The organism is Streptomyces sp. NPDC016309 (assembly GCF_043077235.1).
Lineage (GTDB): Bacteria > Actinomycetota > Actinomycetes > Streptomycetales > Streptomycetaceae > Streptomyces.
The window spans coordinates 276,496-363,356 of record NZ_JBIBSG010000006.1 but is presented as its reverse complement, the minus strand read 5'-3'; the positions used below and the strand labels follow the sequence as shown (position 1 = coordinate 363,356).

The 86,861-nt window shown below is 73.6% G+C and carries 74 protein-coding genes, 2 tRNA genes and 1 pseudogene (1 of these 77 running past the window's edge); 30 read left to right on the top strand and 47 right to left on the bottom strand.

Going from position 1 to position 86,861, the window contains the following annotated elements:
• Both ACF068_RS17980 and ACF068_RS17975 read right to left on the bottom strand, forming a co-directional pair.
• Positions 1-1,515, bottom strand: a pseudogene (locus ACF068_RS17980) (hypothetical protein); the annotation flags it as partial.
• Between the two features lie 7 nt (positions 1,516-1,522).
• On the bottom strand, positions 1,523-2,506 hold the full coding sequence (locus ACF068_RS17975) for an SMI1/KNR4 family protein (RefSeq protein WP_392275198.1): 984 nt from the start codon (positions 2,504-2,506) through the stop codon (positions 1,523-1,525).
• 227 nt (positions 2,507-2,733) lie between these two features.
• Here ACF068_RS17975 and ACF068_RS17970 point away from each other — a divergent pair, with 227 nt between their 5' ends.
• Both ACF068_RS17970 and ACF068_RS17965 read left to right on the top strand, forming a co-directional pair.
• Positions 2,734-3,249: a YwqJ-related putative deaminase gene (locus ACF068_RS17970; protein ID WP_392275197.1), complete on the top strand. Its 516-nt coding sequence runs from the start codon at positions 2,734-2,736 to the stop codon at positions 3,247-3,249.
• A 10-nt stretch (positions 3,250-3,259) separates the two neighbouring features.
• Positions 3,260-3,748 carry an SUKH-3 domain-containing protein gene (locus ACF068_RS17965; RefSeq protein ID WP_392275196.1) on the top strand — a complete coding sequence of 163 codons (489 nt, stop codon included), beginning with the start codon at positions 3,260-3,262 and terminating at the stop codon, positions 3,746-3,748.
• A 59-nt stretch (positions 3,749-3,807) separates the two neighbouring features.
• On the opposite strand, the gene ACF068_RS17960 is transcribed toward ACF068_RS17965, so the two are convergent.
• Positions 3,808-5,157, bottom strand: coding sequence for a sensor histidine kinase (locus tag ACF068_RS17960; RefSeq protein WP_392275195.1), 1,350 nt, complete (start codon positions 5,155-5,157; stop codon positions 3,808-3,810).
• Between the two features lie 244 nt (positions 5,158-5,401).
• Between ACF068_RS17960 and ACF068_RS17955 the strand changes: the two genes are divergently transcribed.
• The 6 genes from ACF068_RS17955 to ACF068_RS17930 all read left to right on the top strand — a co-directional run bounded on the left by ACF068_RS17955 (position 5,402) and on the right by ACF068_RS17930 (position 10,218).
• A tRNA-Gln gene (locus ACF068_RS17955) sits at positions 5,402-5,472 on the top strand.
• Positions 5,473-5,579: 107 nt separating this feature from the next.
• On the top strand, positions 5,580-7,031 hold the full coding sequence (glmU, locus tag ACF068_RS17950; RefSeq protein ID WP_392275194.1) for a bifunctional UDP-N-acetylglucosamine diphosphorylase/glucosamine-1-phosphate N-acetyltransferase GlmU: 1,452 nt from the start codon (positions 5,580-5,582) through the stop codon (positions 7,029-7,031).
• 108 nt (positions 7,032-7,139) lie between these two features.
• A complete protein-coding gene (locus ACF068_RS17945; RefSeq protein ID WP_392275193.1) occupies positions 7,140-8,117 on the top strand; it encodes a ribose-phosphate diphosphokinase in 978 nt (325 codons plus the stop codon).
• 239 nt (positions 8,118-8,356) lie between these two features.
• A complete protein-coding gene (locus tag ACF068_RS17940; protein WP_392275192.1) occupies positions 8,357-8,950 on the top strand; it encodes a 50S ribosomal protein L25/general stress protein Ctc in 594 nt (197 codons plus the stop codon).
• Positions 8,951-9,046: 96 nt separating this feature from the next.
• Positions 9,047-9,649: an aminoacyl-tRNA hydrolase gene (gene pth, locus ACF068_RS17935; RefSeq protein ID WP_392275191.1), complete on the top strand. Its 603-nt coding sequence runs from the start codon at positions 9,047-9,049 to the stop codon at positions 9,647-9,649.
• Between the two features lie 98 nt (positions 9,650-9,747).
• A complete protein-coding gene (locus ACF068_RS17930; RefSeq protein ID WP_392275190.1) occupies positions 9,748-10,218 on the top strand; it encodes a hypothetical protein in 471 nt (156 codons plus the stop codon).
• A gap of 72 nt (positions 10,219-10,290) precedes the next feature.
• Here ACF068_RS17930 and ppc read toward each other — a convergent pair whose 3' ends face one another.
• Entirely contained in the window at positions 10,291-13,020 is a 2,730-nt protein-coding gene (gene ppc / locus ACF068_RS17925) for a phosphoenolpyruvate carboxylase (RefSeq protein WP_392275189.1), read from the bottom strand.
• Positions 13,021-13,231: 211 nt separating this feature from the next.
• Between ppc and ACF068_RS17920 the strand changes: the two genes are divergently transcribed.
• Both ACF068_RS17920 and ACF068_RS17915 read left to right on the top strand, forming a co-directional pair.
• Positions 13,232-14,218, top strand: a complete 987-nt coding sequence (locus ACF068_RS17920; protein ID WP_392275188.1) for an acyl-CoA desaturase — start codon at positions 13,232-13,234, stop codon at positions 14,216-14,218.
• A complete protein-coding gene (locus ACF068_RS17915) occupies positions 14,218-14,889 on the top strand; it encodes a TetR family transcriptional regulator (protein ID WP_392275315.1) in 672 nt (223 codons plus the stop codon). The genes ACF068_RS17920 and ACF068_RS17915 overlap by 1 nt, the downstream gene beginning before the upstream one ends.
• A 127-nt stretch (positions 14,890-15,016) precedes the next feature.
• On the opposite strand, the gene ACF068_RS17910 is transcribed toward ACF068_RS17915, so the two are convergent.
• On the bottom strand, positions 15,017-15,856 hold the full coding sequence (locus ACF068_RS17910) for a trans-aconitate 2-methyltransferase (protein ID WP_392275187.1): 840 nt from the start codon (positions 15,854-15,856) through the stop codon (positions 15,017-15,019).
• 131 nt (positions 15,857-15,987) lie between these two features.
• On the opposite strand from ACF068_RS17910, the gene tamR reads away from it, so the two are divergent.
• Entirely contained in the window at positions 15,988-16,485 is a 498-nt protein-coding gene (gene tamR / locus ACF068_RS17905) for a MarR family transcriptional regulator TamR (RefSeq protein ID WP_392275186.1), read from the top strand.
• On the opposite strand, the gene ACF068_RS17900 is transcribed toward tamR, so the two are convergent.
• The 4 genes from ACF068_RS17900 to galT all read right to left on the bottom strand — a co-directional run bounded on the left by ACF068_RS17900 (position 16,444) and on the right by galT (position 20,668).
• A complete protein-coding gene (locus tag ACF068_RS17900) occupies positions 16,444-17,229 on the bottom strand; it encodes a LuxR C-terminal-related transcriptional regulator (RefSeq protein WP_392275185.1) in 786 nt (261 codons plus the stop codon). The two genes, tamR and ACF068_RS17900, sit on opposite strands and share 42 nt — an antisense overlap.
• 282 nt (positions 17,230-17,511) lie before the next feature.
• Positions 17,512-18,654 carry a galactokinase gene (gene galK, locus ACF068_RS17895; protein ID WP_392275184.1) on the bottom strand — a complete coding sequence of 381 codons (1,143 nt, stop codon included), beginning with the start codon at positions 18,652-18,654 and terminating at the stop codon, positions 17,512-17,514.
• Positions 18,651-19,628: a UDP-glucose 4-epimerase GalE gene (gene galE, locus ACF068_RS17890; RefSeq protein WP_392275183.1), complete on the bottom strand. Its 978-nt coding sequence runs from the start codon at positions 19,626-19,628 to the stop codon at positions 18,651-18,653. Before galE ends, galK begins: the two co-directional genes overlap by 4 nt.
• A complete protein-coding gene (gene galT, locus ACF068_RS17885) occupies positions 19,625-20,668 on the bottom strand; it encodes a galactose-1-phosphate uridylyltransferase (protein WP_392275182.1) in 1,044 nt (347 codons plus the stop codon). The genes galE and galT overlap by 4 nt, the downstream gene beginning before the upstream one ends.
• 116 nt (positions 20,669-20,784) lie before the next feature.
• Here galT and ACF068_RS17880 point away from each other — a divergent pair, with 116 nt between their 5' ends.
• The gene (locus tag ACF068_RS17880) at positions 20,785-21,021 is read left to right on the top strand and encodes a hypothetical protein (protein ID WP_392275181.1); all 237 of its coding nucleotides are present in this window, start codon (positions 20,785-20,787) and stop codon (positions 21,019-21,021) included.
• 19 nt (positions 21,022-21,040) lie between these two features.
• Here the strand turns inward: ACF068_RS17880 and ACF068_RS17875 are convergent, their stop codons facing one another.
• The 5 genes from ACF068_RS17875 to ACF068_RS17855 form a co-directional block, all read right to left on the bottom strand.
• Positions 21,041-21,772 carry a response regulator transcription factor gene (locus ACF068_RS17875; RefSeq protein ID WP_392275180.1) on the bottom strand — a complete coding sequence of 244 codons (732 nt, stop codon included), beginning with the start codon at positions 21,770-21,772 and terminating at the stop codon, positions 21,041-21,043.
• A gap of 218 nt (positions 21,773-21,990) precedes the next feature.
• Entirely contained in the window at positions 21,991-23,808 is a 1,818-nt protein-coding gene (locus ACF068_RS17870; RefSeq protein WP_392275179.1) for a PQQ-binding-like beta-propeller repeat protein, read from the bottom strand.
• Positions 23,809-23,868: 60 nt separating this feature from the next.
• Entirely contained in the window at positions 23,869-25,488 is a 1,620-nt protein-coding gene (locus ACF068_RS17865; RefSeq protein WP_392275178.1) for a PQQ-binding-like beta-propeller repeat protein, read from the bottom strand.
• Positions 25,489-25,501: 13 nt separating this feature from the next.
• Positions 25,502-27,379, bottom strand: a complete 1,878-nt coding sequence (locus ACF068_RS17860; RefSeq protein ID WP_392275177.1) for a PQQ-binding-like beta-propeller repeat protein — start codon at positions 27,377-27,379, stop codon at positions 25,502-25,504.
• Positions 27,380-27,624: 245 nt separating this feature from the next.
• On the bottom strand, positions 27,625-29,430 hold the full coding sequence (locus ACF068_RS17855; protein ID WP_392275176.1) for an ABC-F family ATP-binding cassette domain-containing protein: 1,806 nt from the start codon (positions 29,428-29,430) through the stop codon (positions 27,625-27,627).
• A 112-nt stretch (positions 29,431-29,542) separates the two neighbouring features.
• Between ACF068_RS17855 and ACF068_RS17850 the strand changes: the two genes are divergently transcribed.
• Positions 29,543-30,196, top strand: coding sequence for a lipoprotein (locus ACF068_RS17850; RefSeq protein WP_392275175.1), 654 nt, complete (start codon positions 29,543-29,545; stop codon positions 30,194-30,196).
• Here ACF068_RS17850 and ACF068_RS17845 read toward each other — a convergent pair whose 3' ends face one another.
• From ACF068_RS17845 to rsmI, 7 genes are all read right to left on the bottom strand, one after another.
• Complete coding sequence (locus tag ACF068_RS17845; protein ID WP_392275174.1) at positions 30,197-31,483, bottom strand: acyltransferase; 1,287 nt, start codon at positions 31,481-31,483, stop codon at positions 30,197-30,199. It lies immediately after the preceding gene.
• Positions 31,484-31,531: 48 nt separating this feature from the next.
• Positions 31,532-32,437 (bottom strand): 4-(cytidine 5'-diphospho)-2-C-methyl-D-erythritol kinase, encoded by a 906-nt coding sequence (locus tag ACF068_RS17840; protein ID WP_392275173.1) that lies wholly within the window; start codon positions 32,435-32,437, stop codon positions 31,532-31,534.
• The gene (gene rsmA, locus ACF068_RS17835) at positions 32,434-33,297 is read right to left on the bottom strand and encodes a 16S rRNA (adenine(1518)-N(6)/adenine(1519)-N(6))-dimethyltransferase RsmA (protein ID WP_392275172.1); all 864 of its coding nucleotides are present in this window, start codon (positions 33,295-33,297) and stop codon (positions 32,434-32,436) included. Before rsmA ends, ACF068_RS17840 begins: the two co-directional genes overlap by 4 nt.
• Positions 33,294-34,883, bottom strand: a complete 1,590-nt coding sequence (locus ACF068_RS17830) for a ubiquitin-like domain-containing protein (protein WP_392275171.1) — start codon at positions 34,881-34,883, stop codon at positions 33,294-33,296. The genes rsmA and ACF068_RS17830 overlap by 4 nt, the downstream gene beginning before the upstream one ends.
• A gap of 98 nt (positions 34,884-34,981) precedes the next feature.
• Entirely contained in the window at positions 34,982-35,851 is an 870-nt protein-coding gene (locus ACF068_RS17825; protein WP_392275170.1) for a TatD family hydrolase, read from the bottom strand.
• A 39-nt stretch (positions 35,852-35,890) separates the two neighbouring features.
• Positions 35,891-36,346 (bottom strand): hypothetical protein, encoded by a 456-nt coding sequence (locus ACF068_RS17820; RefSeq protein ID WP_392275169.1) that lies wholly within the window; start codon positions 36,344-36,346, stop codon positions 35,891-35,893.
• A gap of 128 nt (positions 36,347-36,474) precedes the next feature.
• Positions 36,475-37,374, bottom strand: a complete 900-nt coding sequence (gene rsmI / locus ACF068_RS17815; RefSeq protein ID WP_392275168.1) for a 16S rRNA (cytidine(1402)-2'-O)-methyltransferase — start codon at positions 37,372-37,374, stop codon at positions 36,475-36,477.
• Positions 37,375-37,426: 52 nt separating this feature from the next.
• On the opposite strand from rsmI, the gene ACF068_RS17810 reads away from it, so the two are divergent.
• The 3 genes from ACF068_RS17810 to ACF068_RS17800 all read left to right on the top strand — a co-directional run bounded on the left by ACF068_RS17810 (position 37,427) and on the right by ACF068_RS17800 (position 41,563).
• Positions 37,427-39,160 (top strand): dolichyl-phosphate-mannose--protein mannosyltransferase, encoded by a 1,734-nt coding sequence (locus ACF068_RS17810; protein ID WP_392275167.1) that lies wholly within the window; start codon positions 37,427-37,429, stop codon positions 39,158-39,160.
• 198 nt (positions 39,161-39,358) lie between these two features.
• A complete protein-coding gene (locus tag ACF068_RS17805; RefSeq protein ID WP_392275166.1) occupies positions 39,359-40,999 on the top strand; it encodes a penicillin-binding transpeptidase domain-containing protein in 1,641 nt (546 codons plus the stop codon).
• A gap of 144 nt (positions 41,000-41,143) precedes the next feature.
• Positions 41,144-41,563: a hypothetical protein gene (locus tag ACF068_RS17800; protein WP_392275165.1), complete on the top strand. Its 420-nt coding sequence runs from the start codon at positions 41,144-41,146 to the stop codon at positions 41,561-41,563.
• Here the strand turns inward: ACF068_RS17800 and ACF068_RS17795 are convergent.
• The 5 genes from ACF068_RS17795 to ACF068_RS17775 form a co-directional block, all read right to left on the bottom strand.
• Complete coding sequence (locus ACF068_RS17795) at positions 41,548-42,363, bottom strand: response regulator transcription factor (RefSeq protein ID WP_392275164.1); 816 nt, start codon at positions 42,361-42,363, stop codon at positions 41,548-41,550. The genes ACF068_RS17800 and ACF068_RS17795 overlap by 16 nt on opposite strands.
• Before the next feature lie 233 nt (positions 42,364-42,596).
• Positions 42,597-43,781 carry a serine hydrolase domain-containing protein gene (locus ACF068_RS17790; protein ID WP_392275163.1) on the bottom strand — a complete coding sequence of 395 codons (1,185 nt, stop codon included), beginning with the start codon at positions 43,779-43,781 and terminating at the stop codon, positions 42,597-42,599.
• A gap of 252 nt (positions 43,782-44,033) precedes the next feature.
• Positions 44,034-44,807, bottom strand: a complete 774-nt coding sequence (locus ACF068_RS17785) for an energy-coupling factor ABC transporter ATP-binding protein (protein ID WP_392275162.1) — start codon at positions 44,805-44,807, stop codon at positions 44,034-44,036.
• The gene (cbiQ, locus tag ACF068_RS17780; protein ID WP_392275161.1) at positions 44,804-45,565 is read right to left on the bottom strand and encodes a cobalt ECF transporter T component CbiQ; all 762 of its coding nucleotides are present in this window, start codon (positions 45,563-45,565) and stop codon (positions 44,804-44,806) included. Before cbiQ ends, ACF068_RS17785 begins: the two co-directional genes overlap by 4 nt.
• Before the next feature lies 1 nt (position 45,566).
• Positions 45,567-46,631, bottom strand: a complete 1,065-nt coding sequence (locus ACF068_RS17775; RefSeq protein WP_392275160.1) for an energy-coupling factor ABC transporter permease — start codon at positions 46,629-46,631, stop codon at positions 45,567-45,569.
• A 160-nt stretch (positions 46,632-46,791) separates the two neighbouring features.
• Here ACF068_RS17775 and ACF068_RS17770 point away from each other — a divergent pair, with 160 nt between their 5' ends.
• Complete coding sequence (locus ACF068_RS17770; protein WP_392275159.1) at positions 46,792-47,154, top strand: SsgA family sporulation/cell division regulator; 363 nt, start codon at positions 46,792-46,794, stop codon at positions 47,152-47,154.
• A gap of 49 nt (positions 47,155-47,203) precedes the next feature.
• Here the strand turns inward: ACF068_RS17770 and ACF068_RS17765 are convergent, their stop codons facing one another.
• Both ACF068_RS17765 and ACF068_RS17760 read right to left on the bottom strand, forming a co-directional pair.
• A complete protein-coding gene (locus tag ACF068_RS17765; protein ID WP_392275158.1) occupies positions 47,204-49,375 on the bottom strand; it encodes an MMPL family transporter in 2,172 nt (723 codons plus the stop codon).
• 156 nt (positions 49,376-49,531) lie between these two features.
• Entirely contained in the window at positions 49,532-50,104 is a 573-nt protein-coding gene (locus ACF068_RS17760; RefSeq protein WP_392275157.1) for a TetR/AcrR family transcriptional regulator, read from the bottom strand.
• Positions 50,105-50,266: 162 nt separating this feature from the next.
• Here ACF068_RS17760 and ACF068_RS17755 point away from each other — a divergent pair, with 162 nt between their 5' ends.
• A complete protein-coding gene (locus tag ACF068_RS17755) occupies positions 50,267-53,758 on the top strand; it encodes a S41 family peptidase (protein WP_392275156.1) in 3,492 nt (1,163 codons plus the stop codon).
• A gap of 18 nt (positions 53,759-53,776) precedes the next feature.
• On the opposite strand, the gene ACF068_RS17750 is transcribed toward ACF068_RS17755, so the two are convergent.
• From ACF068_RS17750 to ACF068_RS17730, 5 genes are all read right to left on the bottom strand, one after another.
• Positions 53,777-54,619, bottom strand: a complete 843-nt coding sequence (locus ACF068_RS17750; protein WP_392275155.1) for an alpha/beta fold hydrolase — start codon at positions 54,617-54,619, stop codon at positions 53,777-53,779.
• Between the two features lie 295 nt (positions 54,620-54,914).
• Positions 54,915-55,112 (bottom strand): hypothetical protein, encoded by a 198-nt coding sequence (locus ACF068_RS17745; protein ID WP_392275154.1) that lies wholly within the window; start codon positions 55,110-55,112, stop codon positions 54,915-54,917.
• A gap of 96 nt (positions 55,113-55,208) precedes the next feature.
• A complete protein-coding gene (locus ACF068_RS17740; RefSeq protein ID WP_392275153.1) occupies positions 55,209-56,102 on the bottom strand; it encodes an SDR family oxidoreductase in 894 nt (297 codons plus the stop codon).
• Positions 56,099-56,977: an alpha/beta fold hydrolase gene (locus ACF068_RS17735; RefSeq protein WP_392275152.1), complete on the bottom strand. Its 879-nt coding sequence runs from the start codon at positions 56,975-56,977 to the stop codon at positions 56,099-56,101. The genes ACF068_RS17740 and ACF068_RS17735 overlap by 4 nt, the downstream gene beginning before the upstream one ends.
• On the bottom strand, positions 56,974-58,488 hold the full coding sequence (locus ACF068_RS17730; protein WP_392275151.1) for a flavin-containing monooxygenase: 1,515 nt from the start codon (positions 58,486-58,488) through the stop codon (positions 56,974-56,976). Before ACF068_RS17730 ends, ACF068_RS17735 begins: the two co-directional genes overlap by 4 nt.
• Before the next feature lie 255 nt (positions 58,489-58,743).
• Between ACF068_RS17730 and ACF068_RS17725 the strand changes: the two genes are divergently transcribed.
• The gene (locus tag ACF068_RS17725; RefSeq protein WP_392275314.1) at positions 58,744-59,370 is read left to right on the top strand and encodes a MerR family transcriptional regulator; all 627 of its coding nucleotides are present in this window, start codon (positions 58,744-58,746) and stop codon (positions 59,368-59,370) included.
• Here the strand turns inward: ACF068_RS17725 and ACF068_RS17720 are convergent.
• Positions 59,360-60,403: a DUF6528 family protein gene (locus tag ACF068_RS17720; protein ID WP_392275150.1), complete on the bottom strand. Its 1,044-nt coding sequence runs from the start codon at positions 60,401-60,403 to the stop codon at positions 59,360-59,362. The genes ACF068_RS17725 and ACF068_RS17720 overlap by 11 nt on opposite strands.
• 138 nt (positions 60,404-60,541) lie before the next feature.
• Positions 60,542-61,339 (bottom strand): exodeoxyribonuclease III, encoded by a 798-nt coding sequence (locus ACF068_RS17715; RefSeq protein WP_392275149.1) that lies wholly within the window; start codon positions 61,337-61,339, stop codon positions 60,542-60,544.
• Between the two features lie 59 nt (positions 61,340-61,398).
• Here ACF068_RS17715 and ACF068_RS17710 point away from each other — a divergent pair, with 59 nt between their 5' ends.
• Both ACF068_RS17710 and ACF068_RS17705 read left to right on the top strand, forming a co-directional pair.
• A complete protein-coding gene (locus ACF068_RS17710) occupies positions 61,399-61,878 on the top strand; it encodes a GNAT family N-acetyltransferase (protein ID WP_392275148.1) in 480 nt (159 codons plus the stop codon).
• A 171-nt stretch (positions 61,879-62,049) separates the two neighbouring features.
• Positions 62,050-63,042: a trypsin-like serine peptidase gene (locus ACF068_RS17705; RefSeq protein ID WP_392275147.1), complete on the top strand. Its 993-nt coding sequence runs from the start codon at positions 62,050-62,052 to the stop codon at positions 63,040-63,042.
• Between the two features lie 39 nt (positions 63,043-63,081).
• Here the strand turns inward: ACF068_RS17705 and ACF068_RS17700 are convergent, their stop codons facing one another.
• The 8 genes from ACF068_RS17700 to galU all read right to left on the bottom strand — a co-directional run bounded on the left by ACF068_RS17700 (position 63,082) and on the right by galU (position 70,895).
• Positions 63,082-65,052 (bottom strand): ricin-type beta-trefoil lectin domain protein, encoded by a 1,971-nt coding sequence (locus tag ACF068_RS17700; protein WP_392275146.1) that lies wholly within the window; start codon positions 65,050-65,052, stop codon positions 63,082-63,084.
• 396 nt (positions 65,053-65,448) lie between these two features.
• A tRNA-Ala gene (locus tag ACF068_RS17695) sits at positions 65,449-65,522 on the bottom strand.
• Positions 65,523-65,608: 86 nt separating this feature from the next.
• Positions 65,609-66,676 carry a gephyrin-like molybdotransferase receptor GlpR gene (glpR, locus tag ACF068_RS17690; RefSeq protein ID WP_392275145.1) on the bottom strand — a complete coding sequence of 356 codons (1,068 nt, stop codon included), beginning with the start codon at positions 66,674-66,676 and terminating at the stop codon, positions 65,609-65,611.
• 148 nt (positions 66,677-66,824) lie between these two features.
• Positions 66,825-67,445 (bottom strand): GNAT family N-acetyltransferase, encoded by a 621-nt coding sequence (locus ACF068_RS17685; protein WP_392275144.1) that lies wholly within the window; start codon positions 67,443-67,445, stop codon positions 66,825-66,827.
• Positions 67,442-68,056 carry a molybdenum cofactor biosynthesis protein B gene (locus ACF068_RS17680; RefSeq protein ID WP_392275143.1) on the bottom strand — a complete coding sequence of 205 codons (615 nt, stop codon included), beginning with the start codon at positions 68,054-68,056 and terminating at the stop codon, positions 67,442-67,444. Before ACF068_RS17680 ends, ACF068_RS17685 begins: the two co-directional genes overlap by 4 nt.
• The gene (gene moaC, locus ACF068_RS17675) at positions 68,053-68,553 is read right to left on the bottom strand and encodes a cyclic pyranopterin monophosphate synthase MoaC (protein WP_392275142.1); all 501 of its coding nucleotides are present in this window, start codon (positions 68,551-68,553) and stop codon (positions 68,053-68,055) included. Before moaC ends, ACF068_RS17680 begins: the two co-directional genes overlap by 4 nt.
• Positions 68,554-68,679: 126 nt before the next feature.
• Positions 68,680-69,987, bottom strand: coding sequence for a gephyrin-like molybdotransferase Glp (gene glp, locus ACF068_RS17670; protein ID WP_392275141.1), 1,308 nt, complete (start codon positions 69,985-69,987; stop codon positions 68,680-68,682).
• The gene (gene galU / locus ACF068_RS17665) at positions 69,984-70,895 is read right to left on the bottom strand and encodes a UTP--glucose-1-phosphate uridylyltransferase GalU (protein WP_392275140.1); all 912 of its coding nucleotides are present in this window, start codon (positions 70,893-70,895) and stop codon (positions 69,984-69,986) included. Before galU ends, glp begins: the two co-directional genes overlap by 4 nt.
• 107 nt (positions 70,896-71,002) lie before the next feature.
• Between galU and ACF068_RS17660 the strand changes: the two genes are divergently transcribed.
• Positions 71,003-71,584: a 5-formyltetrahydrofolate cyclo-ligase gene (locus tag ACF068_RS17660; protein ID WP_392275139.1), complete on the top strand. Its 582-nt coding sequence runs from the start codon at positions 71,003-71,005 to the stop codon at positions 71,582-71,584.
• A gap of 14 nt (positions 71,585-71,598) precedes the next feature.
• On the opposite strand, the gene ACF068_RS17655 is transcribed toward ACF068_RS17660, so the two are convergent.
• Entirely contained in the window at positions 71,599-74,439 is a 2,841-nt protein-coding gene (locus ACF068_RS17655; RefSeq protein WP_392275138.1) for a penicillin acylase family protein, read from the bottom strand.
• A 197-nt stretch (positions 74,440-74,636) separates the two neighbouring features.
• Between ACF068_RS17655 and ACF068_RS17650 the strand changes: the two genes are divergently transcribed.
• From ACF068_RS17650 to ACF068_RS17630, 5 genes are all read left to right on the top strand, one after another.
• Positions 74,637-76,157 carry a potassium/proton antiporter gene (locus ACF068_RS17650; RefSeq protein ID WP_392275137.1) on the top strand — a complete coding sequence of 507 codons (1,521 nt, stop codon included), beginning with the start codon at positions 74,637-74,639 and terminating at the stop codon, positions 76,155-76,157.
• Between the two features lie 354 nt (positions 76,158-76,511).
• A complete protein-coding gene (locus ACF068_RS17645) occupies positions 76,512-77,807 on the top strand; it encodes an MFS transporter (RefSeq protein WP_392275136.1) in 1,296 nt (431 codons plus the stop codon).
• A 68-nt stretch (positions 77,808-77,875) separates the two neighbouring features.
• Positions 77,876-78,196 carry an FmdB family zinc ribbon protein gene (locus ACF068_RS17640; RefSeq protein WP_392275135.1) on the top strand — a complete coding sequence of 107 codons (321 nt, stop codon included), beginning with the start codon at positions 77,876-77,878 and terminating at the stop codon, positions 78,194-78,196.
• Positions 78,197-78,274: 78 nt separating this feature from the next.
• A complete protein-coding gene (locus tag ACF068_RS17635; RefSeq protein ID WP_392275134.1) occupies positions 78,275-79,153 on the top strand; it encodes an S-methyl-5'-thioadenosine phosphorylase in 879 nt (292 codons plus the stop codon).
• Positions 79,154-79,610: 457 nt separating this feature from the next.
• Complete coding sequence (locus tag ACF068_RS17630; RefSeq protein WP_392275133.1) at positions 79,611-80,030, top strand: RcpC/CpaB family pilus assembly protein; 420 nt, start codon at positions 79,611-79,613, stop codon at positions 80,028-80,030.
• A gap of 178 nt (positions 80,031-80,208) precedes the next feature.
• Here the strand turns inward: ACF068_RS17630 and ACF068_RS17625 are convergent, their stop codons facing one another.
• Complete coding sequence (locus ACF068_RS17625) at positions 80,209-80,451, bottom strand: hypothetical protein (protein ID WP_392275132.1); 243 nt, start codon at positions 80,449-80,451, stop codon at positions 80,209-80,211.
• A 440-nt stretch (positions 80,452-80,891) separates the two neighbouring features.
• Between ACF068_RS17625 and ACF068_RS17620 the strand changes: the two genes are divergently transcribed.
• From ACF068_RS17620 to ACF068_RS17610, 3 genes are all read left to right on the top strand, one after another.
• Positions 80,892-82,073 (top strand): low temperature requirement protein A, encoded by a 1,182-nt coding sequence (locus ACF068_RS17620; RefSeq protein WP_392275131.1) that lies wholly within the window; start codon positions 80,892-80,894, stop codon positions 82,071-82,073.
• Positions 82,070-83,098 (top strand): P1 family peptidase, encoded by a 1,029-nt coding sequence (locus ACF068_RS17615; RefSeq protein ID WP_392275130.1) that lies wholly within the window; start codon positions 82,070-82,072, stop codon positions 83,096-83,098. Before ACF068_RS17620 ends, ACF068_RS17615 begins: the two co-directional genes overlap by 4 nt.
• 174 nt (positions 83,099-83,272) lie before the next feature.
• Entirely contained in the window at positions 83,273-84,010 is a 738-nt protein-coding gene (locus ACF068_RS17610; protein WP_392275313.1) for a DUF6227 family protein, read from the top strand.
• Between the two features lie 13 nt (positions 84,011-84,023).
• Here ACF068_RS17610 and ACF068_RS17605 read toward each other — a convergent pair whose 3' ends face one another.
• Both ACF068_RS17605 and pfkB read right to left on the bottom strand, forming a co-directional pair.
• Positions 84,024-86,114 (bottom strand): fructose-specific PTS transporter subunit EIIC, encoded by a 2,091-nt coding sequence (locus ACF068_RS17605; protein ID WP_392275129.1) that lies wholly within the window; start codon positions 86,112-86,114, stop codon positions 84,024-84,026.
• A protein-coding gene (gene pfkB / locus ACF068_RS17600; protein ID WP_392275128.1) for a 1-phosphofructokinase crosses the window boundary here: on the bottom strand, positions 86,111-86,861 show its 3' portion. The gene runs 203 nt beyond the window's last position; the window shows 751 of its 954 coding nt (coding positions 204-954); its start codon lies beyond the right edge, outside the window; its stop codon occupies positions 86,111-86,113. Before pfkB ends, ACF068_RS17605 begins: the two co-directional genes overlap by 4 nt.

Genomic DNA, 86,861 nt, shown 5'->3' with positions numbered 1-86,861 from the left:
CCCACCCGGACCCGGGTGCGCCAGCATCGTCGCCGCGTGGTGCACCCCACCACCCGGAGGCGGCGTCGACCCCGGAGGCGCGGGCGGCGCCGGGGGCGGAGGCGTACCGGGACCGCCGTGCGTGCCGGGAGCACCCGGAGCGCCGGGCGGGCCGGGCGGCGCCGGCGTACCGGGCCCACCCGGACCCGGGTGCGCCAGCATCGTCGCCGCGTGGTGCACCCCACCACCCGGAGGCGGCGTCGACCCCGGAGGCGCGGGCGGCGCCGGGGTCGGAGGCGTACCGGGACCGGCGGGCGGCGGTGTGGCGTCGGGCGGGAGCTGCGAGACCAGTTGCGTCGGTACGTAGCCGCCGGCCGGTGCCCCGGGCGCGCCCGGGCCCGAGACGGGCGGCCGCGCTCCCGGGGTCCCCGGCGCGCCGGGCGGCGGCGGGGTCGTCGGGCCGGTCCCGCGCGAGGGCCTGGCGCCGCGCGGCGGGAGGCCGGCCTTGCCGGTGGCGGCGTCCGCGATGTCCCCGCCCGAGGAGCCCGGAAGGTCCAGGGAAGGCACGATGGCGGTACGCGGCAACTGGCTGCCGCCCGACATCAGTGCCGTCGGCGCGTCCGCGCCCACCGCGGGCGGCGGCGTGTCGTCGTCGTCCGAGCCGGACAGCGGCGGCGCGAACACGGTCGCGGGCAGCGGTACGGAGGCGTCGTCGCCCTCGGCGCCGGGGGCGTTGACGTCGCTCCACGGCGCGGAGGCGGGCACCCCCTCGGGCGCGGTCGGCTCGTGGTCCCCGGGCGGGGCCGGCCAGGCGGTGCTCCCCCCGTGGGAGCCCCCGGCGGACGGCCCGGGGTGCCCGGACGGCGCCGGGTCGGCGGCCGGAGCGGCCACCGCGCCGGAAGGCGCCTCGTCCGTGGGCGCCGCGTCGACCGGAGCCGGAGCCAGATCCGGAGCCGAAGCCGGAACCGGGGCGGACGGCGGAACCGGAGCCGGGTCCGGAGCCGAAACCGGAGCCGGGGCGGACGGCGGAACCGGTGCCGGGTCCGGCGTCCCGGACGACACCGCGGCCCCCTGCTCCCCGCCCGTACGACCGGCACCGGCACCGGCATCAGCACCGGCACCCGTGCCGGAATCCGCGCCCTCCTGGCGCCGGTCCGGAATGCCCATCCGGTCCGCCGCGTCCTGCAACCACTCCGGCGGCGTCAGCAGGAACGAGGTCTGGTTCAGATCAATGCGCTCCGGCGGCGCCGCCGCCGGAGCGGCAGGCGCACCCGCGGGCGCCCCGTACTCCTCCTCGTACCGGCGGATCACCTCACCCACCGGCAGGGCGGGCCACAGCGTGGCCTCCCCGCTGTCCCGGGCGATCACCAGCCGCTGACGGCCGCCGTCCGACGTCGGTCCGTTCTCCCGGTCCTCCGCCCACACCACGAACCCCAGCTCGAACTCCCGTACCCGCACCTCGCGGTGCTGGTACGCGGGCACGTCGCCGTTGATCCACTCTTCCGCCCGCTCCTGCGCCTGCGCGAAGGTCACCATCGAACGCTCACTCCCCCACCGGAACGGCCCGCGCGAAGCCGCCGTCCACCATCAGGTTCGCCACCGTCTCCAGCTCCGGCGGACCGCCCGCCAGCCGCTGGAGGAACTCGTCGAAATCCGCCCCGCACGGCAGCAGCAACCGCTCCACCCGCTCCTGCACCGTCAGACCGTCCTGGTCCCGCGCGTCGTCGTAGGCGCAGAACCACACCGACCCCACGTCACCACCGCCCCGCACCTTCACCGCCAGCAGACCGCCCTGGACGAAGGCCACGCCGAGGTAGTCCTTCGTCAGGTGATCGCGCAGACACTTGTTGACGTACACCAGGTCGTTGACCGCGGCCTCGTCCCGCACCGTGAAGAACGGCTGGTCCACCAGCAGCCCCAGCTCCGCGTCCAACGCCGCGCCCACCGGGGCGCACCCGCCGGCCGCCTTCAGGAAGGACCGGTACGCACCGGGGAGCCGGTACCCCAGGTCCTCCTCCACGCCCTGCAACTGCGCCTCGGACACCGACAGCGCGCCCTTCGGCAGCCCGAAGTGCGCCGGACGGGTCTCCTGCAACGGCCGCGTACCGCGCTTGCCGTGGTCCACGGCGGCCGTCGCCAGCCCCCCGTGGTGCCGCAGCAGCGCCTTCACCTCCACCGGCACCAGCTCCATGCGCCGCGTCCCGGCCACGTGGTGCCAGGTCCAGCCGTGCGGCGTCGCCACCGCCGGAACGGTGTCCCACAGTTCGTGCCCCGCCGCGGACAGCGCGGCGTTCGCGGACACGTAGTCCGTCAGTCGCAACTCGTCCACGCCGAAACCCTCCGGCGGCTCGGCGATCTCCGCCGCCGCCCGCGCGTACGGCGAGAAGTCCGGGCGGCCGTTCTCGTCCACCCGCACCCCACCGGGATGCCGGGCGGCCCGGACCGGGTCCGGGAAGTGCACGACCTGCCCGGCGTAGGCCGCGTTCGGTGGCGCGGCACTGTGCTGCCCGAGCCGACCTGTCGTCATGGCGGATGCCCCCTGCTGCTGCTGGCTGGTCCGCACAGCCTATGCGGTGCCCCGGGAGGGGGAACCCGCCCACCATGACGGTGACCACCCGTCACACTCAGGTGACCCACAGGCGACCGCACGACACACCGATCACACGTTTCAGCGCCCCCGCTTCCCCATCAGCTCACCCATTTGGCAGGCTGGTCCCCGCAACTCGGGGGATTGCAGAGGGGACGACACAGACCATGCAGGCAGCGCGACCAGGCACGACGCCCGCCAGCGGCGACCCACGCCTCAGCTGGAGCAGCACCGGCCCCGATCTCACCCCGATACTCCGGCACCGCCGCGACGGCATCCTCCCCACCGTCGGGGCAGCACTCTCCGTACGCGGCGAGACCCTCACCTGCACCGCCGGCCGGGGCGACCGGCCGCCCGTCCTGCACCCCCTCGTACAGGACTTCCTCGACACCCTCACCAGCGGCCAGCGCGAACGCTTCACCGGCCGCTGCCCCGAGGCGATCCTGCTGTCCCGCCACCTCACCGCCACCGAGAGCGGCCGCTCCAAGCGCGCCCAGCGCAAGCCCCTCAGCCAGGGCGAGGCGCGCCGCTCCCTCAAGCACGCCAAGATCACCGCCCGCCGCATCCGCGAGGACGGCGACCCCCTCCACGGCAGCTACGCCGCCCCCTGCCGCTCCTGCACCGCGCTCCTGGCCCACTTCGGCGTACGTCCCGTCGACCCCACCACCGCCCAGAACGGCTGACCGCACGCACATGCCCGACCTGAACACCACCCGCTTCCCCGTCGCCGTCGACGCCGCCCTCAGGGAAGCGGGCTGGCAGCCCGGCCGCTGGGACATCAAGCAGGCCGAACACTGGGCCGACACCCTGCGCGGCTACGTCTCCCCCGCCGGCCACCGCCACAGCGTCTTCCCGGCGGCCGTCGAGGTCTGGGCCGAGTTCGGCGGCCTCCGCATCACCGCACCCGGACCCGGCCGCCAGATCGCCCCCGTGCCCGTCCACCTCGACCCGCTCGCCGGACTCCACCACGCCCGCAGCCTCGCCGACCTCGGCCGCGCCCTCGACACCGACATGGCCCCCCTCGGCGAAGAGGCCGACAACCGGGCCGTGCTCGCCATCGACGCCGAGGGCCGCGTCTACAGCCTCGACCACGCCGGCGACTGGTACCTCGGCCCCGGCATCGACCAGGCACTCGCCACCCTCGTCACCGGCGCCCAGCCCGCCCGCCTCACCTCCACCTGAGCCGGCCCCCGGCACCGGACGCCGCCCCGGGCACCGGAAGCCGGGCGCCGCCCCGGCCCTCAGGAGCCCGGGACCGGCAGCACCGCGGACACCTTGAACCCGCCCTCGTCCGTCGGCCCCGACACGAACACCCCGCCCAGCGCCGTCACCCGCTCCCGCATCCCCACCAGGCCGTTGCCGCCGCTCGGCAGTCCCGCGTCCGCCGTACGCCCGTCCGACGGACCGTTCTCCACCTGCATCGCCACCTCGCCCTCGCGGTGCGCCAGCCGCACCACCACCTTCGCCCCCGGCGCGTGCTTGTGGACGTTCGTCAGCGCCTCCTGCACCACCCGGTACGCCGTGCGCTCCACCGCCGCGCCGCACGGCCGCACCTCCCCCGTCACCCGCAGCTCCACCGCCGTCCCGGCCTGCCGCGACTGCTCCACCAGCTCCTCCACCGCGTCCAGGCACGGCCCCTCGTCCACGGCCACCGCCCCCGCGGCGTCCGCCCCAGCGGTGTCCGGCCCTCCGACGGCCGCGGCCGCCGCGGCACGCCCCACGGCCGCCGGCGACACCGCCGGCTCCCGCACCGGAGCCACCTCGTCCCCCGCCCGCAGCACCCCGAGCATCTGCCGCAGCTCCGTCAGCGCCTGCCGGCCCATGTCCCCGACCAGCGCCGCGTTCTTCACCGCCTTCTGCGGATCCTTCAGCGCCACCGCCTGCAACGCCGCCGCGTGCACCACCATCAGGCTCACCCGGTGCGCCACCACGTCGTGCATCTCGCGCGCGATCCGCGTGCGCTCCTCGGTGCGCGCCATCCGCGCCCGCTGCTCGGCCCGGTCCGCCAGCAGCGACAACTCCTGCTCCAGGCTGTCCGCCCGCTCCCGCAGGCTCTCCAGCAACCGCCGCCGCGCCCCGATGTACAGCCCGAACAGCACGGGCGGCGCGTTCACCCCCAGCGCCAGCACGACCGCCGTCAGCGGCACGTACCACGGCCCCGGATCGAAGTCCGCCGACGCGATGTCCTGCCGCAGCCGCACGAACGTCACGATCAGCACCGCCGCCAGCGACATGCCCGCCAGCACCGCGATGATCCGCCGCGGCACCTCGGACGCCGCCAGCGTGTACAGGCCGACGACCCCCATCAGGAAGCCCATCTCGGCCGGGGTGATCGCGATCGACACCAGCACCACCGCGACCGGCCACCGCCGCCGCACCACCAGCACCGACCCGGCGAGCAGCCCGAACAGCACCCCCACGGGCACCGGCAGCCCCGCGTCGTCCGCGAACCCGACCCCCTCCGCCGCGCACTCCAGCGCCGACACGGCCCCGAGCGTCACGTCCAGCACGGCACTGCGCCGCCGCCCCCACCACCACCGGCCCCGGGCGGTCGCACCCGCGGCGTCCTGGTCTGCCCCCGTTGTGGTCATGTCCATCAGCCTACGGGCGCCCGCGACCCCTTTTCCGGCCAGCCCGCCGGCCCCGTCCGGGCCGATCCACCCCCGGAACGCACGCGAATCCCTCGAAGAACACGGGGGTGACGTACCGCGGATGCCCGGCGGTCGACGTGCTGAAGAGCGCCGGGTCGTACCGTCGCATCGAGGGGGCCGGGTACGGCATAGTAGGGGCTGCCCTCACAGCCGGTCGAAGAAATCGGACATAAAGGGCTATCTATCCCGGGTCGTCTAATGGCAGGACAAATGGTTTTGGTCCATTGAATGAGGGTTCGATTCCTTCCCCGGGAGCCCCGGTTCGGGTCCTGACCTCCACGGTCGGGACCCGCCCTCATTTCCGCCGTGAAACCCCCCGGTATCCTTCGGGTGTCCACCACCCGAAGCCGAAGGGCATTCCCGTGAGCGCCAACCGCCCGGCAGCCGTCGTCGTCCTCGCAGCGGGTGAGGGCACCCGCATGAAGTCGAAGACCCCCAAGGTCCTGCACCAGATCTGCGGGCGCTCGCTCGTGGGGCACGTGGTCTCGGCCGCGCGTGAGCTCGACCCCCAGCACCTGTGCGTCGTCGTCGGGCACGCCCGGGAGCAGGTGACGGCGCACCTCGACGAGTTCTACGCCGGTACGCGCACCGCCGTGCAGCACGAGCAGAACGGCACCGGCCACGCCGTGCGCATGGCCCTGGAGGAGCTGGGCGCCGGGGCGCTGGACGGGACCGTGGTGGTGGTGTGCGGGGACACCCCGCTGCTGTCGGGCGAGACGCTGACCGCGCTGGCCGCGACGCACGCCGCCGACGGCAACGCGGTGACCGTGCTGACGGCCGAGGTGCCGGACGCGACGGGGTACGGGCGGATCGTCCGGGACCCGGAGACGGACGCGGTGACCGCGATCGTGGAGCACAAGGACGCGACGGACGCGCAGCGGGCGATCCGTGAGATCAACTCCGGGGTGTTCGCCTTCGACGGCACGCTGCTGGCGGACGCGCTGGGGAAGGTCCGGACGGACAACAGCCAGGGCGAGGAGTACCTCACGGACGTGCTGGGGATCCTGCGCGAGGCGGGTCACCGGGTGGGCGCGTCGGTGGCGGGCGACCACCGGGAGATCCTGGGGATCAACAACCGGGTGCAGCTCGCGGAGGCCCGCCGGCTGCTGAACGGCCGCCTGCTGGAGCGGGCCATGATGGCCGGGGTGACGGTGGTGGACCCGGCGTCGGTGTTCCTGGACGTGACGGTGACGTTCGAGCGGGACGTGGTGGTGCACCCGAACACCGAGCTGACGGGTGCGACGCACCTCGCGGAGGACGCCGAGGTGGGTCCGAACAGCCGGCTGAAGGACACGCGGGTCGGCCGGGGCGCCCGGGTGGACAACACGGTGGCGGACCGGGCGGACGTCGGCGAGGGGGCGACGGTGGGTCCGTACGCGTACCTGCGCCCCGGGACGCTGCTGGGGCCGAAGTCGAAGGCCGGTACGTACGTCGAGATGAAGAACGCCCGGGTGGGCGAGGGGTCGAAGGTCCCGCACCTGTCGTACGTGGGCGACGCGACGATCGGCGAGTACTCGAACATCGGTGCCGCCAGCGTGTTCGTGAACTACGACGGCGAGAGCAAGCACCACACGACGATCGGTTCGCACTGCCGTACCGGCTCGGACAACATGTTTGTGGCTCCTGTCACGGTCGGGGACGGCGCGTACACCGCCGCCGGGTCGGTGATCACCAAGGACGTGCCGCCCGGTTCGCTCGCGGTCGCCCGAGGACAGCAGCGGAATATCGAGGGTTGGGTCGCCCGGAAGCGGCCCGGCAGCGCGGCCGCGCAGGCGGCCACGACGGCCTCCGAGCAGGCCGTCGGCGAGGACTGACCGGAAACAGGTGCGTCGAACTCGGCGTACCGTGATACGTGCACACAAATTCGGCTGGTTCGCGCGAAAGTGGTCGCGGCCAGGGAACACGTCTGAGGAGACAGTGCTGTGACCGGGATCAAGACGACCGGCGAGAAGAAGCTGATGCTCTTCTCCGGCCGCGCCCACCCCGAGCTGGCCGAGGAGGTCGCGCACCGGCTGGGTGTCGGCCTCGTGCCGACGAAGGCGTTCGACTTCGCCAACGGTGAGATCTACGTCCGGTTCCAGGAGTCGGCCCGTGGCGCGGACTGCTTCCTGATGCAGAGCCACACGGCTCCGATCAACAAGTGGATCATGGAGCAGCTGATCATGATCGATGCTCTGAAGCGGGCCTCGGCCCGGAGCATCACCGTGATCATCCCGTCGTACGGCTACGCGCGGCAGGACAAGAAGCACCGCGGCCGTGAGCCGATCTCGGCCCGTCTGGTGGCGGACCTGCTGAAGTGCGCGGGTGCGGACCGGATCCTGACGGTGGACCTGCACACGGACCAGATCCAGGGCTTCTTCGACGGCCCGGTGGACCACCTGTCGGCGCTGCCGGTGCTGGCGGACTACGTGGGCGCCAAGGTGGACCGTTCGAAGCTGACGGTGGTGTCCCCGGACGCGGGCCGTGTGCGGGTGGCGGACCGCTGGTGCGACCGGCTGGACGCGCCGCTGGCGATCGTCCACAAGCGCCGTGACAAGGACGTCGCCAACCAGGTGACCGTGCACGAGGTGGTCGGCGAGGTCGAGGGCCGGGTGTGCGTCCTGGTCGACGACATGATCGACACCGGTGGCACGATCTGCGCGGCCGCCGAGGCGCTGTTCGCGCACGGCGCCGAGGACGTGATCGTCACGGCGACGCACGGCATCCTGTCGGGTCCGGCGGCCGACCGCCTGAAGAACTCGAAGGTGAGCGAGTTCGTCCTGACGAACACGCTGCCGACGCCGGGCGAACTGGAGCTCGACAAGATCACGGTGCTGTCGATCGCGCCGACGATCGCCCGCGCGGTGCGTGAGGTGTTCGAGGACGGTTCGGTGACGAGCCTCTTCGAGGAGCAGGGCTGATCCACCGCGTGATCGGAAGGCCGCCCCGGCCGTGCGTCGGGGCGGCCTTCCGCTTTCCGTTAGACTGGTGCGGTTGCTCGGCGAGGGAGGCCGCATCCGATCAGGTGCGGCGGTCCGTTATCGACGCGCTCTTCGTAGCAGGCCAAGTCCAGTCGTGGCCGGGTGACCTCCCCCAAGCTCCTTCGGAGCAGGGGGCGCCCCCAGACCGTTGATCCGCCTGTCACTTACGAGGAGTGCATATGTCCGAGGTGAAGCTCACCGCTCAGACCCGTAGCGAGTTCGGCAAGGGTGCCGCCCGCCGCATCCGTCGCGCGAACCAGGTTCCGGGTGTTCTCTACGGCCACGGTTCCGACCCGATCCACCTGACGCTGCCGGGCCACGAGCTGCTGCTGGCGCTGCGTACGCCGAACGTCCTGATCTCCCTGGACATCGACGGCAAGACCAACGAGCTGGCCATCCCGAAGTCCGTGCAGCGTGACCCGCTGAAGGGCTTCCTGGAGCACGTCGACCTCCAGCTCGTGCAGCGTGGCGAGACCGTCACGGTCGAGATCCCGGTCCAGACCGAGGGCGAGCTGGCCGCCGGTGGCAACCTGCTGGAGCACGTGCTGAACGCGCTTCCGGTCGAGGCCGAGGCCACCCACATCCCCGAGTCCGTCACGGTCTCCGTCGAGGGCCTGGAGGCCGGTGCCTCCGTCCTGGCGAAGGACATCGAGCTGCCCAAGGGCGTCTCCCTGGCCGTGGACGCCGACGCCGTCGTGCTCCAGGTCCTGGCCGCGCAGGCCGAGGAGCCGGCCGGCGAGGCCGCCGAGGGCGAAGAGGCCGCCGAGGCCTGAGCCGTCCTGGGCTCTGCTTGACGGGGTGGCGGGCTGCGGCCCGCCACCCCGTTTCCCTGTTCTGTGTACCTGTACGCACACGAGGAGACTGACGACATGACGACGGCGACGGAGGCCGGTGCTCCCTGGCTGATCGTGGGCCTGGGGAACCCAGGGCCGGAGTACGCCGCGAACCGGCACAACGTCGGGTTCATGGTGGCCGACCTCCTCGCGGAGCGGATCGGCGGGAAGTTCAAGCGGGCGGGCAAGGCGCAGGCGCAGGTGGTGGAGGGCCGTATCGGTCCGCCGGGGCCGGCCGGCCGGCGGGTGGTCCTGGCGAAGCCGATGTCGTACATGAACCTGTCGGGCGGTCCGGTGACGGCGCTGCGGGACTTCTACAAGGTGCCGACGGCGCATGTGGTGGCGGTGCACGACGAGCTGGACATCGACTACGGGACGATGCGGCTGAAGCTGGGCGGCGGGGACAACGGGCACAACGGTCTGAAGTCGATGACGAAGGCGATGGGGGCGGACTACCACCGGCTGCGGTTCGGCATCGGGCGTCCGCCGGGGCGGATGCAGGTCGCCGACTTCGTACTGAAGGACTTCTCGTCGGCGGAGCGCAAGGAGCTGGACTACCTGGTGGACCGGGCGGCCGACGCGGTGGAGTGCCTGGTGACGGAGGGCCTGGAGCGGGCGCAGTCCGCGTACAACTCCTGACCGGCTCCTCACCGAGTCCGCTCCGAGTCCGCTCCGACTCCTGACCGTCCCGGACCGGAATTGACCGGGTGCGGTCGTGTGCCAGAGGATCGCGCCCCATGAGCAAGAAGCGGACGTCAGCCCTCCCGTATGCCCGTGGTGCCGCGATGGCCCTGGTGGCGCTGTTGCTGGTGGTGGCGGGGACGTGGGCGTCATGGGGCACGGCCCAGCACGTGCTGCTGTCGAAGGGCCGTGAGCACGGCACGCTGACCGTCACCGGCTGTTCGGCGGACCTGTGCACGGGGCGGTTCGTCCCGGAGGGACCGGCGGGGACGACGCGTACGGACCTGACGATCGAGCACTCGGTGGCGGTGCGCAAGGGTGGCCGGTACGCGGTGGTGAGGAAGCCGGACACGACGGAGCTGGTGCGTACGGGCTGGTCCGGCGGGTTGCACGCGTGGTTGCCGCTGGGCGGGGCGCTGCTGCTGGCGGCGCTGGTGATCGGTGGCGGGATGCGGCTGACGCGGCTGGCCTGGGTGTCGGCGTCGCTGGGCGGGGCGCTGCTGGTGGGGACGTTCTTCGCGTTGTGAGCGGCCGTACGCGTGACGAAGGGGGCGCCCGGTGAGAACCGGGCGCCCCCTTCGTGCGGTGCGCGGTGGGTGTCAGCCGGTGTTGCGGAGGCCGGCGGCGACGCCGTTGACGGTGAGGAGCAGGGCCCGCGAGAGCAGCGGGTCGGGGTCCTCGCCGCGCTCGACGGCGGCGCGCTGGCGGGCGAGCAGGGCGACCTGGAGGTAGGAGATCGGGTCCAGGTAGGCGTCGCGGATGGCGAAGGTCTGCTGGAGGACCGGGTTGGAGTCGAGCAGTTCCTTGCCGCCGGTGACGCGCAGGACCTCGCTGACGGTCAGCGCGTGCTCGGCCTCGATGTCGTCGAAGACGTGGCGGAGGTTCTCGGGCACGAGGGTCTCGACGTAGTGGCGGGCGATCCGCAGGTCCGTCTTGGCGAGGGTCATCTCGACGTTGGACAGGAAGTTGCGGAAGAAGTGCCACTGCTCGTACATCTCGTCGAGCACGGCGTCGAGGCCGGCCTCGCGCAGCGCCTTGAGGCCGGAGCCCACCCCGTACCAGCCGGGGACGATCTGGCGGGACTGCGTCCAGCCGAAGACCCACGGGATGGCGCGCAGTCCGTCGAGCGAGACGCCCGAGCCGGGGCGGCGGGAGGGCCGCGAGCCCAGGTGCAGGTCGGCGAGCTGGTCGACGGGGGTGGAGGCCAGGAAGTACGTCGGCAGGTCGGGGTCCTCGACGAGCCTCCGGTAGGCCGTGTGGGCGGCGTCGGAGACGACGTCCATGGCCGCGTCCCAGCGGGCGAGTGCCTCGTCGGACTGGCGGGGCGCGGTGTGCAGGGCGGACGCCTGGAGGGTGGCGGCGACCGTCAGTTCCAGGTTCTCGCGGGCCAGCGACGGGATGAGGTACTTGTCGGAGATGACCTCGCCCTGCTCGGTGACCTTGATCTCGCCCTCCAGGGTGCCCCAGGGCTGGGCGAGGATCGCGTCGTGCGAGGGGCCGCCGCCGCGGCCGACGGTGCCGCCGCGGCCGTGGAAGAGGCGCAGGCGGACGCCGTAGCGGTGGGCGACGTCACGGAGCCGGCGCTGGGCGCGGTGGATCTCCCACTGGCTGGTGGTGATGCCGCCGAACTTGGAGGAGTCCGAGTAGCCGAGCATGACCTCCTGGACGTCGCCCCGAAGGGAGACCAGGCGCCGGTAGGAGGGGTCGGCGAGCATGGCGTCGAGGATGACGTCGGCGGCCTTGAGCTCGTCGGTGGTCTCCAGCAGCGGCACGATGCCGATCTTGGCCCAGCCGGCGTGGAGGTCGATGAGGCCGGCCTCGCGGGCGAGGACGGCGGCGGCGAAGACGTCGTCGGCGCCCTGGCACATCGAGATGATGTAGGACTCGATGACCTCGGGGCCGAAGCGCTCGAAGGCTTCCTTGACCGTGTGGAAGACGCCGAGGGTCTTGGTGCCGGCGGCGTCCAGCGGTGCGGGCGTGGGGGCCAGCGGGCGGCGGGAGCGGAGTTCCTTGGCGAGCAGCCGCTGCCGGTAGTCGCGGGGCATGTCCGCGTACCGCCAGGACTCCTCGCCGAGGCGGTCGAAGAGCTGGCCGAGGGCGTGGTGGTGGGCGTCGGCGTGTTCGCGGACGTCCATGGTGGCGAGCTGGAGGCCGAAGGCGGCGAGGGTGCGGATGGTGCGGTCCATCCGTCCGTCGGCGAAGAGGCCCCCGCGGTGCTCGCGCAGGGAGGTCTGGATCAGGGTGAGGTCGGCGATCAGCTCGGCGGTGCCGAGGTAGTCGCGGCCTTCCTGGTGCGGGGTGCCGTTGGCGAGGCGTTCGCGGGTGTTGACCAGCTTCTGGCGGATGCAGGTCGCCTTGAGCCGGTAGGGCTCCTCGGCGTTGAGCCGCTTGTAGCGGGGGCTGATCTCGGGGAGCCGGTCCAGGTCCTGCTGGAGGGAGTCGAGGAGCTCCTGGGTGGCGCCGGCGTAACGGATCGAGTTGGAGAGCTGGCTGCGCAGGTGGTCGATCAGCTCGATCGCGTCGGTGATGCCGTGCTCGTGCTGGAGGATCAGCACGTCCCAGGTGACGGCGGGGGTGACGTTGGGGTTGCCGTCGCGGTCGCCGCCGATCCAGGTGCCGAAGGTCAGCGGGCGGGTGCCGGCGGGCAGCTCGACGCCGACGCGCTCCAGCTCGGCGGCCAGGTCCTCCAGGACGTCGCCGACGGCGTTCGCGTGGAGCTCGTCGAGGTAGTAGATCGCGTTGCGGGCCTCGTCGGTCGGCTCGGGGCGGACGACGCGGAGCTCGTCGGTCTGCCAGATGAGGTCGATGGACTCGGCCAGGCGCAGGTCGTGGCGGCGCCGGTCGGAGGCGATGACGGGGGTTTCCAGCAGCTCGGCGACGCGGCGGAGCTTGTTGAGCACGGAGCGTCGCGCGGCTTCGGTGGGGTGGGCGGTGAAGACGGGACGCACGTTGAGGTGCTTGACCGTCTCGCGTACGTGCTCGGGGTCGCCGTCCTTGAGCATGTCGGCGGTGCGGGCGAGGAGGCCGCCCTCGGCGGCGCGCTTCTCGCGCAGTTCGCGGCCGCGGTGGACCTGCTCGGTGACGTTGGCGAGGTGGAAGTAGGTGGAGAAGGCGCGCACCAGGCGGGCGGCGGTCTCCAGGTCGGTGTCGCCGAGCAGCTCGGCGGCGGCTTCGCCGTTCTCGCGGGTGAGGTGGCGGACCTTCTCGACGAGGTCGAGGAGCTCGGGTCCTTCCTGCCGGACGAGGGTCTCGCCGAGCAGGTCGCCCAGTCGGCGGATGTCGGCGCGCAGCTCGGCGCTGGCGGAGGGGGTCTGGTCGGCACTGCTCACAGGTGCGGCTCCTTGCAGTGTTTGAGCACGTCTGGAGGGGTACTGGAGGCTGCGGACCGCGCTGTCCGACGACACCCAGGATAGGTGTCCCTCCGGCGGCGTCGTTCGCAGGCCTCTTGCCGCGTGCCGAACCGCTGCCATACTTACGTCGCCGTAGGTTACGGAACCGTAGCCACTGCTTCCGTCGCATCCCTCACCCCCAGGGGACCCTATGACCACAAGCCCCGACGTGCTCGATACCTCGGACTCGTCCGCTTCCCCCTCTCCGGATCTGCCGCCCGCCACCCTCGGCGGGGACAGCAAGCGTTCGATCGAGCAGATCGCCCTGCTGCTGTTCATCACGGTTCCCTTCGTGGCCCTGCTGGCGGCGGTGCCGCTGGCGTGGGGCTGGGGGGTGAGCTGGCTGGACCTGGGGCTGCTGGTGGCGATGTACTTCATCGGCTGCCACGGCATCACGATCGGTTTCCACCGGTACTTCACGCACGGTTCGTTCAAGGCGAAGCGGCCGCTGCGGATCGCCCTCGCCGTCATGGGGTCGCTGGCGGTGGAGGGGCCGCTGGTGCGCTGGGTGGCGGACCACCGCAAGCACCACAAGTTCTCGGACGCGGAGGGCGACCCGCATTCGCCGTGGCGGTTCGGTGAGACGGTGCCGGCCCTGATGAAGGGCCTGTGGTGGGCGCACATCGCGTGGATGTTCGACGAGGAGCGGACCCCGCAGGCGAAGTACGCGCCCGATCTGATCAAGGACCCGGCGATCCGGGCGATCTCGCGCTGGTTCATCGGCTGGACGGTGCTGTCGCTGGCGATCCCGCCGGTCGTCGGCGGTCTGGTGACGATGTCGTGGTGGGGCGCCTTCACGGCGTTCTTCTGGGGCTCGCTGGTGCGGGTGGCGCTGCTGCACCATGTGACGTGGTCGATCAACTCGATCTGTCACGCGGTGGGCAAGCGCCCGTTCAAGTCGCGGGACCGCAGTGGGAACGTGTGGTGGCTGGCGGTGCTGTCGTGCGGTGAGTCGTGGCACAACCTGCACCACGCCGACCCGACGTCGGCCCGGCACGGAGTGATGCGGGGGCAGATCGACTCCAGTGCCCGGCTGATCCGCTGGTTCGAGAAGCTGGGCTGGGCGTACGACGTGCGCTGGCCGAGTGCCGAGCGCATCGAAGCCCGACGCCAGGACCGCGCCGCGAACGCGGCATGATGGACGGTGTGGCGATCGACGGCAGTGGCAGTGGCAGTGACAAACCCAGGCGGGGACGCCGGGTCCGGATGACGGGCGCCGAGCGCCGGCAGCAGCTGCTCGACATCGGCCGCACGCTCTTCGCCGAGAAGGGCTTCGAGGGCACGTCGGTGGAGGAGATCGCGGCGAAGGCCGGGGTCTCCAAGCCGGTGGTGTACGAGCACTTCGGCGGCAAGGAGGGCCTGTACGCGGTCGTCGTGGACCGGGAGATGCGCCAGCTCCTGGACATGGTGACGGGTGCGCTGACGGCCGGGCATCCGCGGGAGCTGCTGGAGCAGGCGGCGTTCGCGCTGCTGGACTACATCGAGACGTACACGGACGGTTTCCGGATCCTGGTGCGGGACTCCCCGGTGGCGCAGTCGACGGGCACGTTCGCGTCGCTGATCTCGGACATCGCCACGCAGGTGGAGGACATCCTGGGGCTGGAGTTCAAGGCCCGGGGTTTCGATCCGAAGCTGGCGCCGCTGTACGCGCAGGCGCTGGTGGGGATGGTGGCGCTGACCGGCCAGTGGTGGCTGGACGCCCGCCGGCCGAAGAAGGCGGAGGTCGCCGCGCATCTGGTGAACCTGGCCTGGCACGGTCTGGACGGTCTGGAGCCGAAGCCGCGGCTGATAGGTCACCGCAAGAGCTGACGTGATGCGCCGCCCGGGACGCCGGCGCGGCTACGGCCCCCGTCGGGGCGCCGCGGTGGGTTGCCGCGGCGGACCGGCGGGGGCCGGTCTGCGTCCGGGTCCGGGTCCGGGTTCGCTAAGTGGGGCGTCACCCCGTCGGCTCCTGGCTCCGGGTGGCGACCGCGAAGACGCGGCGGAAGGGGAAGACGGTGCCGTGGGGCCCGGGCGGGTAGGCCTTGCGGAGCAGGTCGCGGTACTGGCCGAGGAATTCGGCGACCGCCTCGCCGTCGCCGTCCAGCGCGGTGAGGACGGGCCGCAGCGCGGTGCCCTTCACCCAGTCGAGGACGGGGTCGTCGCCCTGGAGGAGCTGGGAGTAGACGGTCTCCCAGACGTCGACGGCGCAGCCGAGGTCGGCGAGGCGGGTGAGGTAGTCGGCGGCGTCGAGGATGTGGACGAAGCGGCGGCCGTGGTCGGCGAGGCGGGAGCGCCATTGCGGGGTCTCGCACAGTTCGCCGAGAAGGGCGTGGCTGGGTGAGGTGAAGTTGGCCGGGACCTGGAAGGCGAAGGTGCCGCCGGGGACGAGCCCCTCGGTCCAGACGGGGAAGGACTCGGGATGGTTCGGTACCCATTGGAGTGCCGCGTTGGAGACGATCAGGTCGTACGGTTCGTCGGGCGTCCAGTGGGCGGCGTCGGCGGGGCGGAAGTCGAGCCAGCCGCCGCCGTCGGTGGTGCCGGCGTGGTGCTTCTCCGCCTGTTCCAGCATCTCGGGCGAGAGGTCGAAGCCGGTGATGCGGGCGTCGGGCCATCGGTCGGCGAGGAGCGCGGTGACGTTGCCGGGTCCGCACCCGAGGTCGGCGATGCGGGGGGAACGGCCCCGGGCGACGGCGGGCAGTTCCGGTATGCGGGCGAGCAGGTCGAGGAACGGTCGAGTGCGGTGGGTGGAGTGGCGCAGGTACTGCTGTGGATCCCAGATCGGTGCGGAATACATGTTCGTGCCCCCTTGCTGGAACGAAGTACCGAAGCGGAACGGAGTCCCGGCCCCGTCATGCCCCATGGTCCAGCCGAATATTTCTTGACGTCAAGAGACTTCACATCGACAGATCCCCTACACTGATCGCCATGGAGGACGAGGTCGACCGACTGGTCGCTGCATGGCGCCGCGAGCGCCCCGACCTCGACGTGGAACCGCTCGAGGTGCTCAGCCGCGTCTCCCGGCTGGCCCGCCACCTCGACCGGGCCCGGCGGCTCGCCTTCGCGGAGCACAACCTGGAGCCCTGGGAGTTCGACGTCCTGACCTCGCTGCGCCGCGCGGGAGCCCCGTACCAGCTCTCCCCCGGCCAGCTCCTCACCCAGACGCTGGTCACCTCCGGCACCATGACCAACCGCATCGACCGGCTGGCCAAGAAGGGCCTGGTCGAGAGGCTGCCCGACCCCAGCGACCGGCGCGGCGTCCTCGTCCGCCTCACCTCCGAGGGCCGCGACCGCGCCGACCAGGCACTCGCCGGGCTCCTCGCGCAGGAGCGGGCGATCCTCGCCGAGCTGTCCCGCGCCCAGCGGGCCGAACTGGCCGCGCTGCTACGCCAGCTGACCGCCCCGTTCGACAACATCCCCGGCTAACCCCGCGACCGGTTCCGCCGGCCCCACACCGGCGCGGCGCGCCAGCGCCACCGCGGCCAGCGTGGAGTGCACGCCCAGCTTCCCCAGCACGTTCTGCATATGCGTACGCACCGTGTGCGGGGACAGGAACAGCCGCTCCGCGACCGCCTTGCGGCCCAGCCCCGCCACCATGCAGCGCAGCACCTCGCGCTCGCGCGGGGTGAGCGACTCCACCAGCAGCTCGCTCTCGGTGCGGTGCTTGCGCGCGGCCGTCAGCTCCCGCAGCACCCCGGTGAGCAGCGCGGGCGGCAGGTGCGTCTCGTCGCGCAGCACACCGCGTATCACCGTCAGCAGGCGCTGGAGGGAGCAGTCCTTGGCCACCCAGCCCGAGGCGCCCGCCTGGAGGGCGAGCGCGGCCCGCGCCGGGTCGTCCTTCTCGGCCAGCACGACCGTCCGCACCTCGGGGCGGCCCTCGCGGACCCCGGACACCAGGGAGATGCCGTCCACGACGGCCTCGCCGTTGTCCGGCACCGCCCGGGCGACCGCCGGGGCCGCCGCGGCGCCCAGGTCGGCGTCGACGAGCAGGACGTCGAACCGGCGGCCCTCGGCCGCCGCCCGGTCCAGACAGCGCAGCGCGGCGGGGCCGCTGCCGGCCGCCGCGACGTCGACGTCCGGCTCGGCCGCCAGTGCGGCGGCGAGCGATTCGGCGAAGATGCGGTGGTCGTCCACCACCAGAACCCGGATACGGACCACTGACACCCCCATGCGTCGAGGAAGCGGAGCAGCTGCGGGTACGGCGCCCGGAGTCCGAGGTACCCAGTGGTCGCACGGCCGCCGCCGTGCAGTGACTGTTACCCCCGCCCCGGGCGTCGTACCCGGCTGTCTCGCCCCCTGATCAGCACCGGCCCCCACCGGTGCTGTGCATCAGAGTACGGCGGGGTGACCGGAGGGGAAGGGGACTTGGGGAAACCGACCGGCCCCCGGCCGGGGCCGGCCCACCGGTTCCGGAGGGGGCGCGGCGGTCGTACGGGCCGCCCCGCCGGCCGGTCAGACGAGGCGGCGCGCCCCGGCCGACGGCACCGCCCGGAACACCCGCGGGGCGGTGCGACCGGCCGCCGCGAACGCCTCCGCGACCGCCCCGGTCACCGTGTCCTCGTCCGCGGCCTCGACCAGCACGACCGCCGAGCCGCCGAAGCCGCCGCCGGTCATCCGGGCGCCCAGCGCCCCGGCGCCGGTCGCCGCCGCGACGACCAGGTCGAGCTCCGGGCAGGAGACCCGGAGGTCGTCGCGGAGCGAGGCGTGGCCCTCGGTGAGCAGCGGTCCGACGGCCCGTACGTCGCCGGCGTCCAGGAGGGCCACGGTCCGGCGGACGCGGTGGTTGTCGGTGACCACGTGGCGGACGTAGGAGCGAACCGTTTCGTCACCCAACCTCCCCAGGACGTCCGGCAGTTGCACATGGTCCACCTCGCGCAGCGTGCGCACACCGAGCGCCCGCGCGCCCGCCTCGCACCCGGCGCGCCGCTCGGCGTACGCGCCGTCCCCGAGCGCGTGCCGCACCCGGGTGTCGACGACCAGCAGGCGGAGGCCGTGCGCGTCGAGGTCGAAAGGGACGTGCCGGGTCGTCAGGTCCCGGGTGTCGAGGTGCAGCAGATGGCCCTCCGCGCAGCACGCGGACGCCATCTGGTCCATCACGCCGCACGGGACGCCCACGAACGCGTTCTCGGCGCGCCGGCCGAGGAGGGCGAGCCGCGGCGCGGTCAGCCCGAACCCGTACAGGTCGTTCAGCGCCAGGGCGGTGACGACCTCCAGGGCGGCCGACGACGACAGCCCGGCGCCGGTGGGGACGGTGGAGGCCAGGTGGACGTCGGCACCGGTGACGGGGTGGCCCGCCTCGCGCAGCGCCCACACCACACCGGCCGGGTAGGCGGCCCAGCCGGTGCCCGTGCGGGGTTCCAGGGTGCGGATGTCGAGCCGGACCACGCCCTCGCCGGTGTCGGCGGAGTGCACGCGCAGCAGGCCGTCGGTGCGCCGGGACACGGCGGCGACGGCGGTGTGCGGGAGCGCCAGCGGCAGCACGAACCCGTCGTTGACGTCGGTGTACTCGCCGATCAGGTTGACCCGGCCGGGCGCCGCCCACACCCCTTCGGGCTCGGCCCCGTACAGCTTCCGGAAGTCCTCCGCGACCCTCATGCGCCCCTCTCCGCCTCTCGGGCCCTGGCGAACTCCCAGGCGTCCGCCACGATGCGCGGGAGCTCCGGCCGGGACGGCTTCCAGCCCAGCCGGTCCCGCGCGGTGGCGGCCGAGGCGACCAGCACCGCCGGGTCACCGGCGCGGCGGGCGGCGACGACCTCGGGCACCGGGTGGCCGGTGACCTCCCGTACGGTCTCGATGACCTCGCGGACCGAGAACCCGTTGCCGTTGCCGAGGTTGCAGACCAGGTGCTCGCCGGGGGTGACGGCGTCCATGGCGAGCAGATGCGCCTCGGCGAGGTCGGCGACGTGGATGTAGTCGCGCACGCAGGTGCCGTCGGGGGTCGGGTAGTCCTCGCCGTACACGGAGATGGCGGGGCGCCGGCCGAGGGCGACCTGGAGGACGAGCGGGATGAGGTGGGACTCGGGGTCGTGGCGTTCGCCGCACCGCCCGTGGGCCCCGGCGACGTTGAAGTACCGCAGGGAGGCGGCGGCCAGGCCGTGGGCGGCGGCCTCCCCCGCGATCATGTGGTCGACGGCGAGCTTGGTGGCGCCGTAGGGGCTGGTGGGAGCGGTGGGGTCGGTCTCGGTGAGGGGGGTGGAGACGGGCTCGCCGTAGGTGGCGGCGGTGGAGGAGAAGACGAGCCGGCCCACGCCCGTGTCGCGCATGGCGGCCAGCAGCGCCATGGTGCCGCCGACGTTGTTCAGCCAGTACTTCCCGGGGTCGGTGACGGACTCGCCGACCTGGGAGAACGCGGCGAAGTGCAGCACGCCGTCGTAGGAGGGGTCGAGGTGGCGGGCGGCGTCCTGGACGCGGCCCTCGACGAAGCGGGCGCCGGCCGGGACGGCCTCGCGGAAGCCGGTCGACAGGTCGTCGAGGACGGTCACCTCGTGGCCGGCCTCCAGCAGGTGCGCGGCGACCGTGCTGCCGATGTAGCCGGCTCCGCCGGTCACCAGGTACTTGGCTGTGCTCACGGGGTGGCCACCTCTCGCAGTCGGCGGGCCGCGGCTTCCGGCGGCACGTCGTTGACGAACACGCTCATGCCGGACTCCGAGCCGGCGAGGAACTTCAGCTTGCCGGAAGTGCGGCGGACGGTGAAAAGCTCCAGGTGCAGGGCGAAGTCGTGCCGTGCCGGCCCGCCGAAGGGCGCCTGGTGCCAGGCGGCGATGTACGGCGTCGGTGGTTCCCCGTCCCCGAAGATCCGGTCGAAGCGCCTCAAGAGTTCCAGGTAGACCTGTGGGAACTCTGTGCGGGCGGCCCCGTCCAGCTCCCTGAGGTCGGGCACGCGCCGCTTGGGGTAGAGGTGCACTTCGTACGGCCAGTGCGCCGCGTGGGGCACGAAGGCGACCCATGCGCCGGTTTCCAGGACCACCCGTTCGGCCGCGGCGCGCTCACGGGCGACGACGTCGTCGAAGAGGTTGCGGCCGGTGGCGGCGCGGTGGGCGGCCACGGAGCGCTGCATCAGCGCCGTGCGGGGGGTGGTGAAGGGGTAGGCGTAGATCTGGCCGTGCGGGTGGCCGAGGGTGACGCCGATCTCGGCTCCCCTGTTCTCGAAGCAGAACACCTGGCGCACGCCGGGCCGTTCGGCCAGGTCGGCGGTGCGGTCGGTCCAGGCCTCCAGGACGAGTGCGGTCCGCTCGGCGGTGAGGTCGGCGAAGGAGGCGTCGTGGTCGGAGGTGAAGCAGACGACCTCGCAGCGTCCGGAGTCACCGGCGAGCGAGGGGAAGCGGTTCTCGAAGACCACGACGTCGTAGTCGTCGTCGGGGATCTCGCTGCGGCGGCCGTCGCGGGAGGGGCACAGCGGGCACTCGCCGGCCGGCGGGTGGTAGGTGCGGGCCTGGCGGTGCGAGGCGATGGCGACCGAGTCGCCCAGCAGCGGGTCGTGGCGGATCTCCGCGGTGGTGGAGACCGGGTCGAGGGGCCGCCGGTCCACGGCGTCGCGCGGCACGTCGTCCCGGGAGTCGTAGTAGATCAGCTCACGGCCGTCGGCCAGCCTGGTCGACGTCTTCTTCACTCGGACACGCCTCGTCCACCCCGCCCCACTCGGAACCAACGGAAGTAAACATAGTCGACCATGTTCCAACAGGCGCGTCAACGGCGGGCCGCGGTGCGGCCGCAAGCGCTTGCGCCGTGGTCCTGGGCATCGGCTTCGCCGCCCGCGCGAGCGCGCAGAACAGCCTGTTCACCGTCCGCGGGGTCCTCGCCACCGTCGTCGGGCCCACCGCCTCCGACGCCGACCTCGACAAGGCCGTCGGCGTCGACGCCGACCTCAGGGACCGGCTGGGCACGCTCGGCCCGGGGCTGTTCTTCCTCGTCCGGCTGCGGCTGCGCCCGATCACCGCGCCGCCCGCCCCGCCCGCGCAGTGAACACCGGGGCCGGACCGCCTCAGACGGGGTCCGGCCCCTCCGTCGTCCTCGGTCCGGGGACCGCTCCCGCGCCCGGCACCGCCACGGACGACACCGCCCGGTCCAGCAGCCCCGTACGGGCCGCGAGCGCCGCGGCCTCCAGCCGCGACCCGACGCCCAGCTTCATCAGCACCCGCTGCACATGCGTCCGCGCGGTGCTCGGCGCGATCCGCATCCCGGCCGCGATCAGCCGGGTGTCCTCGCCCTCGGCCACCCGCACCAGCACCTCCACCTCGCGCGGGGTCAGCAGCCGCATGAGCCGCTGCCCCTCGTCGTCCGGCTGGGCCGCCGGGTTGAGCAGCTCGGTGAACGCGCCCTGGAGGAGCTGCGGCGCCACCGCCGCCTCGCCCGCGCGGGCCTTCACCATCGCCCGCTCCACGCCCTCGATCCGCTCGTCATGGCGTACGTAACCGGAGGCACCGGCCGCGAAAGCCGCCGCGATGCCCCGGGGGGACGGCACCGGACCGAGCACCACCACGGCCACCTGCGGCCGCTCCCGCTTGATCGTCACGATCGGGTCGAAGACCCCCGGCTGCGCCGGCGCCGCCGTGCCGAGCAGGCACACCTCGGGCGCCCTGCTCACCACCAGCTCGGCCGCGCCCGCCACGGGCGCGGCGGCGGCGAGCACCCGGTGCCCGCGCAGTTTGAGCGCCGAGGCCAGCGCCTCGGCGAGCAGGCGGTGGTCGTCGACCACCATGAGCCGCACGCCCACGGAACATCCCCCATCCCCCTGGGGCCGGCCCCCCGCCGCCCCCAGCACTGTTGACCCGGCAAGCTACACGCTTGTTCGACGTCGCGCGCCCCCTACGAGGCCGAAGCCCCCCGGATTGTCGAATTGTTCGCCGTCCAGGGCGACACGGGGATCACCAAGTGGACGGCCCGGCACACCGGACCGTCCGGTGTGCCGGGCCGTCACCCGGTACGAGGGGCTCAGTGCGTGGAGAACGCGATCGCCAGGTACTGCTTGCGGTCGCTGGACGACGAGCTCGGCTTGTCGAACAGGTCGTCGGCGATGAACAGCCGTCCGTCGGCGTAGCGGATCTCGGAGGAGTCCAGGTTGAACGACGACTCGGCGTCCCGGACCGCCTTGTCGGCCGGGTTCTCCAGCAGGACGGTCTGCTTGAACGTCGCGCCGTTGATGCTCACCACCTGTCCGCCCTTGTCGTAGGGCGCCTCCTTGTAGGCGATGATGTTGCCGCCGTCCATGCGCAGCGGGAACATCGAGTACCGGTCGCCCGCCTCGGCCTTGTCCGTGGTCGGCTTGCCGGTGGTCAGGTCGAACGACACGATCTCGTTGGTGTCGCCGTACTCACCGCCGCCCTCGTGGTCCTCGGTCGGCAGGTAGAGCCGGTTGTTGCCGACCACGACCTTGCTGCACTGCTCCACCTCCAGCTCGCACTCCGCCGCGTACCGGTCGCCGGCGGCGGCGATCTTCGTCTTGAGCTTGCCGGTCTTCTCGTCGATGGAGAAGAAGTCCGAGATGCTGGAGCCGTCGCCCGCGGTCCTGCCGACGTCGGCCGCCACCACCAGCGGCTTGGTGGAGACGATGCCCGCGTCCTCGACACCGGGCGGCATCTTGTACGAGGAGAGGGGCGCGCCGGACTTCGGGTCGAGGTTCTGGATCAGCAGGTACTGGTTGTCCAGCGGACCGCAGGCGCGGGCCGCGACCAGGTTCTCGCCGCCCGCGTAGCCCTTGTCCTCGCACTCCTCGGCGTTGATCTGCGGCCGCCACAGCTCCTTGCCGCTGACCAGGTCCCAGGCCGCGCCGCCGTCGAGGCCGCCGGCCGCGACGGTGCCGCCGCCGACGGTCACCTCGTCGAAGGAGGCCTTCTCGTCACCGGAGTCGGGGCTCGTCACCGACTTGCGCCACAGCAGCTTGCCGGTGGCCAGGTCGATGACGCCGACCTCGGTGCAGGGCTGGAAGTTCTTCGGCGGCACGCGCTTGGCGGCCTCGAAGGCGATGGCGGTCTTGTTGTCCTTGACGTGCCGGGACGCCGCGCAGACCTGGCCGGGGAGCGGGGTGGTCCACAGCGGGGTGCCCTTGGCGATGTCGTAGCCGACCACCGACTCGATGCCCGACTTGACGTACGCCGTGTCGGTGACCCAGGAGCCGCTCACGTCGGTGATGTCGGTGACCTTGGGCAGCGGAAGCTGGAACGCCACCTTGGCCTGGGTGTTGTCCGGCGCCTTCTCCTTGCCGGGGCCGTCGGGGGCCGCCTTGCCGCCGTCGTCACCGCCGCCCCCGGTGCCGCCGGAGGTGCCCTTGGCGTTGTCGACCGGGTCGTCGTCGCCCCCGGCACTGGCGTACCAGACGCCACCCGCGATGATCAGGACCACGGCGACCGCCGCGGCGATGATGATCTGCATCTGGGCCGACAGCTTCCGGCCGCCGCCGCTGCCCTGCTGCGGCGGGAGTTGCTGGTGCGCCGGGGCGGTGGGGTAGCCGTAGCCGGGCTGCCCGCCCTGGGACGGCGGGTACGGGCCGGGCGCCTGCGGGTAGCCGTAGCCGGGCGCCTGGGCGGGCGGCGGGGTCTGGGGCGCCTGCGGGTAGCCGTACGCCGGGTCCTGCGGCGGCGGGGTGGGGGCCCCGAAGCCCGGGGCGGGCTCCTGCGGGGCGCCGAAGCCGCCGGACGGGGGCTCCTGGGGCGCGCCGAAACCGCCCGACGGGGGCTGGCCCGGCGGCTGGTGGGGCGGCTGGCCCGGTGGCTGGTTCGGGGGCTGGTGGGGCGGCGGCGGTGGCTGCGTCATGGGGTGCGTACCTCTGTCGGGGAAAGGGTGTCGGTCCGGTGCGTGGGGGGCGGGACGCCGTCAGGTGCCGAAGGCCATGAGGGTCTCGCTCGTCCTCTCCTGGTCGTCGTCGCCACCGGTGATGCTGTTGGGCACGATGATGTAGCGGCCGTCCACGTACAGGCCGTTGGGCTGGTCCATGCGGCTGTGGGACCGGGCCGAGGGGCCGGGCAGCCGGAGCACCGGCCGGAGCGCCGTCGTGCCGGGGGCGACCGACGCGAGCACACCGGGCCGGGCCGCCCTTTCGTTGGACGGCGGGATCTCGACCAGCAGGTCGGAGCCCGCCGTCCGCAACGGCAGAACGAGCCGCCCGGCCGGTGCGGGGATGCGGCGGACGACCTTGCCGGTGTCCAGGTCGAAGCCGACGATCTGGTTCGTCGCGACGGCCGCGGGGCCGGAGGGCTCGGTCGCCATGTAGAAGGTGTCCGCGTCCGCGGCGGTCTGGCAGCTCTGGAGGCTGTTGGTGTCGCCGGTGTCGTTGCGGCACGCCGGGGCGTACTGGTCCGGGCCGACGAGCGCGGACCGTTTGGCGCCTGTCTCGGTGAGGACCAGCACCGCGCGCTTCTGCTGCGCCCGGTCGTACAGCGAGACGACCAGCGGCCGGACCGAGTAGACGTGGTCGATGCGGTAGCCGCGCTTGATGTCGTAGGTCCACCGCGCCCTGCCGGTGGCCGGGTCGACCTCGGCGACCTGCTCGTGCGGCACGTCGGCGGTGCCGTCCTCGCACATCAGGGCGGCGATCAGCTTCGGCCCGCCGGCGAAGGCCCGGGCCTGGCACGGCCCGGGAGCGGGTCCGAAGAGCTTGCCGCCGTCACCGAGCCGGTACGCGGTCGAATGGCCGGCCCGGCCGGCCGTCACCGTGCTGCCGCTGATCACCACGGAGTAGTCCGTGAAGGCGTCCCACAGGCCGTCCTGGGTGATCGGCTGCTGCCAGCCCTGCTTCCCGGTACGCAGATCGATCATCCGCAGCACCCGGCACTCGCTCGTGGAGTCCGGCTTCTCCCGGGTGAGGACGACGATTTTGCCGTCCGCCGACGCCTGGGGCGTCGCCCGGCACACCTCCCGGTCCAGCGGCAGGCTCCACCGCAGCCGGCCGTCGGCCGTCGCGTACGCCGAGACCGTACGGTACGAGGCCGTGACGACGGTGTCGCCGACGGTCCACGGGCCGTGCACCTCCACGATCGTGGCCGGCAGGTCCACCTGGTTCCGCCGCACCCACAGCGCCCTTGCCTCGCCGGCCGCGCGGCCCGCGTTAATGCGCGCCGCCTCGGCGGTGTCGGGGGCGGCCGGGCCGGCCGCCCCCGGAGCCGGCGCGGACGCCGACGCGGAGGGGCGGGACGCGGGGGCGGCGGACGGCCCGCCGTCACCGCCGCCGTCGCCGCGGGTGACGGCGTAACCGAGGGCGGCGCCGCCGAGGACGACCAGGGCCACGAGGGCGGCGAGCGGGCCCCGGCCCCTCCGGCGGACGGGGCCGGAGGGGGCGGGAGAGCCGGAGGGCGCGGACGGCGCGGGAGGCTGCGGGCCCGGCTGCCCGGCACCGCCGCCGTACGGATTGAGCGTCCCGTAGGGCCCTGCCGGGCCGGACGGGCCAGACGGGTCCGGCGCGCCGGCCGGACCGTCGGTGTGTCTGAAGTGGTTCATCGTCGACCTGACGTCACTTGCCGAAGGCCATCATGGTCTTCGTCTGCTTCTCCTCGGTGTCGTTGCGGGCACTGACCCGCCCGCTGGCGATGAAGAAGCGTCCGTCGGCGTAGGCGTACCGCGGCGAGTAGAAGTCGCTCTCGATCTGGGCCGTCGACGCCGGGTGCTGGAGCAGTACCTTCGGGCTGCCGCCCGTCGGCGCCAGGGTCGCGACGCCGCCGCCGCGGTCCCACGAGCCCTGCATGTACATCAGGACGTCACCGCCCTCCATGCGCAGCGGCGTCATCGTCCGCTGCGGACCGGCGGCGGCACGCCACTTGGGCTTGCCCGTGTTCAGGTCGAACGCCACCACGTCGTTGGTGCCGTTGGTGAGCTGGGTGGGCTCCGTCGACATGTAGAAGGTGCTCGCGTCGGCGGCGACGCCCGTGCATCCCTGAAGGTTCTCGCCGAAGACGACGAAGCTGCCGCCGCACTTGGGGTTGAACTTGTCCTTGCCGCCGTCGAGCGTGGAGCGGAGCTTGCCGGCGTCCGTCAGCGCGACGATGCTCCACTTCTTGCTGTCGGGCTGCTCGGTGGAGACGACCAGCGGGCTCACCGAGAAGACCTTGGTGACCTCCCAGTTCGGCGGCAGCCGGTACGTCCACTTCGGCTTGCCGGTCGCCGGGTCGACCTCGCTGACCTCGTGCTGCGTCTTCTTGTAGTCACCCGTGCGGCAGCTCGACGCGGCGATCAGCTTCGGCCCGCCCGCGTAGGCGAAGGGCTTGCAGTCGGCGTCCGGCGTGCCGAAGAGCTGCTTGCCGTCGGCGAGGGAGAAGCCGTGGGCGTTGCCGGTGCCCGCGGCCGTCACGGTGCCGCCGCTGATGGCGAGCGTCATGTCGGACAGCGCGTTGAAGCCGGTCCCCTGGGGAACGGGCTTCTTCCAGCCCGCCTTGCCGGTCTTCAGGTCGATCTGCTGGAGCACCGTGCAGTCGGCCTTCTCGCCCGGCTTGTCGTTGATGCCGATGACGATGGTGCCGTTGTCGGCGGGTGCGACCGGGGCGGTGCACACCTCGGTGGTGAACGGCACCTCCCACTTCTTCTTGCCGTCGGCCGCCGAGTAGCCCACGACGCTCTTGTACATGGCCTTGACGACCGTGTCGCCCACGACCCACGGGCCGTACACGTCCGCGCCGTTGCGCGGCAGGTCCACGTCGTTGGTCGCCAGCCACTCGACCTTGGCCTCGCCGTCCTTGCGTCCGGCGTTCAGGTCGTCGTTCGCCCCGCGGCCGTCACCGTTGCCGTCGCCCTGGTCGGCGTCGTCGGAGCCGGAAGGATTCGGCGCCGCGCTGGAGCCCTTGGCCTCGGGCTTCTTCGGGTCGCTGTCGTCGCCGCTGAGGGCGAAGTACGTGCCGCCGCCGATGACGAGCAGGGCGGCCACGGCCGCGCCGATGACGGCGGCGGGCTTGCCCTTGAAGGGGCCGCCGCCACCCGCGGGCGGCGGGGTGGGCGCGCCCGGGTACTGCGGCTGCGCCGGGTGGCCGCCGTAGGGGTTGGGCTGCTGGCCGTACGGGCCGGGCTGCGCCCCGTACGGGCCGGGCTGCTGGCCGGGGCCCGGAGCCTGCGGGTAGCCGTAACCGGGCTGGCCGGGGGGCGTCTGGGGGTAGCCGTAGCCGGGCGGCGCGGCGGGCGGCACCGGCGGCTGCCCGGCGGGCGGCTGCGGGGCGCCGTAGGCGGGGGCGGCGGGCGGGGCGGCCGGGGGCTGCGCGGGCGGTGCCTGCGGGGGCACCGGCGGCTGGGCCGGGGGGCCGGGGACGCCGCCGGGGACGGGCGGCGCCTGGGGCGGCTGCTGGTGCGGGTCCTGCGGAGACCCGAAGCCCCCCTGCGGCGGTTGCTGGCTGGGCGGCTGAGTCATCAGCGCTTCCCCCTTCGTGCGGTCCGCTGCCCGACCGGCCTCCCCCGCGATTCCGGCGCACACGTACCGCCGGAATGGAGCGAATCGGACATGGATTCCGCAGTGTTACGTGAGTCGAGCGGGGCTTCTTTCTATCACTCGGCCCCGGCGCGAAAGGGGCCGGTCCGCCCCTGTTCCCAAGGGAGGACCGGCCCGTGATGCCCTCGTTACCCGCTCTCCACGCCTTCCCCACGGACGCTCCGGGGCTATGCGTCCTCGGCGAGTTCCAGCCACCGCATTTCGAGTTCCTCGCGCTGCGCGGCCAAGTCCCGGAGTTCCGCGTCCAGTTTCGCGACCTTTTCGAAGTCGGTGGCGTTGTCGGCGATTTGGGTGTGCAGCCGGGCCTCCTTCTCGGAGACCTTGTCGAGCTGGCGCTCGATCTTCTGCAACTCCTTCTTCGCGGCCCGGGAGTCGCCCGCCGACTTCTCCTTCGCGGGCGCGGACGCGGCGGCGGCCGGCGCCGGGGCGGCCGTCTCGATCATCCGCCGGCGCCGCTCCAGGTACTCGTCGATACCGCGCGGCAGCATCCGCAGCGTGGCGTCACCGAGCAGCGCGAGGGTCCGGTCCGTCGTCCGCTCGATGAAGAACCGGTCGTGGGAGATGACGACCATCGAGCCGGGCCAGCCGTCGAGGAGGTCCTCGAGCTGGGTGAGCGTCTCGATGTCGAGGTCGTTGGTCGGCTCGTCGAGGAACAGGACGTTCGGCTCGTCCATCAGCAGCCGCAGCAACTGGAGCCGGCGCCGCTCACCGCCGGAGAGGTCGCCGACGGGGGTCCACTGCTTCTCCTTGGTGAAGCCGAACTGCTCGCAGAGCTGCCCCGCCGTCATCTCCCGGCCCTTGCCGAGGTCCACCCGGTCGCGCACCTGCTGGACCGCCTCCAGCACCCGCAGCGTCGCCGGGAGTTCGGCGACGTCCTGCGACAGGTAGGCCAGGCGCACCGTCTTGCCGACGACGATCCGCCCGCCGGCCGGCTGCTTCTCGCCCTGGGTGCCGGCCGCGTCGGCGAGGGCCCGCAGCAGCGAGGTCTTGCCGGCGCCGTTGACGCCGACCAGGCCGATGCGGTCGCCGGGGCCGAGCTGCCAGGTCAGATGCTTGAGCAGCACCTTCGGCCCGGCGGTGACGGTCACGTCCTCCAGGTCGAAGACGGTCCGCCCGAGCCGGGCGTTGGCGAACTTCATCAGCTCGCTGGTGTCGCGCGGCGGCGGCACGTCGGCGATCAGCTCGTTGGCCGCCTCGATGCGGTAGCGCGGCTTGGACGTACGGGCGGGGGCACCGCGCCGCAGCCAGGCCAGCTCCTTGCGCATCAGGTTCTGCCGCTTGGTCTCCTCCGTGGCCGCGATGCGCTCGCGCTCGGCCCGGGCGAAGACGTAGTCGGAGTAGCCGCCCTCGTACTCGTGCACCGCGCCGCGCTGGACGTCCCACATCCGGGTGCAGACCTGGTCGAGGAACCAGCGGTCGTGTGTGACGCACACGAGCGCGGAGCGCCGCACCTGGAGGTGCCCGGCCAGCCAGGCGATGCCCTCCACGTCGAGGTGGTTGGTCGGCTCGTCGAGGACGATCAGGTCCTGCTCGGCGATCAGCAGCTTCGCCAGCGCGATCCGGCGCCGCTCACCACCGGACAGCGGCCCGATGACGGTGTCGAGGCCCTGCGGGAACCCCGGCAGGTCCAGCCCGCCGAACAGCCCGGTCAGCACGTCCCGGATCTTGGCACTGCCCGCCCACTCATGGTCGGCCAGGTCCCCGATCACCTCGTGCCGCACGGTGGCGTCCGGGTCCAGCGAATCGTGCTGCGTCAGCACGCCGATCCGCAGCCCGCCACTGTGTGTCACCCGTCCGGAGTCGGCCTCCTCCAGCTTGGCGATCATCCGGATGAGGGTGGTCTTGCCGTCTCCGTTGCGGCCGACGACACCGATCCGGTCCCCTTCGGAGACGCCGAGGGAGACACCGTCGAGCAGGGCACGGGTGCCGTACACCTTGCTGACTGCCTCGACATTGACCAGGTTGACGGCCATTTCACTCCTGTGCAGGTGGACGGGGTCGACCTACCAGGGTAGCCGCCGCGGACGGTGCGGTAGCGTGCGGCGGTCGTTCGAGGGGTCGGTCAGGCGCAGGGGTGGGGTAGTCATGGGGCGGTACGGGAGCGCGCGGGGCGTCGTCGCGGGGGTGGCGGCCGGGATGGTGCTGGTGGGGTGCTCGTCGGAGCCGGCCGCGCCGGGGCGGGCGGACGCGTCCACAGCCGGCGCGAGCGCGTCGGCGGGCCCGGGGGCGGCGAGCCGGGTGGCCGAGGGGGCGGTGATCGGGGGCAGGGGGACGCCGTGCGTGCTGCCCGTGTCGTTCACGACGGCGGCCGAGTGGACCGCGGAGAGGGTGACGGTGGCCGAGGACCCGGACTTCGCCGCCCTGGCCGAGCAGGGGCCGGTCACCCTCGCCTGTGAGGTCGACGCCAAGCCGGCCGGGAACATCGGGTTCCTCCGCGTCTGGACGGGCGACGACGCCGGGGCGGAGCCGCGGAAGGTGCTGGAGGGGTTCGTGGGCGCCGAGAAGAACGCCTCGAAGGCCGCGTACACCGAGACGAAGGCGGGTGCCCTGCCGGCCGCCGAGGTGACGTACACGGTCACCCCCGAGTTCGGCGACGGGCCGAAGCCCGAGCGGGCGTTCGCCGTGGCCACGCCGGCCGGCCCGGTGGTGGTGCACCTGGGCGGGCTGGACGCCGGGGAGCACCGGGCGATGCTGCCCGCCTACGAGCTGGCCAGGCGGACGCTCGCGCTCACCGGCTGATCAGCGGCGGCCCGCCCGTTCCACCAGGAGCCAGCCCACCAAGGCGGCGCCGATCGCGGCCGGGGCGGTGACGGGCACGGCGACCAGCACCGCCGAGCGGCCGTCCAGCAGTCCGCCGAACCCGACCATCGACAGGCCCAGCACGCCGAACAGGCACAGCGTGATGCCGAGCGCCGCCACGGGCGACGAGCCGGCGGCCCCCGCCGGGCGGCGGGCCCCGGGGCGCTCGAACGCCCGGAACGCGGCGACCAGCAGGGCCGTCACCGCCGCCGCGACCGCCAGCCGCACCGGCACACCGGCCCACCAGGTGGCGGTCGCCGGCTCCGGCAGCGGGACGCCCAGCGCCAGCAGCGCGCCGTACACGCCGAGCATCGCCGTCAGGTGCCACAGGAACGCGGTCATGGCGACGCCGTTCGCCGCGATGACCGCCCGCCAGACGGCGGGACGCCGCGCCAGCCGGGCGCCCGGGCCGCGCAGCAGTTCCACCGCGCCGACCAGCCACAGGCCGTGGCACAGCAGGGCGAGCGTGGGCGGGGCCATGTTGGAGACCTTCTCGCCCGGCATGCCGACCATGGACAGCGGGTACGGGCCGAGGGCCACCAGGGCGGCGGCACCCGCCAGGCCGGTGGCGGCGAGGACGGCGGGCCGGCCGATCCGGTCGTCCGCCCGGAGGAAGCCGAGCTGGTGCACGGCCAGCCAGACGAAGGCGAAGTTCAGGAACTCGACGTACGGCACCCCGACGGCGAACCGGAGCGTGTCCACCGCCACCGCGCCCGCCACCAGCGCGGCGAAGGCGCCCCAGCCGTACCGCTCGTGCAGCTTCAGCAGCGGCGGGGTGAACGCCACCATGGCGAGGTAGATGCCGATGAACCACAGCGGCTGGGCGACCAGGCGCAGCGCCACGCCCGTCAGGCCGCCGTCGGCGCCGGTGAGCCGGAGGACGAGCGCGGCGGCCGTCCACACCGCGATGAACACCATCGTCGGGCGCAGCAGCCGCTGGAGCCGGGCCCGGAGGAAGCCGGCGTAGCCGGGGCGGGAGCGGTACGACAGGGCGTGGGAGAAGCCGCCAACGAAGAAGAAGACCGGCATGACCTGGAGCGCCCAGGTGAGGACCTGGAGCCCGGGGACGAGGGCCAGCAGGTTGCCGACGGTGCCGTCGGTGGTGACGGCGGCCATCAGCCAGTGGCCGAGCACCACGGTCGCGAGGGACGCGACCCGCAGCAGGTCGACGTACCGGTCGCGGGTGCCGGGGGTGCGGGCGGCGAGTTCGGAGACGCTGGTTGCCATGCCGGTACGGTCCCGGGCGGGGCCGTACCGGCGTCAGCGCTCTCGTACTCAGGTGCGGATCTGAGTAGCCCCCGGTGCCGGGGAGGTGGCCGTGCGGGCCGTGCGGCAGGTGCCGGAGGCGAGCAGGGCGTCGGCCACGGTGCGGGCGGCGTCCTCGTCCTTGACCAGGAACGCGGTCGTCGGGCCGGAGCCGGAGACCAGGCCGGCCAGGGCGCCGGCCGCCGTACCGGCGGCGAGCGTGGCGGCGAGGGAGGGGCGCAGGGAGAGGGCGGCGGGCTGGAGGTCGTTGGTGAGGGCGCCGGCCAGCAGGGCGGTGTCGCCGGTGCGCAGCGCGTCCAGCAGCGCGGGTGAGGCGGCCGGGGCGGGGACCTCGGTGCCGGTGGTGAGCCGGTCGAACTCGGCGTAGACGGCGGGGGTGGAGAGCCCGCCGTCGGCGACGGCGAAGACCCAGTGGAAGGTGCCGCCGGTGGGCAGGGGGGTCAGCCGCTCGCCGCGTCCGGTGCCGAGGGCGGCTCCGCCGACGAGGCTGAAGGGCACGTCGCTGCCGAGCCCGGCGCAGATGTCGAGGAGTTCCTCGCGGGTGGCGCCGGTGCCCCACAGGGCGTCGCAGGCGAGGAGGGCGCCCGCGCCGTCGGCGCTGCCGCCGGCCATGCCGCCGGCGACGGGGATGTCCTTGGCGATGTGGAGGTGGACGTCCGGGGAGATGCCGTGCCGGGCGGCGAGGGCGGTGGCCGCGCGGGCGGCGAGGTTGGTGGCGTCCAGGGGCACCTGGTCGGCGTCGGGGCCGGAGCAGGTGACGCGCAGGGCGTCGGCGGGGGTGGCCGTGACCTCGTCGTACAGGGAGACGGCGAGGAAGACGTTGGCCAGGTCGTGGAAGCCGTCCGGGCGGGCGGCGCCGACCGCGAGCTGGACGTTGACCTTGGCCGGGACGCGTACGGTGATGCTCTCGGTCACGCTGACTTGGCCTCCGCGATGCGTGCGAACTCTTCCACGGTGAGGGACTCGCCCCGCGCCTGCGGTGAGACGCCGGCGGCGACGAGGGCCGCCTCGGCGGCGGCCGGGGAGCCGGCCCAGCCGGCCAGTGCGGCGCGCAGCGTCTTGCGGCGCTGGGCGAAGGCGGCGTCGACGACGGCGAAGACGTCCTTCTTCGACGCCGTGGTGTTCACCGGCTCGGAGCGGCGGACCAGGGACACCAGGCCGGAGTCGACGTTGGGGGCGGGCCAGAAGACGTTGCGGCCGATGGCGCCGGCGCGCTTGACCTCGGCGTACCAGTTGGCCTTGACGGACGGCACGCCGTAGACCTTGTTGCCGGGCTTGGCGGCGAGCCGGTCGGCGACCTCGGCCTGGACCATAACGAGGGTCCGCTCGATGGTGGGGAAGCGGTCGAGCATGTGCAGCAGGACGGGCACGGCGACGTTGTACGGGAGGTTCGCGACGAGCGCGGTGGGGGGCGGACCGGGCAGTTCCTCGACGTGCATCGCGTCGGAGTGGACGAGCGCGAAGCGGTCCTTCTTCGCGGGCATGCGGGCGGCGATGGTGGCGGGCAGGGCGCCGGCCAGGACGTCGTCGATCTCGACGGCGGTGACCCGGTCGGCGGCCTCCAGCAGTGCGAGGGTCAGGGAGCCGAGCCCGGGTCCGACCTCCACGACGACGTCGTCGGGGCGGACCTCCGCGGTGCGGACGATGCGCCGGACGGTGTTGGCGTCGATGACGAAGTTCTGGCCGCGCTGCTTGGTGGGGCGTACGCCCAGCGCTGCGGCCAGTTCGCGGATGTCGGCGGGGCCGAGGAGGGCGTCGGGCTCAGTGGTGCTCACCGATACAGCCTACGGCCGCAGTGCGGCCACGGGCTCGCCCCCCGTTGCACGTAGAGCTTCTTCGCCCGGTATGTCTGTTCGGCGGCGGATGCCTGCTGGGCGGTGCCGGTGCCGCCGAGGGAACGCCAGGTGCCGGGGTCGAACTGGTACAGCCCGCCGTAGGTGCCGGTGGCGTCCACGGCGTCGGGACGGCCGCCGGACTCGCACCGGGCGAGGGCGTCCCAGTCGAGGTGGTCGGCGCCGTCGACGGAGGCGGGCATGGGCTTGGTGCCCACCAGTACCCGCCGGTCGACCGGTTCGCGCACGACCTCGTCGCCGATCTTGCGGGGTCTCTGCCGGACGCCGTTGACCATCCGCAGGGAGTACGTCACACGGCGGGAGCCCTGCTGTCCCTGGCGTTCGACGATCTCGGTGCCCTTGTACAGGGTCGGGTCGTCGACCCTCTCGACGCCGTAGGGGATGGGTTCCTCGCGGACCTCCCGGGTGTCGGTGATCCGCATGACGGTGATGGTCTGTCCGTCGCGCGGGAAGCTGCCGGGCGGTACGGAGGTGGTGTCCCGGCCGCTGAGGGTGATACCCGCCTGGTCGACCGCCTCGCGGACGGTCGCGGCGTTGGTGCGGATGGTGCGCTCCCGGCCGTCCGCCATGAAGGTCACGGTGCGTTCGGTGCGGACGTCGAGGGCGAGGCCCCGCCGGGTGATGGCGGCGGAGCGGGACACAGAGAGGTAGGCGCCCTCGGCGCGGACCCCGAGGGCGCGCAGGGCCTCGTCGACGGTGCGGGCGGTGGTCCAGATCCGGCGGCGCTGTCCGTCGAGGGTGAGCGTGACGGGGCGGCCGTAGCGGAGGACGATCTCGTCGCCGCTGGCCAGGGCCTCGTCCGGGGCGGGGGCCACGAGGTCGTGGGCGCCGAAGGGCAGGCCCTCGTCGGCCAGGAGTTCGCCGACGTCGTCGGCGAAGGTGTGCATGGTGCGGGGTACGCCGTCGACGGTGAGCCGGACGGCCTTGTCGTCGGCGACGAACGCGCTGGTGCCGCCGGCGAGGAACGCCACGACCAGGGCCTGGGGGACGAGCCGCCGCAGCCCCTCGGGGGTGCCGGGGCCGGCGGCCCGGCGGCGGGCGGCGCGGCGGGCCTGGGCGCGGCCGCCGGTGGGCACCGCGGTGAGGGTCGGCGCCTCGGGGTCGACGGCGGGCCCGGCGCCCTGGCGGGGCAGCGTGTGCGGGGCGGCGGGCGCGGCCGGCTCCGGGGGCGGGCCCCACGGTCCGTACCCCGCCACCACCGTCGGCTCCGGCGGGACGCCCCACGGCGCGTACCCGGCCGCCACCGTCGGCTCCGGCGGGACGCCCCACGGCGCGTACCCCGCCACCACCGCCGGCTCCGGGGGCGGGCCCCACGCCCCGTTCCCGGCCGCCACCGCCGGCTCCGGGGTGAGGTCCCACGTCTCGTACCCCGCCGTCGCCCCGGGCGCGGACACGCCCACCGGGACCGGGGCCGGCGCGGGAGCCGGGACGACGGGGGCCGCGGGGGGCGCGGTGGCGTGGCGGCCGCCCCGGGGGGCGGCGCGGTGACTGCCCTGGGAGTTGCTCACGAGGCCGGGACCCTAGCGGAGCGCCGGTCACTCTCCAAAGCGATTCGACTACCGTGTGTCGTCAGCGGTACCCTGAGCGGCCGACCGCCCGTTATCGGTCAGTAATCAAAGGCGCGTGCCGTGTTGACGGCGATCGCGGTCGACATGGCCTCCTCGTCGATCCCCCGCACAGCCGCCATCGCCCGGACCGTGATCGGAACGAGATACGGGGCGTTGGGCCGTCCGCGGTACGGGGCGGGCGTCAGGAAGGGCGCGTCCGTCTCGACGAGGACGAGGTCGAGCGGGGCGACGGCGAGGGCGTCGCGCAGCGGCTGGGCGTTCTTGAAGGTGACGTTGCCGGCGAAGGACATGAAGTAGCCGGCCTCGGCGCAGGTCCGTGCCATGTCGGCGTCGCCGGAGTAGCAGTGGAAGACGGTCCGTTCGGGGGCGCCCTCCTCGGCGAGGATGCGCAGGACGTCGTCGTGGGCCTCGCGGTCGTGGATGACCAGGGCCTTGCCGTGGCGCTTGGCGATCTCGATGTGGGCGCGGAAGGACCGCTCCTGGGCGGCGATGCCCTCGGGGCCGGTGCGGAAGTGGTCGAGGCCGGTCTCGCCGACCGCCTTGACCTCCGGGAGGGCGGCGAGCCGGTCGATCTCGGCGAGCGCGTCGTCGAGCGCCGCGTCGCCGCCGGCCTCCCGGGCGCCCTGCCGGGACCAGCCGTCGGGGTCCCCGAGCACGATCCGCGGGGCCTCGTTGGGGTGCAGGGCGACGGCCGCCCAGACGTCGGCGTGCGCGGCGGCCGTCTCCGCGGCCCAGCGGGAGCCCTTGAGGTCGCAGCCCACCTGGACGACCGTCTCGACGCCGACGGCGGCGGCCTTGGCGAGGGCCTCCTCGACGGTGCCGGACTGCATGTCCAGGTGGGTGTGGGAATCGGCGACCGGCACCCCGAGGGGTTCGGGCAGCGGCGGCGGGGCGTCCTTGGAACTCATGCCCCGATCGTACGGAAGCCCGGGCCGGCCTCCCCGGGGTTATTTGCGGTGGAAGGCGTGGAGCAGGTCGGACAGGTGCCAGTGGTGCGGCTCCTTGGCGGACGGGGTGTCCGGCGGTGTCCCGGAGGCGGCCGTGGCCGTCGCCGGTGCCGTCGGGGCCGTCGTCGGTGAGCGCTCCTGGCCGAGGCTCGGCCCGGCCGCCCCGACGGAGCCCTTGCTGGGCTCGGCCTGCTGCTGGGCGAGCAGGTCGAGCACCGAGGAGACCTGACCGGCGCGCATGATGCGGACGACATGGCCTCCGCAGTTGAGGCAGGTGGGGTTGGAGAGCGGGGAGGGGACCCGCAGCCCGCCTTCGGCCTTGTAGACGACGAACTCGTGACCGCTGATGTCGGTGTGGTGCTCTATGTCGTAGGACTGTTCCCAGCCGTGCCCGCACTTCATGCAGGCGAAGGCATATGCCTCATGGCCGACCGGAGTGCTTGTGGTCTCGCTCATGCCAGCTCCTCTCCACTGAACCAGTGGACGCCTTCACGGGCGGGAGTGCGTAGGCACCTGCCGAATGATGGACCGCTTTTGGGGCTTCCCATGCCGGAAGGCCTGCCGCACGGTCTGGTCTTTGCCTTTCACGATAGTCCTTTACCGTCCACTGAGCCTTCGCGAGACGCGTTCTTTGCCGCGACGACGGCGTCGAAGACCTCGCGTTTGGGCAGCCCGGCCTCGGCGGCGACGGCGGCGATGGCTTCTTTGCGACGCTCCCCCGCCTCCTCGCGCACCCGCACCCTGCGCACCAGCTCGGCGGCGTCGAGCTCGGCGGGCCCGGTCTCGGGGGCGCCCTCGACGACGACCGTGATCTCGCCGCGTACGCCCTCGGCCGCCCAGCGGGCCAGGTCGCCCAGCCCGCCGCGCTTGACCTCCTCGTACGTCTTGGTCAGCTCCCGGCACACCGCGGCGCGCCGGTCCGCGCCGAACGCCTCGGCCATCGCGGCGAGCGTGTCGTCGAGGCGGTGCGGGGCCTCGAAGTAGACGAGCGTGCGGCGCTCGGCGGCGACCTCCCGCAGCCGGGACAGCCGCTCGCCGGCCTTGCGGGGCAGGAAGCCCTCGAAGCAGAACCGGTCGACGGGCAGCCCGGACAGGGCGAGCGCGGTCAGCACGGCGGACGGCCCGGGCACGGCGGTGACCCGGATGTCCCGCTCGACCGCGGCGGCGACCAGCCGGTAGCCGGGGTCGGAGACGGACGGCATGCCCGCGTCGGTGACCAGCAGGACCCGCGCCCCGCCCGCGAGGGCCTCGACCAGTTCGGGGGTGCGGGCGGACTCGTTGCCCTCGAAGTACGACACGACCCGGCCGGTCGTGTGCACGCCGAGCGCCTGGGTCAGCCGGCGCAGCCGCCGGGTGTCCTCGGCGGCGACGACGTCGGCCCTCTCCAGCTCGGCGGCGAGGCGGGGCGGGGCGTCCGCCACGTCACCGATCGGGGTCCCTGCGAGTACGAGCGTTCCGGTCACCGTTCCTGTCACGGGGGCCATCCTCGCAGCCCGGACGGGCGACTCGCACAGGCGCGTTCCCTACGATGGCGCGGTGACCAGTACTGCTCATAAGGCCCTGCACGGGCAGGACGCCGGTAGAGAGCCGCCGCCGTGGCAGCAGCGCCTGCGTCGTTTCGGCTACGTGCCACGGCCGGTGACGGGCCTGCGCGAGCGGTTGGTGCCTCCGTACGCCCGCCCCTCGGGGCGGCTGTGGACGATCCTCGGGGCACCGCCCGCCGTCGCCGAACGGCTGTGGCGGCTGGCCGCGTGGGGCGGGCCGCTGCTGGTGGCGCTCGTCGCGGGCCTGCTGCGGTTCTGGCAGCTCGGCCGGCCGCACGCGGTGATATTCGACGAGACGTACTACGCCAAGGACGCCTGGGCCCTGATCAACCAGGGGTACGAGGGGTCGTGGCCCAAGGACGTCGACGCGTCGATCCTGAAGGACCCCGGCGCGGTGCCGGTCCCCACGGACCCCGGGTACGTGGTGCACCCGCCGGTGGGCAAGTGGGTCATCGGGCTGGGCGAGCACCTGTTCGGGTTCGACCCGTTCGGCTGGCGCTTCATGATGGCGGTGCTGGGCACGCTGTCGGTGCTGATGCTGTGCCGGATCGGGCGGCGGCTGTTCCGGTCGGCGTTCCTGGGCTGTCTGGCGGGCGCGCTGCTGACGGTGGACGGGCTGCACTTCGTCATGAGCCGTACGGCGCTGCTCGACCAGGTGCTGATGTTCTTCGTGCTGGCGGCGTTCGGGTGCCTGCTGCTCGACCGGGACGCCGCCCGTGCCCGGCTGGCGGCCGCGCTGCCGGTGGACGCGGACGGGCTGCTGCGCCCGGACGGGGCGGTGGCGGAGACGCTGCGCCTGGGGTGGCGGCCGTGGCGGATCACCGCGGGGCTGATGCTGGGCCTGGCGGCGGCCACCAAGTGGAACGGCCTGTACATCCTGGCCGCGTTCGGGGTGATGACGGTGCTGTGGGACGTGGGCGCGCGCCGTACGGCCGGTGCCTACCGCCCGTACGCGAGCGTCGTGCGGCGGGACCTGCTGCCCGCGTTCGTCTCGACGGTACCGGTGGCGATCGGCACGTACCTGGTGTCGTGGTCGGGCTGGATCTTCACGGACAAGGGGTACTTCCGGAACTGGGCGGCCACGGAGGGCAAGGACAGTTCGTGGTCCTGGCTGTTCCCCGACTGGTGGCGCAGCCTGTGGCACTACGAGTCCGAGGTGTACGGCTTCCACGTCAACCTGACCTCGGGGCACACGTACGAGTCCAATCCGTGGAGCTGGATCGTGCTGGGCCGGCCGGTCTCCTACTTCTACGAGGACCCCCGCCCCGGCCGGGACGGCTGCCCCGCGGACGCCACGGAGAAGTGCGCCCGCGAGGTCCTGGCGATCGGCACCCCGCTGCTGTGGTGGGCGGCGTGCTTCGCCCTGCTGTACGTCCTGTGGCGCTGGTTCTTCCGCCGCGACTGGCGGGCGGGGGCGATCGCGTGCGCCGTGGCGGCCGGCTGGGTGCCGTGGTTCCACTACCAGGAGCGCACCATCTTCCTGTTCTACGCGGTGGTGTTCGTACCGTTCCTGTGCCTCGCGGTCGCGATGATGATCGGGGCGATGCTGGGCCCGCCGGGCACCGACGGCGCCGCGGAACGCCGCCGCACGATCGGCGCGGTCGGCGCGGGCGTCCTGGTCCTGCTGATCGTCTGGAACTTCATCTACTTCTGGCCCCTCTACACCGGCCAGTCGATCCCCATGGACGACTGGCGCGACCGGATGTGGCTGGACACCTGGGTGTGATCAGGAGCGGGCGCCACCGGTGGATCGGCCTCCCGCGTTGCCGGTCGGCCCATGGCCCCGGACACCGTCGCAGGTGTCCGGGGCCGTGGTGTTCCGGTCGGATAACGGTCGCCTCGGGCGTCACTACCGTCCCGTAGGGTGACCCGAGTTGACTGCTTGAACGTGTTCAAGTGGGCTCCAGGGGAGGGGGACCGCACGATGCGGAGTGGAGCGAAGGTCGCCGTCGTCGCCGGTGTGTTCACCGTCGTGGCCGGTGGTGTGGGGTACGGGGCGTACAACGTCTGGAACGGGATCACCGGCGGGGCGGACGGGGTGAACACCGCGTCGGCATCGGCCCCGAGGCGGGCCGGCAGCGGTCCGGTGACCGCCGAGGAGGTCGAGCGGACGGCGAAGGACTTCCTGGCCGCCTGGGCGGCGGGCGACGACACCGCGGCGGGCGCGCTGACCGACGACGCCGGTTCCGCCGGGCCCGCGGTGGCGGGTTTCCGGAAGGAGGCCCACGTGGCGAAGGCGGTCATCACGCCCGGCACGCCGGTGGGGGCGAGGGTGCCGTTCACGGTCGACGCCACCGTGACGTACGAGGGGCATTCCCAGCGCCTGGCGTACGCCTCCGAACTCACCGTCGTCCGGGGCGTCACCAGCGGCCTGCCGCTGGTGGACTGGAAGCCGTCGGTGATCCACCCCAAGCTCACCGAGGGGTCGGTGCTGCGCACCGGGGAGGCGGCGAACCCGCCCGTCCGGGCGGTCGACCACGAGGGGGTGGAGCTGACGCCGGAGAAGTACCCGTCCCTGAAGCCCATCTTGGACCAACTCCGCGAGAAGTACGGCGCCGAGGCGGGCGGCCGGCCCGGCATCGAGACCTGGATCGACTCCCCGGCCGAGGGCGTCGCCGACCAGACGCTCCTGACGCTCGCCAAGGGCGTGCCGGGCAAGCTCACCACCACGCTGGACGCCGGGGTGCAGGCGGCGGCCGAGCGGGCGGTCCAGCGATTCGGCGAGTCGTCGGTCGTGGCCGTCAAGCCGTCCACGGGTGAGGTCCGGGCGGTCGCCAACAACCGCGCGGACGCCTTCAACGCGGCGTTCCTGGGCAAGCAGGCCCCCGGTTCCACCCTGAAGGTGATGACGGCGGCGATGCTGCTGGAGAAGGGCCTGGTGAGCGCGGACCGCCCGGCCGAATGCCCTGAGGAGGCCATGTACCAGGGCCGTACCTTCCACAACCTCGAACACTTCGACCTGCCGGCGGGCAGCACCTTCCAGCAGAGCTTCAAGAAGTCCTGCAACACCGCCTTCATCAAGCTGATCGACGACGTCGGTGACGACGCCGCCCTGGGCCGGGAGGCCCGCGACGTCTTCGGGATCGGCCTGAACTGGCAGACGGGCATCCCCTCCTGGGACGGCTCGGTGCCCGCGGAGACCGGCGGCGAGGCGGCGGCCCAGTACATCGGGCAGGGCACGGTCCAGATGAACGTCCTCAACATCGCCTCCATCACGGCGACCGCGAAGAACGGTTCCTTCAGGCAGCCGGTCATCGTGCCGCGTTCGCTGGACGGCCGGGAGGTCGCCACCGCCGCACGCGGCCTGGAACCGGGCGCGGCCCAGCAGCTCCGCGACATGATGCGGGCCACCGCGACCAGCGGGACGGGTGCGGCCGCCATGGCCGGTGTCGGCGGCGACAAGGGCGCCAAGACCGGGTCGGCGGAGGTCGGCGGGCAGACCGACTCCAACAGCTGGTTCGCCGGGTTCGCGGACGACCTGGCGGCCGCGGCGGTCGTCCAGTCGGGCGGCCACGGCGGTGACGCGGCGGGCCCGGTCGTCGCGGCGGTGCTCCGGGCCCGGTGACGCCCCGCGCGGCCGGTGCGCGACACTCCGCCGTGCGGGCCGCGGGCGCTTCCCGGGACCGCCCGTGGCCGGGCCGGACCGCCTGGGTATTCTGCGGTGCCCCCGGAAGTGGGGGCTTACATTCCGCATCCTGGGGAGGGCCCGATGGCCATCAAGAAGGCGACCATTCAGCAGCAAGTGGCGGAGGCCCTCGCGCAGGCCAACCCGACCGACCGTCCCGTCGTCACCATCCAGGCCGTCGCCGGGCCCAGCGTGTGGCTGATGAGCATGCTGGGGCTGATCGGTCAGGCGTTCCTGACGTACTACTTCATCACCCTGACCGAGCAGAGCGTCGTCATCCACAAGGCGAGCCGGATGAGCAACCGCCCCCAGGAGATCGCGTTCGCGCTGCCGCCCGCGCAGGTCGGCGCGATGATCGGTGACGTACGGCGCAACACCATATGGAGCTCGTTCCGCGTCCTGCTGCCCGGGCAGCAGAAGCCGACCCGGATGAACGTGCACCGCATCTGGCGGGGCGAGATGGACCAGCTCCTGGGGCTGCTGACGGGTCAGCAGGTCCACTGACCGCCGGGCCGGGCCGCCGCTCCCGGGGCTGCCGTCAGCAGACCCAGCTCCTGGGCGCGGAGGACCGTGCCGAGGCGGTCGGCGGTGTCGAGCTTGCGGTAGAGGTTCTGGAGGTGCTTGTGCACCGTCCGGACCGAGACACCGAGCCGCCGGGCCATGGCCGTGGCGGGCAGCCCTTCGGCGAGCGTCCGCAGGACGGCCGTCTCACGGGGCGTCAGCCCGTGCCGCTCGTCCGCCGGTGCGACGGGCCCGTCCCCGCACCGGTGGGCCAGCAGCCGGTGGTGCGCCGCGGCGGCGGACAGCAGCGGCTGGACCCGAGCGGCGTAGAGCAGGTCCCGGGCGTCGAAGTCGGCGCCGTCCCGGTGGACGATGAAGCCGCGCACGGCGCCGTCGTCGCCGGGGAGCGGCAGGCCGAGCATGTGGCGGGTGCCGAAGGACCGCCGCAGCTCGCTGGCCGTCTCACTGTGGGACCAGGCCCGGTCGCCGGCGACCTGGGCCGCCGTCCTGGGGTCCCGGTCGCCGTGGTCGCCGTAGTGGCCCGCGAAGGGGTACCCGGAGCGGATCAGCCGGGCGGTGTCGTCGTCCGGTGCGACCGGAGCCGGCGCGTCCGGCAGCCAGACGCCGACCGCGCCGCCGGACGGGGTCCACTCGTCGTCCTTCACCAGCAGCAGCGAGCCGTCGAGCCGGCGCAGCAGTTCCGCGGCGACCAGCCGCCACACCTCGCCGGGCCGTCGGCTCTCCATGACGGCGACGGCCAGACCGAGCATCCGCTCGTAGTCGTGCTCCCCCGGGTACGCCACGGCTCCCTCCGCAGTCCATACGCAGTTCTCCCCATGGATCGGCCTCGGCCGCGCTGCCATCGTAGGGGGGACGGATCCCCACCCGCCGACTGGTTACACCCGGAGGCACCGCCTCCAGGGCCGCTCGGTGGAGCGCCCCGCACGGCCTGAGCCGGCCGGTGCGGGGCGCGTGCTCCGCTCCGCGCACGGGGGTCGCGGAGCTGGGCGTACGGATCCGGGGCGCGGCCGCGGCCTCACGCGATCGACGCCTTGACCGCCCGCAGCAGGGCCTGGGCCCGCGGATCGGCGGTGACGCCCTTGCGCATCCCGTTGGTGACGTAGCCGAGGGCGATGCCCGAGGCGGGGTCGGCGAAGCCCAGCGAACCGCCCCGCCCGGGGTGCCCGAAGGACCCCGGGGACAGCAGCGGCGACGCGGGGCCGTGCAGCATGTGACCGAGGCCGAAGCGGGTGGAGACCACCAGGACCCGGTCGGGACCGGCGGACTCCTCGGTGCGGGCCATCGCGAGGGTCGCCGGGGCGAAGAGGCGGTGGCCGTCCACCGGGCCGAGGGTCGCGGCGTAGAAGCGGGCGAGCGCGCGGGCGGTGGAGATGCCGGCCGAGGCGGGGAGTTCGGCGGCGCGGTAGGCCGGGTCGTTCTCGTCGGGGGCCGGGTCGATGGCGCCGAAGGCGCGGCGGGTGAGCGAGCCGGGGTCGGCGTAGGCGTCGGCGACCGAGCGCTTGGGGCGGAGCGTGAGGGCTCCGCCGGTGGCCGGTTCCTCGACCGGGCCGATGCGGCCGACCCGGTGGGCCTCGTCCGCCGGGAGGCCGATCCACAGGTCGAGGCCGAGCGGGCGGGCGATCTCCTCCGCGACCCAGCGGCCGATGGTGCGGCCCGTGACCCGCAGGACCAGCGCGGCCAGCAGCCAGCCGTAGGTGTGCGGGTGGTAGCCGTGGCCGGTGCCCGGTTCCCACGCGGGTGCCTGGGCGGCGACGGCGTCGGACGCCACGTCCGGGTCCGCCGCCTCCGCCAGGGTCAGCGGCCGGTCCAGGGCCGGGACGCCCGCCTGGTGCGACAGCAGGTGGCGCACCAGCGCCCGCTCCTTGCCGGCCGCCTTGAACTCCGGCCAGTACGTGCCGACCGGGGCGTCCAGGTCCAGTTGCCCGCGCTGGTGCAGCAGCAGGGGTACGGCGGCGGCGACGCCCTTGGTGGCCGAGCGGACCACCTGGGCGGTGTCCACGGCCCACGGGGCGGTGCCGTCGACGTCCTTGACGCCCGCCCACAGGTCGACGACCTTGCGGCCGTCCCGGTAGACGGCGACCGCGGCACCGCGTTCGCCGCGCTGCCGGAAGTTGCGCAGGAACGCGTCCCTGACCGGCTCGAAACCCGGCTGCACCGTGCCCTGGATGTCCTGGATGTCCTGGATCTCCTGGACGTCCACGCTCCCACGCTCCTCTCGCGATCGTTCACCCCATGGTGCAACGTGCCAGGGCGTGTGTCGAAAGTCCCGTCTGGCCGGGAACGCCCGGCACGCCCGCTCGCCGCGTTGTCGGTCGTCGGCGCAGCCCGCTGCGCTCTCTCCCCCTGCGCCTGGCGGCGCGGGAGGTGCCCCCACCCTCCGCCTTGCGATCGCACGCACCGAACGCCCCCGGCCCCGCCCTCCGGGCGGACGACGCCACTTTCGACACACGCCCTAGCGGGGCGCGGGCTTCCGGGTCGGCCTGGCGGCCGGGTCGAAGCCGAATGGGAGCTCCAGGCGGTGCTCGCGCATCAGCTCCTCGTCGCCGAGCAGCTCGCCGGTCGGGCCGTCCGCCGCGATGACACCGCCGCTGAGCACCACCGCGCGCGGGCACAGTTCCAGGGCGTACGGCAGGTCGTGGGTGACCATCAGGACGGTGACGTCCAGGGAGCGCAGGATGTCGGCGAGTTCGCGGCGCGAGGCCGGGTCCAGGTTGGACGACGGCTCGTCGAGGACGAGGATCTCGGGCTCCATCGCGAGCACGGTGGCCACCGCCACCCGGCGCCGCTGGCCGAAGGACAGGTGGTGCGGGGGCCGGTCGGCGTACTCCGCCATGCCGACCCGGTCGAGCGCCTTGTGCACGACCGCCTCCAGTTCGGGGCCGCGCAGCCCGGCCGCCGCCGGGCCGAAGGCGACGTCCTCGCGGACGGTCGGCATGAACAACTGGTCGTCGGGGTCCTGGAAGACGATGCCGACCCGGCGGCGGATCTCCGCGAGGTTGCCCTTGGCGACGGGCAGCCCGGCGACGGTCACCGTCCCGGCGCCGCCGGTGAGGATGCCGTTGAGGTGGAGCACGAGGGTGGTCTTGCCGGCGCCGTTGGGGCCGAGCAGCGCGACCCGTTCGCCGCGCTCGACGGTGAGGTCGACGCCGAACAGCGCCTGGTGGCCGTCGGGGTAGGCGTACGCGAGGCCGCGGACGTCGAGCGACGGCACGAAACTGAGACTCATAGCGTCCATCCCAGCAGACAGATGATCAGGGCGGTGAGCGGGAGGGCGGCGGCCGTGGACCACTGCGCCCGGGAGGCGGTCACCTCGTCGAGGACCGGCATGGTTCCGGCGTAGCCACGGCTGACCATCGCCAGGTGGACGCGCTCGCCGCGCTCGTAGGAGCGGATGAACAGGGCGCCCGCCGACTTGGCGAGCACGCCCCAGTGCCGGACGCCCCTGGCCTCGAAGCCGCGCGAGCGCCGGGCGACGGACATGCGGCGCATCTCGTCGGTGATGACGTCGCCGTACCGGATCATGAAGGAGGCGATCTGGACGAGGAGGGGTGGCAGCCTCAGCCGTTGCAGCCCCAGCAGCAGGGCGCGCAGTTCGGTGGTGGCGGCGAGCAGTACGGACGCGGCGACGCCCAGGGTGCCCTTGGCGAGCACGTTCCAGGCGTCCCACAGCCCGGGCACGGAGACGGACACGCCGAACAGCTCGGTCTGCTCGCCGGGCACCACGAACGGCATCAGGAACGCGAACGCGACGAACGGCACCTCGATCACCAGCCGCCGCAGCACGAACACCGGCGACACCCGGGCGGCGGCCGCGACGGCGGCGAGCAGCACGGCGTACGCGGCGAACGCCCAGACCGCCTCGCGTGGGGTGGAGACGACGACCACCACGAAGCAGAGCACGGCGGCGAGCTTGCAGTGCGGCGGCAGCGTGTGCACGGGCGAGTGGCCGTGCCGGTAGAGCTTGTGCGCGTGACCGGCGCCCATGTCAGACGGTTCCGCCGGTACGGGCGCCGTCGCGGCGGCGGCGTACGGCGAGGAAGACGCCCGTGCCGGCCAGGACCGTCGCGCCGACGCCGATGGCGCCCGCGAGCCCTCCGGACAGGCGGGCGTCGGTGAGGCCGCTGACGCCGTAGTCGGCGAGCGGTGAGCCGGCGGCGGCGTGCTCCTGGACCTTCCGGTCGATGCCCTGGTCGGCGGCGACCTTCTCCAGGCCGTCGGGGCTGGCCGAGGCGTAGAAGGAGACGACGCCGGCCAGGACGAGGGAGGCGGCCAGGCCGGTGGCCCAGACCTTCTTCGTGGAGCGGGCGGCCGCCGGCGCCACCGGTGCGGGGGCGGCGTCGACCAGCTCGCCGCCCACCCGCAGCTTCAGCGGGGTGGACAGACCGCGGGCGCCGTAGACCAGGTCGGGGCGTACGGCGATCACGGCGCCGACCGTGGCGGTGGTGATCACCGCCTCACCGAGGCCGATCAGCAGGTGGACGCCGACCATGGCCGTGAGGACCTTCCCGACGGGGACGTCGGTGGTGCCGCCGACCGCGTAGAGGGCGGTGAACGCGACCGCCGCGGCCGGTACGGACGCCAGCGCGGCGACGAACGACGCGACGGTCACCGAGCGGCGGGAGCGGGGCAGGACCTTGACCAGGGCGCGGAAGAGCCCGTACGCGACGAGCACGGTGACTACGCCCATCACGGTGATGTTGACGCCCAGGGCGGTGAGCCCGCCGTCCGCGAACAGGACGCCCTGCATCAGCAGGACGACCGCGATGCACAGCACCCCCGTGCAGGGCCCGACGAGGATCGCGGCGAGCGCGCCGCCCAGCAGGTGCCCGCTGGTGCCGGCCGCGACCGGGAAGTTCAGCATCTGCACGGCGAAGACGAAGGCGGCGACCAGCCCGGCCAGCGGGGCGGTCCGCTCCCCGCCGTGGCCGTCGGCGCCGGAGCCGCCGAGCTCCCGGCGCGCTCCGCGCAGGCTGACCGCGACGGCACCGGCGGCGGCGAGACCGGCGGCCGCGGAGACCGGCGCGTTGATGAATCCGTCGGGGACATGCATGCGGGGACCGCTTTCGGACAGGCGGACAGGAACGGCTTCGATGATGGGTCCTTTTGCGAACGACTTGCAAGAGCGTCCACATCACAGAAGGGGGCGGGGGCGCACCGCGCGGAATGGTGGGACATTAGAGACAAATGAGGCGAGCGTGAGGAGTCGGTCGATGTACCCCGCTGAGGAAGGTGTCGTAGTCCACACCAAGGCCCTGATCGTGACCGACGGTCCCCTCTCCCGCCCCGTTCCCGTCGCGGTGTGCCACGAGCGGCCGGAAGGCGCCGAGCCCGCCACCGTGCGGCTGTGCTTCCCCGGCGGCACCGAGTGGAGCTTCCCGCGCACCCTGCTGGAGTCGGGGCTGCGCGCCCCGGCCCGCGCCGGGGACATCGGGATCTGGCCGTGCGGCCGGGTCCAGACGATCGTGGAGTTCCACGCGCCGGAGGGCGTGGCCGTGGTGCAGTTCGACTCCTCGGCGCTGCTGCGCTTCCTCCGGCGCACGTACGCCGCCACCACGTCGCCCGTCACCCACTGAGGGGCTGACGGCGCGACGCGGTGACGGCGTTTGGGTCCGGCGTGAGGCGTCAGGCGCGTACGAGCTCCCGCTCGCCGCCCTCGGAGGCGTCGCCGCCCAGTTCCTTGCGCAGCCCCTCGCCCTCCACGTCCACGTTCGGCAGGGCGCGGTCCAGGCAGCGCGGCAGCCACCAGGCCTTGCGGCCCAGCAGGGCGAGCACGGCCGGCACGACGGCCATCCGGACCACGAAGGCGTCGAAGAAGACGGCGACGGCGAGGCCGAAGCCGATCATCTTCACCATCTGCTCACTGGAGCCGATGAAGCCCGAGAACACCGCGATCATGATCACCGCGGCGGCGGTGACGACCCGCGCCCCGTGCCGGAAGCCGGTCACGATCGCCTCGCCGGGCCGCTCCCCGTGGACGTACGCCTCGCGCATCCGGGTGACGAGGAAGACCTCGTAGTCCATGGCCAGGCCGAACACGACACCCACCATGAAGATCGGCATCATGCTCATGATCGGGCCGGTCTGCTCGACGCCGAACAGCGACCCGAGCCAGCCCCACTGGAAGACGGCCACGACGGCGCCGAGGGCGGCGACCACCGACAGCAGGAAGCCGAGCGCGGCCTTGAGCGGCACCAGCACGGACCGGAAGACCACCATCAGCAGCAGGAAGGCGAGGCCCACGACGAGCGCCAGGTAGGGCAGCAGCGCGTCGTTCATCTTCTGCGAGAAGTCGATGTTCATCGCGGTCGCGCCGGTGACCAGCACGTCGTCACCGGTGGTGTCGCGGATGGAGTGGACCAGGTTCTCCGTCTCGGGGGAGGAGGGGCGGTCCTTCGGGACGACGGTGATGATCGAGGTGTCGCCGGCCTTGTTCGGGGTGGCCGGGGTGACGGCCGCGACCCCGTCGAGGCCCTTGATGTCGGTGACGGTCCGGTCCGCGGCGGCCCTGTCGCCGTCGACGACGACCATCAGCGGGCCGTTGGAGCCGGGGCCGAAGCCGTCCGACAGCAGGTCGTAGGCGCGGCGCTGGGTGGTGGAGGTCGGCTGGGCGCCGTCGTCGGGCAGGCCCATCTCCAGCGAGGCGGCCGGTACGGCGATGGCTCCGAGGCCCAGGACGCCGACGAGCAGCACGGCGACCGGGCGGCGCAGCACGAAGCGGGCCCAGCGGGTGCCCATGTTGGGCTTGTCGGCCACGGGCGCGTCCGCCGCCGCCTTGCGGGCCTTGCGGCCGAGCACGCGCTTGCCGGCGTAGCCGAGCAGCGCGGGGATGAGGGTGAGGGCGATGAGGACGGCGATCAGGACCGTACCGGCCGCGGCGAAGCCCATCTTGGTGAGCATCGGGATGTTGACGACGGCCAGGCCGACCAGGGCGATGACCACGGTGAGCCCGGCGAAGACGACGGCGGAGCCCGCCGTGCCGACGGCCCGTCCGGCCGCCTCCTCCCGCTCGCGGCCCTCGGCCAGCTCGGCGCGGTAGCGGGAGACGATGAACAGCGCGTAGTCGATGCCGACGGCGAGGCCGATCATCATCGCCAGGGTGGAGGTGGTGGAGCCGAGGTCGAGGGCGGAGGCGAGCGCCGTGATCGTCGAGACGCCGATGCCGACGCCGATGATCGCGGTCAGCAGCGGCAGCCCGGCCGCGACCAGGGACCCGAAGGTGATGACCAGGACGATGCCGGCGATGACCACGCCGACGATCTCACCCGCGCCGGTCTCCGGGACGGTCTGGAGCGCGTCGCCACCGATCTCGACGGTGAGCCCGCTCTTCCGGGCCTCCTCGCCGGTCTCCTTCAGCGCCTCGCGCGTCGCGTCGGTCAGTTCCATGCCGTTGACCTTGTAGGACACCTGCACGTAGGCGGTGCCGCCGTCCCGGGAGACCGCCTGGACGGTGTACGGGTCGGTGACGTGGGCGACCTGGTCGGACCCGCTCTTCAGCTCGGTCACGGCCTTGCCGACCGTGGCCTTGTTGGCCGGGTCGGTCATCTTCGCGCCGTCGGGCGCCTTGAAGACGACCCGCGCGGTGGCGCCGTCGGCGCCCGCGTCGGGGAAGCGCTCTTCGAGCAGGTCGAAGGCCTTCTGCGCCTCCGTGCCCGGGATGGAGAAGGAGCTGGACGTCGCGACGGGCGCGGAGGCGGCGCCGACGCCGGCGAGCGCCAGCAGCGCGACCCATATGAGGGCCACGAGGTGGCGGCGCCGGAAGGCGGACCGGCCGAGTCTGTAGAGGAACGTTGCCACGGGGGCGTCTCCCGGTGATGGGTGGGACAAGGACATGGGGAGTCGGCCCGACAGCGTGAGCGGTACGTGTCAGGTGGTGCGCGGTGGTGCCGGGTGTGCGCGGTGGTGCCGGGTGGTTCTGGTGGTACGCGGTGACGCTGGTGGTGCGGTGGAGCGTCAGACGCCCAGGGCGGGGAGGACCACGGCGTCGATGTACGCGGTGAGGAAGTCCCGGTCGACCGGCCGGTCCTCGATGAGGGGCCGGGCGACGAAGGCACCGATGAACATGTGCGGGACGAGCCCCAGCGCGGGGTTGTCCACGGCGATCTCGCCGCGCCGCACCGCACGGCCCAGCACCTCGTCGAGCCCGGTCATCTCCGGTTCGACGAGCAGGTCGCGCAGGGCCTGGAGCAGGTCGGGATTGTCGTGGACGGCATGGGCGAGGCCCCGCATGAGCGCGGAGTCCCGCTCCATCTGGCAGTCGTCGGAACGCGCGAGCATCTCGTGGAAGTCGCCGCGCAGCGAGCCGGTGTCGATCTCGGCGATGTCGACCGGCTTGTTGTGCCGCAGGGCGTGGGCGACCAGCTCGGGCTTGCTCCCCCACTGGCGGTAGAGGGTGGCCTTGCTGGAGTGCGTGCGGGCGGCGACGGCGTCCATGGTGAGGGCGTCGTAACCGACCTCGCGGAGCAGGTCGAGCACGGCTTCGTACAGCTCGGACTCGCGCTCCGGGGTGAGCCTGCCGCGTGCCATGCCTCCGACTCCCATCGAGACGAAACGGTTTCGTACACCGAGGACCCTATGCCCGCGGCACTGCGAAACGAAACCGTTTCGTACGTGTTCCGGGTCACCTCTCCCGGGGAAGGCGCCCGGGGTCGGGTTGCCGGGCCCCCCGAGCGCGGAAAGCATGGCTGTGTGAGCAGCGACGGCGCGTACCTCCGCTACCCCCACCTCCACGACGGCCTGCTGTGCTTCGCGGCCGAGGACGACCTGTGGGTCGCCCCGCTGGCCGAGGACGGCGAACCGCCCGGCCGGGCCTGGCGCGTGACGGTCGACCGGACCCGCGTCGGGCACCCGCGCTTCTCGCCGGACGGGCGGCACATCGCCTACACGAACTGGCGCAGCCTGGACCCCGAGATCCACCTGGCCCCGGTCGACGGCGGCCCGGCCCGCCGGCTCACCTACTGGGGGTCGCTCGACACCCGGGTGTGCGGGTGGACGCCGGACGGCGAGGTCCTGGCCGTCGCCTCGCACGGCCAGCCGTTCTCGCACTTCTCGTGGGCGTACAAGGTCCCGGTGGACGGCTCGCCCGGCGGGCGCCTGCCGTGGGGGCCGGTCTCGGACATCGCGGTCGCGGACGTCGACGGGCAGCACCTCACCCTCCTTCTGACCGGCAAGCCGCCGCACGAGCCCGCCTCGTGGAAGCGGTACCGGGGCGGGGCGACGGGGCGGCTGTGGCTCCAGGGCGAGCGGCTGCTGCCCGATCTGGGCGGCCACCTGGACTGCGCCATGTTCGTGGACGGCCGGATCGCGTTCCTCTCCGACCACGAGGGCGTCGGCAACCTCTACTCCTGCCTGCCGGACGGCACCGACCTCCGCCGGCACACCGACCACGCCGAGTTCTACGCCCGGCACGCCTCCTCCGACGGGCGCCGCGTGGTCTACCAGTGCGCGGGCGACCTGTGGATGGTGGACGCGCTGACCCCGGACTCGGTGCCGCGCAGGCTGGCCGTGCGGCTCGGCGGCCCGCGCGCGGGGCGGCGCACCTACCAGGTGCCGACGGCGAGCAACGTCGACGCCGTGTCGGTGGACGAGACGGGCCGGGCCAGCGCCGTCTCCGTACGCGGCAGCCTGTACTGGCTCACCCACCGGGACGGCCCCGCGCGGACGATCGCCGACACCCCCGGCGTCCGGGTACGGCTGCCGGAGATGCTCGGCAGCAGCGGGCGGATCGCGTACGTCACCGACGCCGAGGGCGCGGACGCCGTCGAGGTCGCCCACCTGCCGCGCGCCAGCGGCGACCGGCCGCCCCGGCGGTTCGCGGCGGGCGAGCTGGGCCATGTGACGGAGATGGCGGCCGACCCGGACGGCGAGCGGCTGGCCATCGCGTCGAACGACGGCCGGCTGCTGCTCCTGGACGTCTCGGAGGAGCCCGCCGAGGAGCCCGGGGAGGCGGTTGCCGGGGTCTCCGCGGAGGAGCCCGGGGAGCCGGTCGCGGAGGCCCCGGCCGAGCCGGCCGGCGCCACGGCGAGCGGACCGGAGGGCGCGGCGGCGGGCGGAGTGGCCGGTGGACCGGAGGCCGGGCCGGCGGGCGGAGTGGCCGGCGCCACGGCGGGCGCGCCGGACGGCGGGGCGGGCGCGCCGGACGGCGGGGCGGGCGGCGGGGCGGCGGGGCGGCTGACCGAGCTCACCCGCTCGATCAACGGGCCCGTCCGCGACATGGCCTTCTCCCCCGACGGCGCCTGGCTGACCTGGTCCCACCCGGGGATCGGCCGGTCACTGCGCCAGATCAAGATCGCCCGCATCGCCGACCGGATGATCGTGGACGTCACCAACGGCCGGTTCGAGGACGAGAGCCCCGTCTTCACCCGGGACGGCCGCTACCTGGCCTTCCTGTCCTGGCGGGGCTTCGACCCGGTGTATGACGTGCACACCGGGGACCTGTCCTTCCCGCTCGGCTGCCGCCCGCACCTCGTCCCGCTCGCCTCCACCACGCCGTCCCCGTTCGCGCTGTCGCCCGAGGGGCGTCCCGCGGCGGGCGGGCTGGACCTCACGGAGGAGGCCGCCGAGGGCGACGGGACGGTGGTGGTGGAGTTCGAGGGGCTGGAGAACCGGGTGACGCCCTTCCCGGTCGCCGCCTCCAAGTACTCGTCCCTGCACCCGGTGAGCGGGGGCGGCCTGGTGTGGCTGCGCTGGCCGATCTCCGGCGCGCTGGGCGAGACGTTCGTCAACCCGGCCGACACGTCCGGGCGGCCCACCCTCGAACACTTCAATCTCACCAAGGCCCGCCGCACCGAACTGGTCGACCACCTCGACTGGTTCGCGGTGAGCGGCGACGGGACCCGGCTCGTCGTGGTCGACGAGGGCGACCTGCGGGCCGTCCCGGCGACCGAGACGGGCGACAGCGACACCACCGTGTACGTCGACTCCCGCCGCATCCTGCACGAGGTGGACCCGGGCGCGGAGTGGCGCCAGGCGTACGACGAGGCGGGCCGGATCATCCGCGCCTACTTCTGGGACCCCGGCATGAGCGGCATCGACTGGGACGCGGTCCTCGACCAGTACCGCCCGCTCGTCGAACGGGTCGCCTCCCCCGACGAGTTCGCCGACCTGCTGCGGGAGGTGCTCGGGGAGCTGGGCACCTCGCACGCGTACGTCACGCCCGCGCGCCGCAACGAGGGGCCGCCGCACTACCAGCGCGCCCAGGGGCTGCTGGGCGCCAACTTCGTGTGCCGGGACGGGCGGTGGACGGTCAAGCGGATCCTCCCCGGCGAGTCGTCGGACTCCAAGGCGCGTTCGCCCCTGGCCGGTACGGGCATCCGCGAGGGTGCCGTCCTGACCCATGTGGACGGCCGGCCGGTGGACCCGGTGGCGGGTCCGTATCCGCTGCTGGCCGGGGCGGGCGGGACGACCGTGGAGCTGACGTTCCGCCCCGGCGGGGGCGAGGGCCGCGCACGGCGCGTGGCCGTCGTCCCGCTGGTGGACGAGCGGCCGCTGCGGTACCAGGACTGGGTGGCCAAGCGCCGCGAGGTGGTGCGGGAGCTGAGCGGCGGCAGGTGCGGGTACCTGCACATCCCGGACATGGGCGGCTCGGGGTGGGCGCAGTTCAACCGGGACCTGCGGCTGGAGGTGTCCCGGCCCGCGCTGATCGTGGACGTCCGGGGCAACGCGGGCGGGCACATCAGCGAGCTCGTGGTGGAGAAGCTCACCCGCCGGATCCTGGGCTGGGACCTCACCCGGGGCGCCCAGCCCGTCTCGTACGCCTCGAACGCCCCGCGCGGCCCGGTGGTCGCGCTCGCGGACGAGGCCACCGCGTCGGACGGCGACATGATCACGGCCGCGTTCAGGCTGCTGGGCCTCGGCCCGGTGGTCGGGCAGCGCACCTGGGGCGGCGTCGTCGGCATGACGGGCCGCCACCGGCTGGGCGACGGCACGGTCATCACGGTGCCGATGAACGCAGCCTGGTTCGACGAGTACGGCTGGTCGGTCGAGAACCACGGGGTGGCCCCGGACATCGAGATCCTGCGCACCCCGCTGGACTGGGCGGAGGGCCGCCACCGGCAGCTCGCGGACGCGGTGGAGGTCGCGCTGGACCTGCTGTCCACGCACCCCGCGTCCCGTCCGCCCGACTATTCCCAGGTCCCCTCGCTCGCCCGCCCCGAGCTCCCGCCGCGACCGGGGGCGTGACGGGAGACCTGGGGGGGACTAGGCGAGTCCCGCCAGCAGCCGGGCCGCCGGTTCCGGGTGGACCAGCCACCGCAGGTGGCTGCCGTCGAGGGTGTGGACGTCGTACGGGTTGTCCGGCGTCAGGGCGTCGCCCTCGCGGATCAGCCGGTCCTGGAGGGCGAGCGGCAGGCTCCTGTCGTCGGCCAGCCGGATGTACGTCCGCGGGATGCGGCCCCACGTGGCGGCCCGCGCCCGGTCGTCGGAGGTGCCGGCGTCCAGGTTCTCGTCGGGCTGGAAGGTGTTGAGGAAGGCCAGGAACTCGTCGTCGGTGCCGTCGGCGAAGAACGCCGCCCTGAAGGCCGCGAGGACCTCCGGGTCGGCGGTGCGGAAGTTGGTCCGCAGCAGGCCCAGCGCGGCCGGATCGCCGGCCATCGCCGGGGCCAGGGCGGCGACGTCGACGGTGGCCATCTCCGGTTCGGCGTAGTAGCCGGCGACGTCCAGGTCGACCGGGCACCAGGCCGAGACGTAGACGAGGCGGTCGATCAGATCGGGGCGGGCGTTGGCGGTGGCCGTGGCCGTCGCGCCGCCGCGGCTGTGGGACACCAGGATCACGGGCCCGTTCCGCTTGGCCCGCTCCAGGACGCCGGTCAGATGGGCCACGTTGTCCGCCAGGGTGACGCCCTTGATCGCACCGGGCGCGGTGGCGAGCCCCTCCGGGTCCTGCGGCGCCTGGTAGGCGAGGGGGAAGGTCGCCCCGAATCCGTGGCCGGGCAGGTCCACGGCCACCGAGCGGTGCCCGAGGAGGCCCAGTTCGGCCTGGAGGGGCGCGAACGAGAAGGAGTTGGCGAACGCTCCATGGACGAGGACGAAGGTCGGCTTCATCGGTCGGCTCCCTTTCCCGGCCTGCGCGGCGCCGGCGGCGCGCCGGGTCGGGGCCGGCCGCCGGTCGACCCCGGTTCCGGGGTGCCCCGGTGACGGACGCTACCCGGCCCATGATCATCCGCGCCAGCGGTACGCGGCACTCCGCATGCGCGGGTCAGGTGGCCGCCGCCGGGCCGGGCCCCGCGCGAGAAGCGCACACCACCCACCACACGCGAGAAGCGCCCGGCCCCCTCCCGCCGGGCGCGCGAAAGGCGCACCCGGCGTCCCGGGTGCGCCTCCCACGACCAGGCGTGCGTCAGACCTCGTCGAGGTCCAGCCGCTCCTGGGCCATGCGCGTGTCCTCCTGCGGACGGCGCTCGTCACGCTGCTGGCGGCCCTTCGGCTGGCCCTTCTGCGTGCGCTCCTGCGCCTCGCGCTTCACGTCCTGGGCGCGGCGCTTGGCCTGGTCCTTCATGTCCTGCGCCTTGTCGTTGAACTGGTCTGCGATACCCATCGAGGTGTCTCCTGAAAGGATGTGGGGGACTGCGGGAACCTGATCGGTCCCCGGCCTCGACCAGATTGGCACGGCCGGACATACCGCGCATTTCGATCAAGTAACCAGGTGGTCACCCTCCGTGCGCGCCCGCTCGTCCGCCGCGCCGCCCGCGCCGACCAGCCCCTTGCGCACCCCGGCCAGCCGCGGCTCGAAGCGCCGCATCTCGCGCTGTCCGACCGTCGCGATGAGCCCCGGCAGGTAGCCGCGCACCGACTGCATGCCGCGCAGCCACCACTGGGCGTACACATGCGCCGAGCGCCGCTCGATGCCCGCGACGATCCGGTCGACCGCCGGGCCCAGCGGGTACGTCCGGTTCGACGGCCAGGGCAGCCGCTGTCGCAACTCCCGCATCACGTCGTCCTCGTCGGCGCCGCGCACCATGTCGGTGTCGGTCCACGACAGGTAGCCGACGCCGACCCGCACGCCCTTGTACCCGACCTCGGCCCGCAGGCTGTGCGCGAACGCCTCCACCCCGGACTTGGAGGCGCAGTACGCGGTCATCATCGGTGCCGGGGTGATCGCCGCGAGGGACGCGATCTGGAGGAAGTACCCCCGGCTCTCCGTCAGCACCGGCAGGAACGCGCGTCCCGTCACCGCGCCGCCGATCAGGTTGACCTCGATGACCCGCCGCCAGGCGACCGGGTCGGAGTCCACGAACGGACCGCCGGACGCGACGCCCGCGTTGGCGACGACCACGTCCACCTTGCCGAAGCGTTCCTTCACCTCGGCCGCCACCCGGGCCATCGCCTCGTGGTCGGTGACGTCGACGTGCCACCAGTCGCTCTCGGTGTGCAGCCGCCCGGAGACCTCCTTGAGCAGCTCCGGCTCCAGGCCCAGCAGCGCCACCTTCGCGCCCCGCGCGGACAGTTTGCGCGCCAGCAGCTCACCGACGCCCCGGGCCCCGCCCGTGACGACGGCGACCTGCCCCTCCAGGCTCACCCTGCTCATGCCGCTTCCTCCTGCTCGGTACGGACGTACGTCGTGACCAGCGCGCGTATCCGGGCCGTCACGGCCTCCGGCGCCTCCACCGGCGTCATGTGCCCGACGCCGGCCAGTTCCTCCAGCCCCACGCACTCGGGCAGCGCGGCGGCCAGCGCCCGCGCGTGCACCGGCGGGGTGAGCCGGTCCGCCGTACCGACGATCACCGCCGTCGGCACGGCCAGCTCCCGTACGCCCGACTCGATGTCCAGCCCGGCGAGCACGTGCGACCACGCCACCCGCACCGCGCGCGGGCAGGCGTGCACGATCCGGGCGCACTCCGCGACCCGCTCGGCGGCCGAACCGGGGCCCATGGTGGCGTACTTGAGGACGGCCCGGGACACCGGGGTGACGGGCCCGAGCGGCGCCCGCGCGCCCAGCACGGCCCGGGTCAGCCGGGTCCGCAGCCGCCCGGCCCGCAGCGGCAGCACCAGCGACTCGGCGGCCAGCCGCGAGGCGCCCGTGCTGCACAGCAGGACGGCCGCCGCGTGCTCCCGCAGCCCCGGCCTGCCGGCGGCGGCCATGAGCGTCATGCCGCCCATGGAGTGGCCGGCCAGCACCGCCTTCTCGCCCGGCTCCAGCGTGGCGGCCAGCACCGCCTCCAGGTCGTCGGCCAGGGCGTCCGTGGTGTAGCCGGACCGTCCGACGGCGGGCGAACGCCCGTGCCCGCGCTGGTCGTAGACGACCACCCGGTGGTCGGCGGACAGGTCCCGCACCTGGGCGGCCCAGAACTCCGTCGAGCAGGTCCAGCCGTGGGACAGGACCACCGCCGGGGCGCCCTCGGCCCCGTGGATCTCGACGTGCAGCGACGAACCGTCGGCGGAGACGGCGGGGACGACCCTCATGCCACGGCCCCCTTCGGCTCGGTCGTCAGCGACCGGGCGCGGACGACCTCGTACTCCGACAGGTCCACCTCGCGGGTGGCCCGCCGGAACTCGGAGGTCGTGCCCGGCCAGAGCGTGGTGTTGCGCCCGTTGGCGTCGAGGTACCAGCTCTCGCAGCCGCCGGCCTTCCACACGGTCCGCTCCATGCGGGCCTGGACGCGCCGGTTCCAGGCGGCGACCGCCGAGGGCCGGGCGGCGAGGGCGGCCCGGCCGCCGAGCACGTCGAGCTGCCGCATGTAGTCCGCCAGGTAGTTCAATTGGGACTCGATCATGAGGATCATGGAGGAGTTCCCGAGGCCGGTGTTCGGCCCGATGATGGTCATCCAGTTGGGGAAGCCGGCGGCGGTGGCGCCGCGCAGCGACTCCATGCCGTCCTTCCAGGCCTCGGCGAGCGTGATCCCGTCCGCGCCCACCACCCGGTCGGCGATCGGCATGTCGGTGACGTGGAACCCGGTGCCGAAGACGATGGCGTCGACCTCGGCCTCCGTCCCGTCGGCGGCCACGGCGGTCCGGCCGCGCACCTCCGCGAGCCCGGAGGCGACCACATCCACGTTGGGTCGTGCCAGGGCCGGGTAGTACTCGCTGGACAGCAGGATCCGCTTGCAGCCGATGCGGTACGAGGGGGTCAGCTTGGCCCGCAGGGCGGGGTCCTTGATGGCCCGGGCCATGTTGGCCCGGGCGATCGACTCGACCAGCCGCAGCCCGTCGGGCCGCTTGGTGAAGGCGCCGACCTGCAACTCCCGGATGCCCCACAGCAGTCCGCGCCGGGCGGTCCCGGTGAACGGGACCTGCCTGTGCAGCCACCGCTCGACGCCGCTGATGGCGCGGTCCATGCGGGGCATGACCCAGGGCGGGGTGCGCTGGAACAGCGTCACCTTCCCCGCCTTCGGCTGGATCGCGGGGACGATCTGGATGGCCGAGGCGCCGGTGCCGATCATGGCGACGCGCTTGCCGGCCAGGTCGTAGTCGTGGTCCCAGCGGGCGGAGTGGAAGACCTTGCCGCCCGCCTCCTCGAAGGCGGCCAGCCCCGGGACGTCGGGGATCTTGGGGTCGGACAGCGGTCCGGTGGCGGAGACGACGACGTCGGCGGTGAGCGTCCCGCGCGAGGTCTCGATCTCCCACCGCAGCTCGTCGTTGTCCCAGCGCATCATCAGCACCTCGTGGCCGAGGCGGAGGTGCGGGCTCAGCCGGAAGGTGTCGGTGACGTGCTCCAGGTAGGCGCGGATGTGCCGCTGCCCGGAGAAGGTGCGCGGCCAGTCCGGGTTGGGCGCGAAGGAGAACGAGTAGAGGTGCGACGGTACGTCGCAGGCGCAGCCGGGGTAGCTGTTGTCGCGCCAGGTGCCGCCGACGGAGTCGGCCCGCTCCAGGACGACGAAGTCGGTGATCCCCTCGCGGCGCAGCCGGACGGCGGCTCCGAGGCCGCCGAATCCGGATCCGATCACCGCCACTCGTACGTGCTCGTGCTGGCTCATGCCGCCTCCGCATCGGAATTCCGAGATCCGTGAAACTCTGCCAGCAATCACTGGCACGGTTGTTGGGAGAGTAGAGCAGGTCCATACCGAGCGGTAGGGGTCGGGGCGGAGAAGTTACCGGCGGTACGACATAGGGTGGCGGGCGTGACGAACCAGCGGGCGAACGGGCGGACGGGCGGGCGGACGGACGGCCCGGCGGACGGACGGGTGCACGGACCGGCGGACACGGAGCCGGGGCAGGCCCGCGAGTACCGCATGGAGGAGCTGGCCCGCGCGGCCGGCATCACCGCCCGCACCCTGCGCTTCTACCGCGAGCGCGGTCTGATCCCGCCGCCCCGCCGGGAGGGCCGGATCGCCTGGTACGGACCCCACCACCTGGCCCGGCTGCGGACGATCGCCGCCCTGCTGGAGCGCGGCCACACCCTCAACGGCATCGCCGACCTGGCCGCCGCCTTCGAGAGCGGCCGGGACGTCGGCGAGGTCCTCGGACTCGGCGAGCCGACGGAGGAGGAGCCGGTCCGGCTCACCCCCGAGGAACTGGCCGACCACTTCGGCGACCAGGTCACGCCCGAGAACTTCGCCAGCGCCCTGGAACTGGGCTACCTCGCCACCGACGGCGAGGAGATCGTCCACGTCAGCCGCCGGCTGCTGGAGGTGTCGGCCGCGCTCGTCCGGGAGGGCGTGCCGCTGGCGGCGGTGCTGTCCGCCGCGTCCCGCGTCCGGGAGCACGCCGACGCGCTCGCCACCCTCTTCGCCGACCTGCTGCGCGCCCACGCGGTCGGGGACGCCGACGTCGTCCGCCTGCGGCCGCTGGCGAAGAGCGTGGTGGAGGCGGAGGTCTCGATGGCCCTGGACCGCCGGCTGCGCGCGCTCAACCGGTGACGCCGGGCGGGATCCGCCACCACCGCGCCTTGTAGACGCCCCCGCCCGCGAGCCGGTAGCTCCCCTCGGGCCGGTGCACGGCCACCGTGCGGGTCCACCAGCTCTCCCCCAGGCCCGCCTCCGGCACCGTGGACAGCACCTGCCCGGTCACCGGGTCGTCGCCCACCGCCTTGACCCGCGCCCGGCTGATCCCCGCCGCGCCCGGGTAGTCCCGCCGGAACGCGCCGGTGCTCTTCACGTACTGGTACACGGCCGATCCGCTGCTCACCCACAGCCGGTCCGGGTCGCCCGCCACCTGCCCCAGGTCGTGCCCGTGCGGGGTGGGCAGCCGCGCCCCGGCCACCTCGTGGAGCGTCGGCTCCGCCGCCGTGCCGCCCACCCGCAGCGCCACCAGCCGGTCGCCGCCCAGCGCCCACAGCACCCGCCGCCCGGCGTCCCACTGGAGCCCGTGCGCGTCCGCGAGCGGGTACGTCGTGTACGGCACCTCCGCCCGGCCCCTGGCGGTGGCGGCCGCGTAGAGGCGTACGACGCCTCCGGTGCTGCCCGCGACGGCCACGTTGCCGTCCGGCAGCAGTTCGATGCTGTGCGGGTTGTGCCGGATGGTGCCCGGCGAGAGCGTGCCGCCCCAGTACCGGCGGCCCGACGGGTACGCGACCACCGCCGCGAAGCCGTACGAGGCCACCGTCAGCACGTACGTCCGGCCACGCCACCGGCGCACCTTGGCCTCGCTCGGGTGCACCCAGCTCACGTCCGGCTCCAGGTCGGCGTACCGGGCGTCGCCGACCGGCGAGAACGCCCACTTCACGACGGCCGGGCCGGCGTCCGGGTCCCAGTCGCGCCGGCGGCCGTCGAGCACCAGGACCCGCCTGGAGGCCTGGTCGGTGAGGAGGACGTCGGGCGTCCCGGCGGGGATCTCGTGAGCGGGAACCGGGACGGTGGCCGACGTCGGTACGGTGGCGGCGATCAGCAGGCCGCACACGACGGCCGCGAGCAGGGCGGACTTCGGCGGCGTACGTACGGCGGTGATGCGCACACCGTCACCCTGCCAGAAGGTTTCCCCGCTTCCGGGCCCCGCCACACCAGGGCTGACGAACCCTCACTTCCGGACCATCCGGCCCCGCTTGACGGACACCTGTGCCCGGCGGCACCGGGCGGCGGGACAAGACACGACCTAGAGGTCGTAGGCCGCCGTGACGGGGGCGTGGTCGCTCCACCGCTCGCCGTGCGTGGCCGCCCGCTCCACCCAGGCCTTGACCGCCCGGGCGGCGAGCCCGGGCGTCGCGACCTGGAGGTCGATGCGCCAGCCGGCGTCGTTGTCGAAGGCCCGGCCTCGGTAGGACCACCACGAGTACGGCCCGTCCTGGTCGGGGTGGAGCGCGCGGACGACGTCCACGTACTCCGCCTCGTCGAAGACGCGGGTCAGCCACTCCCGCTCCTCGGGGAGGAAACCGGAGTTCTTCTGGTTGGACTTCCAGTTCTTCAGGTCGGCCGGCCGGTGGGCGATGTTCCAGTCGCCGCAGACGACCACCTCACGGCCGTCGGCGGCGGCGCGCTCCCGCAGCCCGGCGAGGTACGGCAGGAACGCCCCCATGAAGCGGGTCTTCTCGTCCTGCCGCTCCGTGCCGACCTCACCGGAGGGCAGGTAGAGGCTGGCGACCGTGACGCCGGGCAGGTCGGCCTCCACGTAGCGGCCGCTGCCGTCGAACTCCTCCGACCCGAACCCGATCCGTACGGCGTCGGGCTCGCGCCGCGTGTAGAGCGCGACGCCCGCGCGCCCCTTGGCGGCGGCCGGGGCGTGGACCGTGTGCCAGCCCTCGGGGGCGCGGACCGCCTCGGGGAGCTGGGACTCCTCGGCCCGCACCTCCTGGAGGCACACCACGTCGGCCTCGGTGGCGGCCAGCCACTCCACGAAGCCCTTCTTGGCGGCGGCCCGCAGACCGTTCACGTTCACGGAGGTCACAATGAGCATCCACGCACCCTACCGACGACACCTCGAAGATCACTCCGCATGATTGTACGATGCCTCGCATGATTATTCAGTCCAGCTCGTTCGACCACCCGGACGCCCGCAAACTCAACGACATGGTCCAGCTCGAGTACGCCGAGCGGTACGGCGACGAGGGCGACCTCACACCGCTGGATCCCGTGATGTTCCGGCCGCCCCGGGGCCTCTACCTGCTCGCCTACGACTCCGGGGGCCGCCCCGTCGCCACGGGCGGCTGGCGCACCCAGGACGAGAACGAGGAGGGCTACTCCGACGGTGACGCCGAGCTGAAGCGCATGTACGTCGTGCCCGAGGCGCGCGGCCTGGGCCTGGCCCGCCGCATCCTCGCCGCCCTGGAGGACGACGCCCGGGCCGCCGGCCGCACCCGGATGGTGCTGGAGACCGGCGACGCCCAGCCGGAGGCCATCGCGCTCTACGTCTCCAGCGGGTACGAGCCGTGCGCCAAGTTCGGCTACTACCGGGAGTACGAGAGCAGCCGCTGTTTCGCGAAACCGCTGAAGTGACGCCGTACGACCCGAGTGACGACCTCCCGACGACGAGACCGTGACGCGCCCCTGACAAAGCACCCCCGGTCGTGGCACCCTGCCTCACGCACGTCGATCCGCACCGCTCTTCGTTCCCCCACCCTGCCCGGCCGCGCGGGCCGCGCCCGGGCACGGCAGAAGGAGACATGCGTGAGAGGCCAACGCACCGCCATGGGTGTCCTGCTGACCGTCGGAGCCCTGCTCACCGGCGCCCTGTCGACCGCGACCGCCACCGCGGCCGCGCCGGCACCCGCCCCCGACCCCGGCGCCAGGACCGTCACCGCCGCCGAACAGCACCGGGCACGGACCTTCTGGACCGCCGAGCGCATGCGCGGCGCCACCCCGCTCGACCTGACCCTCACCCCGGCGGCCGCCACGAAGCTCCGGGCCCCGGCACCGGGCGGCCGCACCACGACCGTCGCGCCGACGGCCGCCGCGCCCACGGCCGTCGCGCCCACGGCCTTCCCCCAGGCGGGCGGGGCCTGGACCGGCGGCGGAGCGGTCGTGAAGACCTCCGGCCGGGTGTTCTTCACCTTCCAGGGGCGGACCGCGTCCTGCACCGGAAATGCCGTGACCAGCCAGAACGCCAGCACGGTCATCACCGCCGGACACTGCGTGAAGTACCAGGGGAGCTGGCACACCAACTGGGTCTTCGTGCCCGCGTACGACAACGGCCAGGCGCCCTACGGTCAGTGGACCGCCACCAAGACCCTCACCACCCCGCAGTGGGAGGCGAGCGAGGACATCAACCACGACATCGGCGCGGCCGTCGTCGCCCCGCTGGGCGGCCAGAACCTCACCGCCGTCACCGGCGCCCAGGGCATCCAGTTCAACGGCGGCTACAACAAGCAGATGTACGCCTTCGGGTTCCCGGCGGCGTCCCCGTACGACGGCACGAAGCTGATCTACTGCAGCGGGAACTCCTCCAAGGACTTCCTCTTCTCCCAGGACCACAGCCTGGGCTGCAACATGACCGGCGGCTCCAGCGGCGGACCCTGGTTCACCGGCTTCAGCGAGTCGGCCGGGACGGGCCTCCAGGTGTCGGTGAACAGCTTCGGCTACACGTTCCTGCCGAACCGCATGTTCGGCCCGTACTTCGGCAACGAGGCCAAGGCCCTGTACGACAAGGCCCAGGTGTCGTAACCGGCCCGGCCGCGCCGGCGGGGCCGCCCCCGCCGGCGCTCAGTCCGTGACGGCCCCGCCCCGGTCCACCGCGGGGGCCGCCGCACCCGGGACCACCGTGAGGACGAGCGGGCCCGCGCCCTCGGCGGGCGCGAGCTCCACCGCCCGCCCCGGGGCGCCCGACGGCGCACCGGGGTCAGGGGCCTCCGGCCGCGCGCCGGGGTCCGGGGCCGGGGCGCTGACTCCCCGGACGCCGTCCCGCTCCCCGTACGGCTCACCGTCCTGCTCCTGGGACCGCTCGCCGTCCCGCCCACCGGACGGGGCCCCGGTCGCCGCCGTGCGGCCGCCGGTGGCGGCCGGCGGGGCGGCCGGCCGGTCCGCCGACGGGCCCGTCGGGGCGCCCGGCGCCCGGGTCCTCCCCGTCGCGCCCCCGCCGGTGGCATCGATGTCATCGACCGCCCGCCGGGGCGCGGGCACCGTCGCGGGGGCGCCGACAGCGTTGTCGGTCAGCCAGCGCTGGGACGCCGACCCGTCCCGCATCCTGACCACCACCGTGGCCCCGGCCTGCGGCGCGGTCGGCACCAGGCCCAGTCCCGCGTGCCAGCGGGGCACGAGGTCGCCCTGGACGCTCAGGTCGTACCGCACGGTCATGGCCGCCTGTGTCGCGCACAGCCGCAGCACGACCACCCCGGAGGGCTCCTGCGAGTGCGCGCACAGGTCCGGGGCCGCGGCGCTGCGCAGCAGGCCGTCCGGCTCGTACCGCCACGTCTGCGCGGGGTGGCCCGAGCAGACGGCCAGCATGAGTTCGGCGCCGACCTGCGGCCGGCCGTCCCGGATGTCCAGGCACAGCTCCGCCGCCCGCGCGTTGCGCAGCCGGGTGGTCGGCGCTCCGCCGCCGTGACCGGCCGGCGCGGGGGGCCGGGGGGTGGCGGTCGTCGGCCGGGAACCCGGCGCCGGGGCGGCGGCACCGCCGGACCCGCCCGGGGCCGCCGGCCCGGCACTCCGCCCACCGCCGTCCCGGTCCGGCCACAAGCTGGTCACGGCCGCCACGCCCAGGACGCCGGCCATGACGACGCCGAGGCCCACCAGCAGCGTTCCCCCGCCCGGTACGGCGGCGGCCAGGCGCCGTGCGGCTCCCGCCGGCACGGCCCGCGAGTGGCGCCCCGCCCGGCGCGGCGCCTCGGCAGGGGCGGCGGTCCGGGCGCGGGAGCGGCCGGGCCGCGACTCGACGTACCCGCGGGCGCCCTCGCCGAGCACGCCCTCGGCCAGCAGCAGCGGCAGCCGCCCGCCGGAGTGGTCCAACTGGTCCGCCGCGTACCGGCAGTGCCGGCACTTCGACAAATGCCGCCGGATGTCCGGGATCAGCTCTCCACCGCGCCGCAGCGATATGTCGAGCAGCCGGTTGTAGTGCCGGCATTCCGGGTCGGTGGCGAGCTCCGAATGGACGCGAAGACACCCGTCGCGGAACAGTTCCCGGGCGTCGTCGAGTTGTGCCGACGCGGTCCGGGGGTCGACGGCAAGCAATGCGGCCGGAATGGATATCCCCTCGGCCTCGACCTCCCGGTGCCACAGCAGCACCTGCGCCGGGCCGGGCAGCGCGGCGAACGCCCGGGCGACGAGCAGCCGGTCGGGCCCCGGCGCGGCGGGGTCCGGCAGCCCGGTCAGCAGCGCCGCGGTCCGCGGGTCCCGGGCCCAGTCCGCGACGGTACGGCGCACCGCCGCCAGCAGCCGCGGCCGCACCGCCGCCTCCGTGCCGCTCCCGCCGCCGTACCGCAGTTCGTCCAGGACCCGGGCGAAGGCGGCCGACACGGCCATCGAGGCGTAGGTGCGGGAGGTGGTGAGCAGTGCCGCGTAGTCGCTCATCGCCCGGCAGTGCCGCGCGAGGAGCACGGTGGCGGGGTACGTGTCCGCCGGGTCCCCGCCGCCGGGCGCCGCGCCCAGCGCGGCGGCCAGCGCCGCGTCGGCGCCTCCCGACGTGGGTGCGTAGGGCGGCGGTGGCGGTACGGGATGCTCGGGACGGGGAGAGCGCATGGGTCCATTTCCATTCAGGGCATTGCGATGGGGGGCTGAAGGGGAACGCAGCCTGATGGGTACCTGGATTGGTACATACCTATTCGGCGCGATTCCCTTTTAGGGTTGCCACCGCCCAGGAATTCGAACTACCGCGCAATAAAGCCCGGTTGGGCCCGCGGGGTTGCACAGCTTTCCATAACCCGCCGCTATGGAACAAGACTTCCGGCAGGCGGTGCACCCGGCCCCATACCGGCCGCGCCCGCGCATCCCGTACGAGCGCCGTCCGCGCCCCGGCCGGTCGACTCCGGGCTCCTCGTCGCGCCGGTCCCCCCGCCGCCCGGCCGCCGCGCCACGGGGCCGTCAACGACGAGATCCCGCCCGATCGGAACGATCGGACGGGATCTCGTGTGTGCGTGGACCTGTGGGGATTTGAACCCCAGACCCCCTCGATGCGAACGAGGTGCGCTACCAGACTGCGCCACAGGCCCTTGCGACGTGTGAAACATTAGCATCCCGATCCGGGTGCTTGGAAATCCGTACCCCCGGGGACCGCGCGAGACGCGTCACACCGCTCTCACTCGTTCGCGGCGCGGGGCCGGTCCTCGTCCGCGTACTGGTCGAAGAGCGGCGTCCGGCCGTGGTCGTGGGAGCGGCGCGGGGGGTGCGGGCTCGGGTTCGGGTTCTGGCGCGTGGGCGGCGGCGGGGTGGGCTCCGCCGCCGAGGAGCGGGCCGCGCTCCAGGTCTCCGGGTCGGTGACGTCGACGCCGCCCGTCGCGCGCGGGGCGACCGGCGCGGTGACGTACGTGGGCAGCGGCACGGGGACCGGGTCCCAGCTGTCGCCACGGGCGGGGCCGTGATCGCGCTGCTGGTCCACCCACTCCGCGTGGTCCGTCTGCTCCACCAAGGCGCGCCGCCCGGCCTCCTGCGGGGTGAGCGCGGGAGCCGGCTCCGGCTCGGGCTGCGGGTGCGGGTGGTGGGCCTCGGGCGCCTCGTCCTGATCCTGGACGGGCCGGCCGCGCGGGCGGCTCTCGCGCAGTCGCTGGGCGGCGGCCTCGGCGCGACGCCGGTCCATGACGTACACGAAGCGCCGGCGCTCCTGGGCGCGCAGGTGCACGATGTACGCGCTCAGCAGGACGGCCGGGACGCCGGGGGCCCACAGGAACGCCAGGCCGCCGACCGCCGCGACGATCGCGCCGAGCGTGAAGGCGAGGAAGAGGACCACCGTGGTGCGCCGGCGCCGGGCGAGGACCTTGGAACGCCGGGCGCGCTCGGCGGCCGCTCCGGCGGGCCGGGGACGCCGGGCGGGGCGAGGCCCGGCCGGCGGGACCGCCGGGACCTCCAGACGCGCCTCGGTGTGGTCCGGGGGCGCGGCGAAGGCCCGGACGTCGACCGAGCTGAGGTGCTCGGTCTCGGCGTCCGGGTCGACGTCGGGTGACGCCGCCTGTTCGGCGGTGCGCTCACGCAGCTCCTTGGCGTACCGGCGCTCCATCCCCGCCCGTCCGGACAGGAGCCGGATGGCGGTGCTGAAGCGTTCCGTCGGACGGGCTTCGTTCAGCTCGTCCTGCCTGCGGAGCCACATCGGCACCAAGTAGGCGGCCCAGGCCCCGACGATGACTGCGTAGATGAGGCCGCTGCTGCTCACGTCTCACACCGTAGAGGGGTTCGCATCCGGCCATCGGCCAATTGGGCCGGTGTGTCGCACGATCTGGCTGATATCACTGAATTTTTTTGTGATTGATCCGACCGGTTACGACTGAACGGGGACCGAATTCGAACACATTTCTTATTAATCAGCGCGGGGTGCCGCGGCCGGTGCGGTGCCAGCGGCGCAGCAGTCCCTCCGGGACCTCCTCCGCGGTGAGCGCGAAGACCAGGTGGTCGCGCCAGGCCCCGTCGATGTGGAGGTACCGGGGACGCAGCCCTTCCTCCCGGAATCCGAGTTTCTCGACGACCCGGCGGCTGGGGGTGTTCTCGGGGCGGATGCACACCTCGATCCGGTGCAGTCCGACCGCGCGGAAGCAGTGGTCGACGGCGAGGGCCACGGACGTCGGCATGACGCCCCGGCCGGCGATCTCCCGGTCCACCCAGTACCCGACGTGGCCCGAGCACATCGAGCCCCAGGTGATGCCGGCGACGGTGAGCTGTCCGACCAGGCGGCCCTCGTACTCGACGACGAACGGCAGCATCCGCCCCGCGTTCGCCTCGGCGCGCAGATGGCGGACCATCTGCCGGTAGGTGGGGCGCTGGGCGAGCGGACTGCCGGGCGCGGGCGGCGGGATGGTCGCCTCCCAGGGGCGCAGCCAGTCGCGGTTGCGCCGGTTGACCTCCCGCCACTCCCGCTGGTCGCGCAGCTTTATCGGCCGCAGGACGACGGCGCCGTCCACCAGCGTCACGGGCCAGGCCGGGTTCATGACGGTCTGGGGTGGTCGCCGCCGCGGAGCTGGTCGACCGCGTGCACCAGGATCCGCTCCAGGACGGCGAGGCCGTCGCGGACGCCACCGGTGGAGCCGGGCAGGTTGACGATCAGGGTGCGGCCGGCGACCCCGGCCAGCCCCCGGGACAGGGCGGCGGCGGGGACCTTGTCGCGGCCGTACGCGCGGATGGCCTCGGGGATGCCGGGGACCTCGTGGTCCAGGACCCGGCGGGTGACGTCGGGCGTCCGGTCGGTGGGCGAGATCCCGGTGCCGCCGGTGGTGAGGATGACGTCGTACGCGGCCTCGACCCCGGCGCGCAGCGCGGCTTCCACCGGGTCGCCGTCCGGGACGACCTGGGGGCCGTCGACGCGGAAGCCGAGCCTGGTGAGCCCCTCGGCCAGGAGGGGGCCGCCCTTGTCCTCGTACACCCCGGCGGAGGCCCGGTTGGACGCGGTCACGACGAGCGCCCGGTACGGGGCGCCGTCGGCGGGGACGGTGGGGGCGTTTTCCGCTCCGGGGGCGTGTTCCGCTCCGGCGGCGTGCGGGGTGGTGCCGCGCTCCGGTCCGGGGGCGTGCGCGCCGTGGACGTGTCCGGCCCTGGGGGTCACGCCCGCTCCCCTTCGGCCTCGGTCCGCCGGTAGGGGCCGGACTTGCCGCCCGTCTTCTCCTCCACCCGTACGTCGGTGATGACGGCGGACTTGTCGACGGCCTTGATCATGTCGACGACGGTCAGCGCGGCCACCGAGACCGCCGTGAGCGCCTCCATCTCGACGCCCGTGCGGTCGGTGGTCTTCACCGTCGCGGCGATCTCGACCGCGTCGTCCGCGACCGACAGGTCCAGCTTCACGCCCGAGACGGCGAGCGGGTGGCACAGCGGGATGAGGTCCGGGGTGCGCTTGGCGCCCATGATGCCCGCGATCCGGGCGGTGGCGAGGGCGTCGCCCTTGGGGACGCCTTCACCGCGCAGCAGCTCGATCACCCGGGGGGAGACCAGCACCCGGCCGGTGGCGCGGGCGGTGCGGGCGGTGACGTCCTTCCCGGAGACGTCGACCATCCGGGCCGCCCCCGACTCGTCGATGTGCGTCAGGCTGCCTTGCGTACTCACTGCTGAACTCCGCCTCGCGTGTTCCGGCGCCGATTGCCCCGCACGGCCATTGTCGCGCCGGCGGGGGCCGGGGGTGGTCCCCCGGGAAGGCACAGCGGCAGACACGGTACCGCCACGCGGCCCCCGTCAGCCGATGAGGATCACGTCCAGTTCCCCGCCCGGCTCCACCGTGGTGGTGTCCTCGGGGACGACCAGCAGGGCGTCCGCCCGGGCGAGGGCGGCGATCAGGTGGGAGCCGGCGCCGCCCACCGGGGTGACCGTGCCGTCGGCGGCGTCGTACCGGCCCCGGAGGAACTGGCGCTTGCCGGCCGGGGAGGACAGCGGCCCGTCGGCGGCGAGGGCGGCACGCACGCGTGGCCGCTGGGTGTCCACGGTGTCCCCCAGGCCCATCAGGGCCCGGATCGCGGGCCGGACGAACAGCTCGAAGGAGACGTAACTGGAGACCGGGTTGCCGGGCAGCGCCAGGAGCGGGGTGTGGTCGGGGCCGATGGAGCCGAAGCCCTGCGGCTTGCCCGGCTGCATGGCGAGCTTGCGGAAGTCGACGCCGCCGCCCGGCTCGTCCTCGTCGCCCACCGAGGAGAGGGCCTCCTTGACCACGTCGTACGCGCCGACGCTGACCCCGCCGGTGGTGACCAGGAGGTCGGCGCGGATGAGCTGGTCCTCGATGGCGGCCCGGAGGCCGGCGGCGTCGTCGGTGACGGCGCCGACCCGGTAGGCGATGGCGCCCGCGTCCCGCGCGGCGGCGGCCAGGGCGAAGCTGTTGGAGTCGTAGATCCGGCCGGGGCCCAGCTCCTCGCCGGGCTGGACCAGCTCGCTGCCGGTGGAGATCACCACCACGCGCGGGCGGGGACGCACCCGGACCGTGCCGCGTCCGATGGCGGCGAGCAGCCCGATCTGCGGCGGGCCGAGGACGGTGCCGGCCGCCAGGGCCAGGTCGCCGGGCCGCACGTCGCTGCCCCGCGCGCGCACATGGGCGCGGGCCCCGGCGGGGCGGTGGACGCGGACCTCGCCGGTGGCGCCCTCGGGCGCGGCGCTGGCGGCCCGCATCCCGGTGGCGGGCGCGCCGCCGGTGCCGCCGTCGGTCCACTCGACGGGGACGACGGCCTCGGCGCCGGGCGGCAGCGGGGCGCCGGTCATGATGCGGGCGGCCTGGCCGGGGCCGACGATGAGCAGCTCCTCGCTGCCCGCCGCCACGTCGCCGATCACGGTGAGCACCGCCGGGAACTCCTCGGTGGCGCCGGTGACATCGGCGACCCGTACCGCGTACCCGTCCATGGAACTGTTGTCGAAGGGCGGCAGGGCGACGGACACCGTGACGTCCTCGACCAGGACACAGCCCTGGGCGTCGGGCAGCGGCAGCTCGATGGGGTCGAGCGGGTGGACAGCCTGGAGGATGTCCTCCAGGTGCTCGTCCACCGACCAGGTCGTACTCACAGTTCCTGCATCTCCTCGGTGACGTAACCGCGCAGCCAGTTCCGGAAGTCCGGTCCCAGATCCTCACGTTCGCACGCGAGTCTGACAATGGCCCGCAGGTAGTCGCCCCGGTCACCGGTGTCGTAGCGGCGGCCCTTGAAGACGACGCCGTGCACCGGGCCGCCCGCCGACTCGTCGGCGGCGAGCTTCTGGAGGGCGTCGGTGAGCTGGATCTCACCACCCCGGCCCGGCTCGGTCCGGCGCAGTATCCCGAACACGGCGGGGTCCAGCACGTACCGGCCGATGATGGCGTAGTTGCTGGGGGCCTCGGCCGGGTCGGGCTTCTCGACCAGGTTGGTCACCTTGACGACGTCGGCGTCGCCGGTGGGCTCGACGGCCGCGCAGCCGTAGAGGTGGATCTGGGACGGCTCGACCTCCATCAGGGCGACGACGCTGCCGCCCTCGCGCTCCTGGATCTCCACCATGCGGGACAGCAGGGGGTCGCGCGGGTCGATGAGGTCGTCGCCGAGGAGGACCGCGAACGGCTCGTCGCCGACGTGCGGGGCGGCGCACAGGACGGCGTGGCCGAGTCCGCGGGGGTCGCCCTGGCGGACGTAGTGCATGGTCGCCAGGTCGCTGGACTCCTGGACCTTGGCGAGGCGCTCCTGGTCGCCCTTCTTGACGAGGGCTTCCTCGAGCTCGTAGTTGCGGTCGAAGTGGTCCTCGAGGGGCCGCTTGTTGCGGCCGGTGACCATCAGCACGTCGGAGAGGCCGGCACCGGCCGCCTCTTCGACGACGTACTGGATGGCCGGCTTGTCGACCACAGGCAGCATCTCTTTGGGAGTGGCTTTGGTGGCCGGCAGGAACCTGGTGCCGAGGCCGGCGGCGGGAATGACAGCCTTGCTGATCCTGGGGTGCGAGTCGTTCATGCGGAGCACCCTATCCGGTCGGTATGGGAGGAAGATCCGCCTCCGGTTAACTTCGTGCCCCTACGGCCTTGTACGAGAGGTTTTGTGAGGTATTGGTGACCGACGACATGTCCGAAAAGACCGCTCTGCGACGCCAACTGCTGGCCGCGCGAGCCCTCCTGACCAGTGATGACGTCCAGAAGTCCGCGGCGGTTCTCGCGGAAGCCGCCCTGAACCTGCCCGAGCTGCGGCGGGCCTGGACGGTCGCCGCCTACGTCTCCACGGGGAGCGAGCCCGGCACGCGCGCGCTGCTCGACGTACTGCGCGAGCGGGGCGTGCGCGTCCTGCTGCCGGTCCTGCTGGAGGACAACGACCTGGACTGGGCGGCCTACGAGGGCGCGGAGCGGCTCCTGCCGGCCCGGCGGGGCCTCCTGGAGCCCGCGGGGCCCCGGCTGGGCGTGGACGCCGTCGTGGAGGCCGACACGGTCCTCCTGCCCGGCCTGGCGGTGGACGTGCGGGGGATGCGGCTGGGGCGCGGCGGCGGCTCGTACGACCGGGTGCTGGCCCGGCTGGCCCGGGGCGGGCACGATCCGGCCCTGGTGGTGCTCCTGTACGCGAACGAGGTGGTCGAGCGGGTCCCGGAGGAACCGCACGACCACCCCGTCCACGCGGCGGTGACCCCGGAGGTCACCCTCCGCTTCCGTGCCTGAGGCCCTGGCGCCCCCTACGGCGTGAGCACGAGCGTGTCGACGGTCCGGGCGTCGACCGCCTGCTTGCCGTAGGCCCAGTCGAGCAGCTCGCCCTTGGCCCACTTGTCGGTCTGGTCGGTGTAGTGGGCGCTGTAGGCGTGACCGGAGGCGCCGGTCAGGTTGATCCAGCGGGACTTGTCCCAGTCGCCGACGTTCACGACCATCCGCATCGACGGCACCCAGACGACCCCGTACCCGCCGGCCGCGTTCCAGCCGGTGGCGTTGACCGCCGCCTCGCCGCCCGAGAGGTTCCAGGGGCCCCGGTTGAGCAGCCACTGGACGGCGCCCGGGCCCTCGGTGCCGAGGGTCTGGTTCTTCAGGGTGAGCTGGTGCAGCCGGCCCCAGCTCCAGCTGTTGACGTCCTTGCCGAGCTTGGAGGTCAGCTCCCAGCGGGCGTCCTCCATGGCGCGCTTCAGCAGTTCGTCACGGGTGTCGGTGCCGTCGTGGGTCCGGCTCTGCGGCGACTTCCACCACTCGTTCTTCTCGTCCGCCAGGATCCTGCGGACCACCTCGTACCAGCGGTCGCCGCCGTCCGGCTGCGCCGAGTCGGCGTCGCGCTGGCCGCACTCCCGCACCAGCCGGTTCTGCTCGTCGACGGGTCCGGTGGAGTCGGCCGGGCGGACGTTGAGGCACTCGCCCTTCACCCGGAGCTCCTTGGGCAGCTTGTTGCCGAAGGCCAGCTTCAGGACGTTGCGCCAGACGCCGTTGAAGTAGGCGGCCGCCCCGGAGTCCGCGTCCTGGGTGTAGTTCCACCCCTCCAGGAGCTTCTGCGCCTCGCGGACGTGCGGGTCGGAGATGTCGATCTTCAGCAGGTAGGGGGTCAGCAGCTTGGCGATCTCGCTGCTGTTGTCCATCTGCATGGTCCGCATGTCCTCGGTGGAGACCTTGGCCCCGTCCTTGGTCTTGGACTCGATGAGGTCGTTGATGCGCTGGCTGCGCGAGCCGTAGCCCCAGTCCTGGGTGAGCGCGTACGGGTACGCGTCCTGGTCGATGACGGCCTGGTTGGCGGTCACGATGTAGCCGCGCTCCGGGTTCTCCTCGTAGGGGAGCTCGTCGAAGGGGACGTACGTCTTCTTCCAGGTGTACTTCTTGTCCCAGCCGGGCGCCGGCAGGGTGCCGTCGTGGCCCTTCTGGCGGACCGGGATCCTGCCGGGGGCCTGGTAGCCGATGTTGCCCTCGGCGCCCTTGGCGTCGGCGTAGATCAGGTTCTGGGAGGGCACCTCGAAGTCGCGGGCGGCCTCGCGGAACTGCTTGAAGTCGGTGGCGCGGTTCAGCTTGAAGACGGCGTCCATGGACTTGCCCGGGTCGAGCGCGGTCCAGCGGAGGGCGACCGCGTAGCCGTCGCCGCGGTCCGGGGCGAGGGCGTCGACGGGAGCCTCGTCGCCGACCTTCTCCAGCTCGTTGCTGCGGTCGGACACCAGGGGGCCGTTGTTCGTCGACCGGACGGTGATGGTCCTGGGGCCCTCACCGGCGATCTTGATGACCTCCTTGCGGGTGACGAAGGGGATCTCCTTCTTGTCGAACTCGTACCCGTTGTCGGTGATCTTCTCCAGGTACAGGTCGCTGACGTCCGCGCCCAGGTTGGTGAAGCCCCAGGCGATGTCCTGGTTGTGGCCGATGATCACGCCGGGCATGCCCGAGAAGGTGTAGCCGGCCACGTCGTAACGGCACTTGTCCGAGACGGCACGGCAGTGCAGGCCCATCTGGTACCAGAGCGAGGGGAGCTGGGGCGCCAGGTGCGGGTCGTTGGCGAGCAGCGGCTTCCCGGTGGTCGTGTACTTGCCGGAGACGACCCACGAGTTGGAGCCGATACCGTTGCCGTTGGGGCCGAGCAGGGCGGGGATCTTCTCCAGGTTCGCCGACAGGGACGAGAGCTGGGACTGGAGGCCCTGGGTGGCCCCCTGAGGGGTGCCGTTGCCCGTGCCGGAGCCATTGCCCTGGCCGCTGCCGCTGCCGGTGCCCTGGCCGGTGCCGTTCCGGCCCGTGCCGTTGCCCGTGCCCTGGCCGCCGTCCGTGTCCGCGTCCTGGCCGCCGCCCTCCCCCTCGGCGTCGGGGTCGAACTTGCCGGTGGCCTTGTCGACGCCGCCCTTGTCCACGATCGGACGGTGCAGGTCGTAGGGGTACGCCGGGTACAGGTCCTTGATCTGCTTCTCGCTGAGCCTGCTGGTCATCAGCGAACGGTCGATCTCCTCCTGCATGTTGCCGCGCAGGTCCCAGGCCATCGCCTTGAGCCAGGCCACCGAGTCGACCGGCGTCCAGGGCTCGATGGTGTAGTCGTTGGCGAAGGCGAGGGCGGAGTACTCGACGGAGATGTCACCGCCCTCCTTGCCCTTCAGGTAGGCGTTCACGCCGTCCGCGTAGGCCTGGAGGTTCTTCTTGGTGTCGGGCGACAGGAGCTTGTCGTACTCCTGCTGGGCCACCCGGTGCCAGCCGAGGGTGCGCAGGAACGCGTCCGTCTCGACCTGGTCCTTGCCGAACATCTCCGACAGCCGTCCGGCCGTCATGTGGCGGCGGACGTCCATCTCCCAGAAGCGGTCCTGGGCCTGGACGTAACCCTGGGCGCGGAAGAGGTCCTCGTCGGTGGAGGCGTAGATCTGCGGGACGCCGTAGTCGTCCCGTTTCACGTCGACCGGACCGGAGAGCCCGTCGAGCTTGAGGGTGCCGGTGGTCTGCGGGAACGGAGCACGCACGGTGCTGACGCTCCAGTAGGCGCCGTAGCCGACGCCCGCGACCAGCGCCAGCACCAGGGCGATCACGAGCAGACGGGCACGTCGCCCCTTCTTCTTGGTGGAAGCGGCGGTGGTGTTGGCGGGCATCGCTGTCCTTCGAGGCGCAGGCTGGTCCTGGAGTGCTGGGAGCAACCATAGGCGCAGCGCTCACCCGGCCCGGACGCGGTGTCAGTAAGGGACCGCCTCCCCCGGACGACCATGGAGGACGATCAGGCGTCAAGGAAACGTTAATGATTAGGTAAGGTAACGAAGTACCCCCGTTGCTGGAACGATCCGGCGCGCACATGAGGAAGGGTCGGCCACTGACTGTCCACCAGCTCAACGAACTCCTGTTCATCTGCTCGCTCGTGCTGCTCGTCGCCGTCGCGGCTGTGCGGATCTCCTCCCGCAGCGGGCTCCCCAGCCTGTTGCTGTACCTCGGGATCGGGGTCGCCATCGGGCAGGACGGGATCGGCAACGTCCACTTCGACAATGCCGAAATGACCCAAGTCATAGGCTATGCCGCGCTTGTGGTGATCCTGGCCGAGGGTGGCCTGGGAACGAAGTGGAAGGAGATCAAACCCGCGTTGCCCATGGCGGCCGTCCTGTCGACCGCCGGCGTCGCGGTGAGCGTGGGCGTCACGGCCGCGGCGGCCCACTACTGGGTGGGCCTCGACTGGCGCCAGGCGCTGATCATCGGCGCGGTCGTCTCCTCGACCGACGCCGCCGCCGTCTTCTCCGTCCTGCGCAAGATCCCCCTCCCGTCCCGGGTGACCGGCACCCTGGAAGCCGAGTCCGGCTTCAACGACGCCCCCGTCGTGATCCTGGTGGTGGCCTTCTCGACGACCGGCCCGGTCGAGAGCTGGTACATGCTGCTCGGCACGATCGTGATGGAACTGGCCATCGGCGCCGGCATCGGACTGGCGATCGGCTTCCTGGGCTCGTTCGGGCTGCGCCACGTGGCCCTGCCCGCCTCCGGCCTGTACCCGATCGCCGTGATGGCCATCGCCGTGGTCGCCTACGCGGCGGGCGCCATGGCGCACGGCAGCGGCTTCCTCGCGGTCTACCTGGCCTCGGTGGTCCTGGGCAACGCCAGGCTGCCGCACGCGCCCGCCAACCGGGGGTTCGCCGAGGGGTTGGGCTGGATCGCCCAGATCGGCATGTTCGTCCTGCTCGGCCTGCTGGTGACCCCGCACGAGCTGGTGGACGACTTCTGGCCGGCGGTGCTGGTCGGGCTGGCGCTGACGGTGGTGGCGCGGCCGCTGTCCGTGCTGCTGAGCCTGCTGCCGTTCCGCGTCCCGTGGCAGGAGCAGGCCCTGATGTCGTGGGCGGGCCTGCGCGGGGCGGTGCCCATCATCCTGGCGACCATCCCGATGGTGTCCGGGATCGAGGGCAGCGAGAAGGTCTTCAACATCGTCTTCGTGCTGGTCGTCGTCTACACCCTGGTGCAGGGTCCGACCCTGCCGTGGCTGGCCAGGGCGCTGCGGCTGGCCGACTCGGCGGAGGCCGCCGACCTGGGCGTCGAATCGGCACCCCTGGAGCGGCTGCGCGGGCACCTGCTGTCGGTGGCCGTCCCGGAGAAGTCCCGGATGCACGGCGTGGAGGTCGCCGAGCTGCGGCTGCCTCCGGGGGCGGCGGTGACCCTGGTCGTCCGGGAGGGCCAGAGCTTCGTCCCGGCGCCCACGACCGTGCTGCGGCGCGGGGACGAGCTGCTGGTGGTGGCGACGGACCCGGTCCGGGACGCGGCCGAGCGGCGCCTCCGGGCGGTGAGCCAGGGCGGCAAGCTGGCCGACTGGCTGGGCACGGGCGCCAACGGCCGCCGCTGAGGTGGGGAGCGGGCGGGCCGGGGCGGCGGGGCGGGGCGGGGCGGGGCGGGGCGGCACGGTGGGAGGCGCGGCGTACGGCGGCGCCAACCAAACGGAAGGTGAACTTCCGGTTAATCGGAGGTGAGGTCCTGGCCGTATCGGCAATTTCACAGGCACCACACGCGCCGCTCCCTGTACCATGAAGGCACACTGATCGACCAACTCTGCCTGACGCAGAGCTGGCGCGACCGTATGGCGGCCGTGAAGCTCCCCGCAGTGGAGCCCGGTATCTACCGCAGTTCCGCGCAAGAGGACAGCTCTCGGCGGCTCCCGACACCCAGGGGAGCGCTACCAGGCGGCAGAAAGGCACGGGCCGTGCCCTCCGCTGTCAAGACAGCCCAGGTCACCCCCACGGACCCCGCTCGGCGTCCCGGTTACGGGCAGCTCCTGCGCACCCCGGGCGCCTGGACGTTCCTGCTGCCCGGGTTCGCCGCGCGGCAGCCCTTCGCGATGCTGACCATCGGCATCGTCCTGCTGGTGCAGCACACCACCGGCTCCTACGGCAGCGCCGGCGCGGTCGCCGCGTTCACCGGCGTCTCCATGGCCCTGTTCGCCCCGCAGAGCGGCAAGCTCGCCGACCGTTTCGGCCAGCGGGCCGTCCTGGTCCCCGGCGTGCTGGTGCACACCCTGTCGGTGTCGGCCCTGACGGCGCTGGCCCTGGCGGACGCCCCCCTGTGGGCCCTGTTCGCGGCGGCGGTGCCGACCGGCGCCTCCGTGCCGCAGGTCGGGCCCATGGTCCGGTCCCGCTGGGCCGCCAAGCTGGAGGGCTCCCCGCTGATGTCGACCGCGGCGGCCTTCGAGTCCGTGACGGACGAGTTCACCTTCGTGGTGGGCCCCGTCCTCGCCACCGCGCTGTGCACCGGCGTCCACCCGGCGGCCGGCCTGATCGCCGAGGCGACGCTGACCCTGGCCGGCGGCCTGCTCTTCGCCGCCCAGCGCCGTACCCAGCCCGCCCACGGCAACGCCGCCGGCCACGCGCGCGTGGACCGCGTCTCCGCCCTGTCCGTACCTGGTGTACGGGTCCTGGCCGTCGCCTTCCTGGGCATCGGGTCCGTCTTCGGCGGCATGCAGGTCTCGCTGACCGCCTTCACCGAGGAGATCGGGCAGCCGGGCATGAACGGCCTGCTGTACGGGCTCTTCGCCGCGGGCAACATGCTGGCCGGCATCGCCGTCGGGGCCATCGCCTGGAAGATGGGGCCCCGCCGCCGGCTGGTCCTCGGCTACACCGGCCTCACCCTCGCCGCCTCGCTGCTGTGGTCCGCGCACTCCGCGGTGCTGCTCGGCGCGCTCGGCCTGGTCGTCGGCCTGTGCATCGCCCCCGCGCTGATCACCGGCTACACGCTGGTCGAGTCGCTGGTCCCGGCGTCCGCCCGGACCGAGGCGTTCACCTGGCTGACGGGCGCCGTGGCGCTGGGCCAGGCCGCCGCCGTGACGGTCGCCGGCCGGCTGGCGGACGCGCACGGCGCGAGCGCCGGATTCCTGGTCCCGCTGGCCGGTACGGCACTGGCGCTGGCCACCCTGGTGGCGCTCCGCTCGCGGCTCGCGCCGCGTCCGGCGAGCCGCACCGTGGCGCGTGGCGTCGGTCACCGCGTACCGGTGACAGTGGACTGATCCCGCGGAATACGTCAGTATGGACTGTCGTTAGCACTCAATGAGTGAGAGTGCCAGGAGGAAGACAAGTGCCGACCTACCAGTACCAGTGCACCGAGTGCGGCGAGGGCCTCGAGGCGGTGCAGAAGTTCACCGATGACGCCCTGACCGAGTGCCCGAACTGCCAGGGACGCCTGAAGAAGGTGTTCTCGGCCGTCGGCATTGTCTTCAAGGGCTCCGGCTTCTACCGCAACGACAGCCGTGGCGCGTCGTCCAGCAGCTCGCCCGCCTCGAAGTCGTCGAGCGCGTCGAGCACGACGTCCGGCTCCGGCTCTTCGACGAGCTCCTCGTCGTCGGACTCCAAGCCGGCCACGTCCGGCGCGGCCGGGAGCTCCAGCTCCGCCGCCTGACCCCCGCTTCCCCGAGGACCCCGTCGTATCCCTACGGCGGGGTCCCGGGCGTTTCCGGGCCCGGCTAGGGTGAGCCGCATGGCGAACGCGGCGAAGGCAGGCAACGGCGGTGGCGGCGGCGAGGGGCTCCGCGCGGACATCGGTGTCATCGGCGGCTCGGGGTTCTACTCCTTCCTGAAGGACGTCACCGAGGTACGGGTCACCACCCCGTACGGCAGCCCCAGCGACTCGCTGTTCTTCGGGGAGCTGGCCGGGCGCCGCGTCGCCTTCCTGCCCCGGCACGGGCGCGGCCACCACCTGCCGCCGCACCGCATCAACTACCGGGCCAACCTCTGGGCGCTCCGGTCCGTCGGGGTGCGGCAGATTCTGGGGCCGTGCGCGGTCGGCGGACTGCGCCCCGAGTACGGTCCGGGCACGCTGCTGGTGCCGGACCAACTGGTGGACCGCACGAAGGCCCGTACGCAGACGTACTTCGACGGGGAGCCGCTGCCCGACGGGAGCGTCCCGAACGTGGTGCACACGTCGTTCGCCGACCCCTATTGCCCCGACGGCCGCAAGGTCGCCCTCGCCGCCGCCCACGGGCGCGGCTGGGAGGCGGTCGACGGCGGGACGATGGTCGTCGTCGAGGGGCCGCGCTTCTCCACGCGCGCCGAATCGCGGTGGCACGCCGCCATGGGCTGGTCGGTGGTCGGCATGACCGGGCACCCGGAGGCGTACCTCGCCCGGGAGCTGGGGCTCTGCTACACGTCGATGGCCCTGGTCACGGACCTGGACGCGGGTGCCGAGACCGGGGACGGCGTCTCCCACACCGAGGTGCTGCGGGTGTTCGGCGAGAACGTGGGGCGGCTGCGGGAGGTGCTCTTCGACGCGGTCGCCGGGCTGCCCGAGACCGACAGCCGTTCCTGCCTGTGCACCCACGCGCACGACGGCTGGGACCTCGGCATCGAACTGCCGTGATCAGGGGCGCTCACCTTCGCGGGTGACGCGGTTCTCCCCATCGCCGGGGTCGTCCACAGGCGTGAGCGGGATCGGCGGGCGGACGGGATCGTGAGGGGCGCCGGCGGAAAGCCGGCGGCGCCCGAGCCGCTGCCCGGGCCCGGTCCTCTCACGGCTGGCGGTGGTCGTCATGACGCTCCCCACTCCTCCTCGCTCCACTCCTCCCTGTCCTCCCCGCTCTCTCCCCCTTCCCCTCCCCCTCCCCCTCCCGCCCCTTCACGTCGACGCTGACGCTCGCGCTCGTGCCGATGCCGCGCCGTCGTCCGGATCGTGCGCCCCGCCCGCGCTGGGGCGCCGGCATCCGGTGCCTGCGCCGGCGCCGGTGCCCGAGACGTGCGGGGTACCGCAGTTCGCGCCGTTACGGGTGCGCGGCGGGCGGCACCGGCTGCGGCGGGCGGTGCGGCGGAGGCGTCACGCCGTGGCGGCGGGGCTCGCCCTGACGGCCGCCGCGCTGGCCGCTTCCGCCGCCGGTTCGCGTGCCCCCGCCGACGTGGACGAGCCGCGGGCCTCGGCAGCGCCCCAGCGGGAGCGGAAGCCGGTTCAGGTGGTGTCCGTCCCGGTGCGGATCGCGGACGCCGCCACCGTGCGCCTGCTGCGGCCCGGCGACCGCGTCGACGTGATCGCGTCCCCGGTCTCCCCGTCGGCGGACGGTGACGACACCGCCCGGGTGGTGGCCAGGGGGGCGCGCGTCGAGACGGTGCCGCGCGCGGCGGGCGGAGCGACGGACGGCGGGCCGGGCGACGGCGGTGCGCTGATCGTGCTGTCCGTCCCGCGCGCGACCGCCGCCGAGCTGGCCGGCGCGGCCACGACCTCCCGTCTGGCGCTGACGCTGTGCTGAGTGCGGGCGGGCCGGTGCGGCACGGTCACGGCGCAAGGGGGCGGCCCCCCAGAGGGAGCGGCGGGGTGTGGAGGAGACCCTGGAGGTCACCGAGCTGGAGGTCCTCAAGGAGATCCGCGACGCGCTCGTCGCGCAGAGCAGCACGGCGCCGGCCGGGCGGCCCCGTAGGGCCGTCGGCTCAGAGGTGGTGCGGCGGCTTCTCGTCGAGGAAGCGCGCCAGGTCGGCGGCGCTGCCGCCGGCCGGAGGCCGCTCACCCCACCCACGGTCCGTATCGTCCGCCGAAGGCTGGTCCAGCGGATCGTCGAAGATCAGCGCGGGTTTCTTCTTCGGGACCCGGGGGCCCTGGGGGTTCTGCTCTTCTTCCTCCGACGCCGAGTCGCTCTTCGCATCACGCGGTCCGGGGGCGGGGGCGGTCCTCATTCCTCCAGGGTACGCCGCCCGTCCGCGCGTGGGCGGTGTGGCCGGGGACGGGCGGCACCGGGGCTCATGCGGGGACGGACCCGTCCGGCGGGGCGGGCCGCTCGGCGGGTGGGGGCTCGTCGGCGGTGGGGCCCGTCGACGCCGGGGGTGCGCCCGGGGGCGGCTCGCCCGTGGGCGCCGGCGGGGCGCCGGGTGGGGGGTCGGCCGTGGGGGCTGGTTCGTCGGGCGCGGGCTCGTCGGGCGCTGGTTCGTCGGGCGCGGGCTCGTCGGGCGCGGGCTCGTCAGGCGCTGGTTCGTCGGGCGCGGGCTCATGGACGGGGGGCTGGGTCACGCGGCCACCGTAGGGGGCGTCCGGGCCGGTTCGCCCGTTGTGGGGGACTTCGGCGTGACCGCTTCCCACGGACGGCGTCCGGCGGCGGCGCCTCTGCTGTCCTGGGGGGATGACCTCCCCTCCCCGTTCGCCCCTGCGGCCCCTGGTCTCGCGCGATCGCGACGAGACGCACCGCGCCGCCACGCCCCTGGAGCTCTTCTTCGACCTCTGCTTCGTCGTGGCGGTCGCCCAGGCGGGTGTCCAGCTCGTGCACGCCGTGGCCGAGGGCCATGCCGGGGACGGCATCGCCCGGTACGCGATGGTGTTCTTCGCGATCTGGTGGGCCTGGATGAACTTCTCCTGGTTCGCCTCGGCGTACGACAACGACGACGCCCTCTACCGGGTCGTGACACTGGTGCAGATCTCCGGTGTGCTGATCCTCGCCGCGGGGGTGTCGCGGGCCTTCGAGGACCAGGACTACTTCCTGGTCTGGCTGGGGTACGTGGTGATGCGGCTCGCGCTCGCCTCGCAGTGGCTGCGGGCCGCGCGGGCCGCGTCGGGTGCCGAGCGGACCATGGCGCTGCGGTACGCGGCCGGGGTGACGCTCTGCCAGGTGGGCTGGACGGCACTGGTTCTGGTGCCCCCGCCCGCGCGCCCGTGGGTGTTCCTGGCCCTGGTGGTCGCCGAGGTGTCCGTGCCTCCGATCGCGGAGCGGAACTTCTCCTCGAGCTGGCACGCGCAGCACATCGCGGAGCGGTACGGGCTGTTCACGATCATCGTGCTCGGCGAGACCGTCGCGGCCGCGACCGTGGCCGTGAAGACGGGCGTCGAGGAGAACGACGCGCTGGGCGACGTACTGCCCATCGCCGCCGGCGGGCTGCTGCTGATCTTCGCCGCCTGGTGGATCTACTTCGTCGTCCCGGCCCACCAGCGGCTGCTGTCCAACCGGCAGGCCTTCCTGTGGGGCTACGGCCACTACCTGATCCAGGCGTCGGCCGCGGCGATCGGGGCGGGCATCGAGGTCGCCGTCGAGCAGGCGGTCGGCGAGGCCCACCTGTCGGTCACGGCGGCCGCCGCCGCGGTGACCCTGCCGTCGGCACTGTTCCTGCTGCTGGTGTGGGGACTGCACTCGCGGTACTTCAAGGCGGGGATCGCGCAGCAGGCGGTGCTGCCGAGCGCCGCGCTCGGAATCCTGCTCTGCACGTTCGCGGGGCGCTGGGGCGTGCTCGCCGCCGGGCTCGTCGCGGCGGCCGCCGTCGCTGCCGGAGTCGCCCTCACCGCCCGTGCCGGGCGTGGTACCCAGGGGGCATGAATGACGCACTGACGGACGTGGCCGGTCTGCGGGTCGGCCACGCGCGCGTACCGGGGGACAGCGCCCTCAGCGGCACCACCGTGGTCCTGGCGCCCGTGGGCGGGGCGGTCGCGGCCGTGGACGTGCGGGGCGGCGGGCCCGGCACCCGGGAGACGGACGCGCTCGACCCCCGGAACCTGGTGCAGCGGATCGAGGCGGTGGTGCTGACCGGCGGCAGCGCGTACGGACTGGAGGCGGCGGCCGGGGTGATGGCCTGGCTGGAGGAGCGGGGGCGCGGCGTCCGCGTGGGCCCGGACCCCTCGCAGGTGGTGCCGGTGGTCCCGGCGGCGTGCGTGTTCGACCTCGGCCGGGGCGGGGACTGGAAGGCGCGCCCGGACGCGTCGACGGGGCGGGCGGCGGTGGAGGCGGCGGACGCGACCGGTCCCCACGCCCCCGTGGAGTGCGGATCCGTCGGCGCCGGGACCGGGGCGGTGATCGGCGGGATGAAGGGCGGGGTCGGCACGGCCAGTACGGTCCTGGCGTCCGGGATCACGGTCGGCGCCCTGGTCGTGGCCAACGCGGTGGGCTCGGCGGTCGACCCGCTGACGGGAACGCTGTACGGGGCGTACGGCGACGGGCCGGAGTTCCGGCCGGAGCCGGAGGTGCACGCGGCGGCGGCACGCCGGCTGGCGGAGGCACTGGAGCGCAACGACTGGCCGCCGCTGAACACCACCCTCGCGGTGGTCGGCACGGACGCGGACCTCACCCGGGCGCAGGCGCAGAAGCTCGCGGGGACGGCGCACGACGGGATCGCGCGCGCCGTGCGGCCGGTGCACCTGCTGAACGACGGCGACACCGTGTTCACCCTCGCCACCGGCGGGCGGCCCCTGCCCGACTCGCACGGCCCGCTCGCGCTGAACGAGGTGCTGGCGGCCGGTGCCACCGTCGTGACCAGGGCCCTCGTACGGGCGGTGCTGGCCGCGGGGACGGTCTCGGGGCCGGGCGGCGAGTTCCCCTCGTACCGCGACCTGTACCGGCTCGACTGAGGCGCGGCGGGGGCGAGTTGGAGGGGGCGCGCGGGAACCGGCCACGCGCGCCCCTCGTTTTGAGGAAGTCGGACGCGCTGTCAGACCAAGGCACTACCTTAAGCAAGCATCGAGTGACACGCGGCGACGGCCTGGAGACCCCTCTTGAACGTTCCGAACGACGAGACGACCGAGATGCACGTCGAGCGCCTCCTGGGGCGGGCGCTCAACTCCTTCGACCTGCCCGACGCGCTGGTCGAGCGACTGGACTCCGCGCTGGCGCACGCCAGTTCGCTGCACTCGTCGCACCACAGCGCGGCGCTCCACCGGGCGACGTACCGGCACACGTACCTGCTGGCGGACGGCTCGTCGCTGACGCTCTGGGAGCTGGTGCACAACACCGGGCGGGACGGCGCCGAGCAGCACGAGCTGTACGCGGAGGAGACCGACGTCCGGCTCGCCGCCTCCCGTCTGCCGGTCGGGTTCCCCGCGCCGGAGGACGACCTGGACGTGGACCTCGGCGCGGATCTGGACGCGGACCTGGAGCTGCTGGGGGCGCTGCTGGCCCATCCTCCGGCCACGGCCCCGCTGATGTACGTGCCGGACGACTCGGCGGACCACGCCCGCCGGGTGCTGCGCCGCGCGGAGAACGAGGACCGGCCGGGCGAGGTGGTGGCGGCCCGGCTGCGGGGCGCGTTCGCGCACCACATCAGGCAGGTCTTCGGCCGGCAGTGCAGCGTGGCGGGGAAGGACGCCGGCTTCACGCTGTATGAGCACGCGTTCCTGCTGCTGGACGGCAGTGAGATGAGCGTCTGGGAGGTGGAGCACACGGCCACGCCGGACGGCCGGCACATGTGCGAGGTGTACGAGGACGAGCACACCGCGCGCGACGCCATGGAGCGCCGCGCGCGGGTGCGGGGCCGGGTGCGCTGACCGTTCGGCGCGTTCAGGCCGCGACGGCCACCTTCCCGGGAGTCTCCCCCGCCTCGCCCGCCGCCGGGGCGGGGGCGGACCGCCGGTGCGCGTGGCCCTTGAGCAGGATCACCAGCGCGGCGCTCACCACCGTGCCGGCGAGGACCGCGACCAGGTAGAGCACCGGGTTGCCGATCAGCGGGACGACCCAGATCCCGCCGTGCGGCGCGCGCAGGGTGCACTCGAAGAGCATCGACAGGGCGCCGGTGACCGCGCCGCCCACCATCGCCGAGGGGATGACCCGCAGCGGGTCGGCGGCGGCGAAGGGGATGGCGCCCTCGGTGATGAAGGAGGCGCCGAGCACCCAGGCCGCCTTGCCGTTCTCCCGCTCGGCCCGGGTGAACAGCCTGCCGCGCACCACCGTGGCCAGGGCCATCGCCAGCGGGGGCACCATCCCGGCGGCCATCACGGCGGCCATGACCTTGAGGGAGCCCTCGTTGGGGTTGGTCAGGCCGCCGATGGCGAAGGCGTAGGCGACCTTGTTGAGCGGTCCGCCGAGGTCGAAGCACATCATGAGGCCGAGGATCACGCCCAGGACGACCGCGTTGGCGCCGGACAGGCCGGACAGCCAGTCGGTCAGGGCCTCCTGGAGCGCGGCGATGGGCTTGCCGATCACCAGGAACATCAGGAAGGCGACGACCGCCGACGAGACGAGGGGGATGACGACGACGGGCATGATGCCGCGCAGGGGGCCGGGCACCCTGATCCGCTGGACCGCCCTCACCACCCCGCCCGCGATCAGACCGGCGGCCAGGCCGCCGAGGAACCCGGCGTCGATGGTGAGCGCGACCGCGCCGCCGACGAAGCCGGGGACCAGTCCGGGGCGGTCGGCCATGCCGTACGCGATGTAGCCGGCGAGGACCGGGATCAGGAAGGCGAACGCCAGGGAGCCGGTCTGGAACAGCAGCGCGGCCCAGCTGTCGGCCTGCCCCCAGGCGAAGTGCTCGGCGACGGACGGGGCCTTGTCGACGGCGTACCCGCCGATGGCGAAGCCGAGGGCGATGAGGAGACCGCCGGCGGCCACGAACGGCACCATGTAACTGACGCCGGACATGAGCCACTTGCGGAGCCTGGTCCCGTAGCCCTCACCCGGTTCACCCGGGGCTCCGACGGGACCGGCCGGGGCGGCGGGGGCGGCCGGCGCGGTGACCTCACCGCGTGCGGCCTTGTCGCGGACCTCGGCGATCAGCGCCGCGGCCCGGTTGATGCCGGCCTTCACGCCGACGTCGACCGTGGGCTTCCCGGCGAACCGTTCCTTCTCCCGGACCGGGACGTCGTGCGCGAAGACCACGCCGTCGGCGGCCGCGATGACGGCGGGGTCGAGCCGGGTGAACCCGGCGGATCCCTGCGTCTCGACCGCGACCTCGACCCCCGCGTCCCGTCCGGCGTTCTCCAGGGCCTCGGCCGCCATGTAGGTATGCGCGATCCCGGTCGGGCACGACGTCACCGCCACGATCCGGAACGGCGCGGCCGGCTCCGGGGCGGCCGGGACCGGCTCCGGTACCGGCTCGGGGGTGGCCGGGGCGGCCGGGACCGGCTCCGGTACCGGCTCGGGGGTGGCCGGGGCGGCCGGGACCGGCTCCGCTTCCGGCTCGGGGGTGGCCGGGGCGGCCTCGGCGGCCGGGTCGTCGCCCCGGATCAGGGCGGCGGCCCGGGCCGGGGCGGTCGTCGTGCGGAGGGCCGAGGTGAAGTCGGCGTCCATCAGCCGGCGGGCCAGCGAGGACAGGATCGTCAGATGGGCGTCGTCCGCGCCGGCAGGGGCGGCGATCAGGAAGATCAGGTCGGCCGGGCCGTCCGGGGCGCCGAAGTCGATGCCGGGGCCCGAGCGGCCGAAGGCGAGCGTGGGCTCCGTGACGTGCGCGCTGCGGCAGTGCGGGATGCCGATGCCGCCGTCCAGGCCGGTCGGCATCTGCGCCTCACGCGCGGCCACGTCCGCCAGGAACCCGTCAAGGTCGGTCACCCGGCCGAGCCGCACCATCCGCTCGGCGAGCGAACGGGCCGCCGCTTCCTTGGTGTCGGCGGCCAGGTCGAGGTCGACCAGGTCCGCGGTGATCAGGTCGCTCATCGCGGGCTCCCTTGCTCGCTCAGCTCTCGGTCGAGGGGTACGTCGGCGGTCACCGTGACCGCGGAGTGGTCCAGGTCGGACGGGCCCGGCATCTCGCTGCCCGGCAGCCGCACCGCCGCCGCGCCGTGCGCCACCGCCGCCGCCAGGGCGTCCGGGCCCTCACCACCCGCGGCGAGGAACCCCGCCAGGGACGCGTCGCCGGCGCCGACGTCGCTGCGCACGGCGTCGACGGCGGCGTACCCGTAGAAGGTGCCGTCCGCGCAGACCAGAAGCTGGCCGTCCGCGCCCAGGCTGGCGAGCACCGCCCCGGCGCCCGCGTCCCGCAGCTCCTCCGCGGCCTTGACCGCGTCGCCGACGGTGGCGAGGGGGCGGCCGACCGCTTCGGCGAGTTCCCCGGCGTTGGGCTTGATCACGTCGGGGCGGGCCCGCAGCCCGGCCACCAGCGACGGTCCGGAGGTGTCCAGGGCGATCCGCGAGCCGTACCCGTGCGCCCGGGTGACCAGGTCGGCGTACCACTCGGGGCCGAGGCCGGGCGGGAGGCTGCCGCAGCAGGCGACCCAGTCGGCGGCGGGCGCGTGGGCGCCGACCGCCGACAGGATCGCCTCCGACTCGCCCGGGGTAAGCCGGGGGCCCGGGGCGTTGATCTTGGTGAGGGTGCCGTCCGGTTCGGCGATCGCGATGTTGGACCGGGTGTGGCCCTTCAGCGGGACGGGCGCCACCTCGATGCCCTCGCCGGCCAGCAGCTCG

Excerpts from the sequence above, each read along its gene's own strand:
- ACF068_RS17960 (WP_392275195.1), bottom strand. The coding sequence starts at position 5,157 with ATGACCACAACGGGGGCAGACCAGGACGCCGCGGGTGCGACCGCCCGG.
- ACF068_RS17710 (WP_392275148.1), top strand. The coding sequence starts at position 61,399 with ATGATTATTCAGTCCAGCTCGTTCGACCACCCGGACGCCCGCAAACTC.
- ACF068_RS17760 (WP_392275157.1), bottom strand. The coding sequence starts at position 50,104 with ATGGCACGCGGCAGGCTCACCCCGGAGCGCGAGTCCGAGCTGTACGAA.
- ACF068_RS17915 (WP_392275315.1), top strand. The coding sequence starts at position 14,218 with ATGGACGGTGTGGCGATCGACGGCAGTGGCAGTGGCAGTGACAAACCC.
- ACF068_RS17910 (WP_392275187.1), bottom strand. The coding sequence starts at position 15,856 with ATGTATTCCGCACCGATCTGGGATCCACAGCAGTACCTGCGCCACTCC.
- ACF068_RS17700 (WP_392275146.1), bottom strand. The coding sequence starts at position 65,052 with ATGCGCTCTCCCCGTCCCGAGCATCCCGTACCGCCACCGCCGCCCTAC.
- galU (WP_392275140.1), bottom strand. The coding sequence starts at position 70,895 with ATGAACGACTCGCACCCCAGGATCAGCAAGGCTGTCATTCCCGCCGCC.
- ACF068_RS17820 (WP_392275169.1), bottom strand. The coding sequence starts at position 36,346 with ATGAGCGAGACCACAAGCACTCCGGTCGGCCATGAGGCATATGCCTTC.
- ACF068_RS17650 (WP_392275137.1), top strand. The coding sequence starts at position 74,637 with ATGAGGAAGGGTCGGCCACTGACTGTCCACCAGCTCAACGAACTCCTG.
- ACF068_RS17855 (WP_392275176.1), bottom strand. The coding sequence starts at position 29,430 with ATGGCCGTCAACCTGGTCAATGTCGAGGCAGTCAGCAAGGTGTACGGC.
- ACF068_RS17920 (WP_392275188.1), top strand. The coding sequence starts at position 13,232 with ATGACCACAAGCCCCGACGTGCTCGATACCTCGGACTCGTCCGCTTCC.
- ACF068_RS17615 (WP_392275130.1), top strand. The coding sequence starts at position 82,070 with ATGAATGACGCACTGACGGACGTGGCCGGTCTGCGGGTCGGCCACGCG.
- ACF068_RS17605 (WP_392275129.1), bottom strand. The coding sequence starts at position 86,114 with ATGAGCGACCTGATCACCGCGGACCTGGTCGACCTCGACCTGGCCGCC.
- ACF068_RS17825 (WP_392275170.1), bottom strand. The coding sequence starts at position 35,851 with ATGAGTTCCAAGGACGCCCCGCCGCCGCTGCCCGAACCCCTCGGGGTG.
- ACF068_RS17610 (WP_392275313.1), top strand. The coding sequence starts at position 83,273 with ATGCACGTCGAGCGCCTCCTGGGGCGGGCGCTCAACTCCTTCGACCTG.
- ACF068_RS17775 (WP_392275160.1), bottom strand. The coding sequence starts at position 46,631 with ATGCATGTCCCCGACGGATTCATCAACGCGCCGGTCTCCGCGGCCGCC.
- ACF068_RS17865 (WP_392275178.1), bottom strand. The coding sequence starts at position 25,488 with ATGAACCACTTCAGACACACCGACGGTCCGGCCGGCGCGCCGGACCCG.
- ACF068_RS17730 (WP_392275151.1), bottom strand. The coding sequence starts at position 58,488 with ATGAGCCAGCACGAGCACGTACGAGTGGCGGTGATCGGATCCGGATTC.
- ACF068_RS17735 (WP_392275152.1), bottom strand. The coding sequence starts at position 56,977 with ATGAGGGTCGTCCCCGCCGTCTCCGCCGACGGTTCGTCGCTGCACGTC.
- ACF068_RS17715 (WP_392275149.1), bottom strand. The coding sequence starts at position 61,339 with ATGCTCATTGTGACCTCCGTGAACGTGAACGGTCTGCGGGCCGCCGCC.
- ACF068_RS17805 (WP_392275166.1), top strand. The coding sequence starts at position 39,359 with ATGCGGAGTGGAGCGAAGGTCGCCGTCGTCGCCGGTGTGTTCACCGTC.
- ACF068_RS17870 (WP_392275179.1), bottom strand. The coding sequence starts at position 23,808 with ATGACGCAGCCACCGCCGCCGCCCCACCAGCCCCCGAACCAGCCACCG.
- galK (WP_392275184.1), bottom strand. The coding sequence starts at position 18,654 with ATGAGGGTCGCGGAGGACTTCCGGAAGCTGTACGGGGCCGAGCCCGAA.
- ACF068_RS17970 (WP_392275197.1), top strand. The coding sequence starts at position 2,734 with ATGCAGGCAGCGCGACCAGGCACGACGCCCGCCAGCGGCGACCCACGC.
- ACF068_RS17770 (WP_392275159.1), top strand. The coding sequence starts at position 46,792 with ATGTACCCCGCTGAGGAAGGTGTCGTAGTCCACACCAAGGCCCTGATC.
- ACF068_RS17940 (WP_392275192.1), top strand. The coding sequence starts at position 8,357 with ATGTCCGAGGTGAAGCTCACCGCTCAGACCCGTAGCGAGTTCGGCAAG.
- ACF068_RS17655 (WP_392275138.1), bottom strand. The coding sequence starts at position 74,439 with ATGCCCGCCAACACCACCGCCGCTTCCACCAAGAAGAAGGGGCGACGT.
- ACF068_RS17635 (WP_392275134.1), top strand. The coding sequence starts at position 78,275 with ATGGCGAACGCGGCGAAGGCAGGCAACGGCGGTGGCGGCGGCGAGGGG.
- ACF068_RS17845 (WP_392275174.1), bottom strand. The coding sequence starts at position 31,483 with ATGGCAACCAGCGTCTCCGAACTCGCCGCCCGCACCCCCGGCACCCGC.
- ACF068_RS17850 (WP_392275175.1), top strand. The coding sequence starts at position 29,543 with ATGGGGCGGTACGGGAGCGCGCGGGGCGTCGTCGCGGGGGTGGCGGCC.
- pth (WP_392275191.1), top strand. The coding sequence starts at position 9,047 with ATGACGACGGCGACGGAGGCCGGTGCTCCCTGGCTGATCGTGGGCCTG.
- ACF068_RS17750 (WP_392275155.1), bottom strand. The coding sequence starts at position 54,619 with ATGAAGCCGACCTTCGTCCTCGTCCATGGAGCGTTCGCCAACTCCTTC.
- ACF068_RS17725 (WP_392275314.1), top strand. The coding sequence starts at position 58,744 with ATGGAGGAGCTGGCCCGCGCGGCCGGCATCACCGCCCGCACCCTGCGC.
- ACF068_RS17975 (WP_392275198.1), bottom strand. The coding sequence starts at position 2,506 with ATGACGACAGGTCGGCTCGGGCAGCACAGTGCCGCGCCACCGAACGCG.
- ACF068_RS17740 (WP_392275153.1), bottom strand. The coding sequence starts at position 56,102 with ATGAGCAGGGTGAGCCTGGAGGGGCAGGTCGCCGTCGTCACGGGCGGG.
- ACF068_RS17625 (WP_392275132.1), bottom strand. The coding sequence starts at position 80,451 with ATGAGGACCGCCCCCGCCCCCGGACCGCGTGATGCGAAGAGCGACTCG.
- ACF068_RS17745 (WP_392275154.1), bottom strand. The coding sequence starts at position 55,112 with ATGGGTATCGCAGACCAGTTCAACGACAAGGCGCAGGACATGAAGGAC.
- ACF068_RS17620 (WP_392275131.1), top strand. The coding sequence starts at position 80,892 with ATGACCTCCCCTCCCCGTTCGCCCCTGCGGCCCCTGGTCTCGCGCGAT.
- ACF068_RS17785 (WP_392275162.1), bottom strand. The coding sequence starts at position 44,807 with ATGAGTCTCAGTTTCGTGCCGTCGCTCGACGTCCGCGGCCTCGCGTAC.
- rsmI (WP_392275168.1), bottom strand. The coding sequence starts at position 37,374 with ATGGCCCCCGTGACAGGAACGGTGACCGGAACGCTCGTACTCGCAGGG.
- ACF068_RS17660 (WP_392275139.1), top strand. The coding sequence starts at position 71,003 with ATGTCCGAAAAGACCGCTCTGCGACGCCAACTGCTGGCCGCGCGAGCC.
- ACF068_RS17965 (WP_392275196.1), top strand. The coding sequence starts at position 3,260 with ATGCCCGACCTGAACACCACCCGCTTCCCCGTCGCCGTCGACGCCGCC.
- ACF068_RS17860 (WP_392275177.1), bottom strand. The coding sequence starts at position 27,379 with ATGACTCAGCCGCCCAGCCAGCAACCGCCGCAGGGGGGCTTCGGGTCT.
- ACF068_RS17685 (WP_392275144.1), bottom strand. The coding sequence starts at position 67,445 with ATGAACCCGGCCTGGCCCGTGACGCTGGTGGACGGCGCCGTCGTCCTG.
- ACF068_RS17800 (WP_392275165.1), top strand. The coding sequence starts at position 41,144 with ATGGCCATCAAGAAGGCGACCATTCAGCAGCAAGTGGCGGAGGCCCTC.
- tamR (WP_392275186.1), top strand. The coding sequence starts at position 15,988 with ATGGAGGACGAGGTCGACCGACTGGTCGCTGCATGGCGCCGCGAGCGC.
- ACF068_RS17930 (WP_392275190.1), top strand. The coding sequence starts at position 9,748 with ATGAGCAAGAAGCGGACGTCAGCCCTCCCGTATGCCCGTGGTGCCGCG.
- ACF068_RS17900 (WP_392275185.1), bottom strand. The coding sequence starts at position 17,229 with ATGGGGGTGTCAGTGGTCCGTATCCGGGTTCTGGTGGTGGACGACCAC.
- cbiQ (WP_392275161.1), bottom strand. The coding sequence starts at position 45,565 with ATGGGCGCCGGTCACGCGCACAAGCTCTACCGGCACGGCCACTCGCCC.